This is a genomic window from Deinococcus sp., assembly GCF_018260555.1.
Taxonomy (GTDB): domain Bacteria; phylum Deinococcota; class Deinococci; order Deinococcales; family Deinococcaceae; genus Deinococcus.
In genome coordinates this window covers 1-91,733 of record NZ_JAGLBB010000003.1, presented here as the reverse complement: position 1 = coordinate 91,733, position 91,733 = coordinate 1, and the positions used below count along the sequence as shown (strand labels likewise).

At 68.0% G+C, this 91,733-nt stretch carries 76 protein-coding genes; 34 read left to right on the top strand and 42 right to left on the bottom strand.

Annotated elements, in window-relative coordinates:
• A partial coding sequence (locus QZ271_RS01480) for a UBP-type zinc finger domain-containing protein (protein ID WP_291428296.1) occupies window positions 1-569 on the top strand: 569 nt, incomplete at its 5' end.
• 43 nt (window positions 570-612) lie between these two features.
• On the opposite strand, the gene QZ271_RS01475 is transcribed toward QZ271_RS01480, so the two are convergent.
• The 4 genes from QZ271_RS01475 to QZ271_RS01460 form a co-directional block, all read right to left on the bottom strand.
• On the bottom strand, window positions 613-1,272 hold the full coding sequence (locus QZ271_RS01475) for a hypothetical protein (RefSeq protein WP_291428294.1): 660 nt from the start codon (window positions 1,270-1,272) through the stop codon (window positions 613-615).
• A 16-nt stretch (window positions 1,273-1,288) separates the two neighbouring features.
• Window positions 1,289-2,737 carry an Asp-tRNA(Asn)/Glu-tRNA(Gln) amidotransferase subunit GatB gene (gatB, locus tag QZ271_RS01470; protein ID WP_291428292.1) on the bottom strand — a complete coding sequence of 483 codons (1,449 nt, stop codon included), beginning with the start codon at window positions 2,735-2,737 and terminating at the stop codon, window positions 1,289-1,291.
• Between the two features lie 45 nt (window positions 2,738-2,782).
• Window positions 2,783-3,184: a hypothetical protein gene (locus QZ271_RS01465; RefSeq protein ID WP_291428290.1), complete on the bottom strand. Its 402-nt coding sequence runs from the start codon at window positions 3,182-3,184 to the stop codon at window positions 2,783-2,785.
• Window positions 3,185-3,311: 127 nt separating this feature from the next.
• Complete coding sequence (locus QZ271_RS01460; protein ID WP_291428288.1) at window positions 3,312-3,629, bottom strand: GNAT family N-acetyltransferase; 318 nt, start codon at window positions 3,627-3,629, stop codon at window positions 3,312-3,314.
• A gap of 49 nt (window positions 3,630-3,678) precedes the next feature.
• Here QZ271_RS01460 and QZ271_RS01455 point away from each other — a divergent pair, with 49 nt between their 5' ends.
• The 3 genes from QZ271_RS01455 to QZ271_RS01445 are packed head-to-tail and all read left to right on the top strand — an operon-like array spanning window position 3,679 to window position 5,652.
• Complete coding sequence (locus QZ271_RS01455) at window positions 3,679-4,200, top strand: DUF1697 domain-containing protein (protein WP_291428286.1); 522 nt, start codon at window positions 3,679-3,681, stop codon at window positions 4,198-4,200.
• 35 nt (window positions 4,201-4,235) lie between these two features.
• Window positions 4,236-5,150 carry an EamA family transporter gene (locus QZ271_RS01450; protein ID WP_291428285.1) on the top strand — a complete coding sequence of 305 codons (915 nt, stop codon included), beginning with the start codon at window positions 4,236-4,238 and terminating at the stop codon, window positions 5,148-5,150.
• Between the two features lies 1 nt (window position 5,151).
• Complete coding sequence (locus QZ271_RS01445; protein WP_291428283.1) at window positions 5,152-5,652, top strand: hypothetical protein; 501 nt, start codon at window positions 5,152-5,154, stop codon at window positions 5,650-5,652.
• Window positions 5,653-5,949: 297 nt separating this feature from the next.
• Here QZ271_RS01445 and QZ271_RS01440 read toward each other — a convergent pair whose 3' ends face one another.
• Window positions 5,950-6,297 carry a hypothetical protein gene (locus QZ271_RS01440; RefSeq protein ID WP_291428282.1) on the bottom strand — a complete coding sequence of 116 codons (348 nt, stop codon included), beginning with the start codon at window positions 6,295-6,297 and terminating at the stop codon, window positions 5,950-5,952.
• Window positions 6,298-6,425: 128 nt separating this feature from the next.
• On the opposite strand from QZ271_RS01440, the gene QZ271_RS01435 reads away from it, so the two are divergent.
• Window positions 6,426-7,877, top strand: coding sequence for an ATP-binding protein (locus tag QZ271_RS01435; RefSeq protein ID WP_291428280.1), 1,452 nt, complete (start codon window positions 6,426-6,428; stop codon window positions 7,875-7,877).
• A 96-nt stretch (window positions 7,878-7,973) separates the two neighbouring features.
• On the top strand, window positions 7,974-8,678 hold the full coding sequence (locus QZ271_RS01430; RefSeq protein ID WP_291428278.1) for a hypothetical protein: 705 nt from the start codon (window positions 7,974-7,976) through the stop codon (window positions 8,676-8,678).
• Between the two features lie 163 nt (window positions 8,679-8,841).
• On the opposite strand, the gene QZ271_RS01425 is transcribed toward QZ271_RS01430, so the two are convergent.
• A complete protein-coding gene (locus QZ271_RS01425; RefSeq protein ID WP_291428277.1) occupies window positions 8,842-10,404 on the bottom strand; it encodes an acyl-CoA carboxylase subunit beta in 1,563 nt (520 codons plus the stop codon).
• Between the two features lie 367 nt (window positions 10,405-10,771).
• On the opposite strand from QZ271_RS01425, the gene gcvT reads away from it, so the two are divergent.
• From gcvT to dnaG, 4 genes are all read left to right on the top strand, one after another.
• Window positions 10,772-11,842 (top strand): glycine cleavage system aminomethyltransferase GcvT, encoded by a 1,071-nt coding sequence (gene gcvT, locus QZ271_RS01420; protein ID WP_291428275.1) that lies wholly within the window; start codon window positions 10,772-10,774, stop codon window positions 11,840-11,842.
• Window positions 11,843-11,912: 70 nt separating this feature from the next.
• Window positions 11,913-12,272 carry a glycine cleavage system protein GcvH gene (gcvH, locus tag QZ271_RS01415; RefSeq protein WP_291428273.1) on the top strand — a complete coding sequence of 120 codons (360 nt, stop codon included), beginning with the start codon at window positions 11,913-11,915 and terminating at the stop codon, window positions 12,270-12,272.
• A gap of 238 nt (window positions 12,273-12,510) precedes the next feature.
• Window positions 12,511-15,363, top strand: coding sequence for an aminomethyl-transferring glycine dehydrogenase (gcvP, locus tag QZ271_RS01410; protein ID WP_291428271.1), 2,853 nt, complete (start codon window positions 12,511-12,513; stop codon window positions 15,361-15,363).
• An 875-nt stretch (window positions 15,364-16,238) separates the two neighbouring features.
• Window positions 16,239-18,011 carry a DNA primase gene (dnaG, locus tag QZ271_RS01405; protein WP_291428269.1) on the top strand — a complete coding sequence of 591 codons (1,773 nt, stop codon included), beginning with the start codon at window positions 16,239-16,241 and terminating at the stop codon, window positions 18,009-18,011.
• A 290-nt stretch (window positions 18,012-18,301) separates the two neighbouring features.
• On the opposite strand, the gene zapE is transcribed toward dnaG, so the two are convergent.
• Together zapE and QZ271_RS01395 are read right to left on the bottom strand one after the other, a co-directional pair.
• Window positions 18,302-19,303: a cell division protein ZapE gene (gene zapE, locus QZ271_RS01400; protein ID WP_291428267.1), complete on the bottom strand. Its 1,002-nt coding sequence runs from the start codon at window positions 19,301-19,303 to the stop codon at window positions 18,302-18,304.
• A 55-nt stretch (window positions 19,304-19,358) separates the two neighbouring features.
• Complete coding sequence (locus QZ271_RS01395) at window positions 19,359-20,057, bottom strand: S4 domain-containing protein (protein ID WP_291428264.1); 699 nt, start codon at window positions 20,055-20,057, stop codon at window positions 19,359-19,361.
• Between the two features lie 492 nt (window positions 20,058-20,549).
• Here QZ271_RS01395 and QZ271_RS01390 point away from each other — a divergent pair, with 492 nt between their 5' ends.
• The gene (locus QZ271_RS01390; RefSeq protein WP_291428262.1) at window positions 20,550-23,180 is read left to right on the top strand and encodes an EAL domain-containing protein; all 2,631 of its coding nucleotides are present in this window, start codon (window positions 20,550-20,552) and stop codon (window positions 23,178-23,180) included.
• Window positions 23,181-23,517: 337 nt separating this feature from the next.
• Here the strand turns inward: QZ271_RS01390 and QZ271_RS01385 are convergent, their stop codons facing one another.
• Together QZ271_RS01385 and QZ271_RS01380 are read right to left on the bottom strand one after the other, a co-directional pair.
• Complete coding sequence (locus QZ271_RS01385) at window positions 23,518-23,646, bottom strand: hypothetical protein (protein ID WP_291428260.1); 129 nt, start codon at window positions 23,644-23,646, stop codon at window positions 23,518-23,520.
• Window positions 23,647-23,969: 323 nt separating this feature from the next.
• A complete protein-coding gene (locus tag QZ271_RS01380) occupies window positions 23,970-27,002 on the bottom strand; it encodes an insulinase family protein (protein ID WP_291428258.1) in 3,033 nt (1,010 codons plus the stop codon).
• A gap of 164 nt (window positions 27,003-27,166) precedes the next feature.
• Here QZ271_RS01380 and QZ271_RS01375 point away from each other — a divergent pair, with 164 nt between their 5' ends.
• The 5 genes from QZ271_RS01375 (at window position 27,167) to QZ271_RS01355 (ending at window position 30,115) form a co-directional block, all read left to right on the top strand.
• Window positions 27,167-28,144, top strand: a complete 978-nt coding sequence (locus QZ271_RS01375; RefSeq protein WP_291428257.1) for an Ig domain-containing protein — start codon at window positions 27,167-27,169, stop codon at window positions 28,142-28,144.
• The gene (locus tag QZ271_RS01370; RefSeq protein WP_291428256.1) at window positions 28,141-28,731 is read left to right on the top strand and encodes a hypothetical protein; all 591 of its coding nucleotides are present in this window, start codon (window positions 28,141-28,143) and stop codon (window positions 28,729-28,731) included. Before QZ271_RS01375 ends, QZ271_RS01370 begins: the two co-directional genes overlap by 4 nt.
• Window positions 28,728-29,276 (top strand): dockerin type I domain-containing protein, encoded by a 549-nt coding sequence (locus QZ271_RS01365; RefSeq protein ID WP_291428254.1) that lies wholly within the window; start codon window positions 28,728-28,730, stop codon window positions 29,274-29,276. The genes QZ271_RS01370 and QZ271_RS01365 overlap by 4 nt, the downstream gene beginning before the upstream one ends.
• 75 nt (window positions 29,277-29,351) lie before the next feature.
• The gene (locus QZ271_RS01360; RefSeq protein WP_291428252.1) at window positions 29,352-29,573 is read left to right on the top strand and encodes an RNA-binding S4 domain-containing protein; all 222 of its coding nucleotides are present in this window, start codon (window positions 29,352-29,354) and stop codon (window positions 29,571-29,573) included.
• Complete coding sequence (locus QZ271_RS01355; protein WP_291428250.1) at window positions 29,573-30,115, top strand: DUF1684 domain-containing protein; 543 nt, start codon at window positions 29,573-29,575, stop codon at window positions 30,113-30,115. The genes QZ271_RS01360 and QZ271_RS01355 overlap by 1 nt, the downstream gene beginning before the upstream one ends.
• 131 nt (window positions 30,116-30,246) lie before the next feature.
• Here QZ271_RS01355 and QZ271_RS01350 read toward each other — a convergent pair whose 3' ends face one another.
• Both QZ271_RS01350 and QZ271_RS01345 read right to left on the bottom strand, forming a co-directional pair.
• Complete coding sequence (locus QZ271_RS01350; protein WP_367114287.1) at window positions 30,247-30,846, bottom strand: ComF family protein; 600 nt, start codon at window positions 30,844-30,846, stop codon at window positions 30,247-30,249.
• Window positions 30,847-30,884: 38 nt separating this feature from the next.
• On the bottom strand, window positions 30,885-31,403 hold the full coding sequence (locus QZ271_RS01345) for a hypothetical protein (protein ID WP_291428248.1): 519 nt from the start codon (window positions 31,401-31,403) through the stop codon (window positions 30,885-30,887).
• A 285-nt stretch (window positions 31,404-31,688) separates the two neighbouring features.
• Here QZ271_RS01345 and QZ271_RS01340 point away from each other — a divergent pair, with 285 nt between their 5' ends.
• On the top strand, window positions 31,689-31,967 hold the full coding sequence (locus QZ271_RS01340) for a hypothetical protein (protein WP_291428246.1): 279 nt from the start codon (window positions 31,689-31,691) through the stop codon (window positions 31,965-31,967).
• Window positions 31,968-32,062: 95 nt separating this feature from the next.
• On the opposite strand, the gene QZ271_RS01335 is transcribed toward QZ271_RS01340, so the two are convergent.
• From QZ271_RS01335 to gatC, 4 genes are all read right to left on the bottom strand, one after another.
• Complete coding sequence (locus QZ271_RS01335) at window positions 32,063-32,536, bottom strand: hypothetical protein (protein WP_291428244.1); 474 nt, start codon at window positions 32,534-32,536, stop codon at window positions 32,063-32,065.
• Entirely contained in the window at window positions 32,533-33,060 is a 528-nt protein-coding gene (locus tag QZ271_RS01330) for a DinB family protein (RefSeq protein WP_291428242.1), read from the bottom strand. The genes QZ271_RS01335 and QZ271_RS01330 overlap by 4 nt, the downstream gene beginning before the upstream one ends.
• 76 nt (window positions 33,061-33,136) lie before the next feature.
• Window positions 33,137-34,414, bottom strand: a complete 1,278-nt coding sequence (gene serS, locus QZ271_RS01325) for a serine--tRNA ligase (RefSeq protein WP_291428240.1) — start codon at window positions 34,412-34,414, stop codon at window positions 33,137-33,139.
• A 70-nt stretch (window positions 34,415-34,484) separates the two neighbouring features.
• Complete coding sequence (gene gatC, locus QZ271_RS01320) at window positions 34,485-34,778, bottom strand: Asp-tRNA(Asn)/Glu-tRNA(Gln) amidotransferase subunit GatC (protein WP_291428239.1); 294 nt, start codon at window positions 34,776-34,778, stop codon at window positions 34,485-34,487.
• A 231-nt stretch (window positions 34,779-35,009) separates the two neighbouring features.
• Here gatC and QZ271_RS01315 point away from each other — a divergent pair, with 231 nt between their 5' ends.
• The gene (locus tag QZ271_RS01315) at window positions 35,010-36,488 is read left to right on the top strand and encodes a serine hydrolase (protein ID WP_291428237.1); all 1,479 of its coding nucleotides are present in this window, start codon (window positions 35,010-35,012) and stop codon (window positions 36,486-36,488) included.
• A 95-nt stretch (window positions 36,489-36,583) separates the two neighbouring features.
• Window positions 36,584-37,210 carry a BsuPI-related putative proteinase inhibitor gene (locus QZ271_RS01310; RefSeq protein WP_291428235.1) on the top strand — a complete coding sequence of 209 codons (627 nt, stop codon included), beginning with the start codon at window positions 36,584-36,586 and terminating at the stop codon, window positions 37,208-37,210.
• 67 nt (window positions 37,211-37,277) lie between these two features.
• Here the strand turns inward: QZ271_RS01310 and QZ271_RS01305 are convergent, their stop codons facing one another.
• The gene (locus QZ271_RS01305; RefSeq protein WP_291428233.1) at window positions 37,278-37,847 is read right to left on the bottom strand and encodes a GNAT family protein; all 570 of its coding nucleotides are present in this window, start codon (window positions 37,845-37,847) and stop codon (window positions 37,278-37,280) included.
• An 88-nt stretch (window positions 37,848-37,935) separates the two neighbouring features.
• On the opposite strand from QZ271_RS01305, the gene QZ271_RS01300 reads away from it, so the two are divergent.
• Window positions 37,936-39,156, top strand: coding sequence for a toxic anion resistance protein (locus QZ271_RS01300; protein WP_291428231.1), 1,221 nt, complete (start codon window positions 37,936-37,938; stop codon window positions 39,154-39,156).
• A 72-nt stretch (window positions 39,157-39,228) separates the two neighbouring features.
• On the opposite strand, the gene QZ271_RS01295 is transcribed toward QZ271_RS01300, so the two are convergent.
• On the bottom strand, window positions 39,229-41,121 hold the full coding sequence (locus QZ271_RS01295) for an ABC-F family ATP-binding cassette domain-containing protein (RefSeq protein WP_291428229.1): 1,893 nt from the start codon (window positions 41,119-41,121) through the stop codon (window positions 39,229-39,231).
• 136 nt (window positions 41,122-41,257) lie between these two features.
• On the opposite strand from QZ271_RS01295, the gene QZ271_RS01290 reads away from it, so the two are divergent.
• Together QZ271_RS01290 and QZ271_RS01285 are read left to right on the top strand one after the other, a co-directional pair.
• A complete protein-coding gene (locus tag QZ271_RS01290) occupies window positions 41,258-42,832 on the top strand; it encodes a FecR family protein (RefSeq protein WP_291428227.1) in 1,575 nt (524 codons plus the stop codon).
• On the top strand, window positions 42,816-44,336 hold the full coding sequence (locus tag QZ271_RS01285; protein ID WP_291428225.1) for a CHASE2 domain-containing protein: 1,521 nt from the start codon (window positions 42,816-42,818) through the stop codon (window positions 44,334-44,336). Before QZ271_RS01290 ends, QZ271_RS01285 begins: the two co-directional genes overlap by 17 nt.
• A 132-nt stretch (window positions 44,337-44,468) precedes the next feature.
• Here the strand turns inward: QZ271_RS01285 and QZ271_RS01280 are convergent, their stop codons facing one another.
• From QZ271_RS01280 to QZ271_RS01215, 14 genes are all read right to left on the bottom strand, one after another.
• On the bottom strand, window positions 44,469-45,917 hold the full coding sequence (locus QZ271_RS01280; protein ID WP_291428223.1) for an NADH-quinone oxidoreductase subunit N: 1,449 nt from the start codon (window positions 45,915-45,917) through the stop codon (window positions 44,469-44,471).
• Between the two features lies 1 nt (window position 45,918).
• Window positions 45,919-47,361, bottom strand: a complete 1,443-nt coding sequence (locus QZ271_RS01275; protein ID WP_291428221.1) for an NADH-quinone oxidoreductase subunit M — start codon at window positions 47,359-47,361, stop codon at window positions 45,919-45,921.
• Window positions 47,358-49,277, bottom strand: coding sequence for an NADH-quinone oxidoreductase subunit L (gene nuoL / locus QZ271_RS01270; RefSeq protein ID WP_291428219.1), 1,920 nt, complete (start codon window positions 49,275-49,277; stop codon window positions 47,358-47,360). The genes QZ271_RS01275 and nuoL overlap by 4 nt, the downstream gene beginning before the upstream one ends.
• Before the next feature lie 6 nt (window positions 49,278-49,283).
• The gene (gene nuoK / locus QZ271_RS01265) at window positions 49,284-49,586 is read right to left on the bottom strand and encodes an NADH-quinone oxidoreductase subunit NuoK (protein ID WP_291428217.1); all 303 of its coding nucleotides are present in this window, start codon (window positions 49,584-49,586) and stop codon (window positions 49,284-49,286) included.
• On the bottom strand, window positions 49,586-50,197 hold the full coding sequence (locus tag QZ271_RS01260) for an NADH-quinone oxidoreductase subunit J (RefSeq protein WP_291428215.1): 612 nt from the start codon (window positions 50,195-50,197) through the stop codon (window positions 49,586-49,588). Before QZ271_RS01260 ends, nuoK begins: the two co-directional genes overlap by 1 nt.
• 127 nt (window positions 50,198-50,324) lie before the next feature.
• On the bottom strand, window positions 50,325-50,876 hold the full coding sequence (gene nuoI / locus QZ271_RS01255; protein ID WP_291428213.1) for an NADH-quinone oxidoreductase subunit NuoI: 552 nt from the start codon (window positions 50,874-50,876) through the stop codon (window positions 50,325-50,327).
• 90 nt (window positions 50,877-50,966) lie between these two features.
• Complete coding sequence (nuoH, locus tag QZ271_RS01250) at window positions 50,967-52,127, bottom strand: NADH-quinone oxidoreductase subunit NuoH (RefSeq protein WP_291428211.1); 1,161 nt, start codon at window positions 52,125-52,127, stop codon at window positions 50,967-50,969.
• Entirely contained in the window at window positions 52,127-54,307 is a 2,181-nt protein-coding gene (nuoG, locus tag QZ271_RS01245; protein ID WP_291428209.1) for an NADH-quinone oxidoreductase subunit NuoG, read from the bottom strand. Before nuoG ends, nuoH begins: the two co-directional genes overlap by 1 nt.
• Window positions 54,308-54,410: 103 nt before the next feature.
• Window positions 54,411-55,754, bottom strand: coding sequence for an NADH-quinone oxidoreductase subunit NuoF (gene nuoF, locus QZ271_RS01240; RefSeq protein ID WP_291428207.1), 1,344 nt, complete (start codon window positions 55,752-55,754; stop codon window positions 54,411-54,413).
• Window positions 55,751-56,374, bottom strand: coding sequence for an NADH-quinone oxidoreductase subunit NuoE (nuoE, locus tag QZ271_RS01235; protein ID WP_291428206.1), 624 nt, complete (start codon window positions 56,372-56,374; stop codon window positions 55,751-55,753). Before nuoE ends, nuoF begins: the two co-directional genes overlap by 4 nt.
• Before the next feature lie 12 nt (window positions 56,375-56,386).
• Complete coding sequence (gene nuoD, locus QZ271_RS01230; RefSeq protein ID WP_291428300.1) at window positions 56,387-57,556, bottom strand: NADH dehydrogenase (quinone) subunit D; 1,170 nt, start codon at window positions 57,554-57,556, stop codon at window positions 56,387-56,389.
• Between the two features lie 397 nt (window positions 57,557-57,953).
• Window positions 57,954-58,658: an NADH-quinone oxidoreductase subunit C gene (locus tag QZ271_RS01225; protein ID WP_367114286.1), complete on the bottom strand. Its 705-nt coding sequence runs from the start codon at window positions 58,656-58,658 to the stop codon at window positions 57,954-57,956.
• Window positions 58,646-59,182, bottom strand: a complete 537-nt coding sequence (locus QZ271_RS01220) for an NADH-quinone oxidoreductase subunit B family protein (RefSeq protein WP_291428204.1) — start codon at window positions 59,180-59,182, stop codon at window positions 58,646-58,648. The genes QZ271_RS01225 and QZ271_RS01220 overlap by 13 nt, the downstream gene beginning before the upstream one ends.
• A gap of 97 nt (window positions 59,183-59,279) precedes the next feature.
• Window positions 59,280-59,615: an NADH-quinone oxidoreductase subunit A gene (locus QZ271_RS01215; protein ID WP_291428202.1), complete on the bottom strand. Its 336-nt coding sequence runs from the start codon at window positions 59,613-59,615 to the stop codon at window positions 59,280-59,282.
• Between the two features lie 1,147 nt (window positions 59,616-60,762).
• On the opposite strand from QZ271_RS01215, the gene QZ271_RS01210 reads away from it, so the two are divergent.
• The 5 genes from QZ271_RS01210 (at window position 60,763) to QZ271_RS01190 (ending at window position 71,692) form a co-directional block, all read left to right on the top strand.
• On the top strand, window positions 60,763-62,841 hold the full coding sequence (locus QZ271_RS01210; RefSeq protein ID WP_291428200.1) for a hypothetical protein: 2,079 nt from the start codon (window positions 60,763-60,765) through the stop codon (window positions 62,839-62,841).
• A gap of 161 nt (window positions 62,842-63,002) precedes the next feature.
• The gene (locus QZ271_RS01205; protein ID WP_291428198.1) at window positions 63,003-63,281 is read left to right on the top strand and encodes a hypothetical protein; all 279 of its coding nucleotides are present in this window, start codon (window positions 63,003-63,005) and stop codon (window positions 63,279-63,281) included.
• On the top strand, window positions 63,278-66,022 hold the full coding sequence (locus tag QZ271_RS01200; protein WP_291428196.1) for a DUF11 domain-containing protein: 2,745 nt from the start codon (window positions 63,278-63,280) through the stop codon (window positions 66,020-66,022). The genes QZ271_RS01205 and QZ271_RS01200 overlap by 4 nt, the downstream gene beginning before the upstream one ends.
• A gap of 4 nt (window positions 66,023-66,026) precedes the next feature.
• A complete protein-coding gene (locus QZ271_RS01195) occupies window positions 66,027-69,311 on the top strand; it encodes a hypothetical protein (RefSeq protein ID WP_291428195.1) in 3,285 nt (1,094 codons plus the stop codon).
• On the top strand, window positions 69,308-71,692 hold the full coding sequence (locus tag QZ271_RS01190; protein WP_291428193.1) for a hypothetical protein: 2,385 nt from the start codon (window positions 69,308-69,310) through the stop codon (window positions 71,690-71,692). The genes QZ271_RS01195 and QZ271_RS01190 overlap by 4 nt, the downstream gene beginning before the upstream one ends.
• A gap of 74 nt (window positions 71,693-71,766) precedes the next feature.
• On the opposite strand, the gene QZ271_RS01185 is transcribed toward QZ271_RS01190, so the two are convergent.
• The 7 genes from QZ271_RS01185 to QZ271_RS01155 all read right to left on the bottom strand — a co-directional run bounded on the left by QZ271_RS01185 (window position 71,767) and on the right by QZ271_RS01155 (window position 81,710).
• Window positions 71,767-72,915: an ATP-binding protein gene (locus QZ271_RS01185; protein ID WP_291428191.1), complete on the bottom strand. Its 1,149-nt coding sequence runs from the start codon at window positions 72,913-72,915 to the stop codon at window positions 71,767-71,769.
• A 265-nt stretch (window positions 72,916-73,180) separates the two neighbouring features.
• The gene (locus QZ271_RS01180) at window positions 73,181-74,044 is read right to left on the bottom strand and encodes a carbohydrate ABC transporter permease (protein ID WP_291428189.1); all 864 of its coding nucleotides are present in this window, start codon (window positions 74,042-74,044) and stop codon (window positions 73,181-73,183) included.
• Window positions 74,041-75,132, bottom strand: coding sequence for a carbohydrate ABC transporter permease (locus tag QZ271_RS01175; RefSeq protein ID WP_291428188.1), 1,092 nt, complete (start codon window positions 75,130-75,132; stop codon window positions 74,041-74,043). Before QZ271_RS01175 ends, QZ271_RS01180 begins: the two co-directional genes overlap by 4 nt.
• 623 nt (window positions 75,133-75,755) lie before the next feature.
• Entirely contained in the window at window positions 75,756-76,991 is a 1,236-nt protein-coding gene (locus tag QZ271_RS01170) for an extracellular solute-binding protein (RefSeq protein ID WP_291428186.1), read from the bottom strand.
• The gene (locus QZ271_RS01165) at window positions 76,988-78,382 is read right to left on the bottom strand and encodes an ROK family protein (RefSeq protein WP_291428185.1); all 1,395 of its coding nucleotides are present in this window, start codon (window positions 78,380-78,382) and stop codon (window positions 76,988-76,990) included. The genes QZ271_RS01170 and QZ271_RS01165 overlap by 4 nt, the downstream gene beginning before the upstream one ends.
• 806 nt (window positions 78,383-79,188) lie before the next feature.
• Complete coding sequence (lysS, locus tag QZ271_RS01160) at window positions 79,189-80,778, bottom strand: lysine--tRNA ligase (protein ID WP_291428184.1); 1,590 nt, start codon at window positions 80,776-80,778, stop codon at window positions 79,189-79,191.
• 272 nt (window positions 80,779-81,050) lie between these two features.
• Window positions 81,051-81,710 (bottom strand): 50S ribosomal protein L25/general stress protein Ctc, encoded by a 660-nt coding sequence (locus tag QZ271_RS01155; protein ID WP_291428183.1) that lies wholly within the window; start codon window positions 81,708-81,710, stop codon window positions 81,051-81,053.
• Window positions 81,711-81,940: 230 nt separating this feature from the next.
• On the opposite strand from QZ271_RS01155, the gene efp reads away from it, so the two are divergent.
• The 4 genes from efp to QZ271_RS01135 all read left to right on the top strand — a co-directional run bounded on the left by efp (window position 81,941) and on the right by QZ271_RS01135 (window position 85,297).
• Window positions 81,941-82,498: an elongation factor P gene (efp, locus tag QZ271_RS01150; RefSeq protein WP_291428181.1), complete on the top strand. Its 558-nt coding sequence runs from the start codon at window positions 81,941-81,943 to the stop codon at window positions 82,496-82,498.
• A gap of 225 nt (window positions 82,499-82,723) precedes the next feature.
• Entirely contained in the window at window positions 82,724-83,275 is a 552-nt protein-coding gene (gene accB, locus QZ271_RS01145; protein WP_291428179.1) for an acetyl-CoA carboxylase biotin carboxyl carrier protein, read from the top strand.
• Window positions 83,276-83,375: 100 nt separating this feature from the next.
• Window positions 83,376-84,713, top strand: coding sequence for an acetyl-CoA carboxylase biotin carboxylase subunit (gene accC / locus QZ271_RS01140; protein WP_291428177.1), 1,338 nt, complete (start codon window positions 83,376-83,378; stop codon window positions 84,711-84,713).
• Between the two features lie 440 nt (window positions 84,714-85,153).
• Entirely contained in the window at window positions 85,154-85,297 is a 144-nt protein-coding gene (locus QZ271_RS01135; protein WP_291428176.1) for a hypothetical protein, read from the top strand.
• A gap of 6 nt (window positions 85,298-85,303) precedes the next feature.
• Here QZ271_RS01135 and acs read toward each other — a convergent pair whose 3' ends face one another.
• Together acs and QZ271_RS01125 are read right to left on the bottom strand one after the other, a co-directional pair.
• A complete protein-coding gene (gene acs, locus QZ271_RS01130) occupies window positions 85,304-87,289 on the bottom strand; it encodes an acetate--CoA ligase (protein ID WP_291428174.1) in 1,986 nt (661 codons plus the stop codon).
• Window positions 87,290-87,562: 273 nt separating this feature from the next.
• On the bottom strand, window positions 87,563-88,762 hold the full coding sequence (locus tag QZ271_RS01125) for an MFS transporter (RefSeq protein ID WP_291428172.1): 1,200 nt from the start codon (window positions 88,760-88,762) through the stop codon (window positions 87,563-87,565).
• 246 nt (window positions 88,763-89,008) lie between these two features.
• Here QZ271_RS01125 and moaA point away from each other — a divergent pair, with 246 nt between their 5' ends.
• The 3 genes from moaA (at window position 89,009) to QZ271_RS14485 (ending at window position 91,429) form a co-directional block, all read left to right on the top strand.
• Window positions 89,009-90,037 (top strand): GTP 3',8-cyclase MoaA, encoded by a 1,029-nt coding sequence (gene moaA, locus QZ271_RS01120; protein WP_291428170.1) that lies wholly within the window; start codon window positions 89,009-89,011, stop codon window positions 90,035-90,037.
• A gap of 214 nt (window positions 90,038-90,251) precedes the next feature.
• Window positions 90,252-90,944 carry a GntR family transcriptional regulator gene (locus QZ271_RS01115; RefSeq protein ID WP_291428168.1) on the top strand — a complete coding sequence of 231 codons (693 nt, stop codon included), beginning with the start codon at window positions 90,252-90,254 and terminating at the stop codon, window positions 90,942-90,944.
• A gap of 359 nt (window positions 90,945-91,303) precedes the next feature.
• Window positions 91,304-91,429, top strand: a complete 126-nt coding sequence (locus QZ271_RS14485) for a helix-turn-helix transcriptional regulator (protein WP_367114285.1) — start codon at window positions 91,304-91,306, stop codon at window positions 91,427-91,429.
• A gap of 66 nt (window positions 91,430-91,495) precedes the next feature.
• Here the strand turns inward: QZ271_RS14485 and rplT are convergent.
• A partial coding sequence (rplT, locus tag QZ271_RS01105) for a 50S ribosomal protein L20 (RefSeq protein ID WP_291428165.1) occupies window positions 91,496-91,733 on the bottom strand: 238 nt, incomplete at its 5' end.

Sequence of the window (91,733 nt, the reverse complement as noted above, 5' to 3'; positions counted from 1 at the left end):
GGGCCGGGCTGCTGCGCGAACTGAATATCGCCTCGGCCCGCGCGCTGGTCATCGCGGACGACGACACCGAGATGACCGAGCGGGCCGTGAGTGTGGCCCGCTCGGTCGCGCCGGACCTGACCATCATCACGCAGGCCACGTCCAGCGAGGGCTTTCACGGGCTGCAACAGCTGGGCGCGCAGCACATCCTGAGCGCCCGCCGGGAGATCGCCGCCGGGATTCTGGACCTCCTGACGCCGCCCGAGGTGACTCGCGCGGACATCACCCGCCACCTGGCCGAGCATCCCGCCGTGACCCTGAGTGCCACGCAACGCGCGCAGTGCGATCACGCCGCGCACAACGCCGGGCCGGTCACCCCGGAGGCGGACGTGTGCCTGGAATGCGTGGCACTGGGCGACACCTGGGTGCACCTGCGGGTGTGCATGACCTGCGGGCACGTCGGCTGCTGCGATTCCAGCCGGAACAAGCACGCCACCGCGCACGCCCGGCGGCAGAATCACCCGGTCATCCGCAGCGCCGAGCCGGGCGAAACCTGGGCGTACTGCTACGAGCACCGCTGGACGAAGTAGGGGGATGGTGGGTGGGTGATAGAGGACCAACCCCTGTTATCCATCAACCATCAACTTTCCCCTGTTCACCGTCCGGGACGGGCTGCACCTGCAGGGCGCGCAGGGCCAGCAGGGTGGCGGTCACGTCGAGCAGGCCGCCCAGGCCGTACACGAGTTGCGTGCTCAGGTCCGGGTCGCCGCTGAAGCCGCGGATAGGCACGACGTTCAGGACGGCCATGCCGAGGCTCAGGGCGGCGGCGAGGTTCAGCCAGTCCATCAGCTTGCGGCGGGGCGCCGCGGCCAGCGGCTCGGTGCTGACGCGCGCAAGGCTGCCGTACGTGGCGTTACTGGCGAGGATCGCCGTGCCCCAGATGGTCAGCAGGGCCGTCAGGGCCACCGGGTTCGCTTCGGGGGTGGCGCCGCCCAGCACACCGAACAGCGTCAGGCCCCACAGCGCGCCGCGCAGTGAGGTCAGCCAGGGGAAGACCATCGTCAGGGCGCGGTGCACGCCGTCCGTGCCGGGCGTGGGCTGGGCGTTCAGGGTGCGGCCCAGCAGGGTGGTCCACCAGGCCATGACCAGCGCGGCGATCAGGGCCTCGGCAGCGTTGAAGTAACGGCTGAAGTCCACCGAGTGCCACAGTGAGAACGCGGCCGTGCCCAGCAGCGCCGCGACCTGCGCCCACAGCGCGCCCAGCGCCAGGGACCGCCAGCGGGCCGGAGTCACGCGCGCTCCGCGGCGTTCACAGGCCCAGCTTGGCGCTCAGGCGTTCGCGCACCACTTCCGGTTTGGCCTGGCCGCCCATGGCTTTCATGACCGGCCCGAACAGGGCGTTCATGGCCTTGGCGTTCCCCGCGCGGACCTTCTCGACGGTGGCCGGGTCGGCCGTCATGGCCGCGTCGATGGCCGCGTCGATGGCGGCCGTGTCGGTCACGACGCTCAGGCCGCGTTCCTGCACCAGTTGGGCCGGGTCGTGGCCGGTCATCACGTCCGGGAGCAGGTCCTTGGCGATCTTGCCACTGATGGTCCCCGCGTCGATCAGGTGGACCAGCGCGGCCAGGTGCGCGGGTTTCAGGTCGGCGTCCGTGACGCTGCGCTCCTGCGCGGCCAGCAGGCCGGACACGTCACCCAGCAGCCAGTTCGCCAGTTTCTGCGCATCAGGTTTCTGGGCGTCCGGGCGGGGCTGCGTCTCCAGCGCCTCGTCGTAGAAGCGCGACAGCGGCACGCTGAGGCTCAGGGTCTGCGCGTCGGCCTCGCGGACACCCGCCGCGCGGTAACGGTCCAGTTTCTGCGCCGGCAGTTCGGGCATGCGCTCCCGCACGCGCGCGATCCATTCGGGCGTGATGTCCAGTGGGGGCAGGTCCGGCTCGGGGAAGTACCGGTAGTCGGCCTCGCCTTCCTTGGTGCGCATCAGGAAGGTCTTCTGGCCGCCCTCGTCCCAGCCCAGGGTGTCCTGCGTAACGCGCCCACCGGCGTCCAGAATGCGGGCCTGCCGCACCGTCTCGAACTCGATGGCCCGCGCCACGGAGCGGAACGAGTTGAGGTTCTTCACCTCGCACTTGGTGCCCCACGGCTCGCCGGGCCGGTGCAGGCTGAGGTTCACGTCGCAACGCATCTTGCCTTCCTCGGGCGTGGCGTCACTGACCCCCAGCGCCTGCGCGATGGCCTGCACGCTCTCCAGGAACGCGCGGGCCTGCTCGGCGCTCACGATGTCGGCCTCCGTGACCATCTCCAGCAGGCTGGACCCGGCGCGGTTCAGGTCGAGCATGGAGTACGGCGCGTATGTGGGGTGCGTCAGTTTGCCCGCGTCGTCCTCCAGGTGCGCCCGCTTGATGCGCACGCGGCTCGTCTCGCCGCCCGGCACGGTCACGTCCAGGAACCCGTCGCGCGCGATGGGCCGGTCGTACTGCGACAGCTGGAAGTTCTTGGGGGCGTCCGGGTAAAAGTAATTCTTGCGGTGAAACTGCGTGAAGCCGCTCACGTCGCAGTTCAGGCCCAGGCCGAACATCATGGCGAGTTCCACTGCCTCACGGTTCAGCGTGGGCAGCGTGCCCGGCAAGCCCAGCGTGAACGGGTCCGTGAACGTGTTCGGTTCCGCCCCGTGATACTCCTGCGGACACGCGCTGAAGATCTTGGACCGCGTCTTGAGTTGCAGGTGAACTTCCAGACCAATAACCGCCACATACGACATGCCACGCAGGATACCGCCGCGCCGCACGGCCACGGCATACGCGGGCTAGGAGGTCCCGGCCGGTCCGGGCGCCGGTTCAGGCGGCAGGAAGTGCAGCCGCGCCGCCCGGCTGCCCAGCACCCCGGGTGGATAGAAGGCGTGCAGGTAGGCGGGACCGAACAGGTCAGGGTTCCGGGCCTCGAACGCCTCCCAGTCCTCCGTACTGTTCCCGGTGCGGTCCAGATGGTCGAGCACCGCGAAGAACCACGCGACCGTCTGCGTCTCGCTGTACTTGTCCTGAAGGCCCAGGCTGTCGGCCAGGGCGCGCAGGCCCGCGCGGAATTCGGCCAGGGCAGCCAGCGCGGGCCGGTCGCGCAGCAGCGTCCACGCGACGAACAGGTGTGCCGCGTGCCCGAATCGGCCGTACCGGGCGGTCGCCTGCGTGAAGGCACGCTTGAAGGAAGTCATGTGGCTATTCTGCCTGCGCGGCGCGCAGCGTCAGGTTCATCTCGTGGGTGCTGGCCGCGAAGCCCAGGTCCGCGTACAGCGGGCGGGCCCTGTCGCTGCTGCCCAGGCTGACGCGCATGATTCCGCGTCACCGCAGGGCGTCCAGGCAGGCCACGACCAGCGTGCGGGCGTGCCCGGCGCGGCGCCAGTCCGGGTGCGTCCAGACGTTCACGACCCGCGCCCGCCACGGCTGCGGATCGCCGCGCGTGGGCCCCCAGTGCAGCAGGGTCACGCCCGCCCCGGCGATCACCTCTCCCCCACTCTCCAGCAGGAAGCCCAGGTACGACCCCTCCCGCAGAGCAGATTCCACCCACGCGGCATACACGGGCCGCTCGGGGAGGTCGCAGGCGTCCGGGTAGCGGTGCGCGGCGAGGGTGGCAGCATCGGCGGGTGTGACGGGGCGCATCAGGCCAGTCTGCCGCACCGGGGCGCGAAAGTCTGGTACAACGCTGAACATGATCTTCGTGGCGCTGCTGCACGCAGTGAACCTGGGAGCGCGGCGCAAGGTGCCCATGGCCGACCTGCGCGCCCTGTTGACCGGCCTGGGCCTGCGGGAAGTCCGCACGTACATCCAGAGCGGGAACGCCGTGTTCAGCGCGGACCCCGACCCGGACCTGCGCGGGCGGCTGGAGGCGGCGCTGGAAACGCAGTTCGGTTTCCCGGTGCCCGTGACGCTGCGGAATGCGCACGAGTGGCAGGAAGCGGCAACCGGTTGCCCCGCCCACCTGCGCAGCGAGGCGGTCGTGGTGGCGTTCCTGCGCGACCCGCCTGCCCCGGAGCGTGTGGAGGCCCTGCGCGCCCGGAACGTGACGCCGGAACGCTGGGAGATCGTGGGGCAGACGCTGTACCAGACGGTCCCGGACGGCGTGCGGACCATGAAACTGTCGGCCGCCGTGATCGAACGGGTGCTGGGCGTGGGCGTGACCGTCCGCAACGAACGGACCGTGGGGGCCATCGCCGCCCTGCTGGACACCTGAGCCGCGCGCCGCCCGTTCCTGCCGTAGCCTGCCGCATGACCCGCCTGAAGGCCCCGCCCGCCGCGTTCCTGTCGGCCACGCCGCTGCTGTTCGTGCTGCTCTGGAGTACCGGCTTCCTGGGCACCAAGGGTGCCGTGCGGAACGCCGATCCGTATGCGTTCCTGACCGTCCGCTTCGCCCTGGCGGCCCTGCTGATGCTGGCTCTGACGGCCGCGCTGCGCGCCCCGTGGCCCACGCGTGCGCAGGCGACGCGGGCGGGCGTGACGGGCCTGCTGCTGCACGCCGGGTACCTGGGCGGCGTGACGACCGCCATCGGGCTGGGCCTGCCCGCCGGAATCACCAGCGTGTTGGTGGGCGTACAGCCCCTGCTGACCGGCCTGCTGTCCTGGCCGCTGCTGGGCGAGCGGGTCACGCGGGCGCAGTGGGCGGGGCTGCTGCTGGGTTTCGCGGGCGTCCTGCTGGTCGTGGAGGGCCGCGTCACCGGCCATCCGGGTGGCGTGGGCAGCGCCGCCGCGCTGGGCGCCGCCGCCTTCGCACTCATCTGCACGACTGCCGGTACCCTCTACCAGCGGCGCGTGGGGGCCGACATGCCCCTGCTGGGCGGCACGGCCACGCAGTACGTCGTCAGTGCCGCCGCGCTGGGGGCCGTCACCCTGGCGCGCGCGGGCGGCGTGATCCACTGGAACGCAGAATTCATCCTGTCCCTCGCGTGGCTGGTGCTGGTCCTGTCGGTCGGGGCGATCCTGCTGCTTATGCGCCTGCTGCGCGACCTGCCGGCGGCGCGCGTGAACAGCCTCTTTTACCTCGTGCCGCCACTGGCCGTGCTGGAAAGCTGGGCGCTGTACGGCGAACGCCTGAGCACGCTGTCGCTGGGCGGCCTGCTGCTGTGCGTGACTGGTGTGGCCCTCGCCGCCCGGCAACCCACCGCCCGCCCGGCGCGTACTGGGTGACATGAGCGAACTGAACGGACGGATCGGCGGCATGACCCAGGGGTACGACCTGCGCGCCGACTGGAACGGCGAACGCCTGGACGGCCGCATCGGCGGGACGTTCCAGGGCAAGGACATCAAACTCACGGTCCGTGCCGGGGACGTGGACGGCCGCATCGGCGGCACCTTCGCTGGCTTCGACGCCGACGGCGACGTGACCCCCCAGAGCGTCAGCGTGCGCCTCGGCGGCCACATCGGCGGGGACGACATTCACCTGCAGATCAGCGGCGACCACGTGCGGGGCCGATTCTCCGGCCGCCTGGACGGCAAGACCGTGGACCTGCACGTCAGCGGCGACCGCCTGCACGGCCGCATCGGTGGCGTACTGGACGGCAAGGACGTGAACCTGACCCTCGGCGGCGTGCCCACCGAAGTCGCCGCCCTGGCCGCCGTCTGCGCGTACAAGGCCCTCGAAGATCAGCAGGCGCACGACGCCTCCGCCAGCAGCAGCAGCGGGGGGTAAACGCTAGCAGGCAGTAGGGCGTGGGCCAGGGGCCGGGTCCCGTCCACTCCCGACTGCCTCATCCTTTTTCACGGCCTGTTGATAAGGACCCCGTCCGTGCTCCTCGCACTCGCGTCCGCCCGGATTGAACGGCCTTGCAAGCCACTCGACCGGAGTCCGTATGATACGGATTCCGCTCCATTCCACCACAGTCGGAAAAGCACCGCCTGCGGCTCCATACCGCGAAATCCGTATGCGGTTCCTACTCGCGTCCGCTCGGATTGATTCAGAACTACACCGAATCAATCGGAATCCGTCTTACTCGCCGCTGTCCTTGCGGCGCAGCAGGAAGAATCCGGCGGCGCTGCCCAGGGCGAGCAAGGCAGCGGGCGCCCCGGTGGCCCAGCTGGCAATTCCGGCGAGGGTGACGGTGAGGCCGAGGATGCCGAGGATCCAGCCGCAGGCGAGCAGGGCGAAGGTGGTCCAGGGGAGGCGGCTGACGGTCAGGAGTGTCAGTGGCAGGAACGTGGCGTAGAGCAGGGGGCGGACGCTGCCGCTGTTCTGGAGGCCGGGGGTGGTGGCGGCGAGTGCCCAGACGGTCAGTGCGGCGGCGGGGATCAGCAGCAGCGTGGCGGCGGGGCTGGTGGGTGTCCGGGTGCTGGTCATGCGGTCAGCGTAGTGGGTGGCGATCAGGCCTGCACGCGAAGTTGCGGCTCTCTGGTGGGCGCGGCCGTGAGGGATTCCCAGCAAGCCGCACATTCCCGCGTGTGGGTGCGTGGTAGGTTCCGCGCATCATGACGGTGACGACGAAGGCGAGAACGTTGGGTGAATTGCTTCAGACGGCGGAGTACGCCGGGCGCGCGCCGTTCGACGGCCGCATTCGGCTGGTGCAGGACGAGGTGCGGGAGAACCTGACCCGCAAGTTGCGCAGCGGCGAGGAGTTGTTCCCCGGTGTGGTTGGCTACGACGACACGGTGATTCCGCAACTGGTGAACGCGCTGCTGGCACGGCAGAACTTTATTCTGCTGGGGTTGCGCGGTCAGGCGAAGAGCCGGATTCTGCGGGCCATCACGGGCCTGCTGGACGACGAAGTGCCGGTCATTGCGGGCGTGGACATGCCGGACGACGTACTGAACCCAGTGGGCGCGGAGGGCCGTCACCTGCTCGAAGCGCACGGGCTGGACCTGCCGGTCCGCTGGCTACCGCGCGCGGAGCGGTACGTGGAGAAACTGGCGACGCCGGACGTGACGGTCGCGGACCTCGTGGGCGACGTGGACCCCATCAAGGCGGCGCGTCTGGGCACCAGCCTGGGCGACGTGAGAAGCATGCACTTCGGGCTGCTGCCGCGCGCGAACCGGGGCATCTTCGCGGTGAACGAACTGGCGGACCTGTCCCCGAAGGTGCAGGTGGCGCTGTTCAACATCCTTCAGGAGGGGGACGTGCAGATCAAGGGCTACCCGGTCCGGCTGGAACTGGACGTGATGCTGGTCTTCAGCGCGAACCCCGAGGATTACACGGCGCGCGGGAAGATCGTCACGCCGCTCAAGGACCGCATCGGCAGCGAGATCCGCACGCACTACCCGACCGACGTGCGCCTGGGCATGAACATCACGGCGCAGGAGGCCGCGCGGGCCGAGGGCGTGATCGTGCCGCCGTTCATTGCGGAACTGATCGAGGAAATCGCGTTCCAGGCGCGCGAGGACGGCCGCGTGGACAAACTGAGCGGCGTGTCGCAGCGTCTGCCGATCTCGCTGATGGAGGTCGCCGCCGCGAACGCCGAACGCCGCAGCCTCGTGGCCGGGGACGCCCCGGTGGTGCGCGTCAGTGACGTGTACGCGGGCCTGCCGGCCATCACGGGCAAGATGGAACTGGAGTACGAGGGTGAACTCAAGGGCGCCGATCAGGTGGCCCGCGACGTGATCCGCAAGGCGGCCGGGGCCACGTACGCCCGCAGTTACGGCAGCGCGAACACCCGCGACCTGGAGCAGTGGTTCGAGGCTGGCAACGTGTTCCGCTTCCCGCAGGGTGGAGACAGCGCCGCCGCGCTCAAAGCAGCGGGCGAGGTGCCGGGCCTGAGTGATCTGGCGGCCGAGGTCGCCGCGAGCAGCGACGACGCCGTGCGCGTCAGTGCCGCCGAGTTCATCCTGGAAGGCCTGTACGGCCGGAAAAAACTCTCGCGCGCCGAGGAACTGTACGCCGCGCCGGAAGCCGAAACGCGCCAGCAGCGCGGCGGCCGCTGGAACTGATACAGCGGGCGAACGACAGGAAGTGGGGAGTGGACCGGGGCCGGCGTCCCATCCGCTCCCCATTTCCTGCTCCCTGCTTCCGATTACCCTGGGCGGGTGTTGCCCCCTGACCTGACTGATCTGATCGAGTTTCACGCGCCGCTGTCGGTGGTGCAGCGCACGCAGGGGGGCGCGGTGACGCTGCTCACGCCGGGCGTGAACGTGCTGGCGTTAAACGCCACATTCCTGCCGGGCGACGTGGCAGGCCGTGTGGAGAGGGTGGACCTGCGGGCCGTGCAGGACTGGCACGAGGCGCAGGGCCTGCCGCCGCTGGTGGCGTGGGCGGGCGCGGCCGCCCCGGCGGGGCTGGGTGTCCAGAGGGTGGCGCAGGTGTGGGTCGGCGACTGGGCCGGGGAGCCGGAACCGCTGGACGCCCTGGTGCGGATCGAGCAGGTGGGCCGCCTGCACCTGAGCGCGTGGGCAGCGGCGCTGTGTGCGGCGCACGGCACGCCAGAGTGGGCGGCGGGACTGGCGCGGCAACTGGCAGCACCGCTGGAGGCCGCTCCCAGGGGATTCACCCTGCTGATGGCGTACCGGGACGGGCAGGCCGTGGGATCGCTGCTGTGGCAGGCACGCGGACCGGGCGGCGCGGCGCACCTGTGGGGGGCCCTAGACGCCAGGGCGGGCGCGGCGCTGCTGAACGCGGCGGCGTCCCTGGGGGACGGGTTGCGCGTGACGGTTCCGGCCGGGTGGGCAGGCCTGGGCAGGCACGTGCCCGTGACCTACGGCCTGCTGGCTGGCGGGCATCGGAACCCTACCTGACCGACTATCCATTTGAAACTATGGAAGGGCATTAGATCATCATCCCACCGGCATCCGCATCATGCGGGCAGTCTCCGCGCGGGCAACCCACATGACGATAATCAGGAGCAGGACGTGGTAAGTGGATGGGACGGTTCACCCCATCCCACTCACCACGCCTCCCTTACAGCGGGATGTTGCCGTGCTTCTTGTAGGGCCGCGACTCTTGTTTATCGCGCAGCATTCCGAAGGTCTGGATCAGGACGCGCCTGGTGTCCTCCATGGGGATCACGTCGTCGATGTAGCCCTTACTGGCGGCCACGTAGGGGTTGTCGAAGGCGTCTTTGTACTCTGCGATCTTCTGCGCGCGGGTCGCTTCCGGGTTCTCGCTACTGGCAATTTCGCGGCGGTACACGATGTTCGCCGCTCCCTCGGCGCCCATGACGGCCACGGCGGCGGTCGGCCAGGCGTACACCACGTCGGCGCCCATGTCGCGGCTGTTCATCGCCAGGTACGCGCCGCCGTAACTCTTGCGGGTGATCAGGGTGACCTTGGGAACAGTCGCCTCGGCGTACGCGTACAGCATCTTCGCGCCGTGCCGGATGATCCCGGCGTGCTCCTGCGCCACGCCCGGCAGGAAGCCCGTCACGTCCACCAGCGTCAGGATCGGGATGTTGTAGCAGTCGCAGGTGCGGATAAAGCGCGCGGCCTTGTCCGAAGCGTCGATGTTCAGGGTGCCGGCCATGACACGCGGGTTGTTCGCCACGATGCCCACCGACTCGCCGTTCAGACGTGCGAAACCCACCACGATGTTCTTCGCCCAGTTCGGCTGGATTTCCAGGAAGGTGCCGTCGTCCACGAGTTCATGAATCACGGCGTGCATGGCGTACGGTTTACGCTGGTCCGGCACGACGATGTCCAGCAGTTTCTCGTTCGTGCGGTCCGCCGGGTCGCTCGTCGGCTGGCTGGGGGCCTTCTCGCGGGCGTTCTGCGGCAGGTAGGCCAGCAGGTCGCGTACGCCCGCCAGGACTGCCTCGTCCCCGTCGTACTCCAGGTGCGCCACGCCGCTCTTGCGGGTGTGCACGTCCGCGCCGCCCAGCGAGTCGAAGGTCACGTCCTCACGCGTGACGGACTTGATGACCTCGGGGCCCGTGATGAACATGTAACTGCTGCCGCCGCTCATCAGGATGAAGTCCGTCAGGGCCGGCGAGTACACCGCGCCGCCCGCGCAGGGGCCGAGGATCGCGCTGATCTGCGGCACCGCGCCCGAGTAGACGGCGTTACGGTAGAAGATCTCGCCGTACCCGCTCAAGGAATCCACGCCTTCTTGAATGCGCGCTCCGGCGCTGTCGTTCAGGCCGATCACGGGGCAGCCGGTCCTGGCGGCCATGTCCATGATCTTCGTGACCTTCGCGGCGTTCATCTTGCCCAGGGAGCCGCCCAGCACCGTGAAATCCTGGCTGAACACGAACACCTGCCGCCCGTGAATGGTGCCGCGCCCCGTGACCACGCCCTCGCCCGGGGCGTCCACGCCCTGCATCAGGCGGCCGCCCCGGTGCTCCACGAAGGTCCCCATCTCCAGGAAGGAACCGGGGTCGAGCAGCGCGTCTATCCGTTCACGCGCCGTAAGTTTCCCGCCGTCCCGCTGCTTCTTCAGGCGTTCGGGCCCGCCGCCCTGCTCGACCCGCGTGCGGCGCTGCTCCATCGCCGCGATCAGTTCCTGTAATTCCACGCCCGGAGTTGTCATGCCCGCATGGTATCCAAACGCGTGTTAGGTGCGGCGGTGACTGCATCAGGAACAGGGGGGCGCTAACCGACCGATAGGCCACCCCGCCAACCCCCGCTGACCTCTGTGTTCCCGCGCTCAGACGGACGGCGCGCCATTGTGCCCAGGGGCGTGTGTTGTTCCTCCTCGCATCCACCCGGACTCTATCGGAACTGCACCAACTCAACCGCAGTCGGTCTGAGGGAAGCACGCCATCCAGGCGACGGGCTCCTGAGGACCGCGGGTGCGTTCCAGACGACCGTGGCGGCTTCCGCGTGCCGTGCGCGGGCCTCCCGGTGCGTCCAGCGGGCTTGGACGCATGGGGGGCTGCTCGGCTACAGTTTCAGGTGTGAACCAGTCCCCCCCCGAGCCGCTCAAGCGGACGCCGTTACATGCCGCGCACCTGCGCGCCGGGGCCCGCATGGTGCCCTTCGGCGGGTGGGACATGCCCGTGCAGTACGCAGGCGTGAAAGCCGAACACGACGCCGTGCGCACGAAGGCCGGTGTGTTCGACGTGTCGCACATGGGCGAATTCCGCGTGCAGGGCAGCGGCGCACTGGCGTTCTTGCAGAACGTCACGACCAACGACGTGAGCAAACTCAAACCCGGCCGCGCGCAGTACAACTGGCTGCCGGGCGTCTCCGGTGGGCTGGTGGACGACATTTACATCTACATGGTGGCCGACGGCGAGTACCTGACGGTCGTGAACGCCAGCAACGTCGCCAAGGACTGGGCGCACCTGCAAGGCCACGCCGGGGGCTTCGACGTGACCCTGACCGACGAGAGCGGCCGCTGGGGCCTGCTGGCCGCGCAGGGCCCGCAGACCGAGGCGCTGCTGCAACCCCACACCGACACCGACCTGAGTACCAGAAAGAAGAACGCCTTCTTCCCCGCCCGGCTGTTCGGGTTCGACGTGTGGCTGGCCCGCACCGGGTACACCGGCGAGGACGGGTTCGAGGTGTTCACGGACGCCAGCGAGGCCGAAACCATCTGGGACAAACTCCTGGCCGTGGGCTTCACGCCCGCCGGACTGGGCGCGCGCGACACCCTGCGCCTGGAGGCGGGCTTCCCGCTGTACGGGCATGAATTCAGCGACACCATCCACCCCCTGAGCAGCACCTACAGCTGGGTCGTGAAGGATAAGGACCACGTCGGCCGCGATCACATCCGCACTCCCCCCACCCAGACCCTGATTGGCCTGAAGCTCGAGCGCGTGCCGGTCCGTGAGGGCTACCCCGTCAAGGTCGGCGGCGTGGTCGTCGGGCACGTCACGAGCGGCAGCAGCAGCCCCACCTTCGGGCACCCCATCGCCATGGCCCTCGTTGACGCCGCGCACGCCACCCGCGAATCGTTCGAGGTCGAGGTACGCGGCAAGGACCACCCCGCCACGCGCGTGCAACTGCCGTTTTACAAACGGTGACGGTCAGGCGTCGAGAGTAGAAAGAACCGGTCTGTCCCCCACCCACCACCCATCTCCAGAGGAGCACCCCATGACCACCCCCACCGAACTGAAGTACGCCGCCTCGCACGAATGGCTCGCCGCTGACGGGACCGTCGGCATCACCGATTTCGCGCAGGACCAGCTGGGCGACGTGGTGTACGTCGAACTGCCCGAGGTGGGCCGCGTCGTGACGGCCGGCGAGACCGTCGCCGTCGTCGAGAGCGTCAAGACCGCCTCTGACATCTACGCACCCGCCAGCGGCACCATCGTGGCCGTGAACGACGAACTGACCGGCACGCCCGAACTCGTGAACAGCGGCCCCTACGAGGGCGGCTGGCTGTTCAAACTCGACGTGACCGGCGAGGGCGACCTGATGGACGCCGCCGAGTACGAAGCCGCCAACAACTGAGCCCCCGGCAAGCAACGGGAGGCCGCGCGTCCCCGTGGCGCCCCATCCCCAGCCCTGGGCACTGAAGGCCCGGCCTTGCTTACACCGCCTGACTCCTTCCCCCTGACCGGCCCTGCGCGGCGGGAGGTCGGGAAGGGGCCGAGACGGACAGCCGTCTGCTGTTCCTACTCGCATCCGCTCGGATTGATTCGGAAGTACGCCGAATCAATCGGAATCCATATCACCCCCAGGAGTACCCATGACCCGTTCCCTGACCGACCTGCTTCAGACCGCTGATTTCACCGACCGTCACATCGGGCCGACCGAGGCCGAGCAGGCCGCCATGCTCGCGGAACTGGGCGTGAGCAGCCTGGATGAACTGAGTGACACGACCCTGCCAGGCAGCATTCAGTTCCGGGGCGAGTTGCAGGTGGGCGGCCCGGTCACGGAGGCGCAGGCGCTGGCCGACCTGAAGGCCGTGGCGGCGAAAAACAGGGTGTTCCGGTCGTACATCGGGATGGGGTACAGCGGCACGCACACGCCGGGCGTGATTCTGCGGAACATGCTGGAGAATCCCGGCTGGTACACGGCGTACACGCCGTATCAGGCCGAGATTTCGCAGGGTCGCCTGGAGATGCTGCTGAACTTCCAGCAGGCGATCATGGACCTGACCGCCATGCCCGTGTGCAACGCCAGCCTGCTGGACGAGGCCACGGCCGCCGCCGAGGCCATGACCCTGGCCAGGCGGGCGGGCAAGAGCAAGGGCAGCACGCTGTACGTGGCGCAGGACGTTCACCCGCAGACCCTGGGCGTGATCCGCACCCGCGCGGAGTACTTCGGGTTCCAGATCGTCACCGGGCCTGCCGACGGTGAGCTGCCCGAGGACACGTTTGCGGCGCTGGTGCAGACGCCCGGCACGTACGGCGACTTGCACGACCTCTCCCCCATCGCGGAGCGCGTGCATGCCAGCGGCGGGCTGCTGATCGCCGCGACGGACCTGCTTGCCAGCGCGCTGGTCAAGCCCGCCGGCGAGATGGGCGCGGACATCGTGATCGGCAGCGCGCAGCGCCTGGGCGTGCCGATGGGCTTCGGCGGGCCGCACGCGGCGTTCCTGGCGTGCCGCAGCGACTTTCAGCGCTCCATGCCCGGCCGCGTGATCGGCGTCAGCCGCGACGTGAAGGGCCGCCCCGCGCTGCGCATGGCGATGCAGACGCGCGAGCAGCACATCCGCCGCGAGAAGGCCACCAGCAACATCTGCACCGCGCAGGCGCTCCTGGCGAACATGGCCGCCGCGTACGCCGTGTACCACGGCCCCGAAGGCATCCGCACAATTGCCGAGCGCACGCACCGCCTGACGGGCATCCTGGCCGCCGCGCTGGCTGACGCGGGCCTGAACGTCAACCGCAGCTTCTTCGATACCCTCACTTTCAATGGGGACAGCGCGGCCATCCGCGCCCGCGCCGAAGGCAGGGGGATCAACCTCCGGTACGAGGAAGGCCGCGTCAGCGTCAGCCTGGACGAGACAGTCACCGTGGCCGACCTGGGCGACCTGATCGAGGTCATCACGGGCAGGGCCGCCGACGTGCTGGCCCTGGACGCGCAGGCCGTGCACGGCATCCCCGGGGCACTCAAGCGCACGTCCGACTTCCTGACGCACCCGGTGTTCAACACGCATCACAGCGAGCACGGCATGCTGCGCTACCTGAAGTCCCTGGAGAACAAGGATTACAGCCTGACGCACGGCATGATCCCGCTGGGCAGCTGCACCATGAAACTGAACGCCACCACCGAAATGATTCCCGTGACGTGGCCCGAGTTCGGCAACCTGCATCCCTTCGCGCCCGCCAACCAGACCCAGGGTTACGCCGAGATGCTGACCGAACTGGAAGCGTGGCTGGCCGACATTACCGGCTACGACGCCGTGAGCCTCCAGCCGAACAGCGGCGCGCAGGGCGAGTACGCGGGCCTGCTGGTCATCCGCAAGTACCACGAGAGCCGCGGCGAGGCGCACCGCAACATCTGCCTGATTCCCGCCAGCGCACACGGCACGAACCCCGCCAGCGCCGCTATGATGGGCATGCAGGTCGTCGTGGTGAAAACCGACACGGACGGCAACATCGACATGGACGACCTGAAAGCCCAGGCCGAGAAGCACAGCGAGAACCTGGGCGCGCTGATGATCACGTACCCCAGCACGCACGGCGTGTACGAGGAACGCGTGACCGAAGCGTGCGAACTGATCCACGCGCACGGCGGTCAGGTGTACCTGGACGGCGCGAACATGAACGCCCAGGTCGGCCTGACCAAACCCGGCCTGATCGGCAGCGACGTATCCCACCTGAACCTGCACAAGACCTTCGCCATTCCCCACGGCGGCGGCGGCCCCGGCATGGGCCCCATCGGCGTCAAGGCGCACCTGGCCCCGTTCCTCCCCAACCACGCCGTGCGCCCCACCAGCCACAGCAAAACGGGCGCCGTCAGCGCCGCCCCGTACGGTAGCGCCAGCATCCTCCCCATCAGCTACCTGTACATCCGCCTGCTCGGCGCGCGCGGCCTGAAGAAAGCCACGCAGGTCGCCCTGCTGAACGCCAACTACATCGCATGGCACCTGAAAGGCGCGTACCCCGTCCTGTACACCGGCAAGGGCGGCCGCGTGGCCCACGAGTGCATCATTGACCTGCGCCCCCTCAAGCAGATCAGCGGCATCACCGAGGAAGATGTCGCCAAGCGCCTGATGGACTACGGCTTCCACGCCCCCACCATGAGCTTCCCCGTCCCCGGCACGCTGATGATCGAACCGACCGAGAGCGAACCCAAAGCGGAACTCGACCGGTTCATTCAGGCCATGCTCGGCATCCGCCGCGAGATTCAGGACGTGCAGGACGAACTGATCACCGCCGCCGACAGCCCGCTGAAGCACGCGCCCCACACCCAGGCCGACCTGATCGACATGGACTGGAACCGCGCCTACAGCCGCGAAACCGCCGCCTACCCCACCGCCACGCAGAAACAGTGGAAGTACTGGCCCAGCGTGAATAGAGTGGACAACGTCTATGGCGACCGAAACTTCGTGTGCAGTTGCCCGCCCGTTGAGGACTGGGTGGAAGCGTGAACGGGTCAAACTAAGTACCTTGAAGCTCACATTGCGCCATGCCGGGAACGCACCGGAACCTCTCCATTCCCGCTCCAACGTACTTTCTTCTGCTCCGCGCTTCGCGCGGTTTATCTACAAGATAAACGCAGTGTACTTAACCCGCTTTCTGGCTGGGATAGCTCAGTCCACGCCCCAGCGCCCGCGTTGGCCTCTGGCTCTTGAACGGGGCGGGAGGGGCTGATCTTCACCATTCTCCGAGAGCCGTCGTGCGCGAAGCGCGCGGGCCTTCCAGCGGGCGCGGCAGGATGGCGTCGAGGCCGGACACGTCAGCGGCCATTGCACGTGCGCCGCAGCAGTAGAAACTCTTGCCGAGCGCAGCGACTGCTCCCCCTGCCCCTCTGGGGTAGGGGGCTGGGGGGTGGGGCAGCCCGCAACCCAGCCGGAACAGCCGCCCGCTGATCTCAAGTGACGTTTACGCCAGCCCGAGGCGTTCGCGCAGGCTGGGCAGGCGGGTGGTGTCGTCCACGAGCCGCTGGTCGCGCGTGTCGTCATCGGTCTCCTCGACCACCCAGGCGCGGTTCAGGCGCGGCCGGGTAGCGGCGGGCTGTGGTTGTCGCTGGGCTGGGCCTGCGTGATGGTGTGGGCCGCGTGGTGCCGGGCGTGTGGGTTCGGGCCGCCTTTCAGGCTCCGAATGTGGCTGTTCAGAGAACTGGGCGGGCGTTCAGCTGGGCGGGTGCGTGTGGCACGGCCCGCACCGGACCCTTCGTGTTTTTAATCGTGCCAGACGCATGTTTTGGGGTGTAGCAGTGTGGGTGGGGGGTGGAGTACACTGCGGGTCTACCGGGCCGCCTGCGCAGTTGTGTGGGCGGCCTGCGCGGGGGGGGTGAGGGTGCATGGGAACGAAAGAAGAGGTTCGTTCACGCTTGAACATTGCGGAGGTGGTGGGTGAGTACGTGCGCCTGTCCCCTGCCGGGAAGGGCCGCCTGAAGGGGTTGTGTCCGTTTCATAAGGAGAAGTCTCCGTCGTTTCAGGTGGATACGGATCAGGGGTACTTCTACTGTTTCGGGTGTAAGGCGGGCGGGGATGTGTTCAGTTTCGTGCAGCGCACGGAGAACCTGAGTTTCGGGGATTCGCTGCGTAAACTCGCGGAGCGGGCGGGGGTGCAGGTCGAGGCGAAGTACGGGGAGCGCAGTAACCGCGATCTGTACGACGTGAATGCGTTTGCGCTGGCGTACTTTCGGGAGCACCTGCTGGGCGCGGCGGGTGAGGGGGCGCTGGCGTACCTGCGGCGGCGTGGCCTGACGGACGCGACCATCGAGGCGTTCGAGATCGGCTTTGCGCCTGAGGGCTGGGATGGCCTGCTGAAGCACGCGCGGGTGAAGGGCCTAACGGAGCGGCAACTGCTGGAGGCGGGCCTGCTGATCGAGAACCCGGAGTCGGGGCGGGTGTACGACCGGTTTCGTGGGCGGGTGATGTTCCCCATCCGTGATCACCTGGGGCGACTGGTGGGTTTTGGTGGGCGCGTCCTGGATGACAGTAAACCGAAGTACCTGAACACCCCGGAGACGGAGGCGTTCCGGAAGGGTGAACTGCTGTACGGGCTGGACAAGGCCCGCGCGGGCCTGGGCAGCGGCGCGGAACTGACGGTGGTGGAAGGGTACATGGACGTGATCACCATGCATCAGCACGGCTTTACGGGGGCGGTGGCGAGCCTGGGCACGGCCCTGACCGCCGAGCACGCCACGCTGCTTGAGCGGCTGGGCGCGCAGAGCCTGGTGCTGCTGTTCGACCGTGACGAGGCGGGCCTGAAGGCCACGCTGTCCGGGCTGGATCAGGTGCTGGGCGCCAAGTTCCGCGTGCGGGCCACCAGTGTCCCCAGTGGCAAGGACCCAGCCGACACGCTGCTGGCCGGAGGGGACGAGCTGTTACGGCAGGCCATCGGCGGCGGCCTTGACGAGGTGCATTACCGCGTGCAGGCCGCCGTCGAGAAGTACGGGGTGGGCACCAGTGAAGGCAAGCGCCGCATCCTGATGGAACTCCTGCCGCGCATGCAGAACCTCGATCCGCTCGACGATATTGCCGAGGGGGTACGCGCCGCCGCGTGCGAGACGCTGGGCATTAAACCCGAGGCGCTGCTGGAATGGATTGCCAGTAAGGCCAAACGCCGCGTGCTGACCGACACGCACCTAGCGGGCATGAGTCAGCACCGGGGCGAGGAGGACCGCGAGATGGCGCTGCTGCGGCAACTGCTGGTGGATCCCAGCCTCCGCGCGAAACTGGACGGCACCACGCCCTGGCGCAACGAGATGGTGCGTAAGGTCATGCTGGCCCTCCAGGGTTCCCCCACGCCCGAAGGCGTCCTGGATATCTTCCGGGGGCAACCCGAGGAGCAACTCCTGATCCGGCTGATGTTCGAGGGCCGCGACGCTGGCAGCATCAGCCGCGAGAACAGCCAGCAGTACGAGCAGAAAGTCGGCGCGTACGCCGCGACGGCCGTCGATGACATTCAGGTCAGCATGAGCATCGACGCCCTGCGGGCCGAGGTCACCAACCTCAAGACCCAGCTGGCGGCCGCGCCACCCCCCCAGCAACTCGACATGCTCCGCCAGATCCAGGACCTTCAGCGAGCCATCGAAGCCGAGAAACGCAGCCGCCGCAGCGCCTAGCGCGAGAAGTGGGGGCCGCTTCTAAGGGCTTCTGCGCTCTCCTCCAACCTTGAGGGATGATGGACGTGACGGTCACGGCGACCCGGCCCGTCGTGCGCGCAGCGCGCGGGGCGACCGCAGCGTTACTGAAGGATGGCGTGTAAGCCGTGGCCGTCCCCGCCCAATACCCACCCAGCAAGCCAGAGAAATACCTGCCCAGTGCCAACGAAAGCCCCCCCGTCCCCCCTGGGGATGGGGGCTGGGGGGCGGGGAAGCCCGCCGCAGGCGCCCACCCAGAACCCGGCCCTCCCCTACCGCCGGGCTTCTTGCAGCATCTCGGACATGCGCGAAAGGCAGCGGCTGTACTTCTTGGCGTACGCGCCGTGCCGGTACGTGTCGCTGAACAGTTCCGTGAGGCTGGTGCCGGTGAAGGTGGCGTTCAGGCCAAGGTCGTAGAGTTTGTCGATGAAATGAACGAAGCGCAGGGCAACGTTCTGGTCGGGGGTGGGGGTCAGGTCGGTGATGGCGACGGCTTGCACGCCTTGCAGCAGGCGGCTAAAGCGGCTGGGGTGCACGTTGAGCAGGTGCCGGCTGAGGTCGCGGTAGCTGATGAGGGCGAGCGTGTCGGGGTTCTGGCGGGCTTCCCAGGTGCTGTACTCGTCGTGGGCCATGGTGTCTTCGGGGCGCACGCCGCGCTGGCGGTAGTCGGGGCCGTCGATGCGCCACGTGTCGAAGCGGTCGGCGATGCCCTGGATCTGGCGTTGGAAGTCGCTGGCGTTGAAGCGGCCCTGGCCGAGTGCGCCGGGTTCGGTGTTGCTGGTGGCGATGACGCTGGTACCGCCGGGCATGAGCTGGCCGAGGAAGGTGTTGGCCATGTGGGTGTTGCCGGGGTCGTCGAGTTCGAATTCGTCGATGAGCAGCAGGTCGTGGGCGCGGAAGGCGTCGGTGGCGCGGGTCATGCCGAGCGCGCCGATGATGTACATGAGGTCCTGGAAGCTCATGAGCGCGCGCGTGCCGTTGGCGGCGTAGCAGGCGCTGGCAAGGAGGTGGGTTTTGCCGACGCCGAAGCCGCCGTCGAGGTACAGGCCGCGTCCTTCGGGTTTGGCGCGCCGGAACAGGCGGAAGCCGCCGGGGCGGACCTGCGCGCCGCTCAGGAAGGCCTGGATGGCGGTGCGGGCCTGCGCCTGACTGGGGTAGTCGGGGTTGGGCGCGTACGTGTCCAGGCGCACGTGCTGGTAGCGGTGACTGGGCGTGAGGTCGTGGGTGAGTGCTTCGGGTTGCACGGTGGGATTGCGGGCGGTGAGGTCGATCATGGGCGGGACTTCACTTGTGGCGGCCTTACTTGCGGCAACTTCACTTGTGGCGGCTTCACTTGTGCACGTCGAGTTCGACTTTGAAGTTACCGCGCCGGGTTTCGTTCACGACGCGTTTGAAGTCGATGCGGCCGAGGCCGTCGGCGCTGAGGCTGTCGCCCTCGCGGATTTCGCTGCTGGCGCGCGCCGGGGCGCCGTTCAGGCGGACCTTGCCGCTGTCGATGCCCTGCTGGAAGTACGCGCGGCTGACGCCAAAGCCCTTGGCGCCGACCACATCGACGCGCATGCTGGGCACGACGACTTCGCGGACACGGCTGCTCTTGCCCGCGCTCTCGCCGATGGCGGTGACGGTGACGTGGCGGCCGCTGAGTTCCGTGAGGGTTTCGATGGTCTGGGCGGCCTTCCCGGTCGCGGCGATCAGGAAGCCGCTGCGGTCCTCGCGCAGGTCCCCGAGCTGGTCTTCGTCGAGGCCAAGGCGGCGCAGGTGCACGCTGAAGTCCTGCACGTCCCAGTGGGGGGCGGCGTCCTCGGGGGTGACGTGGTAGACATGCACGCCGCTGTCCACTTCGGGAATGTGGGCGGGGTGCAGGGTCAGGATGACGCGGCGGGCGTCGGGGAACCCCCCGGCGATGCGGTGGTTGAGGTCGTCGCCGCTCAGGAGGCGGCGGTCGATGTCGTCACTGTCGAGGAAGGGGGTGCGGATGACCCGGCCTCCGCGTGCCTGGGCGACCAGGGTGGAGAGCTTGTGCTTCATGGGGTGCAGAATAGTGCGCCGGACGGTGTGCACGCCGTGACGGGGGGTGCAGGGCCATGACGGGGGGTTGGCCGGGGCCGGGCCGAGCGGGCGGCATGAACGTCACCGCTCTACCGGGCGCGGCGGGCGGGGCACGCAGAGGCGTGGGGGGGGGCCAGGGCGCGTGTGGGAGGGACCGCCGGAACTTGCATGGAGGCTGTAAGAGTCGCTGTGGCAAGATACGTTGTACGGAATCCGCCTCTATCGTTGGCCACCCGGAACAAGCACACCCCTGAAAAACACCGGGTTGCCAATTCCACGTCCGGAACCCGCTTCGCTCCTGATCGCCCTGCGGCGCCGCTCTCCGGATCTGCTCGGGATGAACGGTATTGCCAGCCTTTCAAGCAGAGACCGCATGAATACTGTGTGCCATGAGTACTGCGTGCCGCTGTTCTTTCCGTTTCTTTCATGCGTTCATGGCCCTGGCGGCCGGGGGCGCGAGGTACTTCAGAAGTGAATCCACTTGCTGCTTTTTCTGCCGTTCACGCGACCCTGAGCGACCTGCTGCGCGTGCATGCGCCGCAGGCGACCCTGCTGGCTTCCCTGGGTGACGAGGTGGTGTGTGTGCGGGCCAACGCGGCGACCGTGTCGGTCGGGCCGGACCTGGTGCCGCCCGACGAGTGGTTTGACCGTGGCGAGATGACGTGGCTCACGCGGGACGGTTCGCTGCTGGGCCTGCTCTGGACCGAGTCGGGCGTGATTCCCGAGGCGGCGGTGCAGGTGCTGACCATGCTGCTGGCCGCCGCGCGGGTGGACATCACCAACCGCGAGACGGAGGTGCTGGTCACGCAACTGCCGGTCGCGACGGCGTGGCTGACGTCCGAGCTGGCGTTCCGGAAGGTCAGTCGGCCGTTCCTGGAACTGTTCGGTCTGCCCGAGGCGCAGGTGGTGGGTCACGGGGTGCGGGAGGTCTTCGCGGGCCGCCCAGCGTTCCTGGAAGTGCTGTCGCAGGCGGGTGCGGGCCGGTCGGTGCGCCTGCCGGACGAGCAGGTGCGCCGCGCGGGCGGTCTGGTGTGGGTGCGCGGCGAGGCCCGCCCGTACTACGGGGGGTCCGTGGCGGGCGTCATCCTGACCCTGCAGGACGTGACGGGCGAGTACGAGCGGGCCTCGCGGGTGTCGGCGCTGCTGGAGACCGACACGCCGGCGGCGCTGCTCTCAGAGTCGGGGGCGGTGTTGCAGGCCAGTCACGGGCTGCTGGAACTCCTTCCGGCCACGTCGCCGGTGGTGACGGGCGCGCCGCTGTGGGCGTGGCCGTGCTTCGCGCACGTGCCGTCCGACACGGTGCGGGACCTGGTGCGGCTGGCCGCGACGGGCGGCGCGGCCCGGGCGGACGTGGAATTGCAGGGGGGCGGCACCCTGACCCTCAGCGTGCGCCGCACGACCGAGGAGGGCCTGCTGGTCGCCGAGGGCTCGGCAGGCAACCGGGACGGGCGCGCGCCGCTGGGCGTGATGACGCAGGTGCTGGCCCTCTCGGAGGACGCCACGATCCTCGTCGATCACCTGGGCCGCGCGCAGCTGGTCAGTGAGCGGGCGTCGGCGCTGCTGGGCGTGGAGGCCGCGCGGCTGGTGGGGATGGGCGTGTCGCGGGTGCTGGGTGACCTGGGCGTGCGGATGTTCACGCCTGAGGGCGACCCGCTGGTCGTGCCGGAATGGAAGGACCTGAGCCTGCCCTTTCGCCGGGAGGTGCTGCTGGCGCTGCCGGACGGCACGGTCCGGCAGATGGAACTGCGCGCCACGGGCGTAGGTGGCGAGGCGGGCGGGGCGCGCGGCAGCGTGCTCCTGACCCTGCGGGACCTGACGGCGCTGCGCCGCGCTCAGGCGAAGATCCGGCACGACGCGCGGCACGACGCCCTGACCGGCCTGCTGAACCGCACGGGGCTGCGCGAGGCACTGAACACCGCTGCCGAGTCGGGCACGGTCGTGTGCCTGGACATCGACGGGTTCGGGGCGCTGAACGCCGCGCTGGGCCGCACGGCCTGCGACCGCCTGCTGATTCAGTCGGCGGCGCGCCTGAACGACATGGCGAACGAGCAGCGCGGACTGGCCGCGCGGCTGGCCGACGATTCCTTCGCGGTGACGCTGCCCGGCGTGGACGCAGCGGGCGCGGTCGGGCGGGTACGGGCCACGCTGCAGCAGGCGCCGCTGCGGGTGGGTCAGCGTGACGTGTCGGTCGGCGTGGCGCTGGGTGTGGCCGCACTCAAGGCGGGCGTGACCGGTGACGCGGCCCTCGGGGACGCCGAGGTCGCCATGCAGCACGCCAAACGCCAGGGCCGCGATCAGGTCAGCGTGTTCAGCCCGGACCTGCGCGAGCAGGTGGCCCGCGCCTTCGAACTGGAAGAGGCGCTGCGCGGCGCGGTCGAGGGCGAGCAGTTCACGCTGCTGTACCAGCCGGCCATCTCACTGCGCGGGGGCCGCCCCGTGAGTGCCGAGGCGCTGCTACGCTGGAACCACCCGACGCTGGGCATGCTGAGCCCCAGCCGGTTCCTGGACCTGGCGAGCCGCAGCGACCTGATCACCAGTATCAGTGAGTGGGTGGTGCAGCAGGCCGTGCTGGGCCGCTCGGCGGTGCGCGCGGCCCTGCCGGAACGCTTCGGGGACTGGACGGTCAGCGTGAACCTGGGTCTGGAGGAACTGCGCCGCAGCAGCGGCCTGCGCCGACTGCTGCCGCTGCTGTCAGCCGAGGGCGCACCCGACATCGAGGTGGCCGCCGGGAGCCTGCTCGATCACAGTCAGGAGACGCTGGGCCTGCTGGAGCAACTGCGGTCCCTGGGCGCGCGCCTGAGCGTGGACGACTTCGGGGACGGCGCGAGCAGCCTCGCCTCGCTGACGCGCTTCCCGCTGAGTGCCGTGAAACTGCACCCCACCCTGACGGCCCGCCTGCCCGGCGACGACAAGTCCCTGACGCTGGTGCAGGGCACGATTGATCTGGCGCACCGCCTGGGCCTGAACGTGGTGGCCGTGGGTGTGGAGACCACCGATCAGCTGGACGTGCTGCGCGACCTGGGCTGCGACGCCGCGCAGGGCTACGCGATCACGCCGCCGCTGGGCATCACGGAACTGCTGGACTGGCTCCGCCACCACTGATCCGCACTCGCACAGCTGCGCCGCCCAGCGAGCAGGAGAGAAGCGAGCCGTCGGGCGTGGAATCGGCTCCCCAGGGCTGTCCTGGGGTATGACCGAAACAGACGCCCGTTGGTAGAAGGTCTCATACGGACTCCGCTAAATTCCGCCACAGTCGGAAAAGCACCGCCTGCGGCTCCATACCGCGGAGTCCGTCTATTGTTCCTGCTCGCGTCCGCTCGGATTGATTCAGAACTGCACCGAATCAATCGGAATTCGTATCACACCGCGTGTCTTCAGCCCGGTTCCGGCCGTGTCTTTCCATGCTGGGTCTCGATGGGGCCGTTCTGCTGCGGGGCACTCAGGGCTCGTTCCATTCGGAGGGTGGGGTGCAGATGACATCGGTCTCGTAGTTCCTCAGGAGGCCGGGCTGGTTCTTGTACGTGTCGGTTTTCGGTTTGAGAAAGTTGATGGCAAGGCCGAAACGCATGTTCGGTTGGTCTCTCAGACTGAGACCGATGTGGTACTGGCCGTCATCTTCTGCCCAGGGGACGCCCCGGGTGTACGGCTCAATGATGGGAGTCAGGAAAAGGCACCGGATTGCCGACTTCATGCCCGGCAGTCCGCCCTGCTCCCGCCCGGGTTGAGCGGTGTACCCGCTTAGCTGGGGTGGGTGCCAGACGGACTGCGGCTCCATTCCACCACAGGCGGAAAAGCACCGCCTGCGGCTCCATACCGCGAAACCCGTCTGCTATTCCGACTCGCGTCCGCTCGGATTGATTCAGAACTGCGGCGAATCAATCGGAATCCGTATTACACGCCCTGCACGTCGAAGGTCAGGCCGAGTTCTTTCAGGGTGTCGTCGTTGGGGTCGCGGCCCGTGACGACGGCGTACGCGGCGCGTTCCGGGGTCAGCCAGGTGTCCATGACGCGGCGCAGGTCGTCCAGCGTGACGGCCAGCAGGCGGGCCTTGAAGGCGTCTTGCACCTCGGGCGTGAATCCGGCCTGATCGCTGTAAAAGCGCATGCGGCCGGCCGTGTCGGGGCTGGTCAGGGGGTCGAGGACCTTGCTGGCGCCCAGGATCGCCTCGGTCAGTTCGCGCTGCCCCAGGGGGGTGTCGAGGAACGCGCGGGCGTCGCGGAACACGCGGTAGGTGCGCGCGATGTTCGGGTCGCGGTAACTGCTCATGGCGAACACGCCCTCGCGGGTGTCGAAGCTGGCCGCGCCGCCGTACGCGCCGCCCTTCTCGCGGATTTCCTTGAGCAGGTAGTTGCTGCGCAGCAGGCGCGACAGGACCAGCAGGGCTGGGCTGTCCGGGTGGGTGTACGGTACGGTCTGGAACGCCACGGCATTGAACGCGACCGGTGAGTCGGTCGTGCGGGCCTGCGGCGTACGGGGGGCCGTGGTAGGGGTGGGGTGGCCGACCGGCGCGCCGACCGTGAACAGGTCGGTCAGGCTACTCAGGTCCAGGTTCAGGTCCTGTTCCGTGGCGGTCAGGGCCAGGACGGGCGTGCCGGTCAGGATCAGGTCGCGGATGCGCCCGAAGCGGGCGATCAGGTCGTCGAGACCGCTGACGGCGCCGGTGTCCCCCGCGCCCGCCCGGGCTGGGTGGGGCTGGGCTGCGTCGGGCTGGGCTGCGCCCGCCTGGTCTGGGTGGGGCTGGCCTTCCACGATGCCCTTGAGGGTGTTCAGGGCACTCAGGCCGCCGAAGCGTTCGCTCAGCACCCCGGCGGGACTGACCTGCGCCCCGGCCAGCCGTTCGGCGTAGGCGTTGCCGCTCTGCACCACGCTGGCTTTCAGGCCCGCGAGTCGCTGGCGCAGCAGTTGTTCCAGGCGGTCACGGGTGAATTCCGGCGCGGCCAGCAGGTCACGGATCACCCCGGCGAGCGCAGGGGCGTTGCGGGCCAGGGCCTTGCCACTGAAGCTGAGGCTCAGGCGCAGGTCGTTCAGGTCGTCGGGGCGCACGCCGGCGCTGACGCTAGCGCTCACGCCGCCCGTGACGGCCTCCATGCGGCGCGCGAGTTCCGCGTAGTCCTGCCCGGCCGCGCCGCCGCGCGTGACGGCAAAGGCGTACAGCGGCAGGGCGTCCAGCAGGTCGTCCGGCACGTCCGGGAGGCGCACCTGCACGTCCAGGTAGGTCAGGCCGCCGGTCGGTTGGGGAATGCGGGCGATCAGGGCGCGGCCCGAGTCCTCGGTGCGGTAAGGCACGCGCGGCACGCTGGGCGGCACGTCCGACAGGCTCAGGGTGGGCAGGGTGTCCAGCGGATGCTCCTGCGCCTGCAGTTCTTTTAGGCGCAGGCTCTCGGCCACGACGCGCGCGCGGTCCTCGTCGGTGAAATCGGCGCTCAGGCGGTCGATCAGGGCCTGCTCGTCGGCCTCGGTGCGCGCGGCGAGTTCCGGGTTCGGCGCGAGTTCCAGCGTCACGCGGTGCGGGTTGTTCAGAAGCTGCCGCTCGATCATGGGTTCAAAGACGCGCCCGGCACTCAGGTCGGCGCGCAGGCGGTCCAGTTGGGCGTTCAGGCGCAGGCCGGTGAGGGGGTCGCCGCCGTACAGCCACGGGCCCAGCATGCGGAACATCACCTGCAGCGCGAACGGGTACCCGGCGTTGCTGACTTCCTTCTGCCCGATCTCGAACTGGTGCAGGCTGCTCTCGATCAGTTCCGGGGGGATACCGTCGTGCACGGTGGCGCGCAGGGTGTCCAGCACCAGTGTCTCGACGGCCCGCACCTGCCCCGCCCCGAGGCCCTTGAGGCCCACCGCGAACGCGCCCTCACGGAACGAGTCGCGGTAACCGCTGAGATCAGCGAGGCCCGCGCCGAGCCCGGACTCGATCAGCGGGCGGGTCAGGGGCGCGGCGGCGTTGCCCAGCAGCACGTCGCTCAGGACGCTCCAGCGCAGGTTGGCGTCGGCGTCGCTGCTCAGGCCCAGTTTCCACAGCACGCTGACCTGCGAGCCGCGTTCCGTGTCGGTGCCGGGGTACTCGGCCCGCTCCCGGCGCGGCGCGGTGAACGGCGTCTGGTCGGGAATGCTGACGTCCAGCACCTGCCGCTCGAACCTCGCCATGACGTGAGATTCGATGTCGTCCAGGATGCGCTGAAGCGGGAGTTTCCCGTACGTGTACAAGAACGCGTTGCTGGGGTGGTAGTGCGCCGCGTGGAAGGCCCGCAGGTTCTCGTAGGTCAGTTCCGGGATGTTCTCGGGCGCGCCGCCGGAGTTGTTCGCGTACGTCAGGTCCGGGTACAGCGCCTTCCCGAAGGCCCGCCACATGACAGAGCCGGGGTTGGCCATGCCGCCCTTCATCTCGTTGTACACCACGCCCTGCAACTTCAGCGGGGTCGTGGGGTCGTCGGGCGTCTGGAACTCGAAGCGGTGCCCGTCCTGCCGGAAGGACTCGTAGCGCATGAGCGGGAAGAACGTGGCGTCCAGGTACACCGACAGCAGGTTAAAGAAATCCTGCTCGTTGCGGGTGCTGAACGGGTACGTGGTCCAGTCGTTGCTGGTCATGGCGTTCATGAAGGTGTTTAGGCTACGCGGCAGCATCGCGAAGAAGGGGTCCGGCACCGGGTAGCGCTGGCTGCCCATCAGAACAATGTGCTCCAGGATGTGCGCCACGCCCGTACTGTCCTTCGGGACGGTCGGGAAGGTCACGGCGAACGCGGCGTTGTCGTCGTCGCGGATCACGTGAGCGTGCCGGGCGCCCAGCTCGTGCGACAGCAGGACCAGCGTGCCCTGCATTTCCGGCAGGGGCTCGACCCGCTCGACGGTGTAGCGGCCCAGGCGCTCGCCCACGCGGGGCGCGGCGGGCAGCGCAGGAGATACCAGCGCAGTAGTTGGCAGTGAAGTCATGCCCCCGAGTCTAATCCCACCCCCCGGCGCAGAACGCTGGGATACGCGACGATTCCCGCCGCCCCTGCCCAGGCCCAGGCCCAGGCCCAGGGCAGGGGCCGGGGCAGGGACAGGTGTCATGGGAATCTCACCGCCGGGGCGGGCGGCGGCGGGTACACTGCCGTATGGCACTTCACCGCGTGGCCGCCCGACTGATGCTGGCTGGCCTGTTGACCGTTCCGCTGGCGTCGTGCGGGCAGGAGATCACGGGTTCGTCCGCCAGCAGCGCGAGCGACATCCTGTACTTCGCCGCCAGTCCGTCCGGGATGCCGCCCCTGTACGTGAACGAGGCGTACTCCGCTCCTGTCACCGTGGCGGGCGGCGCGGGGCCATACACGGCGCAGGTGGCGGGCGGGGCGCTCCCGCCGGGCCTGAGCCTGAACGGCCTGACCCTGAGCGGCACGCCCACCCGGACGGGTGCGTTCGCGTTCACGGTGAAGGTCACGGACTCGAAACTGAGTACCGCCAGCAAGGAGTTCCGCGTGACCGTGCAGGACCTGCCGCCCCTGAGCCTCGCGCCCACCTTGCCCGGCGGCGAGATTCGCGGCAACACCCGCATTCCCGTGACGATCACCGCGCCCCGCACCGTGCGCGCCGCGCGGCTCCTGTGGGACCTCCCGGCGGGCGTGAGCGTCAGTGGAGCGCAGCCCGGCGAGTCCGGCGGCGTGGTGTTCTGGCGGCAGGACGGGCAGCGCGTGACGGTGGACATGGGCTTTAAGAACGTGCCCCGCAACGGCGCGCGCGTGGCCCTGCTGAGCCTGAAGGTCACCAAGCCCGTCACGCTGGCGGCGACCAACCTGGGCTTCGAGGCGCGCGACGGGCAGGGCAAACTGCTGAGCGAGAAACTGATGCCCGAGGAGCAGAAGGCCCGCGACGAGGCCGCCGCCAGGGCCAGCGCGGAGAAAGCAGCGGCAGACAAAGCGGCGGCGGACAAGGCGGCGGCAGACAAGGCGGCAGCAGACAAGGCGGCAGCAGACAAGGAGAAGGCCGCGCCCGCCGTGACGCCCGCCGTCACCGCCCCCGCTTCAGGGACGCCAGCGCCAGTGACACCAGTGCCGGTGACACCCGGGCCGGTCACGCCTGCGCCGGGGGGGACTCCGTGAGGCGCTCCTGCGTGCGGCGCGGCGCGGTCCTGCTGGGAGCGCTGCTGGCGGTCCTGCCGGGTTCGCTGCTCATGGCGCAGGCCACGACCGCTCCCCCGCTGACGCTGGCGCAGCAGGCGCGCAAGGCGCAGGTGATCGTGCGCGCCACGCTGGGGCAGCCATCCGACGTGCAGGAGGGCGGCGTGACGTACGTGGCAGTCCCGCTGACCGTCACGGAAACCCTGGCGGGCGACCCGGCCAGCCTGCCGCAGCGGGAGGGCGCTCCGGCGCTGTTCTTCCTGAAAGGCGCGGCGGACCTGCCGGCCCTGCGCGCCGGGATGGACGTGATCGCGCTGCTGTACACCGACCGCCTGGACAGTCCGCTCGTGGGCTTTTATCAGGGCCTGTACCCGGTCGTGAACGGGGCCATCGTGAACGGGACCAGCGTGAACGGAGCTAGCGTGCCCGCGTCCGGCGCGGCGGCGCCCACTGCGGCCCCGCCCGCTGTCGCCGCGCCTGGCACGCCCGGCGTGACTCCAGAGGCGGCGATCACGGACCCGGCGAAGCTGCGCGCCGCGATTCTGGCCGCGCGGGAGGCCCGCCCGTGAGCCGCCCCCGCCGCCGTGCGCTGCTGGTCGCGGCCCTCGCTGCGTTCCTGGCTGCCCCGGCCGACGCGGCCAGCGTGAAACTCCGCCCGCAGGGCGAGGCACTCACGAGGGCCGTGCAGGCGGCGCTAGCTGTCATCAGCACGCCGGAACTGCCGGTCACGCTGGACACCAGCGGCGGCCCGCTCCTGACGGTGGGCGGCAGCGGGGCCAGCGCCGCGCCGTTCAACCCGGATGTCGCCGCGCGCGTGTTCGTCAGCGGGACGGACCGCCGCATCGAGTTCAACCCGCGCGGCCCGCTCTCCCTTCAGGAGGCCGTGCAGGCCGAACTGGCCCGCGAGCTGGGCCTAGGTGCCTGGACGCCCGCCGCCGCCCGCACCGGCCTGAGCGGCGCGGACCTGAACGGCGACGGGCAGATCGACCTGAGCGACCTGGCCATCCTGATGAACCACTACGGCAAAAGCGGCACGACCGGCGACCTGAACCAGGACCGCCGCGTGGACGACGCGGACCTGCGCCTGTTCAGCCAGCAGTACGGCAAACGCTAGGCGCAGGCCAGTGTGTAGCAGGGCAGGCAGGGCGCGTACAGACCCCGCCCCGCCCGCCCTGCTACGCTGCCCGGCATGACCAGCGATCCCAGTTACTCCCCCTACGACCCGGACACCATCGACCTTCAGGACTTCCTGAAAATGCGCGGACTGGTCGAGACGGGCGGTGAAGCCAAGTTCCGCGTGCAGGGCGGCGAGGTGCAGCTCAACGGTCAGATCGAGACGCGTCGCCGCCGCAAGTTGAGGCGCGGCGACATCATCGAGTACGCCGGGCAGCGCGTGACGGTGGAGTGGTAATGGGCCTGTACGAGGAGGCCGTGCTGGACTTCCGTAACCGCAAGGACCAGCATTTCGCGGCCGGGAACGGCCCGGTGGACCCGAAAACGTTTCATGGCCTGCGGTACTTCGCGCCGGACGAGTCGTGGGCGTTCACGGTGCTGCTTGACCGCCTGCCGGACGAGGGAGCCGAGTTCACCCTGGAGACGAACACCGGCCAGCCGCGCGTGATGGTGCGGCACGGGCAGGTGACGCTGCCCCTGCCGGGCGGTGAGCGCACCCTGTCGGTGTTCACGCCGCCCGGCGAGGAGCAGCCCGCGCGGGTGTTCATTCCGTTCCGGGACGCCACGAACGGCGCGGCCGAGGGCGGCACGTACGGCGCGGGCCGCTACCTGGACGCCGCGCTGGACCGGCAACTGGGCGGCGAGGGCGCGCTCGTGCGGGTGGATTTCAACCTCGCCTACCACCCGTACTGCGCGTACGGGGACGGCTGGACCTGCCCGCTCCCCCCCCGCGAGAACTGGCTACCGGACGCGGTCACAGCCGGCGAACGCCTGCCCTGACCCGCGCACCAGCCTGTCAGGAGGTTGCACCGGATCAATCCGGGCAGCGGCAGGCAGGAGAAGAGTACGTTGCGGATGTGAGGTTGGCATCCCGTTGATGTTCCGGGGGGTGATACAGACGACCGTCCGCATTAGCGGGCGATGACGGCCGCGTACAGGTCCGTCACGCCTGCCCGGTTCAGGGCGTCCTGGCAGGCCAGCATCGTATTGCCGCTGGTGAACACGTCGTCGATCAGCAGGATCGGGCCGCCCGGCAGGGCGTCTGGACAGGCCCGGAACGCGCCGCGCAGGTCCTCGCGCTGCGCGGCGTGACGGCGGGCCTGCTGAGCGGTGTGACGGATGCGCTGCAGGCCCGGCACGCACGGTACGCCCAGCTGAGCGGCCACCGCGCGGCCCAGCAGTTCCGCCTGATTAAAGCCCCGCTGCCGCTGCCGGGCGGGGTGCAGCGGCACGGGCACGACTGCCTGCACGTTCCAGTGGGCGGGCACGCCCCCGGCGAGGGCCTCGCCCAGCACGGCGGCGAGGTCGCGGGCCTCCCCGAACTTCAGGGTGCGGACCACGCGGCGGTTCACGCCCCGGTACGCGCCCAGCGTCACGAGGTGCGGGACCGGCGGCTGGGCACGCAGGGGACTGTGCGCCTCCACGTGGGCGTGCAGGTTGGCCCGGCACCCGGCGCACAGTCCGGCGGCGCGGCCCAGTTGCCCGCCGCATCCGGGGCAGGCGCGCGGCAGCAGGGCGCGCAGGGCGTCCCCGAGAAGTTGCGCAGCGTTCAGGAGCCCACCGGTTGCAGTTCATCAATGAACAGCGGCGGCTCGTTGTCCTGGATGCGTTGCCACGCGGCGTTCAGGCCGGACGGGTCGAGCAGGGGCGCGGCCAGCGAGAAACTTGCGATGTGATGCGCGCACACGCGCCGCACGCCGCTCTCGCCCAGGCGGGCACGTTCGGCTGCACTCAGCAGCGCCGCGAAGGCGGCCGGGTCGCCCAGCGCGGGGTGGCTGCCCTCACGGATCGCGGCGCGCAGGAACGCGGCGACCTCGGCCGGGTTCAGCCAGAAGCCGAACATCAGTTCGTCGGACAGGTCGTCCAGGCGGCGCATCTGCCCGCTGCCCATGCCCCGGCGGATCAGGGACCGCGCGAGGTCCTGGCGTTCCAGGCGCAGCGCCGCGTACTGAGCCAGGCTCAGTTGCTCGCGGGGGCGCGCGACCCGGCCGCCCACGGCGCGGCGCAAACGGTACGCCAGAACGTAGCCCTGGTACTCGCGCAGCAGTTCGCTGACTGGCGTGGTCACCCCCTCAGTGTACGGGCCCCGTCACCTTCCTGCACGGTTGATCAGGGCGCGGGTGTCGGTCCCGGTCAGGGCCGGGCCGCGCAGGACTGCACGGAAGGCAGACAGGCGGGACAAAGGACACCTGCGCAGCGTTTAAGCTGTGCAGCACAACCCTCCAGCCCAGGCCCCCCCAGCCCCCAGCCCATGTCCGCTGTGCCGGCAGATTCCGCGCCCGCGTTTCCCGCTGCGTTCACTCCGCCTTCCTGACCCATTGCCCCGTCCGAACCAGAGGAGAACACCACTTCCATGTATCCACTCAGACGCCACCATGAATTCGAGTACCGCTCCCATAGCGGTGAGGACCAGCTGGGCCGCGTGGACATCTGGACAGACGTGGCCGCCGCGCGCGCCGTGCTGGTCCTGCGCGACCTGCCCTCCCAGGAGGCCGCGTGCGCCCTGAACGCCCTGAACAACACGGTCCTGCCGTACCTGCTGCGCCCCGACACGAATCTGCTGATCCTGGTGCTACATCCAGGCGAGGCGGGCGTGAAAGCCCGCGCGCTGGTGCTGCCGCAGAGCGCCTGATCCGGACTGCTGTCTGATACGGATTCCGATTGAAGGGACTGCAAGGCCCCTTCAAACGCAGTCGCTAAGGGAACTGGTTGGAAAAGCTGGTGCTGTCACTCCAGCACGAAGCGCACGCCTTCCTCGAAGGTGACGCGCGCCACGTCCGCGCGGGGAAGCACGGCGTTGCGTTTCCAGGGCATCCATTCGGTCTGACCGGCGGCGCTGCGCAGGAAGCCGCGCACGCCGATCTCCACGTAGCGGGCCGGGCCGCCCAGCAAGGCGCTCAGGCCCGCGCGCAGGGCGTCCGGGTCGCGCAGGGGGCCGGTCAGACGGGCCGAGGGCACCTCGTCCGCCGCGCCGCCAGACTCAAGGGCGTTCAGCGCGGCCGGGTGGGGACGGTACAGGTCCACGGTGAAGCCGTCCAGGGTCAGCAGGGCCGTGCGGGCCTGCGTGACCGGCAGCGGCTGCGTGAACGCCACATGGATGTCCAGTTCAAAGCCGCGCACGCCCTTGTCGGTGCGGGTGCTGGCTGGACTGTTGCTGGCCGGACTCTTGCCGGCTGAATTGCTGCCTGTCGGGTCGCTCATGCGGCCGCGCTGGCTTCCAGTTGCTTGCGGTGGTTGTTCAGGTGAATGGCGACCATGCGCATCCAGTCCATGGCGTCCAGTTCCCCGAAAAACGGGTGCCACAGCGTGCGGCCCGGCGTGGGGCGCAGTTCCGCTGCGGCGCGCTCCAGGCCAGCGCGGCTCTGCGCCCAGCGGGTCTCCAGGTCCTCCCAGGCCAGGCCCGCGTCGCTGGGGCGGGTGTGGGGCGGGGCGACGCGGCGGCCGTCCGGGGTGGTCTCGCCGGGCGCGCGGGGCGTGGGGCGCAACTCGCGGTCCGAGAGCAGCAGCGTCACGCCGCGCGCGATGGAATCGTTGATCAGGATCACGTGCTCGGCGTCCTGCGCGGGGCTCCACTCGCGGCCCGGTTGCACGCGGGTCCAGTCGGCCTGCCGGGTGCGCAGCTGAGCCCCGAAGCGGTCGAGTTCCTTGTTCAGTCGGGCACGCACGTCGTCGGGCGTGGCGCCCATCACGGCCAGCACCGCCGGGTCCGTCAGGGGTTGTGTCATGCCGTCAGTGTAGCGTCCGGTGCGCGCAGGCACCCCGTTTCCCCGGTGCGTATCACTTCCTCTCACTGCCTCGCGGTCAACGTACGGGCTGGCCGATCACTTCCCGGCCGCCCAGGTAGGGGCGCAGCGCGGCGGGAATGCGGATCGTCCCGTCAGCCTGCTGGTGGTTTTCCAGCAGCGGTACCAGGATACGGGGCGCGGCGACGCCCGTGTTGTTCAGGGTGTGCGCGTACACCAGTTTGCCGCCCGCGTCGCGGTAGCGCAGGCCGGTGCGGCGGGCCTGCCAGTCGCCCAGGTACGAGCAGGAGTGCGTCTCGCGGTACACCTGTTCGCTGGGCACCCAGGTTTCGATGTCGTACATCAGGACTTTGCCCGCGCCCATGTCGCCCGTGCAGTTCTGCACGACGCGGTACGGGAGTTCCAGGGCCGCCAGGAGCGCCTCGGCGTTGCCCAGGATCTTCGCGAACCATTCCAGGGCGACCGCCTCATTGGCCTCGCACAGCACGTACTGCTCGACCTTGCGGAACTCGTGTACGCGGATCAAGCCGCGCACGTCCCGCCCGGCCGATCCGGCCTCGCTGCGGAACGCGGCGCTGATCGCGGCGAACGTGATCGGTAGCTGCTCCAGGCTCAGTTGTTCCCCGGCGTACAGGCTATTCACGGGCACCTCGGCGGTCCCGGCCAGCATCAGTTCGTCGCCCTCGATCCGGTACACCTGATCCTCGCCGCCAGGGAAGTGCCCGCTGCCCACGAACGCCTCGGGCCGGGCCAGGGCGGTGGTGGACAGCGGCGTAAGGCCCCGCCCGGACAGGAAGTTCAGGGCGAACGTCAGCACCGCCATCTCCAGCATGACCGCCTCACCTTTCAGGAGGTAGCTGCGGCTGCCGGAGACGCGGGCCACGCGTTCCGGGTCACTCCAGCCCTGTTTTTCCAGCAGGTCCACGTGATCGAGCGGCGTGAAGTCGAACCCGGGCAGCTGCCCTTCGCGGCGCAGTTCGACGTTCTCGCTGTCGTCCTTTCCGACCGGCACGGAGGCGTGCGGGATGTTCGGCACGCGCAGCAGCATGACCTTCAGGGTGTCCTCGTGGGCGCGCAGGGCGGGTTCCAGGCCCCTGAGTTCCTCGGCGAGGTCCTTGCCTTTCTGGATCAGGGCGGCGCGCTCGTCGGGCGCGGCTTTCGGCACGAGCTTCGCGTTGGCGTTGCGTTCGGCCTGCATGGCTTCCACGCGCTGCTTGAGTTCCACGAGTTCGCGGTCCACGCGCAGCAGGTCGTCGATGTCGATATCCACGCCCTTGACCTGCGCGGCGTGCTTGACGGCCCCGGCGTTCTCACGGATGAATTTGAGGTCCAGCATCACAGCCTCCAGAGACGATCAGTCACCGTCAAGTCAAGCGAGGGGCCGCCCCTGAGCGCCTTGCCAGTCATCAGTCGGCGTCCACGGTGCGGGGCACGCGGATGTGCCCGTCGGGCATGCTCTCGGGAGCCAGGGCGGTCACGGCGTCCTGCGGAAAGACCCCGCCGGGCACGTCGTCACGCAGCACGTTCACGAGATCGACCGGGCGCTGCATCTCCTGCACGCCGCTGGTGTCCGCCTCGCCCAGCAGGTCGAAGTACCCCAGCACGCGGGTCAGGTCGGCCTGCATGGCGGTGCATTCCTCCGGAGTCAGGTGCAGCCGGGCAAGCTGCGCGAGGTGGTCTATCTGGGCCGCGTCGATCATGCCCGGAAGTATAGAGCAGTTCTGCGAATGACGGCCCCTGCAAAAGAGGCTCCTGACGCACCTATTCTCCGTCCTGATCGTCAAAATTCATTCGCTCCGCTCGGCCGCCAGGGGTCTGGGCCGCCAATGCTCTGGGCGGCCAATGCCCTGGGTCGCCAATGCTCTGGTTGGCAGGTGCTCTGGGCGGCAGGTGCGGCCTCCCGTCCCCGTCTCCTGGCGTACCCTGGCGACGTGCGACCGACCCGTCCGGCTCTCCTGCTGAGCTTCTCGCTACTGACGTGCGCGCAGGCGCAGGCCCCGCTGGGCGTGCCGGAGGCCGTGGCGCGGCTGTTCAGCGGGCCGGTGCAGGCGGCGTGGCTGGCCCCGGACCTTCAGGCGGCCCTGAGCGCCGAGGGGCTTCAGGCGGCCCTGGACGGTCTGCGCGCGCAACTGGGGGCGTTTGTGAGCGCCGGAACACAGGACGGCGTGACCGTGGCCGTGTTCGAGAAGGGACAGCTGGGCGTGCAGGCCGCGCTGGACGACCAGGGGCGTTTTATGGGCCTGCGCTTCATGCCGCGGGTGGCGAACGCGGACGCGACCGGGGCCGGCTCGCCGCGTGAGCTGCTCAGGCGCATCTTCAGCGGGCCGCTGGACCCGGCGCTGTTCGCCCCGTCCTTCCTGGAGGCGCTGCCCGAAGCGCAGTTGCGGTCTTTCCTGGACGGCCTGCGCGCCCAGTACGGCCCGCTGCGGGACGTGCAGGTCAGCGCGACCCGCACTGCCCTGATCTTCGAGAACGGCCCGCTGAACGTCACGCAGTTCACGCTGGACGACCAGGGCCGCGTGACCGGGCTGGTCGTCGCGCCCGTCTCGCCGGACGTGACCTTCGCCATCCCCGACGAGGCGCGCGCCGCCTTTGCCGCGCTGCCCGGACAGGTCAGCCTGGTCGTGCAGGAGGTCGGCGTTCAGGGCGGCGCCCCGCTCGTCGCCCTGAACGCCGCGCGGCCGCTGGCGGTCGGGTCCACCTTCAAACTGGCGATCCTGGCCGAGTTGCAGGCGCAGGTCAGCGCCGGGCAGCGCGCCTGGACCGACGAGCTGACCCTGACGGACGCTGAGCGCAGCCTCCCCAGCGGCACCCTGCAGGACGCGCCGACCGGCAGCCGGTACACCCTGCGGGACCTCGCGGCGCGCATGATCTCGCAGAGTGACAACACCGCCACGGACCTGCTCCTGAACGCCGTGGGCCGCGCGGGCGTCGAGGCCCGCTTCGGTCAGTGGCCCTTCCTGGGCACCCGTGAAGCCTTCGCCCTGAAGAACCCCGCGAACGCCGCGCTGCTCGCGGAGTACCGCGCCGCCGTCCTGAACGTCCCGGCGCGGCGGGCCGTGCTGGAGCGGGCGCGCGTGGCCCCGCTGCCCGCCGCTTCTATCTTCGCGGGCGGCCCCCTGGCGCGGGACGTGGAATGGTTCGCCAGCACGGAGCGCCTGTGCCGCCTGATGGGCGAGGTCGCGGCCCTGAAGGAAACGCAACTGAATCCCGGCGTGGCCGACCCGACACAGTTCCGCAGCGTCAGTTACAAGGGCGGCAGCGAACCCGGCGTGCTGAACCTGACCACCCAGGTGACCACGCAGGCGGGCCGCACGTACTGCGTGAGCGCCACCTGGAACGACGCCCGCGCCCTGAACGACCCGCAGTTCCTGGCGTTGTACCGCGGCGCGCTGCGTCTGCTGCGCTGAGCCCCGCCCCCTCGACCGCCCTCAGCACGCGCTCCCTGAAGGTTCGCTCAGGGTTCCTCACGCGGCGTCAGGCAGGGCCGCGCACAGTGAAGGGCATGACGCCCCGCATCCGCACGGCCCTGCTGTCCACCGCCCTGCTGTCCACCGCCCTGCTGTCCACCGGCCTGATGGGCGCGCTGTCCGCCCAGGCCCAGACGAGCATCTTCACCATTCCGAGCCTGCCGCCTCGCAGCGCCGCGACACCGGCCCCCACCACGCCCGCACCTGTCACGCCCGCACCTGTCACGCCCGCTCCTGTCAGCCCGGCGCGGCCCGCCCTGACCCCGGCGCTGAACCCCGCCCTGACCACCCCGCACAGCGCCACCCTGAGCGGCCCCGCCAGCCTGCGCGGCGGGCAGGACACCCTCTGGACCTTCAACCTGACCAACGAGGGCGAGGCACCCATCGAGTTGCAGCACGGAGCCTGCGACGTGCGTTTCGAGGTCCTGAACGCCGCCGGTCAGGTCGTGCGCGCCACCCCCACGAACACGATCTGCACCATGCAACTGGTCGTCACGAGCGTCGCGCCCGGCGAGACCATGGACGTGCAGAACGTCCGCTGGAACGGCCGGGGCACGGACGGCAAGGCCCTGCCTGCCGGAGAGTACACCCTCCGCGCATACTTCAACGGGGCGGGCGTGAGCATCGTCGCCGCAGACTACCCGGTCACGCTGGAAGACTGAACGCCCCCCACCGGATCACGGAACAGCGGGCCGCCTCCCACGCCGCCCGCTGCTTCATGCCGGTCTGTCAGGGCGCCTGAACAGCTGCCCAGTCGGCTCGCAGTTGCGCGAGTTTCACGCTGTCCCAGCGCTGCCCGGCCCAGGCGCGGGCCTGCGGGATGCGGGCGCACTCGCGGAAGCCGGTGCGGGCGGCGGCGCGCACCATGCGTTCGTTTCCGCTCCAGGTGGTCAGGGTCAGGACGTGCGCCTCTGTCTGGGCGAAAGTGGCGTCGGCCCACAGCCGCAGCGCCTGCGTGCCCAGTCCGCCGCCCCAGTGCCGGGGGTCGAAGATCAGCACGCCAAGTGTCCACCAGCCGCCGCCCGCCGGGGCTTCCTCGTAACGGGTGACCTGCCCGACGCACGCGCCGCTGAGCGCGATGATCTGCCCGTGCGGGTCGGGGGCGCGGCGGTGCTCGCGGGCCGTGAAGTCCGTCAGGGACAGCGTGGACGGCCCGCTGTCTGCGTGAAAGTACGGGGCGTCCCAGCGTTTCCATTCCGGGTCGCTCTCCGCGTGCAGCCAGCGCCAGAGGGTGGGCAGGTCGTCGTCGCGGCGGTCACGCAGGGTCAGCGTCGGCAGGTTCTTGGGCTGTGTGGGCATCGGCGCGCAGCGTACCCCGGCCGGGCGTGTGGGGGCACGCGCCTTTTGCCGGATGCAACTCCTCATGTCCGGGGTGCGTAATTAGGGCATGAGCGATGGTACTTCCGGTCCGCTGACGCCCCCCGACTCCCTGCTGAAAGCGCCGGACGCCGTCCCGGCCGTGCGGGCGCAGGAGGCGCCGGAGATGGTGCCGCTCTCCGCCGAGGACCGCACGCGGCTTGACCAGATGGCCCGCGCGTTCGCGCAGGACGTGCTGAGCGCCGGGGCACACACCCCGGAATTCAAACGCAAACTGGACGCCGTGCATGAACTCGGCCTGCCCGAACAGCGGGCCGCCGCGCAGAGCAGCAACCGCATGCTGGACCGCCCGCTGCGGGCCACCAAGGTCGGGGCGCTCGCCGAGGGCAGCGACATCCTGCGCGGCCTGACGGACCTGCGCCGCACGGTCGAAGACCTGGACCCCAGCCGCGCGGCCACGCCCCGCCGGTTTCTGGGCCTGCTGCCCGGCGGCAAGAAGGTGCAAAGCGCACTGGACAAGTACCAGAGCGCGCAGTCGCACCTGAACGGCATCCTGGAAGCCCTGTACCGGGGTCAGGACGAGTTGCGGCGCGACAACGCCACCATCGAGACCGAGAAGGTGCACCTGTGGGACACCATGCAGAAGCTCCGGCAGTACGCGCACGTCGGGAAGGCCGTAGATGAGGCCCTCACGCAGCGCCTTCAGGAATTACAGGCCACCGACCCCGACAAGGCCCGCATGGTCAGCGAGGAACTGCTGTTCGCCGTGCGGCAGCGCGTCACGGACCTGCTGACGCAGCTGGCCGTCAGTATTCAGGGGTACCTGGCGCTCGACCTCGTGCGGCGCAACAACCTCGAACTGATCAAGGGCGTGGACCGCGCCACGACCACCACCGTCAGCGCCCTGAAAACCGCGCTGATGGTCTCGCAGGCCCTTGGCACGCAGCAGGCCGTGCTGGGGCAGGTAACAGCCCTGAACGACACGACCGGCAAGATGATCGGCTCGACCGCCAGCCTGCTGCGCCAGCAGAGCACCGAGATCCAGCGCCAGGCGGGCAGCGCCACCGTGGACCCGCAGATCATTCAGGCGGCCTTCCGGGATGTGTACGGCGCGCTGGACGCCATCAGTTCGTACCGTCAGCAGGCGCTGGAACGCTTCCAGGACACCATGCAGGTACTCGACAAGGAGGTCGCGCAGGCGCAGACGTACCTGGACCGCGAACGGCAGCAGGCGTCCCGCGAACTCGCGCAGGACCTGAACGTCACGCCGCAGGGCGAACTGAAAATCTGATCCGGATTGGGGGCGTGGACCTGGCGACCCGGCGTGTTGCCGGGGTGTGAACGCACCAGAAGGCGGTCTGTATCAGCCGCCCCTTTCCTCGACCTCGGCCTGCCGCTCGCTCCAGGCGGCCATCTTCGCGTCCAGTTGCACTTCCAGGTCGTGGGCGGCCTGCCCCAGCGCCACGAAGTCCGCGTCGGCGGGCGCGGCGTTCAGGGCGGCCTGCGCCTGTTCCAGTTCTCCTTCCAGGCGGGCGATGTCCGCCTCGATGGCCTCGACCTCGCGCTTGAGGTGCCACAGGCCCTTCACTTTCGGCGCGGCGGGTCTCGGGGCGGGTTTTGGCGCGGCGGCCAGCGCCCCTGCTTCCAGTTCGGCGGCCGTGCGGTGCTTGGCCTTGTAGTCCTCCCAGCCGGGGTACTCGAAGAACTGCCCGTCCTCGATCAGCCAGATGCGGTCGGCCAGACCCTCGATGAAGGCGCGGTCGTGGCTGACCATCATCAGGGTGCCGCCAAAGTCCTCCAGCGCGGCTTCCAGGCTCTCGACCATCTCCATATCCAGGTGGTTGGTGGGTTCGTCCATGACGAGCAGGTTGTGGTCCTCCTGCGCGAGTTTCAGCAGGGCCAGGCGCGCCCGCTCGCCGCCGGAGAGAATCCGGGTCTGCTTGTCGTGCTGGTCGTAGGGGAACATGAACGTGCCGAGCAGGTCGTGCGCCTGGGGGTCTTTCTGGGTGTAGGTGCGCGCCACGTCGTACAGCGTGTCGTTCGGGTCCACGCCGCGCAGCGCCTGATCGTAGTACCCGACCGTCACGCGCGCCCCGGTCAGCAATCGCGTGCGGGGGTCGTCGCTTTTCTCCAGGCCCAGCAGGGTGCGCAGGAAGGTGGTCTTCCCCGCCCCGTTACGCCCGATGATGGCGACGCGTTCGCCCCGACGGATCTGCACGTTCACGTCCCGGAACAGGGTGCGCCCGCCGGGCAGCACGCGCGTCACGTGCCGGGCGTCCAGGATCACGTCGCCACTTTCCGGCGCATGGAAGGTGATGCGGGCCGTGCGCTGGTCGGCAGGCGGGGCAGTGGTCGCGCGGCTTTGCATGCGGTCCACGCGGGCCTGCATGGCCTTGGCCCGCCGCGCCAGTTTGCTCATGCCCAGGCCCCAGATCTTCATGCGGTCCGCGCTGGCCTGCAGGCTGGCAATCTGCTTGCTCTCGATGGCGTGCCGGGCGGCCTGCTGCTCCTGCTCGACTTCCAGCAGTTCACGGAACCTGGTGTAGTTCCCGGGGTACAGCTTCAGGGTGCCGCCGCGCAGGTACGCGGTCTCGCGGGTCACGGTGTCCAGGAACGTGCGGTCGTGACTGATGACCAGCACCGCGCCCGGGTACCGGCCCAGGAAGGACTCGAGCCACTCGACCATCACGATGTCCAGGTGGTTGGTGGGCTCGTCGAGCAGCAGCACGTCCGGGTTCTCGACCAGCAGCGCCGCAAGGCCCAGCCGGGTGCGTTCCCCCCCACTGAGGCTGGACGCCAGGTCAGCCTCACGCCCCCGGAACCCGAAGGCCAGGGTCACGGCGTCCTTGCGGCTGCGGCGCTCGAACCCCCCGCGACGCTGGTAGTTCTCCAGGAGCGCCTCGTGGTGCAGGATGCTGTCCGGCGTGCCGCTGCTCATGGCGGCGGCGGCAGCGCTCAGTTCGGCTTCCAGTTCATCGAGGTCCTGGAAGGCGGCGTTCAGGACGCTGTCGATGGTCGCGCGGTCCGGGAACACCGGATCCTGTTGCAGCGAACGGACCCGCACGCCAGGCGCGCGTTTCACAGTGCCCCCATCGGGGGTAAGCCGCCCGGTCAGGAGCCCCAGCAGCGTGCTTTTCCCGGCACCGTTGCGGCCGACCAGACCCACCCGGTCGCCCGGCTGCACGGCGAAATTCACTTCACTCAGCACGGTCAGCGGACCGTACTCCTTACTGGCGTCCACGGCGGCAACAAGCACGCCCCGCAGTATACGCGTGTCACGAAATTGTCGGATTTTTCCCGTAAACTATGACGTGATGAAGGTGACGGCCCACCCAGGAGTGCTTAAGCTCCGTGTAAACCTCCGGGTCGCTCCCCTGACCGCTCTGCTCCTTTTGGGTGGCCCTGCGTTCGTTCCGGCAGCCGGGGCCACCGCGCAGAACGCCCGTACCCAGCTGGCCGCCGTCACGACCACGCCGCGTCTGGCCCTGGCGCAGGGCCGTGTGGAACTGCTGGACGCTTCGGGCGCCTGGGTGGCGGGGGGCGTGCCGGGCACCGAGTTGAGCACGTCACTGCGCACCGGCACGGGCCGCGCCCAACTGAAGTTCGGGGCCGGGCAGATCGTGGTGGGCAGCGCGTCACGGGTGCGCCGGCTCCTGAACGAGGCGGAGCTGCTCGACGGCCGATTCTTCCTGTACGGGCCGGTTGCCGTGCACGTGCAGGGCGCACACGTCGTCATGGAAGACGCTGGGCAGATGCGGGTGGACCTGAGCGGCAGGGCAAACCGCCGCGTGGCCGTCTTGCAGGGGCAGGCGCGCCTGAGCCTGAACGGCCGGGTCGTGACTGTGCGCGCCGGGCAGCAGATGGACCTGGACAGCGCCAAGGTCACGGCTTTCGGCGAGGAGGACCCCTGGTACGCCTCGCAGTACCGGGGGCTGGGCGACGCGACCATCGAGGCGACACGCGGGCAGGTGCGCGTGGACCGCGCCGGGCAGAGCCGCGTGGCCGTTATCGGGGACACACTGGACTCCGGCGTGACCCTGAACACCGCCGCCGGCGCCTGGGCCGAGGTGGGCTTCACGGGCGGCGGGTACCTGCGCCTGAACGAGCAGAGCGAACTCAGGGTGCTGGCCGTGGAACGCACCGACCGGGGCCGCGAGATTCTGCTGAAACTCGTGCGCGGCACCGCCTGGAACGTCGTGGAAAAGGGCCAGGGCGGCTACCGGCTGGACACCCCGGTCATCAGCACGGCCGTGCGCGGCACAGTCTTCCGGGTGGATGCGAGCGGGACCGTGAAGGTCTTCGAGGGGCAGGTGGCGCTGCCCGGCGCGGACGACCAGTCCGTCAGTGCCGGGCAGCAGCGCGCCCAGGCGGGGGGCGTGGAGGCGTTGCGCCTTGACGCGCTGGACCGCTTCAATCAGGCGCTGGACGCCGAACGCGCCCGGCCGCTCACGCTGGACCTGCCGTCCGGGAAGGTGCAGGTGCAGCACCTGACGCTGCTGGCGCGCAGCCTGCCGGACGCAGCGGTGCAGGCCAGCGTCGCCGGGCGCACCATGACGCTGGGCGGCAAGGACGGTGTGTTCCGTCTGGACCGCCCGGAAGACACCCTGACGGAAGGCCCGCACCGCGTGACCGTCACCGCCACCCGCTACTCGCAGACCCTGACGCGCCGGGTGACGCTGATCATCGACCGGACCGCGCCGACCGTGACCGTGCAGGGCCGCCGGGAGGGACGCGCGCTGATCCTCACGGGCCGCGTGCAGGACGCCAGCCTGACCCTCACGACCCGCAGCGCCCCCAGCAACCGCGTGACGCTGCGGGTCACCGTGAACGGTGTGACGTACACCCGCACGGTCACGGCCGGCCACCCGGACTTCCAGTGGACGCTGCCGCTGGCCACTCCGGGCAGCCCGGTCACCCTGAACGCCACAGACGAGGCAGGCAACGAACGCCATGTTGAGATCCCCTGACCGCTCGCTGGCGCTGTACACCGTCCCGGTGGCGGCGATCCTGGCGCTGCTGCTGACCTTCATCCTGCCGGACAACGTCCGCCTGTGGGACGCCCTGAACCGCGCCCTGCCCGGAGCTCCAGAGCAGCGGGTCGTGTTGGTCGGCATCGATGACGCCTCGCTGCGCGACTACGGCCGCATCGGCGACTGGCCCCGCGAGCTGTACGCGCAGGCCCTCGGAACGCTGGAGCAGGCGGGCGCGACCGCCATCGGCATCGATGTGCTGTTCAGCGACCCTGCCCGGAACGACAGCCGCCTCGCCGACGCGTTCAGCCGGCCGAACGTGGTGCTGGCCACCGCCCCCGGCGAGAGCCGCCAGTTGGCCAGCCCCGACTGGCTCTCCCCCACCGGCGTCAGCGCCCTGAACGTCAGCCCGGACGGCGTGGTCCGCACCTTCCAGACCGGGTACCCGGGCCTGCCGGAGGGGAAGGGGAACGCCCGCCCGGTCACGGACAGCACCGCCGCGCAGGCCAGCGCCGCGCTGCACCCCAGTTTCGCGCAGCAACTGGCTGTCGCCGCCGGACGCAACGTGCCGCTGGACACCCAGGCGCAACTGCTGCGTTACAGCGCCCCCAGCCAGGACCGCCTGCCCGTCATTCCGTTCCGGGACGTTGTGAACGGCAACGTCCGCTACGGCGACATTCAGGGCAAGATCGTCCTGATCGGCCTGACCGCCAGCGGCACCAGCAACGTCATCCTGCGCGACGTGACCGGGCAGGTCGTGCCGGGGGTCGTCATGCAGGCCCGCGCCGTGTCCAGCCTCCTGAGCCCACCCTTCACGCGCCTGCCCACGTGGCTGACCGCGCTGCTGGCCGTCACGGCCGCCGTCAGTGCCGTCCTGGCGCGCGGCGTGTGGGGGTTCGCGCTGGCCCTGCTGATGCTGGCCCTCGCCGCTCGCCTGTGGGTGGACAACATCCTGCTGCCCGGCGTGACCCTCTCGCTCGCCGCGATCCTGGGCACGGCCCTGGTGGCCCTGGAACGCTGGTGGAACCTGCGCAACCTCAGCATGCGCGACCCCCTGACGGGCTTTGGCAACCGCGTGGCCTTCACCCGCGCGCTCGAAGGGCGCTGGGCCGCCCGCGCTGCCCGCCCGCTGGGCCTGCTGCTGGTGGACCTGAGCGGTTTACGCAAGGTCAACGAAGTCTACGGCCTGCACGCGGGCGACGAACTGCTCAGTGACCTCTCGGGGCGCATCCTGCAACACAAGCGCCGCAGCGACCTGCTGTTCCGCTGGGGTCCCGACGAATTCGCGGTGCTGCTTGAAGGTGCCAGCGTGCAGGACATGACCGCCACCACGCAGCGCATCGAGGACGCCGTGCAGGAACTCAGGTACCATGACGTGCCGCTCCGTGTCAGCATCGGCGCGGCCCGCACCGGCCCCGACATGCAGACGCCCGCCGATCTGGTCGAGGCGGCCAGCCGCAGCCGCTACCGGGCCAAGTACGAGCGCGAACAGCGCGGCTGAACGGACAGGCAATGGGAAGTGGCCCGCTGTCTGCGACGCAGAGGCGGGCCATTTTCATGGGTGAATCTCTCCGGGTTCCGGAAGCGGGGCGAACGGCAGTGCCCGGCCCACTCCCCGCTGCCTACTGTCCCCTCACGGCCCGACGAGCAGTGTCCAGATGGCGGGGTTGGCGACCCAGCTGTACCAGATGTTGGGCAGGAGCCCCAGGGCGGTGACGCCGACCACGCCGAGCGTCACGGTCAGGGTGGTGGGGGCGCGCTGCCCGTGGGCGTACTCGCGGGCGGGGGTGCGGTCGGGCATGAACATCAGCATGGCGGGGCGCAGGTAGTACACCAGCGCGGCGACGCTGCTCAGGGCGGCCAGGACGCTCAGCCACTCGTAGCCGTTCTGGAAGGCCGCCTGGAACACCAGGTACTTGCTGAAGAACCCGGCGAAGGGGGGCAGGCCCGCCAGCGAGGCGAGGCACACGGCCAGCGCGGCTGCATAGGCCGGGTGGCGGTGGTACAGGCCGCGCAGGTCGGAGACGCTCACGCCTTCCTCGCTCCGTTGCAGGGCCGCGAGGATGGCCAGCGCGGCGGCGGTCATCAGGGTGTACACCAGCAGGGAGTACGTGAGGGCCGCGCCGCCCGCCTGCGGCGTGCCGAGCAGGGCCATGGCCAGGAAGCCGGTGTGCGCGACGGCCGAGTAGGCCAGCATGCGTTTGAAGTTAAGTTGCCGCAGCGCGGCGAGGTTCCCGACAATCAGGGTCGCGGCGATCAGGACCTGAAGCACGGCGTGCCAGCCGGGCGCGTCGGCCAGTGCGCCGCCGAAGACGCGGAGCATCCCGGCGAACGCGGCGACCTTCACGACGGTACTCAGGAACAGGCTGACGCTGGTGGGCGCGCCGCCGTACACGTCGGGCGTCCACTGGTGGAAGGGGGCCAGGGCGACCTTGAAGGCGAACCCGCACAGCAGCAGCAGCGCCCCGCCGACCAGAATGCCGGTGTTCTCGGGCGCCAGGACGCTGGCCTTGGCGGCAATGGCGGCGTAGTTGAGGCTCCCGGTCGCGCCGTACACGAAGGCGATGCCGTAGATCAGGACGGCGCTGCCGGCCGCGCCGAGCAGGAAGTACTTCAGGCCGCTTTCCTCGGCGCGGCGTGAGCCTTGCAGGGTGGCCAGCACGTAGCCGCTGAGGCTCATGATTTCCAGGCCGATCAGCATGACGATCAGGTCGCCGGAAAAGGCGATCAGCAGGCAGCCGGTCACGGCGTACATGAGCATCGCGTCGAATTCCGGGAAGGACACGCGGGCGCGCCAGGCGGTGTCCAGCGTGACGAGCAGCGTCATGAGGGCGCCGGTCAGGATCACGAAGGCCAGCAGCAGCGCGGCGTTGTCGGCCTGCAAACTACCGCCGAACGAGCTGACGCCCCGGTTCCAGAGCGTGCCCAGGCTCAGGGCCGACAGCAGCGTGGCGGCCAGGTTAATGAAGGTCAGGGTGCGGCGGCCCAGCCAGAAGCCCAGCAGGGTGCTGGACAGCGCCCCGGCCAGCACGATCAGGACCGGCAGCAGTGGCGTCAGGGACACGTCGGGTGGCTGGAGCATGTCAGTTGCCTCCCAGGGCGGTCAGGACGGCGCGCACGGCGGGCTGCATGAGGTTCAGGGCGGGCGCGGAGTACACGCCGAACAGCACGGCCACGGCCAGCGGCAGGCCCAGGATCAGCCACTCGGTGTGCACCAGATCCGGCACGCGCAGCCCCCCGGCGGGCCGGGCCTGCCAGAAGGTCGTCTGGAAGGCGCTCAGGGCGTACGCGGCGGCGGCGATGGTGGTGATGCCGGCGATGAACGCCAGCCAGGGGAACACCTGGTACGCGCCGAGCAGGATGCTGAATTCCCCGATGAAACCGGCCATGCCCGGCACGGCGATACTGGCGAACCACAGGGCCATGGTCAGGCCGCCCAGCGCGCCCGCCTGGGTCATCACGCCGCCCACGCGGGTATCGAGGCTGCCGGTGCGTTCCTGAAGCATGCCGACCGACAGGAACAGCGCGCCGGTGTACAGGTTCTGGAAGGCCAGCAGGTACATCGCGCCGATCACGGCCGTCTCGTTCAGGGAAAACACGCCGAGCGCCACGAAGCCCATGTGGCTCAGGCCCGCGTAGGCCAGCAGGCGTTTCCAGTCGGTCTGGCCGAAGGCGATCCACGCGGCGTACAGCGCCGTGAACGCCGCGAGACCCATCAGGATGGGGCGCAGTTCCAGGCTGGCGTCCGGGAACAGCGGAATGGCGAAGGTGAACAGGCCGTAGCCGCCGACCTTGTACAGGGTGCCCATCACGTCGGGAATGCCGCTGTCGTGGTTCTGCTCGTGAAAGTCCGGCAGCCACGCGTGTAGCGGCCACAGCGGCAACTTGACGGCCATGGCGGCCAGGAAGCCCAGGTACAGCCAGGTCTGGGCGGGGCCCTGCACGAGGTTCTGTTTCAGGTCGGTCATGGCGAAGGTGGGACTGCCGCCGATGTAGCGCACGCCGATGATGCTGACCAGCATCAGCAGACTGCCGAACAGCGTGTAAGCCGCGAATTTTACGAGGGCCGCCATGCGCCCGGACTTGCCGTAGATGGCCAGCATCAGCAGCGCAGGGATCAGGGCGTCCTCGAAGAACACGTAGAACAGCATCAGGTCCTGCGCGGCGAAGATGCCGATCAGGCCCGTTTCCATCGCCAGGATCAGCGACAGCATCGGCCCCGGATTGGGAATGCGGCGCGCGGCGTACAGGATCGCGATGAAGGACATCAGCGCCGTGACGAGCGCCAGCGCGAGGCTCACGCCGCCCAGCTGCACCGAGTACGTGATGCCCAGCGGCGGAATCCAGTCCCAGCGGAACAGTTCGGAGCCGCCGCCCCGCCAGATGGCGAGGCCCGCGCCGAGCGTCAGGGCGGCCATGAAGCCCGCGACCTCATCGCGGAAGCGTTTCGGAGTGACCAGCAGCAGCAGACTGCCCGCCAGGGGCAGGAAGATCATGAGGGTGGGAAGCCAGTCGGTGAAGGTCATGTGCCACTTCCAATGGTCTTGAGGGCCCAGTAGCCGATGATCCCGGCCGTGCCGAGCAGCATGCTGACGGCGTAGGCGCGCACGAAGCCGCTCTGCCACAGCGTGAACAGCCCGCCGGGAGCGCTGGCGTTGCGGCCAACGGCGCTCAGGGCGTCGTCGGTGGCCCGGTCCAGGGTGTCCAGGCCGCCCGCGACGGCGCGGCTGGGATGGCCGACCACACCGTCGTACAGCGCGTCGAGGTACAGGCTGTTGCGGCTGAGTTCACCCAGTGGGCCGGAGGCCAGCGCATTCCGGCGGTGCGCCAGGAACGCCCAGCCCAGGCCCAGTACGCCCGCCAGGACGGCGAGGACGGTCAGGCGCCACTCGGTGCTGGCCGCGATCTCGTGCGCGTGCAGCGGGACGGCGCGGCCCAGGTACGTGTCGAAGGCGTGCCCGCCGCCCAGGAAGGTGGGGATGTTCAGGAAGCCCGCCAGGGTCGCCAGCGCCGCCAGGATGCCCAGCGGGATCTTCGTCAGGGTGTCCGCCTCGTGCGGTTGGCCGTGCCCACGGTACGCGCCGCGCCACACCAGGAAGTACCAGCGGCCCATGTAGAACGCGGTGAGCAGCGCCACGCCCAGCCCGATCAGGTACAGCGCGAGGTTCTGCTCGTACGCGGCGGCCAGGATGGCGTCCTTGGAAAAGAAGCCGCTCCAGACGGGGATTCCGGCAATGGCCAGCACGCCCGCCACGGACACGAGGTGCGTGAACGGCATGAATTGATGCAGGCCGCCCATCCGGCGGACATCCTGCTCGTCGTGCAGCGCATGGATCACGGCGCCCGCCGCGAGAAACAGCAGCGCCTTGAAGAACGCGTGCGTGAGCAGGTGGAACACCCCGGCCGAGTACGCGTGCAGGCCGACCGCCATGAACATGTAGCCCAGCTGTGACACCGTGGAGTACGCCAGGATCTTCTTGATGTCCGACTGGTTCAGGGCGGACAGCGCGCCGTACAGGGCGGTCAGGCCGCCCACCCACGCGACCCATGTGCTGGCGTTCGGGGCCAGGTCGTACAGGAAGTGACTGCGCGCCACGAGGTACACGCCGGCCGTGACCATGGTCGCCGCGTGGATCAGCGCCGAGACGGGCGTGGGGCCCGCCATGGCGTCCGGCAGCCAGGTGGTCAGGGGCAACTGGCCGCTCTTGCCGACCGCGCCGACGAGCAGGAACAGGCACGCCAGTTCGATGCCCGCCTGCGCGACCTGCGCGCCCTCGACCCGCTCGGCCAGTTCGGGGATCGACAGGGTGCCGTACAGCTTGAACAGCAGGAACATGCCCAGCATGAAGCCCAGGTCCCCGACGCGGTTCATGATGAACGCCTTGCGCGCCGCGTTGGAGTTGCTGACCGCCTCGGCGTCGCTGGCGGCACGCTCCTGAGCGTCACTGGACCCGCTGCCGCGGCCACTAAACCAGAAGCCGATGAGCAGGTACGACGCCATGCCCACGCCCTCCCACCCGACGAACATCAGCGGGTACGAGTCGGCCAGCACCAGGATCAGCATCATGGCCACGAAGAAGTTCAGGAACGCGAAAAAGCGCGTGAATTTCGGATCGTGGCCCATGTACGAGATCGAGTACAGGTGAATCAGGAAGCCCACACCCGTGATGATCAGGGCCATCAGGGCCGACAGTTGATCCAGCCAGAATCCCACCGACAGGTTGGCGTTCAGCGCCATATTCGGCAGCCACGTCCACAGCACCTCGTGGGCGGGCGCGCCCTGGTTCAGGTAACGGAGGACGGCCAGGGCGAACGCCGCGCCGACCAGACCCGTCGCCAGCCAGCCGCCGGTCTTGCCGGGCAGCAGGCGGGGCAGCGTCATCAGGACCGCGAAGCCCAGCAGGGGCAGCAGGGGCAGCAGGTACAGAGGAAGACTATCCATGACCACTCAGCCTTTCAACGCCGCGAGGTCGTCCACGTTGGTGGTCTCGCGCTTGCGGAAGATGGCGACGATGATCGCCAGACCGATCGCCACCTCGGCGGCGGCCAGCGTCATCACGATGAACACGGCCGTCTGACCGGTCGGGTCGCCCCACGACCGCGCGAACGCCACCAGCGCGAGGTTCGCGGCGTTCAGCATGAGTTCCACGGACAGGAACACCATGATCGCCGTGCGCCGCGTCAGGACGCCCACCATGCCCAGCGCGAACAAGACGCCCGACAGGGCCAGATACGACGTGGTAGGAACCATCAGGCACGCACCTCCCCTTCACTGCTCAGGGCGGCCGGGCGCGGCACCTGCCGCCGCTCCTGGGGCGCCCCCACGTCTTCTTCCAGTTCATCCGGCACGCCGTCGGGCTGCGCTGCGGGGCGCTGCACGAGCGCCACGGCGCCCACGATCGCCACGAGCAGCAGGATGCTGACGGCCTCGAAGGGCAGCAGGAAGCGGGTGAGCAACGTCTCCCCCATCACCAGGGCCGTCCCGCCCCGGAGTGCCCCGGCCCCCTCGGCCAGCGGGCGGGGATCTTGATAGGTGAAGGCCAGCACCACGAACGCCCCCGCCAGGAGTGTCCCGCCGATCCCGGCGAGTTCCCGCACGTACGGCACCGGGTCGCGCGACGTGACCGGCTGGTTGGCGTTCAGGAGCATGATCACGAACAGGAACAGCACCATCACCGCGCCCGCGTACACGATCACCTGCGTGGCCGCCAGGAACGACGCGTTCAGCGTGGCGAACAGGCCCGCCACGCACAGCAGCGTGCCCACCAGCCCCAGCGACGCGTGCACCGCGTTCCTGGCGGCAATCGTGATCACGCCGCCCACGATCGCCAGCGCGCCCAGCAGGATGAACGCCAGCATCATGGGCGGCCCCTGCGGGGTGTTGCTGGGTGATGGGTGATGGGTGTTGGACCACAGACCAGGGGCGCACGGCAGTCACGGGTCACCTGCCACCGACCATCAACCGTCAACTGTTCACGTTCTTTCCTTGTCACGGGTACTTCACTCCTTCCAGTTCCGCGCGGGGCGGCCCCTCAAGCTGGAAGCCCAGGCGCACGGGTTTCCCGCTCCGGGCGGCCTCGCGGCGCTGCGGGAGGCTTCCGGTCACGCCAACGAGCATGTCTTCCTTGGCGTACACGAAGTCACCGGCGCGGTAGTCGGCCATCTCGAACTCGTTGCCCATGACGACCGCGCCGGTCGGGCAGGCTTCCTCGCACATGCCGCAGAAGATGCAGCGCAGCATGTTGATCTCGTACACCTTCGCGTAGCGTTCGCCGGGCGCGGTGGGGTTGGCCGGGTCGTTCTCGGCGGCCTCCACGTAGATGGCGTAGGCGGGGCAGGCGGCGGCGCACAGCGAGCAGCCGATGCATTTTTCCAGGCCCAGTTCGCCGGGGCGCTGGCCGGGGTGCCGGGTCAGGACGTGCCGCCCCCGGAAGCGGGGTTGCAGTGTGGCGCGTTGTTCGGGGTAACTGACGGTCACGGGCTTCTGGAACAGTTTCCCCAGCGTGACGCCCATGCCCTTGGCAATCTCAAGAACGCCCATGTGTGGCTCCTTTGTGAGTGGGAAGTGGGGAGTGGAAAGTGGGCAGTGGGTGAAAAGCAGACTGCGGCTCCAGCACCGCGCAGCCCCTCATCAGTCGCCTCCGGCGCGGACGGCTTCGCTCTCGGGGCGGCGCACGGTGGGCCGGTTCCACAGGACGCGCACGCGGTCGCTCATGAGCAGCAGGGCCAGCAGACCGGCGAGGCTCAAGACGCCCAGGAACCACAGGCCGCCGGACCCGCGGAACGCCAGAAACGCGGCGGTGACGACGGTGTTCGCCAGGGCCAGCGGCAGCAGCAGTTTCCAGCCGAAGCGCATCAGCTGGTCGTAACGCAGCCGGGGCAGCGTGGCGCGCACCCAGATGAACAGGAACAGAAAGAACGCGATCTTGGCGATCAGCCACACGAGCGGCCAGTCGGACACGCCGGGAATGACGGCGTTCAGGAATTGCGGGCCTTTCCAGCCGCCGAGGAACAGGGTGGCCATGACGGCGGACGCGGTGATCATGTTCACGTACTCGGCCATCTGGAACAGCGCCCACTTGATCGCGGAGTACTCCGTCAGGTACCCGGCGACGATCTCCTGCTCGGCTTCCGGCAGGTCGAACGGCGTGCGGTTGGTTTCCGCGAACGACGAGATCAGGAACAGCGCGAAGCCCAGCGACTGGAACAGGATCAGCACGCCGTTCTGCGCCTGCCAGCCCACGATGCCGTGGAAGGAGGTCGTGCCGACCAGCATCAGCAGGCCCAGGATGCTTAGGCCCATGCCGAGTTCGTAGCTGATCATCTGCGCGCTCGACCGCAGCGCGCCCAGCATGGGGTACTTGCTGCCCGACGCCCAGCCGCCCAGGAAGATGCCGTACACGCCCATGGAGGTCAGGGCCAGCAGCGCCAGGATCCCGGCGTCCAGGTTGTACACCCAGGGGTTCTCACCGAACAGGCTCCCGGCCGGGCCAGCCGGAATCCCGCCGAAGGCGGTCAGGGCCATGCCGATGGCGACGATGGGCGCCAGGGTGTACACGAGTTTGTCGGCCAGCGTGACGGTCAGGTCTTCCTTGAAGATGCTCTTGATGGCGTCGGCGGCGGGTTGCAGCAGGCCCATGGGACCCACGCGGTTCGGACCGTGGCGGATCTGCATGCGGCCCAGCAGGCGCCGCTCGATCAGGGTCATGTACGCGAAGGTGGTCAGCAGGCCCAGGACGACCAGCACGGCCTTGAGCAGCGAGATCAGCAGCGCGGCGATCAGGTCCGGCATCAGTCGCTCCCCCCGGCGCGGGCGGGCGGCGCGGCGGGCGCTCCGGGCAGTTGCCAGTCGCTATGCACGAGTTCCTCGATGCGGTCCACCCAGCTGAGCGGGCGGGCGTGCATGCGCTCCGTCCAGAGCGTGGGCGTGTGCGGCGCGGCGGGACCCGCGAAGGTCCGGCGGAAGGTGTGCAGCGCGCCGCGTGCGGGCAGGTCGCTCAGGTCCAGGCCCAGGTGGTCGGCCAGGAGTGCCTGTGCGCCGCGCAGCCCGCGCGCGGGGGCCTTGACCCCCAGCGCCTCGGCCAGGGCGCTCAGGGTGCGGATCAGGTCGGCGGACTCGCCGCTCTGAATGGCGGCCGGGTGCAGGGGCAGCAGGCGGCCTTCGAGGTTCTGCACGGTGCCGCGCTTCTCGTAGTTCGTGACGGCGGGCAGGACCACGTCCGCCAGTCGGGCAGTGGCGGTCAGGTGCGTGTCGTGCACGACCGTGAATCCGGCAGCGCGCACGCCGGGGTCCAGGCGGCTGATGAACGCCGCCGGCGCCTCCTGTGCCCGCCAGACCGGCAGGCCGCCCGCGCGCGGCACGAGGTTCAGCGCCGCCAGGCCGCGGCTGTTCGCGGCGGCCGGAATGGCGATGACCCTGGCGCCGGTGCGCGAGGCGAGGTCCGTCAGGTTCGCGCTGAACGACCCGCCCGCGCCGCTCAGAACGTCCGCGCCCAGGATGATCACGGGCCGCTCGGCGCCGTCGAGCAGGGCCACGACGGCCCTGAGTTCATCGGTGTCCGGGTGGGTCAGGCGGGCCAGGGCGCCCTGGCTGTCCGCGCTGACGCGGTGCCCGGCGTGCGCCCACAGGCGGCTTTCCCGGCCGATCACGGCCAGCCGCTCGGGCCGCCGGGCAGGGCGTTCCACGAGACGCAGGTCCGCGATGGCCGTTCCGTGCGCGAACTCCGGCGGGATCAGGCCGCCGCGCAGCGCCTCCAGGATCCGTAGTTCCAGCACGGGCGCTTCCTCGCCCAGGTCCGCGCCGATCACCACGATGGCGTCGGCAGTCGCCACGTCCGTCAGGGTCGCCTGCGGCGCCGTGACACTCACCTCGTAGCGGGGGGCGTGATCCACGCTGCGGGTACCCGTCGCGGCGGCCAGGGCTTCCAGGGCCGCGCCTTCCTCCAGCGTGCTGTCGGCGCCCAGGTACAGCGCCACGTCCGCCGTGCGCATGCCCGAGAAGCCGCGCTTCATGGCGTCGATGGCGGCGTCCCAGGTGGCCGCGACCAGTTGCCCGTCCTCGTCGCGGATCAGGGGTGTGGTCAGGCGCTCCTCGCTGGCGAACACGTGACCAAAGCGGCCCGCGTCGCAGATCCACGCCTCGTTCACGTCCCGGTTCTCGCGCGCCACGATGCGTTCCAGGCGGCCGTTGCGGGCGTCTACCGTGATGGAGCACCCGACCGGGCACAGCGTGCAGGTGGTGGGTGTGTGGTCGTACTCCCAGTTGCGGCCCCGGAAGCGCGCCACGTTGTCCAGCAGCGCCCCCACCGGGCAGATGTCCGTGATGTTCCCCGAAAAGCCCGTGGGCAGCCCGCCCTCCTGCGTGTCGATGAAGGTGTGCCCGCCCCGCTCGATAAAGTCCAGCACCTCCTGGCCCGGCACCTCCTCGAAGTAGCGCACGCAGCGCTTGCAGTGAATGCAGCGCTCCTGATCCAGAATCACGAAATCAGACAGCGGATAGTGCTTGTCCGCGTGCCGCCGGTCAAACCCGAAGCGGCTCGCGCCGTACCCGTACTCGAAGGCGCGGTCCTGCAACTCGCACGCGCCGCCCTTGTCGCAGGTGGGGCAGTCCAGCGGGTGGTTCAGCAGAGTGAATTCCATCATGCCCGCCTGCGCCTTCGCCACGACCTGGCTGGTTTTCGCGCTGCGGATGTGCATGCCCTCGGTCGCCTGCATGGTGCACGACGCCATGGGTTTGGGGAACCAGAACACTTTTGGCGTGGCCGCGTCCCCCTCCCCTTCCATCACGAACGACCCGTCCGGGTTCCTGCGCGGCGACCCGGATTCCACGAGGCACATGCGGCACGCCCCCACCGGACTTAAATACTTGTGCGCGCAGAAGTACGGCACGTCCCCACCCGCCGAGAACACCGCATCTATGGCGGATGTTCCGGCGGGCAGGTCGATCTCGGTTCCGTCTACAGTGACTTTCATTTTCGCACCTCCCGGCAGGCGGTGATGGATGAAGGGTGATGAATGATGAAGCACGCACCACAACCCGGCCGTTCCCTCAGCCGTCCTCTCTTGATCCGCGCCATCAGCGGTCCCGCCAGCGCCGCCGCGCCGGGTACAGCGGCTGCTGGGTGGTGGCCAGCGCGTCGTATTCCTCGCGGAACAGCTTGATGGAGCTCAGGACCGGGCCCAGGCAGGCGTCGGCCAGCGCGCAGAAGGAGCGGCCCCCGATGTTGTCGCTCATGTCCAGGATCAGTTGCACGTCGCCGGGCTGCCCGCGTCCGGTGGCGAGTTTCTGGTACATGCGGGTCATCCAGGAGCTGATGCCCTCGCGGCAGGGCGTGCATTTACCGCAGCTTTCGTGGCCGTAGAAGCGCACGAGGTTCCAGGTGGCGTTCACGATGCAGTCTGCCTGGGGGATCAGGGTCACGCCGCCGGTGCCGAGCATGCTGCCCGCAGCGGCCACCGACTCGTAGTCCATGGGCGTGTCGAGCGTGGCGTCGGTCCAGGGGAGCATGGGGCAGCTGCTGCCGCCGGGAATGATGGCTTTCATCTCTTCGAGCGGGCCGCCCGCCCAGTCGTAGATCAGTTCGCGGAAGGTGGTGCCCAGCGGCAGTTCGTACACGCCGGGCCGCGCGACCGGGCCTGACACCTGGAAGAGTTTCATGCCCCGGCTCTTCTCGGTGCCCATGCCCGCGTGCCAGTCCGCGCCGTAGCGGAGGATCTGCGTGGCGGCGCAGAAGGTCTCGACGTTGTTGATGGTGGTGGGCAGTCCGTACAGGCCCGCCGCCGCCGGAAAGGGAGGCTTGAGGCGCGGGTTGGCGCGCAGCCCCTCCAGCGAGTTCATCAGGGCCGTTTCCTCGCCGCAGATGTACGCCCCGGCGCCCCGGTGCACGTACAGCTGGAAGTCAAAGCCGCTGCCCAGGATGTTCTGGCCCAGCAGCCCGGCCGTGCGGGCCTCGTGAATGGCGGCCCAGATGCGCTCGGCGGCGTGCACGTACTCACCGCGGATGTAGATGTACCCCACAGAGGCGCGCATGGCGTACGCGGCGATGATCATGCCCTCGATCAGTTGGTGCGGGTCCTCGCTCAGCAGGTAGCGGTCCTTGAAGGAGCCGGGTTCGGATTCGTCCGCGTTGCAGATGACGTAGTGCGGTTTGCCGTCCTTGAGGGGCATGAACGACCACTTCAGGCCCGTCGCGAAGCCCGCGCCGCCGCGCCCGCGCAGGCCGGATTTCTTGACCTCGTCGATCACGGCGTCCGGGCCCACCGCGAAGGCCCGCCGCACGGGTTCGTAGCCGCCGTTCTGGCGGTAGTACGCGAGCGTCCAGCTTTCTGCCTGCCCGACGTGCGCGTACAGGGTCGGCGCGAAGCGCGGGTCTTTCGCGCTGGTGATCGGCTTGGGCGGCGTGGGGGCGGTGGCGGTCACGCGTCACCCCCGGCGTGTCCGGGCAGGCGGTGCAGGCCCGTCACGCTCGAACCGACCGCCTGCCCGGTCGCCAGCACCTGCCGACCGTCGTCGCCCACCGTGACCGGTACCGGGTTGTCCGGGAGCGGTTGCAGGTCGTTTCGCAGCGACTCCAGAATCTGCGCGCACTTGCCCGGCCCCACGTTCTCGTAGTACCCGTCGTCGCCGATCTGCATCACCGGGGCCGTGCCACACGAGCCCAGGCACTCGACCTTCTGCACGCTGAACCGTCCGTCCGGACTGACCTCGCCCGGCTGCACGTCCAGCGACTCGACGAGGTGATCCCACAGCTCGTCCGCTCCGGCCAGCGCGCACATCAGCGTGGAGCACACCTGCAGGTGGTACTTGCCTGTGGGGAGCGTGTGGTAGGTCGAGTAGAAGCTCATGACCGAGCGCACCTCGGTCGCCGTCGTGCCGCACAGCGCGGCGATCTCGGCCATGCGAGATTCGGAGACGAACCCTTCGGCGTCCTGCACCTCGCGCAGCAGCGGCATCAGCGCCGAGCGGCGGCCCTGCGGCGAATCCGGGTAACGACTGAAAATATCCGCCACCAGTGGTTGTTTAGTCTCGAAGTACGTCAAGGTCAGGACTCCTTACCGGTCCACGTCGCCCAGTACGGGGTCGATGGTTGCGAGGATGGTGATCAGGTCCGCGAACTGCGCGCCGACGCAGGCGTATTCGAGCGCCTGGAGGTTCACGAAGCTGGGCGCGCGGATCTTCACGCGGTAGGGCATGGAACCGCCGTCGCTGACGATGTAGTACCCGACCTCGCCACGCGCACTCTCGACCGGCACGTACACCTCGCCCAGCGGCGGGTGAAAGCCCTCGGTGACGAGTTTGAAGTGGTGAATGACCGCTTCCATGCTCGTTTCGAGTTCGTGGCGGGGTGGGAGGCTGATCTTGCGGTTGGGGTCCTTGACGGGGCCGGGCTTGAGGCGCCTGAGGCCCTGACGGACGATCTTGATGCTCTCGCCGAATTCCAGGAGGCGCATGTTGAAGCGCGCCAGACTGTCCCCGTCGGGGCTGGTGATGACGTTGAAGTCGTAACTCTCGTACCCGCAGTAGGGGTTGTCCTTGCGGTGGTCGAGTGGAACGCCGCTGGCGCGCAGGTTCGGGCCGGTCAGGCCCAGGTCCAGGGCCACGTCGGGCGGAATCACGCCGACTCCCTTGGCGCGGTCGATGAAGATGGGGTTCTGCGCGAACAGGGTGGTGTACTCGGTGACGCCGCGTTCCATCTGGTCCAGGAATGTCTCGACGCGGGCGGGCCAGTCGTCGGGGATGTCGCGGCTGAGGCCACCCACCCGGAAGTACCCCTGGTTCATGCGGTAGCCGCACACGGCTTCAAACAGGTCCTGCAGGGCTTCTTTCTCGCGGAAGGCGTAGAAGAACGGTGTCAGGGCGCCCAGGTCGAGCAGGCCGGTGCCGACGAACACGAGGTGGCTGTGCATGCGCCCGAGTTCGTGCAGGATGACGCGCACGGTGGTGGCCCGTTCGGGCACGTCGGCCCCGAGGAGTTTCTCGACGCTCAGCACGTACGCGAGTTCATGCCCGAAGCAGTGCAGGTAGTCGGTACGGGGAGCGTACGTGACGCCCTGCTGGTACGTGCGGTTCTCGAAGGTCTTCTCGAAGCCGGTGTGCAGGTAGCCCATGTGCGGCGTGACCTTCACGACGGTCTCGCCGTCCATGTCCACCACGAGGCGCAGCACACCGTGCGTGCTGGGGTGCTGCGGCCCGACGTTCAGGCTCATGATCTGCGTGTGCATCTGCCCTTCGGGGGGCGCGGCGGGGCGTTGGGCGGTGGTCACGGCGCACCTCCGGTGCGGGTGATGGTTGATGGGTAATGGGTGATGGAAGCTAAGTACACTGCGTTTATCTTGTAGATAAACCGCGCGGAGCGCGTAGCAGAAGAAAGTACGTTGGAGCGGGAATGGAGAGGTTCCGGCGCTTTCCCGGAATCTCGCAATGTTAGCTTCAACGTACTTAAGTACACTGCGTTTATCTTGTAGATAAACCGCGCGGAGCGCGTAGCAGAAGAAAGTACGTTGGAGCGTGAATGGAGAGGTTCCGGCGCTTTCCCGGAATCTCGCAATGTTAGCTTCAACGTACTTAGAAGGGCAGACTGCCCCTGTTCCATCAACTGGTTCCTGGCGACCATCAACCTCATTTCGGCCCTCCTTCCGGCATGACGGGTGGGGTGCGGTCGCTGCCCTGCCCGCGTCTCAGTTCGCCCCGGTAGCCGGTCAGGCCGCTGCTCTGGCCGGTCAGTCCGGCGCGGAAGGCGGCGGGGTCCAGGAAGCGGCCGTCACGGAACAGGGTGGGCGTCTCGCCCAGCGGGAAGTCCTTGCGCAGCGGGTGGCCTTCAAGGTCGTCGGGCGTGAGGACCTTGCGCAGGTCGGGGTGGCCGGTGAAGGGCACGCCCATCAGGTCGTACACCTCGCGTTCCAGGTAGTTCGCGGCCTTCCAGACGGGGTACAGGCTGGTCAGGGGCTCGCCGTCGTCCAGCCAGACGCGCAGGAACAGCCTGCGGTGGTCGTGGGGGTGGTAGGTGTTGTGCAGCACTGCCAGGCGCTTGGGGCGGGGCTGCGTGTAGGTGCTGTAGTCCAGTCCCACGCTGTCCATCAGCATGAACCCGCGTTCCTTGAGGGCCTGGGCCACGCGCAGCAGGTCGTCCGGGCTGACCAGCGCGGTGGGTTCGGCGGCGTCGTCTTCCGTGAGGCCCAGCTCGCGGATCAGGGGGCTCACGTCGCGGCTGGGCAGGGCGGGTGCAGCCTCGGTGGGCGTGAGGGCGGCGACCCGTTGGCTGGCGCTGGACTGCGCGGCGCCCCCCTGGCCCGTGGGTTTGCCCGTGGGGTTCAGCGGGTCCATGCGTCCACCATGGGCAGCTGGTGGCCCAGCCCGTCGAAGGCCTCGCCGCGCACCTTCTTCTGAAGCTGCATGACGGCGTAGATCAGCGCTTCCGGGCGCGGGGGGCAGCCGGGCACGAAGATGTCCACGGGCACCACGCTGTCCACGTTCTGCACGATGGCGTAGTTGTTGAACATGCCGCCACTGCTGGCGCACGCGCCCATGCTGATCACCCATTTGGGGTCCGGCATCTGGTCGTACACGCGGCGCATGACGGGCGCCATCTTTCTGCTCAGGCGGCCGGCGACGATCATCACGTCCGCCTGCCGGGGAGAGGCGCGGAAGACCTCGCTGCCAAAGCGGGCCAGGTCGTTGCGGCCGTCGGTGGAGCTCATCATCTCGATGGCGCAGCAGGCCAGGCCGAAGGTGGCGGGCCACAGGCTGTTGCTGCGGCCCCACGCGACCAGTTTCTCCAGGCTGGAGAACAACACGCCCTCGGACTCCAGTTCCTGCCAGTCCTTCTCGAACAGTTCCTTTAGCGGCATGGGCGCACCTCCTGTGCGGGGAGATGGTTGATGGTTGATGGTTGATGGAGAAAGGCACACTCTCTATCAACCATCAACTTTCTCCTATCAACTGCTCTTACGCCCATTCCAGCACCTTCTTTTTCAGCACGTACACGTACCCAAAGAGCAGCAACAGCACGAAGGTCATGGCTTCGAAGAAGGCAAACGGGATGAGGTTCTGGTAGGCGACGGCCAGTGGGTAGAAGAAGGCGGTTTCGATGTCGAAGATGATGAACAGCATGGCCACGAGGTAAAAGTGCACCGGGAACCGCTGGCCGGTGCCGACGCCGCCGCGTTCGGGGTCGTTGCCGCTTTCGTAGGCCATGAGTTTGGCGCGGCTGCCCTTTTTGGGGCCGAGGAGGGCGCTGGCAATGACGGCAACGATGCCGATACCAAGCGCAACGAGGAGCATGATGACGAAGTTGGCGTATTCGATAAGGATTCCCCTTTCTGCGGCCGCTCTTCCTGATCCGGTCCCTCTGCTCGTGAAAAACGGCACGAATAGCTGGAAAAAAAGAGAGACGCTACGGACTTCTCAAACTCTGAACTGTGGAACACCCCAGTTTTAGCATGTTTCATAGACGCTCGGATTGAAGGGGCTGCAAAGACCCTTCAATCCGAGCGAAGCGACCGGGAGCACGGCGGGTTCCGGGCATGGAGTTGACCACCCGGCGACGTTCCAGGTGGGCTGCGAAACAGACGGAACCCGTAGCATTTCCGATTGATTCGGAACTGCACCGAATCAATCCGAGCGGATGCGAGGAGGAAGGGCAGACGCCCCTTCGCGGTATGGAGCCACAGGCGGTGTCTTCCCGACTGTGGCGCAGTGGAGCGCAGTCCGTATCACACGCGCCCACACTCCAGCGGCGCCGCCCCTCCAGACCAGTGCTCCCCAGCGTCCTGTGGGGACTCTGCCCCCTGCGTCATCGGCCCGCTGATACGGCGGCGTCCCAGATCCACGCCGTCAATGCAAGGCCGTTAATCCAGGGCCGTCAATGCAAGGCCGTTAATCCAGGGCCGTCAATGCAGGGCCGTCAATGCAGGGCCGTCAATGCAGGGCCGTTCTCCCGACGCGGGTTCAGGAAAACTGGCAGGCCGGTAGATGAGCGGATCATGAATAAAGCAGACAGGCTCCTTAGGATCCAGGGAGCACTTCATATGAGAGATGGGCACATAGGTGGCCTTGCTCACAATTCCTGACGACCAGTTCTTATGAACCAGAGTTCAATTAAAGAGTGGGGGCTTCACCCCACGCCTGTCAGGCCGGCATCATATCGTGTTAAGGACGGTCCAGACGGGATCATTAGGAAACTGACCGTACACCGTATGAGAGATGGAAAAATAAGTGGATTCTGTCACGATCTGTCATGACCGGGTTTACTGAACTTGAGTTAACGTAGCAGTTTGTAAGATTCCAGAAATCTTTCTGTACCTAGTATAAAGAACGTCCGGAGGGAGTCTCCGGGGCCACCCCGTTGCTGCAAGCAGTCTGGCCCACCGCTCGTGGCGTGATATTCCCTGGGCCTGTCCGCGTTGCCCCCGTTGCCAAGGAGTTTTACATGAAGTTAAACAAGATGCTGGCCCTCGCAATTTCGCTCTCGACAGGGATGGCACTCGGTGCGGCCCCTCGCGCTGGTACGGCCATCACCAACCAGGCGTCGGCGGATTTTGAGTTCCTTGACCCTAGTAGCACCACGCCTACCACGCCCATCGCTGGTACTTCTGTTTCGAACGTCGTGACCACGACCGTGACGGCCGTGCCCAGCTTCACGATCACGCCCAACACGGGCGACGCCGCACTGACCAAGAACAATGTGCCTGCCAACACGAGCACCAGCTTCACGTACACCGTGACCAACACCGGTAACACGCCCCTGGTGATCGCCCTGAGCTCGGCGAACACCTCGAACACTGCGCCTACCGGCGTGACTCTCTCGGCTACCAGCGTGACCGTGCAGCCCGGCGATAACACGACCGTCACCCAGACGTACACGGTGGGCGGGACTCCGGCCAGCTATGGTCAGAACCTGATCGGTACGGCCACGTACGACTCCACCCCCAGCGCCGACGGCACGGGTGACTCGTACACCGAAACCTTCGGCACCAACGTGGACAACAACAACGAGAACGTTGCCATCGTGGCGGCTGTGACCACGGCGACCCCCGGCAGCCCCACGACTGGTGTGGTTACGCCCATTCCTACCGATTCCGGTAACCCTGCCATCACCCCTGTTAACACCGCCAACCCCAACGGTACAGGGACGACTCCTACTGGCTACACTCAGCCTGCTGGCCCCACCGTGCCTGGTGGCGCGACCCTGCCCGGCGCTGGCACGCCCGTTCAGGTGGCCCCCGACGGCAGCCAGACCGCTTACCCCAAGGCTGACGCCAACGGCAACCCTGATGTGGTCAGCCTGACGGGCACGGCCCCTAACAACAGCACTGTTAAGGACAATATTACTGTTGGCCCTGCCACGGTGCCCAGCACGGCTCCCGCCGGGACGACGGCCACGCTCATCAACCCCGCCACGGGCAACGCCTTCGTGACTGGGGAAGTGCCTGTGGACATCAACGGCAACCCCATCACCGGCGCGACCGTGACCGTGAACCCTGACGGCTCGGTGACGTTCAATAACATCCCCCCCAACACGGCGCCCGCCTACACCGTGCAGGTCACCTACCCCGACGCTGGCGCTGACAACTCGGGCACGCCCAAGACGCCTATCGCTGTCACTGTGCCCATCTACAGCGGCAACGCGGGTGGTCCGACCGCTGGTACCGCGGCCCAGATTGCCAGCCCCACCTACACGGTCAAGACTCCTGGCCTTGACCTGCGGGTCGTCGCGCAGGATACGGGCACCACGCTGGACGCTTCGGGTCAGACCATCAACCCCAACACCACGACCACCACCAACGCCGACTTCGAGACCACCGTGCAGAACACCGGGACCTACAACGACACCTTCAACATCACTGGCGGCACCAACGACCTGCCTGCCGGTGCGACCGTGCAGTACCTGCTGAACGGCGCCGCCCTGACCGACACCAACGGCGACGGCACCGTGGACGTGGGAGTGGCCGCTGGTGCTACCGTTACCTTCACCACCCGTGTGGTGCTGCCGGCCAACGCTCCTGCACGTACCGGCTACGCCGTGCGTACGGTGGCGACGGGCGCCTACTCCACCGCCACCGATACCGACGGCACCCTGTTCAATGTGGGCCTGGTGACTGCTCCCACGCCTCCTGCCGGCAACCCCACCAACCCGCTGTTCCCCATCACCAAGAGCGCGGACAAGACCACGGCGGCCCCCGGTGACACCGTGGTGTACACCATCGGCGGCGAGAACAAGTACAACGTTCCTGTCTGCAAGGTCATCCTCAAGGAACTGGACGGCACCAACACCAACATCTTCGCCAACACCACCTACCAGAGCGTGACGGGAACGGCCAGCGTGGGCAGCCTGCTGTTCAGCACCGACAACGGCGGCACGTGGGGCGCGGCCCCCGCTGGTGGCACCAACCCGGCCAGCCTGTTGATTGGTGTGAACACCAACGGCGATACTGCCGTTGACGCCACCGACTGCCTGCCCATCGGCGGCACGGTCAGCATCACGCTGACCGTCAAGGTCAACAACTAAACCTCTTCAGGGTTGGGGAAGGTGGGTTTTCCCCTTCTCCAACCCCCCTTTTCTCCGGCTTTGCTCGCTGCCTTTTTCTGTCTTTCTTTGTAACTGCTCAGCAGGGTAAATTGCTCAGAATCTGAATTCAGCCCTATAAATTGCTAAGAAGCTGCTTTCAAATGACTGAAATTGCCGATATGAGCGAATTGGTTCGTCCAAGGCAGATTTGCAGTAACTATTATGCTCATACAAAACGGGAACAAGCGTTTTTTGCCGTGTTTATCGTGCTGAGCAGTTACCTTTCTTTATCTTGCATTCTTCGTCCGCCCTCAGCGCCTTTTCCCTTATCGCCTTTTTCCATCGGGCCTTTTTCTATAGGGCCTTTTCCTAACACAAGACCCTCCTCATTTTTCTCCATGTTCCCTTTTCGCGCCTTTCAAGGAGCTGTGCCGCTGTGAAGAAGCGTTTCCCCCTCGGTTTACTGCTGTGCGCGTCTGTACTGGCGCAGTCGGCTTCCCCTACGCCCGCCGGCACTCGCATCACCAACCAGGCCCAGGTCAGCCTTCAGACTCCCGTCGGACCTGCCGGAAGTGTCTCGAACATTGTTTCGATCACGGTCGCCCCCGTCTGCGCGGTCAGCGTGACGCCCAACGGAAACGCCCAGGCACCGGCCCACAGCCTGTCTGTCCTGCCGGGAGAAAGCAGCGGATCAGCCTTCGCGTACCAGGTTCGCAACGCCGGGAACGACACCTTCAGCTACGCCCTGAGCGCCCAGCATCCAGGCGGTACGGCCCGCCCCACCCTGACCCTGCGCGGCGACAGCAACGGCAACGGGCAACTGGACAGCAGTGATCAGGTCATCAGCAGCGTCACGCTGGCGGCGGGTGCATCGGCGCGGGTGTGGCTGGAGGCCCAGACGTCGCCCGGCGATCAGGGCAGTGCCCAGGTGAACCTCGTGGCGGGCTGCCCGGGCGGCCCGAGTGACACCAACAATGTCTCGGTGCTCACGGTCGGCTCCCCCCCGGTCCTGGAACTGAACAAGGTGTTCGGCGCAGAGTTCCTGAAGCCCGGCTCGCAGACCGACGTGACGATCACGCTGCGCAATACCGGCGCCCTGGGCCGCGAAGTCACGCTGACTGACCCGCTGGCCGAGCAGGCCGCGCGGGGCCTGACCTACGTGGCGGGCAGCGCCCGGACCACGGCAGGCACGCTGGAATACAGCGCCGATGGCACCACCTGGGCCGCCGCCGAAGCGCAGGCGGTCAACGGCCTGCGCGTGCGCCTGCCCACCCTGGACACGGGGGCCGAGGTGCGCCTGACCTTCCGGGTGCAGGCCAGCGCCGCCGCCGAAAATCAGGACTTCGTGAACAGCGCCACGGCGGTCACAGGCTCGGTGAACGCGCAGGCCAGGGATTCGCTGCGCGTGCAGTACCGCCCCGCCGTCGCCATTGGCCCGGTCGGTCAGCCTGAAGCCCAGGGTGAGGCCGACCGCCAGGCCCGCCCGTTTGCCCTGGCAGAGCGGGACACCTGCTTTGACCACACGGTCAAGAACACGGGCGACGTGCAGGACACCTTTACCGTGCGCGCCACCGTGCCTGCCGGCGTGACCGCCACGGTGCGCGGCGCGGACGGCGCGGCCCTGGCCCAGCCCTTTGCCCTGGCGCCCGGGGCCACCTTGCCTGTGCGCGTGTGCTACCTGCCCACGGCGGCCCTGGCAGGCACAGCCCTGAAAGCCACCGTGACGGTCAGCGCTCAGCGCGGCCCGCAGGACACCACCCTCGACGAGGTAGGCCGCATTGAAACCAGGCTTCCCGAGCTTCAGAAGTCGGTCAGCAAGGAAGGCGACCCCGCCTGGCAGCCGGGTGGGCGCGTGACTTCCGGCGACGTTCTGACCTACACCCTGCGCGTGACCAACCCCTACACCGGGCCGCTGACGGGCGTGCAGGTGTCTGACCCACTGCCCGCGCACCTGAACATGGTCGCAGCGTCGGACGGCGGCGTGGTGACGGGCGCGGTGGATGCCCAAACCGTGACCTGGAACGTCGGGACCCTGGCGCCCGGTGAGACGCGCGCCCTGACCATTCGCGCGGCCGTGACTGATCGGGCGGCAGACGACGAGCAGCTTCGCAACGTCTTCCGGATGGTCAGCACCGAACTCCCGCAGCCGCTCGAGAGCAACGCGGTCAGCGCGGTGGTCTGGAACACCACCCCCTCCATCAAGAAAGTAGCCAGCCCCACCGCCGTGACGCTGGGCGATCTGGTGACCTACACCCTGACGCTTGGGAACACGTCGCGCACCGCCGCCCTGATCCAGGTCACCGTGACCGATACGCCGGACCCGCGCCTACAGTACGTGCCCGGCAGCTCGCTCCTTGACGGCGCGGCCATCCCCGACCCGACTGTGCAGCCTGACGGCAGCCTGCGCTGGACGGTTGACCGCATCGCCGCCAGTGACCAGCGCCGACTGCAGTACGGCCTGCGGGTGCTGCCGGGCGCGGCAGGCGCCCTGAACAACACCGTGATCATGCAGGGTCAGGGGGCCAGCGGACAGACCGGCGCCATTATCAGCCAGCCCGCCTCCTTTAGCGTCAAGGTGCAGCTGCTTAACTTTGCGCCCACCTCGGACCTGCTGGGCCGCGTGTACCTTGACCGCAACGCCAACGGCATCTTCGACGAGAACACCGACCAGCCCATGAACGGCGCACGCGTCATTCTGGCGGGCGGCCGACTCTCGCTGACCGACGCGCGGGGCCGCTACCACTTTGGCAATGTCACGCTGGGCACCCAGGCCCTGCGCCTCGACCCGGCCAGCGTGCCCTACGCCAGCGCCGAAGGCAGCCCCGGCACCCGCACGCTTCAGGTGCAGGGACTGACCACCGCCGACTTTGCGCTGCGGCCCAACCAGGGCAGCCTGGGCCGCCGCCAGAGCTGGCCCCTTGGCCCCGCCACCCTCACCAAGACCGTGACCCCACTCCCCAGCGGAGAAGTGGCGGTGCGCCTGAGCCTCACGAGCCCCCGGCCGCTGCGCGAAGTCACCCTGACCGACGCCCTGCCCGCAGGAGCACGCCTGAGCGCCGGAACGAACACCCTGAGCGGCCCCCTGAGCGCAGAGGGTCTGACCCTGGACTACCGCTACCAGCCCGCTTCTGTCACGTCCGTTCTCCCGCTTCCCAGGCCCACCGTCACGTGGAAGGAGTAATGCAGTGAACCGTAGCCTGACTCTTGTTCTGACCCTGGCCCTGGTCGCCTCGGCGTCCGCCCAGACGACCGTGCCGGTCTCACCGCTGCCTCTGCCGCCGCTGCCCGCGCCGCAGACGACAGAGACCAACGCAGCAGGTGAGCAGCGCGTCTCTCTTCCCTTTGCTCTGAGTACCGTTCAGCTGGGCGCAGGTTCGCTGCTGCTGGCCCAGCCGCTCCCGCAGGGCGTGACCTACCAGCCCGGCAGCGCCCAGTTAAACGGCCAGGCCCTGCCCGACCCGCTGCGCGGGCGCAGCGGCACGCTGTACTGGCAGCTGACGCCCGCGCAACTGGCCCCCCTTGTGGTCGGGGATGACCGTCAGCAGCTCAGCGGCGAACTCGGGCTTGTTCTGGAAGGCGCCGAAGCGGCCATGGCCGCCCTGCCCGCCGCGCAGCTTCAGGTGCTGGAGGAACGCGGGCAAATCAGGCCCATTCTGGGCCTGCTGGATGAGCGCGACTGGATGACCGCCACCCCGCTGGCCCAGCCCGAAACGATCTCTGAGAATCCCGGACGCATCAAGTTGCCGCTGGACGGCACCGACTACGCCAGCCTTGATCGCGTCACCATCCGGGTGGAAGGCCCGCTGGGCGAGCCGCCCGTGCCTGTCGTCAACGGCCAGCCGGTTCCAGCGACCCAGGTGGGCCGCACCGTCACCGACCCCGTTCGGGGCGTGCAGCAACTGGATTACTACGGCGTGCCGATCCGCCCCGGCGTGAACACCATCACGCTGGGCGACCAGACCGTGCGCGTGCGACTGGCCGGGCCGACCAGCCGCTACGACATCGAGCCGCTGCAACTGCGCGCCGACGGCGTGACACCCCTGCGCCTGCGCGTCCGCACCTTCGACGCGCTGGGCGTGGCCACCCAGCCCGACCGCCTGACCCTCAGGACCAACCTGGAACCGCTTCGCCCCGACGCTTTCCCCACCGAGGCCGGCTATCAGGTGGCCCTGGACAAGGGGCAGGGCATTGTGGAACTGCGCCCGCAGACCACCCCGACCACGCTGCAACTGGATGTGGTGGAAAACGACCGCGTGGTGCGCCAGAACTTTGAAGTGCGTCCCGACAGCCGTTCGGTCGGTGTGGGCATGGTCAGCGCCACCCTGGGCCTGGGCTCAGACGGCAGCCTGAGCGACCGCCTGGATGTCCGGGCGCGGGCCTACTACGAGGGGGTGGTGGGCGCAGGCAAGCTGTACGTCGCTGCCGACAAGGACGGCCTGCCGAACACCACCGCGAACCTGTCCACCGCGCGCAACATTAACTACGGGGACGCCTCGCAGGAAGTCATTCCGCTGCGAGGGCGCGACCCGGTGGCGGTGTCGTACGACCACCCCAGTTTCCGGGCCGAGTACCGCCAGACCGCCACGCCCATGACGGTCCTGCCGATGACCGAAACCCTGACCGCGCTGACCCTGACCACCAAGGCCGAGCCGCGCCTGGCGGGCTTCGTGGCCCTGGTGCCCACCGAGCGCGTGACCGACGAGCGCCTGACGCCCAACGGCACGCGCCTGCTGCGCCTGTCGCGGGGCGGCGTGGTGGTCGGCAGCCAGCTGCTGACCCTGATCGAAGTCGGCAGCGACGATCAGGAGGCCAACCGCCGCACGCTGAATGAAGGTATCGATTACTCCCTGGATCCCGAAACGGGCGTCGTGACGCTGGCGCGCGGCCTGGACCGCGTGAGCGCCAGCCTGAACGAGCAGTACGTTCTGGCGTCCTACCGCCTGCTTGACGGCGGCAGCAATCGCCGCCTCGCTTACGGCGCACAGGTCGAGCAGACCGGCACGGCGGGCAGCGGCACCTACAGCGTGGGCATGGGCGTAACGCGCGTGGACAGCACCACCACCTTCGGCGTCGCCGGGCGGTACGAGCAACCCGAACTTCAGGTCAAGGGGCGCGTGATGGCCTCGGGCGGGGTGCTGGCGACGGCTTCAGTCAGTTCCCGCCCAGCCCAGCGGCCCGGAAACGGCAACCAGCCCAGCGGCGGCGACTTCTCGGTGCGCTACCAGAGCGCGGGGTACGCGGGGCTGGAACGCGGCGCTCAGGGTCTTCAGGCCGACGGGCGCTACGACCTGCCTGTCTCGCCGCGCCTGGGCCTGCGGATCGAGGGTTCGTATGGACGCGCCCTGACCACCACCAGCGGCTCTGTTGGCGCGCAGCTGAACTACCAGTTTAGGCCCTTCAGCGTGGGGGCGGGGCTGCGCTACGGCTTCGGCTCCCGCAGCGGCCTGGGCCTCAGCGGCAGCGTGGCGTACCGCGAGGGCCGCGTGGCCGCCGAGGTGGTGCACACCACGCCCATCAGCGGCACCCTGCTGCCCACCACGGACTTCCGGGTGGACTACCGCCTGACCGAACAGGTCAAGCTCTCGCTGCGCGACACCTACACCTGGGGCGAGGGTAATACGGGCGTTATCGGCCTGAACAGCACCGTGGGCCGCACCAACTACGTGGCCGCGTACGAACTCGCCAACAGCAGCGGCCAGGAAAACCGCGCCCGCTTCGGGGTGTCCACCACGCTGCCTCTCAGCGAACGCCTGGGCCTGGGCCTGCGCGGGGCTTACCTCTGGAACGTGGACAGCGGCACCTCGGACATCAGCGCCGGGGCCGACCTGGACTACCGCGCCGACACCTTCCGGGCCACCCTGGGCACGGACTTCAGTGTCACGGGCGGCAAGCTGACCACCGTGTTGCGCGGCGGAGTCAGCGGCGACCTGAACCCCCGCCTGAATCTGGCGGCCGACGCCACCGCCGAATTCGGCGCGCGGCAGGGCCAGAAACTGGCGCTGGGCTACGCCTACCGCTCGGGGCAACTGAACAGCCTGGGCTACGCCCGCTACGTGGCCGGCAGCCTGGCAAACGGTGACAGCAGCCTTACAGCAGGAGCAAGCGCCGAGTACCGCCCCCTGTCACGCCAGAACGTACAACTCGCCCTGCGTGCAGGCGCGGACATGCGCGTCACGGGTGACCGCGACAGCCTGACCGTGCAGCCCTACGCCGGGGTCACGGCGGCCTTTAACGACCGGATTCAGGTGGGCGGCTGGGGCCGCGCCCTGCTGCAACCCGCGACCAGCACCACGCTGATCGGTTACGGCGTCGAGGCAGGCTACCGCGTGCTGCCCGGCACCTGGCTGAACGTGGGCTACAACATCCAGGGCTTCGACGGCATTGGGACGGGCAACCTGTACACCCGGCCCGGCGCGTACGTGCGGCTCGACCTGACCCTCGATGAGACCCTGAACGGAGTGAAAAAATGAGCAAGAAGAGAGTGATAGGCGTGCTGGCCCTCGCCCTGGCCCTGGCCGGCGGGGCGGGGGCGCAGACGGGATGTGTTCAGCCGAGTATTTCGACCGTACCGCGTCTTCCTAGTACCGGTGGGGCCATGAATGATACTGGCTTTCTTCCCTGGAAGGGATCCGGGGACTGGTCGACAGAGACCATCACTGGAACGGACGTTCAGGGCTTCTGGACGACTACTGACAGAGTCGGTGGCGGTCTAGTTCCCTATAGCGTATATACCCCTGCAACCCGTGACCAGGTGCGGTACACCAAGTTACTCACGACGTTTGCCAATAACTATCTGTTGCCATCTAGAGGTTCGGCCCGCACGATTGAGATTTCTTACGCCGGGACCGCTTACGCTTACATTAATACCAGTCCTGGAAATGCGGGCAGTGCCGGTGAACGCTATGGTTTTATCTACGCCGCCAATGGTGCCCAGATTTTTGATAAAACTGGCGCGCCTGCCAGCGAGACTGACCCCAATGCGTTTGCGCCTCCTGGGACAAAGGGTATTATTATGCTGGATAAAGGCGGCGTGGCTCTTTTAGCCAACGGCGCACGGGACCCGGCCCGCTTAACTGACGCTACTCAGTTTTTTTTGCTGCTCCCTAACACCATTCCAGCAACAGGCGACTTGAAGCTTACAAGTGAGGTGAAGGACCCTTACACGTACAGTGGCTTGGTCGATGATGTTGTTGTGTACAAGCCTGAAACTGTGGCAACTACGTTCTGCCTTGAAAAAACCGCTGTAAAGGGCGCACCCACAGGAACCTATGACTTTACGACGACTGAGCGAGATAGCGCAGCCAAACCGCAGCAGGTGACTGGTGTCGGTGCGACCCCAGCCAGGCAGGCAAACGCCTACCAGGTGTTCGGTGACTATGTAGATGTGCGCGAGTTGACGGCGGGCACCTACGGTATTTCCACCCTTAAGTGCAAAAGTGACACTTATGTGAACCCCAATGGCCAACCGACAGCATACCTGGTTCGTCCTGAAACGGCAGTCGGTCTCCTTACGACTATTCCAGGGGAAACCGGCTACACATCACCACAGGGGACCAGGAATTTTCGCGTGGCCATTCCCAGTGGAACCCAGACCATCTGTAGCATCACCAACGACGGTACGCTCCAGGGTCAGGTGACAACCACGAAGACTTTTCCCAAGGGGAGATATCCTGTCACCGACCAGGCCACCATTACGCAGAAGGCAGCGGGCGTTGCCGATGTGGCCTACACGACGACAGGTACAGGCACGGGTGTCGGCTACAACGTCAGTGACCCTACGCTCCGGGCAATCAGCCCTAAACCCACCTACACAGTTGCTGCTCCGACGACCACGCAGGACCCCATCACAATATCGGGGGCACCCCCTAAGTTGAGCTCGAGTACCGTCACAGCCACCCGCAGCGACGGACCATATACGGTGACTTCCAGCGAGACAGTCACAACACCTGGCAACTACAGTTCGTCGTACAGCTGTGTCGACGCAGCGAGCACCTCCCGCGCTTCCGGTACCGGCACCTCCCTGAGCATCGCCACAGTCAAATTCGGCGATGTCATTACCTGCACCTTCGTCAACACCCTGACTGCCACGCCGCCCCCCACCACCGTGAAGGTCACCAAAAGTGGGTCCCAGGTGGTCACGGCTGGAACCGCCGTCACCTATACCATCACGGCGAACAATACGACGGCGGACCCCGTGGATGTTGACCTGAGCGACCAGTTCACTCCTGTCCTACCTGCAGCCCAGCTGACCAGCATCAGCGACAGTGGCACCTACAACGCCACGAGCGGTCTGGTCACCTGGCCGCGCGTCAACATTCCCGCCAACGGCAGCGTGACCCGCACCCTGACGGTAGACCTGCCTGACCCGGTCAGAGACTCGACGAATGGCGACAGCTACAGCGGCCCCAATCAAGTGACCGACGCAGCCAGTCTGAAAACCTACTTGCTAGGCACCGACACCGTCCTGACCAACAATGGCCCGTCCTCGGCCAGCGTGACCACCAACCACGTCTTTACAAAGGTCACCAAAACAGTTCGTAATGTCACGGCGGGCAGCGGAGCAGGCAATTCGGTATCGGCAAAACCAGATGACATCCTGGAATACTGCTTGACCTACACCAACCAGAGCGCCATTGCGCTGACCAGCCTGAAGCTGAGCGACCCCCTGGTTGCCGGGCAGACCCTCCAGACGGCGGTCTACGGTGGCAAGACCCTGAGCCTGAAACGCGGCAGCGGGACAGCCCAGCCGACCGACAACTCTGGAACTGCCACGGCCATCAGCACCACCCTGACCAATGTAGCGGCAGGGGAAACAGGCACCCTCTGCTTCAAGACGAAAGTGAACAAGTAATACGAATTCCGTTTATTTCACTGACAACCCGGTGATGTTGCGGGTTGTCAGTGAAATAAACGGCCCCGTCCCCGTTACACCAGTTCCACGAAATCCTCGTCGTCGTTGTCCTGCGCCAGCGGCACCGTGAAAATAAACGAGGCACCCTTGCCGCGCTCGGATTCCACGTGAATGGTGCCGCCGTGCTCCTCGACCGCCAGTTTGCAGAACGCCAGCCCCATACCGGTATCGAAACGGCCGTGCAGGGTCAGGCGGGACTGCTCGAACGCGGCGAACAGGTTGGGGAGGTCGTCGGCGGGAATGCCTTCGCCGTCGTCGCGGACCATGACCTGCACGCCCCCGGGAATGCTCTTGACCAGGATGGCGATCACGCCGCCCGTGGTCGTGTGCTTCAGGGCGTTGCTGATCAGGTTCGCCAGGACGCGGCGCAGGATTTCCGGGTCGGCGCTGGCAGGGCTCATGTCGGACTCGATGGCGACGCGTACGTGGCGGTCGCGCAGGCCGCTGCCCACGTCGCCGCGCGCCTGCTCGATCACCTCGCGGAACATGGGCGTGAACATCAGTTCGCGTTTCAGGTTCATCTTCCCGGCCTGGATCTTGCGGACATCCAGCATGTTCGCCGCGAGGTGCAGCAGGTGCTGCGTCTCGTCGTGCGCGACCTGTAGCAGTTCGCGGTTGTCCTCGGGAATGCGCGGGTCGTCCTGCACGATCTCGATCAGGCCCATGACGGCCGCGATGGGGTTTTTCAGGTCGTGAACCAGCATATGCACGAGCTGGTCGCGCACGCGTTCCTCGTGCTCCCAGGTGTCCATGCGGCGTTGCAGGCTCGCCACGCGCTGCAGGGCGTCGCGGTACTGCTGCGCGCGCGCCAGCATGGTCCGCACCTGCAGGGCGACTGCCCCGGGTGGCGTGGCGTCGCTGATCAGGGCGTCGGCCCCGGCGGCCAGCAGTTCACCCAGGCCCTGCGTGCCCACGCCCAGCCAGTGCGTGCCGCTCAATTCGGCGCGCTGGCGCAGCATGGGCAGCACCTGATGTAGCGGCACGCCGGGCGTGCTGGTGTACAGCAGCACCACGTCGGGAATGACGAGGTGCGATTCGCGCAGCAGGCTTTCCGCGTCCGGGACGTACTTCACGTCTGTTCGTGACAGCAGCGGCGTCAGTTGCAGCGCGTGGCCCTGGTGCGGAGCGACGACGAACACGTTGAGGGTCTCTGCAGTCGTCATGAAGTGCCTTGCACTGTACCCCGCCGCCGCCCGGCCTGTCATGCAGCCTGCCGACCCTGCTCATATGGACTGCCGCTCCACTCCGCCCAGGGCATCTGTTCTTCCGATTCGCATCCGCTCGGATTGATTCATACGGACTCCGTTTGTTTCGCTGACAGGTCCGGAACTTCACCGGATTGCCAGCCCCACGTCCGGAACCCGTTTCTCTGCCACCCGTATCCGCTCGGACTGATGCGGGACTACACCGAATCAATCGGAATCCGTATCAGCCCTTGACGGACCCCGCCAGCAGGCCACGCACGAAGTACCGGCCCAGCAGGATGTACACCAGCAGGGTGGGCAGCGCCGCCAGGATCGCGCCGGCCATCGGCAGGTTCCAGCTGACCGCCTGACCGCCTGCCAGTTGCGACAGGGCGTACGTGACGGGCTGACTGGTCGTGTTGGTCAGGGTGGCCGCGAACAGGAATTCGTTCCATACCTGCGTGAACTGCCAGATGATCACGACCACGAAACCCGGAATGCTGATCGGGAAGATCACGAGGCGGTAGATGCTCCAGAAGCCCGCGCCGTCGATGGTGGCGGCCTCGACGAGCGCGTCGGGCACGTCGGCGTAGAAGTTCCGGAAGATCAGCGTGGTGATCGGAATGCCGTACACCACGTGCGCCAGGATCAGGCCCCAGATGCTGCCGTACAGGCCGATGGACTTGATGAACTGGAACAGCGGAATCAGCACCGCCTGATACGGAATGAACATCCCGAACAGCATCAGCGCGAACAGGGTGTTCGCCCCGCGGAACTTCCACTTGCTCAGGGCGTACCCGTTCAGGCTGCCCAGCACGGCACTCAACAGCGTGGCGACCACGGCCAGGAACAGGCTGTTGAGCATGTTCCCGCCGATCTTGTCCCACGCTTCACTGAAACTGGCCCAGTTCAGCGCGGCCGGCCAGTGCCAGGTGGTGGCGAGATTGATGGCGCCCGGGCTTTTCAGGGCGGTGGCGAACAGCAGGTACACCGGCACCAGGAAGAACAGGGCGGCCACGACCAGCAGGGCGTACATGACAATCCGGCCGGGCTGGATGGGTTTGCGGGGAGTGGGGGCCGGGGCGGCCTTGGCGGGGGCGCTGGTCATGCGTGACCATCCTCCTGTTTGAACTGAGAGGCGAGGTAAGGAACGATCACGAACGCCACCAGGATCAGCAGGATGGTGCCGATGGCGGCGCCCAGCGAGAACTGGTTCTGCCGGAAGCTGGTGAGGTACATGTTCAGCGCCGGAACGCTGGTCGCGATGTTGTCCGGACCGGCCATGGCGTACACCAGGTCGAAGATCTTGAGGCTGATGTGACCCAGCACGATCATGGCCGACAGACTGATGGGCGCCAGCAGCGGGAAGATCACGTGCCGGTACAGACCCAGGTCGCCCGCGCCGTCTACCTTGGCAGCCTCGCGCAGTTCCTCCGGAATGCCGCGCAGACCCGCGAGGTACAGGGCCATGGTGTAGCCGCTCATCTGCCACACGGCGGCGATGATGATACCAATCAGGGCCAGGTTAAAGCCGTGCAGTTCCGGGGCGGGCAGCATCTTCACGTTCGGGCCGATCAGCAGCGCCCAGACGAACAGGATGGCGGCGCAGACGGCCGCGACACCCATGCGGGTGCGGTCGCCGCTGCGGGCAGCGCGCACGGCCATGACGATCATGACAACGCCGACCACGCCGGCGGTCAGGAGCGGCAGTTTGTTCCAGTCGAATTTCAGGATGGCGTCATTGCTGCTCAGCCAGCCGAAGGTGCTGGGCGGAGCACCGAATAGCGTCGGCACCTGGTTCAGTCCGCCCTTGGGTTGCAGCATCCAGCGCCAGATGGTGCCGGTCACGATGAACGACAGGCTCATGGGGAACAGGAAGATGGTGCGCCACAGGCCCTCCCCTTTCGGGTTGCGGTCCAGGATCAGCGCCAGGCCCAGGCCCAGGCCCAGGCAGCCCAGAATGAAGAAGATCGTGAAGAAGACGGTGTTGATCAGTTCCTGCCGGAAGCGGCCCTGCAGGAACCCGCTGAACAGTTCCTGGTAGTTGGCGAGGCCCACCCAGCGGATGATGGGATCAAGAGCGAGCGCCTGGGCGGGGTCGTTGCCCCAGTCGGTCATGCTGACGTACACGCTGCGGGCAATGAAGCCGTACACGAACACGGCGATCAAGATGATGCTGGGGGCCAGAACGGCCATGGACCACAGACGATCTTTACTCAGGCCTTTCAAAGTCGGGCCTCCTTTCTGGCGGGTCTGGCCTCTGGCCGTGCCTGCCAGTGAACAGGGTGGGGCGAGGGCATCCGGGCTGCCGAGGACCGGGTGATCGAATGGTGAGCAACGACCGGTCCATCCGAGCGGATGCGAGAAGGAACAACAGACGCCCCTGGGCGGAATGGAGCGGCAGTCGGTATAAGGCGGGTTCCGATTGAATGGGCTGAAAAGACCATTCAATCCGAGCGGAGCGAGTAGGAGAAAAGCGGGTTCCGGACCTGGACTGGGCCACCCGGCGGCGTTACGGGTGGTGAACGAAACAGACGGCAGTCCGTATCAAGGGGTGTGGGCTGCGGGCTCAGGGCGCGGGAGTACTTCCGCGTGACCTGAAACCCACAACCCACAACCGGACAGCTGGGCAAAAGCGCGATCTGGATTAGGCCCGCGCCCCCAGGGGCTCAGGCGGGCGGGTTATACGGACTCCGATTGAAGGGGCTGCAAAGCCCCCTTCAATCCGAGCGAAGCGAGTGGGAGAGAAGCGGGTTCCGGGCGTGGAGTTGACAAGCTGGCGCCCTTCCAGATGGTCGGCGAAACAGACGGAGTCCGTATTACTTGCTGATTCCGGCGCGGACAGCCAGTTGTTGCGCGGCGGCGGCGGCCCCGGCACTGTCCCTGCTGGAGACGAACTGGTCGATCACGGCCCCGAAGGCGCTGGTGAAGCGTTCGGGCGCGACGGCCCCGTGCACGAGGCTCCCGACGATCTTGTTGTTCTTCCAGTCGGCGGCGGCGCTCTTGCTGTAGGTGTTGTACTTGCTCAGGTCGCTGTCGGTGCGCGCGGCAATTGAGCCTTTCAGGGGGTTAAAGGCATCCTGGCCGGCCTTGCTGCCCAGGACTTTCAGCCAGTTGACAGCCTCGGTGCGGTTCTTGGCGCCCTTGGGCAGACCGAAGGAGTCGGCCAGCATCACGAAGGTCTTGGTGGTGCCGGGCGCGGCCGCCCAGCCGAAACCGGTGTTTGGGGCGAGTTTCTTGGTGGTGGTGAAGTACCCAGCCGCCCAGTCGCCCATCACGTTGAAGGCGCTGGTGCCGTCGATGATGCGGTCACTGGCCTGCTGCCAGCTCAGGCCCGAAGCGTCCTTGTTGGAGCAGTCCATGACCTTGCCGAAGGTCGTGAAGGCACCCACGACCCTGGGGTCCGTGAACTTCATCTTGCCGGACCAGAGGTTCTCCCAGCCCTGCGCGCCGAGCGTGCCGATCATGACGCTCTCCCAGAGGTGTTGCTGGGTCCAGTTCTCACCGACGACCAGCGGCGCGGCTACGCCCTTGGCTTTCAGGGCGGAGCAGGTCTTGATGAATTCGGGCCAGGTCTTGGGCACGGTGACGCCCCACGCCTTCAGTTTGGCGGGGTTGTACCACATGACGTTGCTGCGGTGCACGTTGACGGGCACGCTCCAGATCTTGCCGCCCTGGCTGATCAGCTTGATCAGGTCCTTGGGGAAGACCTTGTCGAGGCCTTCGCTCTTGAACAGGCTGCTCAGGTCCTCCATGCGGTTGGCGACGACCCAGGTGCCGATGAGTTCCTGACCGGCGTGCGCCTGGAAGCTGTCGGGGGGCGTGCCGCCCAGCATGCGGGTTTTCAGGACGGCCTTGGCGTTGGTGCCGGCCCCGCCGGAGACGGTGGCGTTGTCCACGGTGACAGAGGGGTACTTGGCCTGGTAGATCTTGATCAGGGCTTCGAGGGCCGGGCCTTCATCGCCGGACCACCAGGAGAAGATTTCCAGCTTGCCAGCGGCAGAGGCGCTGGTGGTGACGGCGAGGGCGGCGGCGATCAGGAGTGCTTTTTTCATGGTGTTCCTCCGTGCGAAACGGTGCGGTTCGTGCGATTGGGCGAAGTCTGTGCGGCCAGGGCCAGTGCCGGGTGAGGCTCAGGCGGCCGGGGTGGGGACGGTCCGGCCGCCTGAGCCCGGCTGGCCGGACCGCTCCCGGCGCCGCTTTTCCCCTGCGCCAGGCGTGAGATGGCGTACAGGTGCGGCAGGCCGCGCGGCGTGAACAGCGAATCGAGCATCATGGCCCCGGCACCCAGCACCCCGGCGTGCGCGCCGAGCGTGCCGGTTTCGATGCGGGTGCGGTCCACGTTGATGCGCATGGTGCGGGCGTGGGCACTGGCGCGGATGGCGGCCAGCAGCACCTCTCCGGCCTGCGCGAGTCGGCCACCGATGATCACGGCTTCCGGGTTGAACAGGTTCATGGTGGTGCTGATCGCCACGCCCAGGTGATGCCCGGCTTCCTCCCACACGGCGCGGGCCAGCGGATCGGTGTTCGCGTGGTTCAGCAGGTCGTCCAGGGTGATGGGGGTGGGCAGCGTGGTGGGAGAGCCGGCGGCCCGCAGGCTGCGCGCCAGCGTGACGAGGACCTGCGCGGCGGCGTAGCTTTCGAGGCTGCCGGGGTTGCCGCTGCGGCCGACCGGGCCCTGCTCGTTGATGCTGATGTGCCCGATCTCGCCGGCGCCGCCGCGCACACCGCGGTGCAGGCGCCCGCCCAGCAGAATGCCCGCGCCGATCCCGGTAGCGGCCTTCACGTAGACCAGGTCCTGCGTGCCCCGGTGCGGGCCGAAGCGGGCCTCGGCCAGTGCGCCCAGGTTGGCATCGTTATCGACCAGGACTTCGAGGTTCAGGCGGCGTTGCAGGGCCCCCCGGATGTCCTCACCGTCCCAGCCGGGCATGTTGGGGGGCAGGACGACGCGGCCGGTGTCGTGGTCGACCGGGCCGGGCACGCCGATCCCCACGAGTGCGATCTGGTCGGCGCTGATGTCGGCGGCCTGCATGACCTGGGCGCTCAGGTCGCTCAGCAGGTCGTAGGTGGCCTGTGGGCCGCTGACGATGTCATGCAGCACGGACAGGCTGGCCAGCGACTGGCAGTGCAGGTTCAGCACGTCCACGCGGGCGTGACTGGCGCCCAGGTCGATGGCGAGCAGGGCGGCGGCGCGGGTGTTGAGGTTCAGCAGGGTGGCGCGCCGTCCGACACCGCTGCCGCGCGTGCCGACTTCCTGTACCAGTCCGACGCTGATCAGTTCCGTGACGATGGAACTGATGGCGCTGCGGGACAGACCCAGTTCCCGCGAGATGTCCACCCGTGCCAGGTCCCCGTTCCACAGCAGGTCCAGCAGCAGCAGCGTGTGCCGCGCGCGGATGGCCGCGAGGTCCAGGGTGTCCGGGATGGGGTGTTCGGTGCGGATCATGCGGAAGAACCTCGGGGGGACCCAGGGGGCCGGATGGCGGGCCGGGCCTGGGGCCGGCGTGAATGGCAGGAGTTGGGCCGGGAGGGTTCCGTCTGTTACGGGCTCACCGGGTTGTGGTTGGTAGGACGTGTGCACGGTCATCTTGCGCGTTCCTTATTTTGTTTGTCAAACGAACAAATTAATACCGCCACTTGCACGCCCCTAGATCAAGAGTTTCCACGCCTGTTGGAGTTGTGTGCCACACGACATCATGAGGGCACGCAGAAGGAGAAACGTCGTCCAGTACCTCATTTTCTCCGTCGCGTCCTGGAGAGTATTTTTAGCCGTGACAAGCCGTTCTCATACGGCTCCCACTCGCATCGTTCGGATTGAACGGTCTTTGCAGCCCATTCAATCGGAGTCCGTATCAGCCTGAATAGACCAGAGGCAAGCATCTGGCGCTCGAAAATCGAGAAGGCGAGAGACGCCGGATGTCGTGTGGTGCGGGGCGCAGGGAATAGGTACGCACAGAATGGTGTGCCGACCGATGATAATCCGTGTGGGGCCGTGATCGGCAGCGTTCTGGAGGGCACCTCGTGCCGAATCCGGAAGGGCGCCGGGTTGCCAACTCCACGCCCGGAGGGCCGGTCTGCCTTGCCGGACGGTTCCAGTACGGCAGCAACGCGAAAACGCAGACGCGGTGTGCTCCTGCGTCTGCGTGGGTCCCTCCGGCCCAGTGTTGGTGTAGACCCCTGTGCTGGTGTGGACCCCTGTGCTGGTGTGGACCCCTGTGCTGGTGTGGACTCCTGGGCTGGTGTGGCCGGGCGTCAGCCCCCTTCGGTAACGCCTTCAGCGGCATGGGCTTCAGCCGTCCCGGCTTCACTGCCGCCCGTCCCTTCCGGCCGCAGCAACGGGAACAGCAGCACGTCCCGGATGGAATCCCGGTCGGTCATCAGCATCGCCAGACGGTCCATGCCCATCCCCATCCCGGCGGTGGGCGGCATGCCGTACTCCAGCGCCAGCAGGAAGTCCTCGTCCTGCTCATGCGCCTCGTCGTCCCCGGCGTCCCGGCGGGCCGTCTGCGCCTCGAAACGCGCCCGCTGGTCCAGCGCGTCGTTCAGCTCGGAGTAGATGGGCGCCAGTTCGAAGCCCGCCACGTACAGGTCGGCGCGCTCGGCCAGCCCTTCGCGGTCGCGGTGCACCTTCACCAGCGGACTGATCGCCAGCGGCATGTCCGTCAGGAAGGTCGGGTCCTGCAACAGCGGCTCCACGTACTCGCCGCCCAGCTTGTCCAGCAGCTTGTAGTCCGGAGTCTTGCGGTGCTCCGGGTGGCGCACGTCGCTCCACTCGCGCAGTTTCACGAGGTCCAGCGGATCGAAGTCCAGCCCCGCCTGCTCTTTCAGGGCCGTCACGAAATCCAGCCGCTTGAACGGCAGCGAGAAGTCCAGTTCGCGGCCCTGGTAGGTCAGTTTCGGCTCGCCCCGCAGTTCCACGACCAGGTCGTGCAGCAGCGTTTCTACCAGCACCATCATGTCGTTGTAGTCGCCGTACGCGAAGTACGCTTCCAGCATGGTGAATTCCGGGTTGTGTGTGCGGTCGATGCCCTCGTTGCGGTAGTTGCGGCCGATCTCGTACACCCGCTCGAAACCGCCCACCAGCAGGCGCTTGAGGTACAGCTCCAGGCTGATGCGCATGCTGAACTCGTGGCCCAGCGCGTTGTGGAAGGTCTTGAACGGCCTGGCCTCGGTGCCGCCGGGCACCACCTGCAACGTGGGGCCCTCGACCTCCATAAAATCGCGGCTGTCCAGGAAGGTGCGAATAAAGCGCAGCATCCGCGAGCGCGTGCGGTACACTTCACGGCTCTCCGGGTTGATCATGAGGTCCACGTAGCGGCGGCGAGCACGCAGTTCCTCGTCCTGCAGGCCGTGGAACTTGCTGGGCAGCGGGTGCAGGCTCTTGACCAGCGGCTGCCAGGACGTCACGCGCAGCGTCAGCTGCCCGGTGCGGGTCACGAACGGAAAGCCGCGCACGCCGATGATGTCGCCCAGGTCGATCTTCTTCGTGACGTCGAACTGCTCGGTCTCCTGCTTGGAGAAGTGCAGCTGGATCTTGCCGCGCTCGTCACTGAGGTCCGCGAAGGCCGCCTTGCCCATGTGGCGCATCAGGGTCACGCGCCCGGCCAGGGCGTACTCCTCGGCCGGCCATTCCTGCCCCGCCTCCCAGGTCGCCTCGCCGTCCTCGCCGACCGCATCGGCAGGGTGCGCGCTCAGCACGTCGCGGGCGTGGTGGGTGCGGGCGTACGTGTAGGGGTGCGCTTCGAAACCGGCGGCCACCTGGGCGTCCAGGTTGTTCAGGCGGCTGAGCGTCTGTTCGTGCAGACCCTCGGGGCGGTTGGTGGGAGTGGAACCTTCAGACATAAGCTCAAGTATACCGGCGGCCACCCTGACGGGACGCCCGGCTCCCTTCCAGGCGCAGCAGGCGGCCCCCTCCCATGTGGAAGGGGGCCGCCTGTGTCAGCTGAGGCTCATACGGACTCCGCTTGAATGGGTTGCAAAACCCGTTCAATCCGAGCGGAGCGAGTAGGAGCAAAACGGGTTCCGGACGTGGAACTGACAACCCGGAACATCACCGGGTTGTCGGCGAAACAAACGGCAGTCCGTATCAGGCTTCTTTACAAACGGAATCCCTATCAGGCTTCTTTGGTGCTCTCGCTGGCCTCGCCGTCGAGGACCGCGGCGGCTTCGCTCTCGGTGATCTCGCCGGCGGCGACCAGACCGGCCACCTGGGCCGCTTCCTGCTCGGCGGCCGCTTCGCCGTCGCTGAGCCGGGGGGGCAGCAGGCTGATGACGACCTGATCGGCGTCGCCGACCAGCTTGCAGCCTTCGGGAAGGGCAATCTGACCGGCGGTAACGTGGTCACCGATAGCCAGTTTGGTCACGTCGATGACCAGTTCCTGCGGAATGCGGCGGGGGCCGGGGGCCACGATGGCCAGGTTGTGCACGACGATGTCGAGCAGGCCGCCCATGACGACGCCCTGGCTCTTGCCGGTGGTGTGCACGGGCACGCTGACCTCGATAGGTTCACCGTAGGTGACCATGTAGAAATCGACGTGCATGGGCACGCGCTTGCGCTTGTCCATCTGCACGGCCTTGACCAGCGCGGGGAAGGTCTCGCCACCCTCGACGGTGATGTCGAACAGGCCGGTGGTGCTCTGGATGCGGAAGGCGCGGTCGAAGGCCTTCTTGTCAATGGCAAAGGAGACGTTGTGCTCCTTGTTGTAGGCGACGGCGGGGATCATGCCTTCGGCCAGTTTCTCCTGGCTCTTGCGGGGTTTGGCGTTCAGTTCCATGTGCTCTCTCCTTGGCGTTCTTCGCCGCCTCGCTCTCGCCGCGCGCCGGGGGTCCGGGGGCGGGGGCGGACGTGCAACCGTGACAGCATAGCAAACGCGCCCGGTCCGGTGGAAGGCCCGTGGGGGGGTCTGCTAGACTCCTGGGCGTTGCCGCGAGGCGTCTTAGCACCTGTTCCCGCCTGCAGGCGGGTGGTGAGGGCGGCCCTGGCGAGCGTAAAAAGGAGAATGACATGATCAGCGTTACTGAACTGCGCAACGGCACCAAAGTGGAAATGGACGGCGGCCTCTGGGAGTGCCTGGATTACTCGCACCTGAAGATGGGCCGTGGCGGCGCGAAGGTCGTCACGAAGTTCCGCAACATGGAGTCCGGCGCGATCGTGGACCGGACCTTCAACAGCGGCGAGAAACTGCAGGACATCTACGTGGAAGGCAAGACCATGCAGTACCTGTACAAGGACGGCGAGGACTTCATGTTCATGGACATGGAGACGTTCGAGCAGGTGCCGCTGTCGCCCACCCTGGTCGGTGACGCCGCCAAGTTCATGAAGGAGAACACCGAGGTGGACGTGGCCATGTACGGCGAGAAGGCCCTGAGCATCACGCTGCCCAACCAGGTGATCCTGAAGATCGTGGAGACCGATCCCGGTCTGCGCGGCGACACCGCCTCGGGCGGCACGAAGCCCGCCAAGCTGGAAACCGGCGCGACCGTGCAGGTGCCCCTGTTCGTGGAGCAGGACACCCTGGTCAAGGTGGATACCCGGACCGGCGCTTACCTCAGCCGCGCCTGACCGTCCGTGCGTGAAGTGCTGCCCACCCTGGTCATCCGGTGGGCGGCACTTCACTTTGCTTTAGACTCGGCTTTAGACTCAGACCAGCCAAACAAGCGTTAGGCAGGCGGTGACACCCCGACGCGCGGACCACCCATCATGATGGAAGGCAGCGCGACTGACACCTCTGTTGCAGCACCCAACTGTTTCAACAGCCAGCACCCAAGCACCACCCAGGAGGGGCCCATGAATCCAGACGACCTCAAGAAAATCCTCGATGCCCTGAGCTACGCCGACGTACGTGAATTCAGCCTGAAGACCGGCAGCTTCGCCCTGGACCTGCGGCGCGGCCCGCAGGCCATGGGTGGCCCCGCCTTCAGCGCCCCCACCGGCCCCGCGCCCATGCAGTCCGCCCCCATGCAGGCCGCGCCCATGCCGGCTCCCATGCCCAGCGACACTGTCGCCAGTGCCCCTGCCTTTGCAGCGCCGCAGTCCGGGGCGCCCGCCACGCCAGCGCCCGCCCCGGAAGCCCCCGCACCCGCTCCGGCCCCCGCGCCCAGCAAAGGCACGCCGGTCAAGGCGCCCATCGTGGGAACCTTCTACGCGTCCAGCAGCCCCGATGCGCCCGCCTACGTGAAAGTCGGGGATACCGTGGCCGCCGGGCAGGTGCTGTGCATCATCGAGGCGATGAAACTCATGAACGAGATCGAGGCCGAAATGAGCGGCACAGTGCGCGAGATCCTCGTGAAAAACGCCGAACCCGTCGAGTACGGCCAGACCCTGTTCATCATCGAATGAGGTCAGGGGGCGCCTGAGGGCCCGGAGCGTCAGCAGGTCTGAGACAGATCCACCTGACGCCGGGACACCTGGCCTCCTTCCGACCCTGCCGGAGGCATACATGTTCAAGAAAATCCTGATCGCCAACCGCGGCGAGATTGCCCTGCGCGTGATCCGCACCGCGCAAGAACTGGGCGTGAAAACCGTCGTGGTGTACTCCACCGCCGACGAGAAGAGCCTGCCGGTCCTGCTGGCCGACGAGAGCGTGTGCGTCGGCCCGCCCGCCAGTAACCAGTCGTACCTGAACATCCCGAACATCCTGACGGCCGCCCTGATGACCGGCGCCGAGGGCATTCACCCCGGGTACGGCTTCATGGCCGAGAACCCGGACTTCGCCGAGATGTGCCGCGAGCACGGCATCGTGTTCATCGGCCCGACCCCCGAAAGCATGCGCGCGCTGGGCAGCAAGGCCGGCGGACGCGAGATCGCCGCCATGAGCAACGTGCCCGTCGTGCCCGGCACCGGCGTGCTGGAAGACACGGACGCCGCCCTGCTGGCCGCCAAACAGATCGGCTACCCGGTCCTGCTCAAGGCCAGCGCCGGCGGCGGCGGACGCGGGCAGAAGATCATCCGCACGCAGGACGAACTCGCCAAGGGCTTTGCTCAGGCGCAGGAAGAAGCCAAGCTGTACTTCGGCGATCCCGCCCTGATCATGGAAAAGTTCCTGGAGGAATTCCGGCACGTCGAGGTGCAGGTCATGGGCGACGGCAACGGCCACGTGATCCACATCGGCGAGCGCGACTGCTCCATCCAGCGGCGCAACCAGAAACTCATCGAGGAGGCCCCTAGCACCCTGCCGGACACGCTGCGTCAGGAGATCCTCGCGGCCGGCGTGCGCCTCGCCAAGCACGTGAACTACGCCGGGGCCGGCACGCTGGAATTCATCGTGGACCGCGACGGCAATTACTACTTCATGGAGATGAACACCCGCATTCAGGTGGAACACTGCGTCTCCGAGGAAATCTCGGGCCTGGACTTCGTGAAACTGCAACTGGAAATCGCGTCCGGTCACGGCCTGAACATCCAGCAGGAAGACGTGGTGCTGCGCGGGCACGCCATCGAGTGCCGCCTGAACGCCGAGGACCCCGACAAGGACTTCCGCCCGGCCGCCGGGAAGATCGAGGACGTGCACTTCGCCGGAGGCCCCGGCGTGCGCGTGGACAGCCACTGCTACACCGGCTACGTGATCCCCCCCCACTACGACAGCCTGATCGGCAAGCTGATCGTCCGCCACGACACCCGCGAGCAGGCGATCAGCCGCATGAAACGCGCCCTGGAAGAAACAGTCATCCACGGGCCCAAGACCACCATCCCGCTGTACGTGAAGATCATGGACAACCCCTTCTACAAACGCGGGGCCGTCATGACGAACTTCCTGAAAACGCGGATGGAGATGTAAGTTCATGCCGGATGATGCCCGCATCATCCCGAGCGGAGCGAGTGGGCATGAACAGGCGACCGGCGAAGGTGCAGTGATGGCGGGTGACGTTCCCGCCGTCACGGAACCGGAGCCGGTTGCTGCGCCGATGGCAGATGGTCGGAGGCAGACGGCTGGGGGACACCCGGCATCTGCCTCCGACCGTCTGGGGGCGCGGGACGCGCGGCTCTCGCGTCTGTGCGGGCAGTCCTGGCCGGAGGGCGCGCTGCTGGACGCGCTGAACCTCTCCCCTGCCCTGGACGTGCCGGGCGTCGATCCCACGCCGGGGCCGGGCGCGCGGCGCGTGCTGCGGCCCGGCGGGCAGGTATGGGGGGGCAGCGCACGGTCCGGCGCACCTGCGGGCCACCTGGGCGGCACTGGGCCAGCCTCTGTCACCTGGGAAGGCGCAGCCGGAACCCGCGTTGACCCTCACCTGCCCGCTCACGCTGACCGCAGACGACGCCCGGTTCCTGCTCGGCACGTACGGGTACGGGAAAGAGGCGGAAGTTTCCCCCCACCTCTTCCCCATTCAGGACGCCGCGCAGCTGCTGGTGTGGCCGGGCTGACCCGCCTTACACGGGTTGCGTGGCGGCGATGCGGTCCAGAACACCGGGGTCTTCGAGGGTGCTCGTGTCGCCCTGGATTTCTTTTCCGGCGGCGATCTGGCGCAGGAAGCGGCGCATGATCTTGCCACTGCGGGTCTTGGGCAGGGCGTCGGCGACGTAGATGGCGTCGGGGCGGGCGAGCGCGCCGATCTCGCGGCTGACGTGGGCGCGCAGTTCGGCGGGGTCGATGGTGCGCTCGCCCTGCGGGAGCACGAACGCGACGACGCATTCGCCTTTCACGTCGTCGGGGCGGCCGACGACGGCGGCCTCGGAGACGCTGGGGTGAGAGACGAGGGCCGATTCGATCTCCATGGTGCCGAGGCGGTGGCCGCTGACGTTCAGGACGTCGTCCACGCGGCCCGTGACGGTGAAGTAGCCATCCTGGTCGCGGCGCGCGCCGTCCCCGGCGAAGTACACGCCCTCGATTTCACCCCAGTAGGTTTTGCGGTAGCGGTCATCGTCGCCGTACACGGTGCGCAGCATGCTGGGCCAGGGGCGTTTGATGACCAGCAGGCCGCCGTCGTCGGGCCCGAGTTCCTCGCCGGTGTGGGTCATGATGGCAGGCTCGATGCCGAACATGGGGAGGCCCGCGCTGCCGGGTTTGCTGGCGTGCGCGCCGGGCAGGGTGGTCAGCATGATCGAGCCGGTCTCGGTCTGCCACCAGGTGTCCACGACCGGGCAGCGCTCCCCGCCGATGGTGCGCCAGTACCACATCCACGCTTCGGGGTTGATGGGTTCCCCGACCGAGCCGAGCAGGCGCAGGCTGCTCAGGTCACGGCTGGCGGGGAGTTCGTCGCCCTGGCGCATGATGGCGCGGATGGCGGTGGGCGCGGTGTACAGGATGGTCACGCGGTGTCTTTGCACGACGTCCCAGAAGCGGCCCCAGTCGGGGTGGTTGGGCGCGCCCTCGTACATGACGACGGTCGCGGCGTTCAGCAGCGGGCCGTACACGCTGTAACTGTGCCCGGTGATCCAGCCGACGTCGGCGGTGCACCAGTACACGTCGTCGTCGCGCAGGTCGAACACGGCCTGGGTGGTCAGGTACGTGCCGACCATGTAGCCGCCGGTGGTGTGCTGCACGCCCTTGGGTTTGCCGGTACTACCGGACGTGTACAGGGTGAACAGCGGGTGCTCGCTGTCCAGCGGCTGCGCCTCGTGCTCGTCGCTGGCGGCGTTCAGGGCGTCGTGCCAGAACACATCGCGGCCCTTCTGCATGGGCGCGTCACAGTCGGCGCGGCACACGACCAGCATCTTCTCCAGACCCGGCGCGAGCGCGGCGGCCGCGTCGGCGTTGGCCTTGAGGTTCACCAGCGCGCCGCGTCGCTGTCCGGCGTCGGCCGTGATCAGCACCCGGCTGTGCGCGTCGTTGATGCGGTCGGCCAGGGCGCTGACCGAGAACCCGCCGAACACCACGGAATGCACCGCCCCGATGCGGGCGCAGGCGAGCATGGCGATGCCCGCCTCGGGCACCAGGGGCAGGTACAGGGTCACGCGGTCGCCCGCCTGCACGCCCAGGGCCAGCAGGGCGTTCGCGGCCCGCCTGACCTCGCGCAGCAGCTCTGCGTACGTGAAGGTGCGGACCTCGCCGTCCTCGCCTTCCCAGACGACCGCGCGCCTGTCGCCCAGGCCGCGCGCCACGTTGCGGTCCAGGGCGTTGAAGGCAATGTTCGTCTGCCCGCCCACGAACCACTGCGCGTGCGGCGGCTGCCAGTCGAGCACCTGCGTCCAGGGCGTGAACCAGTGCAGCTCTCCGGCCACGCCACTCCAGAAGGTGTCCGGGTCGTCGAGGCTCTGGCGGTACAGGCGGTCGTAGTCCTGCGCGGAGTAGCGGGCGCGCTCGCGGAAGGCGTCACTGGGCGCAATGACGCGGTTCTCGTGCAGCAGGGCGTCGATGTGATCGCTGGCGGTGCCGGGCTGCGTCTGGGTGCCAGTGGAACTGGGGGGCTGGGTCATGCGGGGGACCTCCGGGAACGGCGGGAGCAGGGTGCGCGGGGGCACCGGACAGTGGGACAACTGGGTTGTGTATGCCGTCACTGTACTCGCCCGGAGGTGGGATTCCGGGTGGGCAACGCAGCGAGTGGGGCCCTCCACCCGCTTCACATTCGCACCGGGTCTGCCCAACACGCTCATGCAGAGTGCGCTCCAGACCGCCCAGGGTCGTCTATTGTTCCTGCCCGCATCTGCTTGCATTGATTCGGAACTGCACCAAATCAATCGGAATCCGTCTCACACCAGGGCTTCGTGCTGACGCTGCAACAGGCGGCCCCGCACACGGCCTTCCAGGGCCAGTAGCAGCAGCGCCGCCATGAACGCCAGTGCGGCAATCACGACCCACATCCCGCCCGCGCCCAGAGATTGCAGCAGAGCGCCGCCCAGCAGTGGGGCGATCAGGGTGGCCAGGCCCGCCATGCTGCCCACCAGTCCGATGTACGTGCCGCGCTGTGCGGCGGGGCCCAGTTCGCTGATGATGGTCTTGCTGATGCCGTACGCGATGATCTCCCCCACCGTCCAGACGGCGACGGCCAGCATGTGCGCCCACAGGGTGTGCGCCAGCGCGTGTCCCAGGAATCCTGCGCCCAGCAGCGCCGCGCCCAGCGCCTGCCAGCGCGGGTGGCCACTGCGGGCGATCAGGTGCCCCAGTGGCAGGCCCAGCAGGACGACCAGGGCGCCGTTCACGGCGAGAACCTGTCCGTACTGCACGGCGCTGAAGCCCTGCTGCGCGAACACCACGGCCAGCAGCTTGTAACTCTGGTACGTCAGGCCGAACAGCAGCGACGCGAGGCAGAACTGCCACAGCAGCGCGTCCCTAGGCAGCAGGCGGCGGGTGCGCGGAGCACCGAGGGTTGCGGTGCGGGGCACGCGGGGGTAGCGCAGCGCGAGCAGCAGCGCGAACGCGGCCATGGTGGCGGCGTCCAGCCAGAACAGCAGCCGCATGGACCGCCCGGCCAGCCAGCCGCCCAGCACGGGCGCGGTGGCGGCCCCGACGTTGATCGCCCAGTACAGCAGGTTGTACGCGCGGGTCCGCTGCGCGCCCTGCGTGAGTTCCGCCACGGCGGTGCTCGCGGCGGGTTTATACAGGGCCGACAGCAGCGAGAAGCCCAGCACGCCCGCCGCCGTCCACCAGAAGCCCTGCGCCACGGACAGCGCCAGGATCATGACGGCCCCGCCGCTCAGGGCGAGGATCATGGTGAAGGCCGGGCCGCGCCGGTCGGTCAGCGGCCCGCTGAGCCCCTCTGACACGAAGCGGCCCAGGCCCAGCATGGCCAGGATCACGCTGACCTGCGTGACGCTCAGGTGCGCCCGCGCGGTCAGGTAGAAGCCCAGCAGCGGCACCACGAACTCGCCCAGGCAGTTGAGCAGCGTGCCCCACCACAGCACCCAGAACCCGGCCGGGTAGGCGGAGGCGGCGCGGGTCAGGACAGTCACGCGCGTCATGCTAATACGGACTGCGCTCCAATCCGTCACAGTCGGGAGGACCCCCCTGTGGCTCCATACCGCGAAGGGGCGTACGTTGTTCCTTCTCGCGTTTGCCTAGCGTTTGCCTCACGTCTGCTCGGATTGATTCGGAACTGCACCGACTCAACCGGCCCCGTCCACCTTCCGAGGGGTGGCCGCCGCGAATGGCGGTGTTCCCGCCAATGGCCTACGCCCGGGCGGGTATGCTGCGGGGTAATGCTCGTCGATCAGTTGGGGCGTCCCCTCCGTGACCTGCGGATCAGCGTGACTGACCGCTGCAACCTGCGGTGCACGTACTGCATGCCAGCTTCCGTGTTCGGGCCTGAGTACGCTTTCCTGCCGCGCGCCGAACTGCTGAGTTTCGAGGAGATCGGGCGGCTGGCGCGGGCCTTCGTGAACCTGGGGGTCAGGAAGCTGCGCGTCACGGGCGGCGAACCCACCCTGCGGCGCGACCTGCCGGAGCTGATCGGGCAGCTTTCCGGGATCGGGGGCGTGCAGGACGTCGCCATGACCACCAACGGGCTGCTGCTGCCGCGCATGGCGGCCGACCTGAAAGCGGCGGGTCTGGACCGCGTGACGGTCAGCATCGACAGCCTCGACCCGGAGGTATTCGGGCGCATGAACGGCCTGGGCACGCACCCGCAGAAGGTCCTCGACGGCATCGAGGCAGCCCTGACGGCGGGCCTGGGCGTGAAGATCAACACGGTCGTGCAGCGCGGCGTGAACGACGCGGGCCTGCGCGGGCTGTGGCTGGCGCTGCGGGACCTGGCCCCGGTGCGCTTTATCGAGTTCATGGACGTGGGCAATCACAACGGCTGGAATATGGACAGTGTGGTGCCGTCGCGCGAGGTGCTGGCGCGGCTGGCGGGCGACGACCTGCACTTCGCGCCGGTGAACCCCGAATACCGGGGCGAGGTGGCCGCGCGCCACACGGACGGGCAGGGGCACGAGGTTGGCCTGATCAGTTCCGTGACCGCGCCGTTCTGCGGGGACTGCTCGCGGGCGCGGATCTCGGCGGTGGGTACGCTGTACTCGTGCCTGTTCGCGTCGGGCGGTACGGACCTGCGTGGCCCGATGCGGGGCAAGCCGGGGGGGGCGGCCCTGGATGACGCAGGGCTGGAGGCGCTGATTGCCGGGGTGTGGCGGGAACGCCGCGACCGCTACAGTGAGGAGCGCGGGGAACTCACGGCGGCCAGCCGGGAGGCGCGTGCCGGGAAGGTCGAGATGTCCCATATCGGCGGGTAGGGTCCAGTGCGCCGGGGTCATGGTGACAGCGCCGTGTATGATTCTGGCAAACGGGTATTCATTTTTATCTCTTTTTCGGCTTTAACTTTACGAACGATGTTTTGCCTGACGGTTGTTGTCCCGGGCCGCGTGACACCTAGACAAGCTTGTGTACGTGTGACACTAACCTTAAGATGAGGTTGGCTCCGCCCGCCAGCGGACACCCGGAGGATGCATGGCGAAGTACCCGCTTATCAAGACCACCCTGAAAGACCGCCTGCTTGGCGGCCACTACGCCGAAGGGCTCCCCCTGCCCAGCGAACCGCAGCTTGCCCGCGAATTCGAAGTTTCCCGCATGACCGCCCGGCGCGCCATTGACGAACTGGAACGCGAAGGCTACGTGTACCGCGTTCAGGGGGCCGGCACCTTCCCCACCGGCAAACGCTTCCGCCAGGGCATGTTCCGCGTGCGCCCCTTCAAGGAATGGGCCCGCCACCCTGACCACCGCACCACCGTCCTGCGCGCCATGCAGATCGAGGCCACCCCCGAGATCGCCACCGTGCTACAGATCCAGCCGGGCGAGCCCGTCATCTTCATCCACCGCCTGCGCAACGCCGGCGACGAGGCCCTGGTCATCGAGAAACGCTACATCAACGCCTCGCTGGTCCCCGGCCTGCTCGACCACAACCTCGCTGTGGAAAGCATCCACGAGACCATGATCACCATGGGCGTGCCCCTGCAACGCGTAGAACAGAACCTGGAAGCCGTCAACCTGCGCCAGGAGGAAGCCGAACTGCTGCGCGTCCCGCTGGGGACCGCCGCGTTCCTGCTGCGCCGCACCACCTACAGCGGCCAGAAACGGGCCAGTTATGTCAACTACTGGGTGCGCGGCGACCGCTACGCCTTCCAGGACACCTTCGAACCCTGAGCGGTGGGCGGGTCAACGGTGGCGGGCTGTGAGGGAAATCCCCCAGCAGCCCGCCACTTCTGCTGCAGGAGCGCAGAGCAGGAGGTTGGCGCAGGGCAAGCAGAAAAGACATGATGTCAGACGGATTCCGCAAAATTCCACCACAGTCGGAAAAGCGCCGCCTGTGGCTCCATCCCGCGAAACCCGTCTGCCGTTCCTACTCGCGTCTGCTCGGATTGATTCAGAACTGCAGCGAATCAATCGGAATCCTTATCAAATCTGCTGTGCTCACCTGTCAAGCAGGCTCACCTGTCAAGCAGAAAAGTCCTGCGGGCCGAACGCACCATGACCCAGGGCGCCCCGGCCGAGGCGCTGGACGCGTGCCCCGCCACACCTTCAGCACCCTGAAAACCGGTAAGGACGACCCCCCCCTGCCACTGGCCTTCAAACTCGCCCGACTGTTCGGTGTCCCGATTGAGGACATCTTTCAGAAGGAACCGGGATAACCCCGAACCAGACAAAAACCGCCGCCCCCGTTTCCGGAAGGGCGGCGGCGTTCGTGTCAGCCGTTTTTACTTGCTGTTCTTGGCCGCTTCGACCAGGGCGCTGAAGGCCTCGGGCTCACGGGCGGCGATGTCGGCCAGGACCTTGCGGTTCAGGTCGATGTTCGCGCGCTTCAGGCCACCGATGAAGGTGCTGTAGTTCATGCCGTGCAGGCGGGCGCCGGCGTTGATACGCTGGATCCACAGGCGGCGGAAATCGCGTTTCTTGTTGCGGCGATCGCGGTACTCGTAGGTCGCGGCGTTCAGC

What these genes read in the sequence shown, in the direction of transcription:
- gatC (WP_291428239.1), bottom strand. Translation starts at nt 34,778, where the DNA reads ATGATCGACGCGGCCCAGATAGACCACCTCGCGCAGCTTGCCCGGCTG.
- efp (WP_291428181.1), top strand. Translation starts at nt 81,941, where the DNA reads ATGATCAGCGTTACTGAACTGCGCAACGGCACCAAAGTGGAAATGGAC.
- QZ271_RS01190 (WP_291428193.1), top strand. Translation starts at nt 69,308, where the DNA reads ATGAGCAAGAAGAGAGTGATAGGCGTGCTGGCCCTCGCCCTGGCCCTG.
- QZ271_RS01450 (WP_291428285.1), top strand. Translation starts at nt 4,236, where the DNA reads ATGACCCGCCTGAAGGCCCCGCCCGCCGCGTTCCTGTCGGCCACGCCG.
- QZ271_RS01330 (WP_291428242.1), bottom strand. Translation starts at nt 33,060, where the DNA reads ATGACACAACCCCTGACGGACCCGGCGGTGCTGGCCGTGATGGGCGCC.
- lysS (WP_291428184.1), bottom strand. Translation starts at nt 80,778, where the DNA reads ATGTCTGAAGGTTCCACTCCCACCAACCGCCCCGAGGGTCTGCACGAA.
- zapE (WP_291428267.1), bottom strand. Translation starts at nt 19,303, where the DNA reads ATGATCGACCTCACCGCCCGCAATCCCACCGTGCAACCCGAAGCACTC.
- dnaG (WP_291428269.1), top strand. Translation starts at nt 16,239, where the DNA reads ATGGGAACGAAAGAAGAGGTTCGTTCACGCTTGAACATTGCGGAGGTG.
- gatB (WP_291428292.1), bottom strand. Translation starts at nt 2,737, where the DNA reads ATGTCGTATGTGGCGGTTATTGGTCTGGAAGTTCACCTGCAACTCAAG.
- QZ271_RS01300 (WP_291428231.1), top strand. Translation starts at nt 37,936, where the DNA reads ATGAGCGATGGTACTTCCGGTCCGCTGACGCCCCCCGACTCCCTGCTG.
- QZ271_RS01165 (WP_291428185.1), bottom strand. Translation starts at nt 78,382, where the DNA reads ATGATCCGCACCGAACACCCCATCCCGGACACCCTGGACCTCGCGGCC.
- nuoD (WP_291428300.1), bottom strand. Translation starts at nt 57,556, where the DNA reads ATGCACACGCAGATCATGAGCCTGAACGTCGGGCCGCAGCACCCCAGC.
- QZ271_RS01375 (WP_291428257.1), top strand. Translation starts at nt 27,167, where the DNA reads ATGGCACTTCACCGCGTGGCCGCCCGACTGATGCTGGCTGGCCTGTTG.
- nuoK (WP_291428217.1), bottom strand. Translation starts at nt 49,586, where the DNA reads ATGGTTCCTACCACGTCGTATCTGGCCCTGTCGGGCGTCTTGTTCGCG.
- gcvH (WP_291428273.1), top strand. Translation starts at nt 11,913, where the DNA reads ATGACCACCCCCACCGAACTGAAGTACGCCGCCTCGCACGAATGGCTC.
- QZ271_RS01280 (WP_291428223.1), bottom strand. Translation starts at nt 45,917, where the DNA reads ATGCTCCAGCCACCCGACGTGTCCCTGACGCCACTGCTGCCGGTCCTG.
- QZ271_RS01175 (WP_291428188.1), bottom strand. Translation starts at nt 75,132, where the DNA reads ATGGCCGTTCTGGCCCCCAGCATCATCTTGATCGCCGTGTTCGTGTAC.
- nuoG (WP_291428209.1), bottom strand. Translation starts at nt 54,307, where the DNA reads ATGAAAGTCACTGTAGACGGAACCGAGATCGACCTGCCCGCCGGAACA.
- QZ271_RS01115 (WP_291428168.1), top strand. Translation starts at nt 90,252, where the DNA reads ATGGCGAAGTACCCGCTTATCAAGACCACCCTGAAAGACCGCCTGCTT.
- gcvP (WP_291428271.1), top strand. Translation starts at nt 12,511, where the DNA reads ATGACCCGTTCCCTGACCGACCTGCTTCAGACCGCTGATTTCACCGAC.
- QZ271_RS01170 (WP_291428186.1), bottom strand. Translation starts at nt 76,991, where the DNA reads ATGAAAAAAGCACTCCTGATCGCCGCCGCCCTCGCCGTCACCACCAGC.
- acs (WP_291428174.1), bottom strand. Translation starts at nt 87,289, where the DNA reads ATGACCCAGCCCCCCAGTTCCACTGGCACCCAGACGCAGCCCGGCACC.
- QZ271_RS01465 (WP_291428290.1), bottom strand. Translation starts at nt 3,184, where the DNA reads ATGACTTCCTTCAAGCGTGCCTTCACGCAGGCGACCGCCCGGTACGGC.
- QZ271_RS01180 (WP_291428189.1), bottom strand. Translation starts at nt 74,044, where the DNA reads ATGACCAGCGCCCCCGCCAAGGCCGCCCCGGCCCCCACTCCCCGCAAA.
- QZ271_RS01305 (WP_291428233.1), bottom strand. Translation starts at nt 37,847, where the DNA reads ATGCCCACACAGCCCAAGAACCTGCCGACGCTGACCCTGCGTGACCGC.
- QZ271_RS01395 (WP_291428264.1), bottom strand. Translation starts at nt 20,057, where the DNA reads ATGAAGCACAAGCTCTCCACCCTGGTCGCCCAGGCACGCGGAGGCCGG.
- QZ271_RS01210 (WP_291428200.1), top strand. Translation starts at nt 60,763, where the DNA reads ATGAAGTTAAACAAGATGCTGGCCCTCGCAATTTCGCTCTCGACAGGG.
- QZ271_RS01215 (WP_291428202.1), bottom strand. Translation starts at nt 59,615, where the DNA reads ATGCTCCTCGTTGCGCTTGGTATCGGCATCGTTGCCGTCATTGCCAGC.
- QZ271_RS01185 (WP_291428191.1), bottom strand. Translation starts at nt 72,915, where the DNA reads ATGACGACTGCAGAGACCCTCAACGTGTTCGTCGTCGCTCCGCACCAG.
- QZ271_RS01205 (WP_291428198.1), top strand. Translation starts at nt 63,003, where the DNA reads ATGACTGAAATTGCCGATATGAGCGAATTGGTTCGTCCAAGGCAGATT.
- QZ271_RS01225 (WP_367114286.1), bottom strand. Translation starts at nt 58,658, where the DNA reads ATGGACCCGCTGAACCCCACGGGCAAACCCACGGGCCAGGGGGGCGCC.
- QZ271_RS01285 (WP_291428225.1), top strand. Translation starts at nt 42,816, where the DNA reads ATGTTGAGATCCCCTGACCGCTCGCTGGCGCTGTACACCGTCCCGGTG.
- QZ271_RS01460 (WP_291428288.1), bottom strand. Translation starts at nt 3,629, where the DNA reads ATGCGCCCCGTCACACCCGCCGATGCTGCCACCCTCGCCGCGCACCGC.
- QZ271_RS01445 (WP_291428283.1), top strand. Translation starts at nt 5,152, where the DNA reads ATGAGCGAACTGAACGGACGGATCGGCGGCATGACCCAGGGGTACGAC.
- nuoH (WP_291428211.1), bottom strand. Translation starts at nt 52,127, where the DNA reads ATGCCGGACCTGATCGCCGCGCTGCTGATCTCGCTGCTCAAGGCCGTG.
- accC (WP_291428177.1), top strand. Translation starts at nt 83,376, where the DNA reads ATGTTCAAGAAAATCCTGATCGCCAACCGCGGCGAGATTGCCCTGCGC.
- QZ271_RS01440 (WP_291428282.1), bottom strand. Translation starts at nt 6,297, where the DNA reads ATGACCAGCACCCGGACACCCACCAGCCCCGCCGCCACGCTGCTGCTG.
- QZ271_RS01260 (WP_291428215.1), bottom strand. Translation starts at nt 50,197, where the DNA reads ATGATGCTGGCGTTCATCCTGCTGGGCGCGCTGGCGATCGTGGGCGGC.
- QZ271_RS01360 (WP_291428252.1), top strand. Translation starts at nt 29,352, where the DNA reads ATGACCAGCGATCCCAGTTACTCCCCCTACGACCCGGACACCATCGAC.
- QZ271_RS01435 (WP_291428280.1), top strand. Translation starts at nt 6,426, where the DNA reads ATGACGGTGACGACGAAGGCGAGAACGTTGGGTGAATTGCTTCAGACG.
- serS (WP_291428240.1), bottom strand. Translation starts at nt 34,414, where the DNA reads ATGCTGGACCTCAAATTCATCCGTGAGAACGCCGGGGCCGTCAAGCAC.
- QZ271_RS01385 (WP_291428260.1), bottom strand. Translation starts at nt 23,646, where the DNA reads ATGCGTTTCGGCCTTGCCATCAACTTTCTCAAACCGAAAACCGACACG.
- QZ271_RS01425 (WP_291428277.1), bottom strand. Translation starts at nt 10,404, where the DNA reads ATGACAACTCCGGGCGTGGAATTACAGGAACTGATCGCGGCGATGGAG.
- QZ271_RS01355 (WP_291428250.1), top strand. Translation starts at nt 29,573, where the DNA reads ATGGGCCTGTACGAGGAGGCCGTGCTGGACTTCCGTAACCGCAAGGAC.
- nuoL (WP_291428219.1), bottom strand. Translation starts at nt 49,277, where the DNA reads ATGGATAGTCTTCCTCTGTACCTGCTGCCCCTGCTGCCCCTGCTGGGC.
- QZ271_RS01340 (WP_291428246.1), top strand. Translation starts at nt 31,689, where the DNA reads ATGTATCCACTCAGACGCCACCATGAATTCGAGTACCGCTCCCATAGC.
- QZ271_RS01220 (WP_291428204.1), bottom strand. Translation starts at nt 59,182, where the DNA reads ATGCCGCTAAAGGAACTGTTCGAGAAGGACTGGCAGGAACTGGAGTCC.
- QZ271_RS01310 (WP_291428235.1), top strand. Translation starts at nt 36,584, where the DNA reads ATGACGCCCCGCATCCGCACGGCCCTGCTGTCCACCGCCCTGCTGTCC.
- QZ271_RS01155 (WP_291428183.1), bottom strand. Translation starts at nt 81,710, where the DNA reads ATGGAACTGAACGCCAAACCCCGCAAGAGCCAGGAGAAACTGGCCGAA.
- nuoI (WP_291428213.1), bottom strand. Translation starts at nt 50,876, where the DNA reads ATGGGCGTTCTTGAGATTGCCAAGGGCATGGGCGTCACGCTGGGGAAA.
- moaA (WP_291428170.1), top strand. Translation starts at nt 89,009, where the DNA reads ATGCTCGTCGATCAGTTGGGGCGTCCCCTCCGTGACCTGCGGATCAGC.
- QZ271_RS01335 (WP_291428244.1), bottom strand. Translation starts at nt 32,536, where the DNA reads ATGAGCGACCCGACAGGCAGCAATTCAGCCGGCAAGAGTCCGGCCAGC.
- QZ271_RS01380 (WP_291428258.1), bottom strand. Translation starts at nt 27,002, where the DNA reads ATGACTTCACTGCCAACTACTGCGCTGGTATCTCCTGCGCTGCCCGCC.
- QZ271_RS01455 (WP_291428286.1), top strand. Translation starts at nt 3,679, where the DNA reads ATGATCTTCGTGGCGCTGCTGCACGCAGTGAACCTGGGAGCGCGGCGC.
- QZ271_RS01275 (WP_291428221.1), bottom strand. Translation starts at nt 47,361, where the DNA reads ATGACCTTCACCGACTGGCTTCCCACCCTCATGATCTTCCTGCCCCTG.
- accB (WP_291428179.1), top strand. Translation starts at nt 82,724, where the DNA reads ATGAATCCAGACGACCTCAAGAAAATCCTCGATGCCCTGAGCTACGCC.